Source organism: Brevibacterium album DSM 18261 (genome assembly GCF_000426445.1).
Taxonomy (GTDB): domain Bacteria; phylum Actinomycetota; class Actinomycetes; order Actinomycetales; family Brevibacteriaceae; genus Brevibacterium; species Brevibacterium album.
In genome coordinates this window covers 169818-282785 of sequence record NZ_KE384526.1, presented here as the reverse complement: position 1 = coordinate 282785, position 112968 = coordinate 169818, and the positions used below count along the sequence as shown (strand labels likewise).

At 71.4% G+C, this 112968-nt stretch carries 99 protein-coding genes and 5 tRNA genes (2 of these 104 running past the window's edge); 64 read left to right on the top strand and 40 right to left on the bottom strand.

Annotation, left to right across the window (positions count from 1 at the left end; translation table 11 throughout):
* The 7 genes from K318_RS0114750 to K318_RS22290 all read left to right on the top strand — a co-directional run.
* Window positions 1–982, top strand: partial view of a hypothetical protein gene (locus K318_RS0114750; protein WP_029090041.1) — the 3' portion only. Its footprint begins 167 nt before the window's first position; the window shows 982 of its 1149 coding nt (coding positions 168–1149); its start codon lies beyond the left edge, outside the window; the stop codon is at window positions 980–982.
* Between the two features lie 241 nt (window positions 983–1223).
* A complete protein-coding gene (gene cysK, locus K318_RS0114745; RefSeq protein ID WP_029090040.1) occupies window positions 1224–2153 on the top strand; it encodes a cysteine synthase A in 930 nt (309 codons plus the stop codon).
* A 7-nt stretch (window positions 2154–2160) separates the two neighbouring features.
* Window positions 2161–2847, top strand: coding sequence for a serine O-acetyltransferase EpsC (gene epsC, locus K318_RS0114740; RefSeq protein WP_211233344.1), 687 nt, complete (start codon window positions 2161–2163; stop codon window positions 2845–2847).
* Between the two features lie 249 nt (window positions 2848–3096).
* Complete coding sequence (locus K318_RS0114735; protein WP_029090038.1) at window positions 3097–4155, top strand: iron-siderophore ABC transporter substrate-binding protein; 1059 nt, start codon at window positions 3097–3099, stop codon at window positions 4153–4155.
* 26 nt (window positions 4156–4181) lie between these two features.
* Complete coding sequence (locus K318_RS0114730) at window positions 4182–5252, top strand: FecCD family ABC transporter permease (protein WP_029090037.1); 1071 nt, start codon at window positions 4182–4184, stop codon at window positions 5250–5252.
* Window positions 5249–6355, top strand: coding sequence for a FecCD family ABC transporter permease (locus tag K318_RS0114725; protein WP_425393457.1), 1107 nt, complete (start codon window positions 5249–5251; stop codon window positions 6353–6355). Before K318_RS0114730 ends, K318_RS0114725 begins: the two co-directional genes overlap by 4 nt.
* Window positions 6352–7221 carry an ABC transporter ATP-binding protein gene (locus K318_RS22290; protein ID WP_051298069.1) on the top strand — a complete coding sequence of 290 codons (870 nt, stop codon included), beginning with the start codon at window positions 6352–6354 and terminating at the stop codon, window positions 7219–7221. Before K318_RS0114725 ends, K318_RS22290 begins: the two co-directional genes overlap by 4 nt.
* Here the strand turns inward: K318_RS22290 and K318_RS0114715 are convergent.
* Complete coding sequence (locus K318_RS0114715; protein WP_029090035.1) at window positions 7163–8335, bottom strand: acyl-CoA dehydrogenase family protein; 1173 nt, start codon at window positions 8333–8335, stop codon at window positions 7163–7165. The two genes, K318_RS22290 and K318_RS0114715, sit on opposite strands and share 59 nt — an antisense overlap.
* A gap of 32 nt (window positions 8336–8367) precedes the next feature.
* Window positions 8368–9921, bottom strand: a complete 1554-nt coding sequence (locus tag K318_RS0114710; RefSeq protein ID WP_029090034.1) for an AMP-binding protein — start codon at window positions 9919–9921, stop codon at window positions 8368–8370.
* Between the two features lie 161 nt (window positions 9922–10082).
* Between K318_RS0114710 and K318_RS22285 the strand changes: the two genes are divergently transcribed.
* From K318_RS22285 to ilvD, 11 genes are all read left to right on the top strand, one after another.
* Window positions 10083–10769: a TetR/AcrR family transcriptional regulator gene (locus tag K318_RS22285; RefSeq protein ID WP_051298068.1), complete on the top strand. Its 687-nt coding sequence runs from the start codon at window positions 10083–10085 to the stop codon at window positions 10767–10769.
* A gap of 371 nt (window positions 10770–11140) precedes the next feature.
* Entirely contained in the window at window positions 11141–12163 is a 1023-nt protein-coding gene (locus tag K318_RS0114700) for an ABC transporter permease (protein WP_084500289.1), read from the top strand.
* Window positions 12163–13887 (top strand): dipeptide/oligopeptide/nickel ABC transporter permease/ATP-binding protein, encoded by a 1725-nt coding sequence (locus K318_RS22280; RefSeq protein ID WP_084500288.1) that lies wholly within the window; start codon window positions 12163–12165, stop codon window positions 13885–13887. The genes K318_RS0114700 and K318_RS22280 overlap by 1 nt, the downstream gene beginning before the upstream one ends.
* A complete protein-coding gene (locus tag K318_RS0114690) occupies window positions 13884–14717 on the top strand; it encodes an ABC transporter ATP-binding protein (RefSeq protein ID WP_029090032.1) in 834 nt (277 codons plus the stop codon). Before K318_RS22280 ends, K318_RS0114690 begins: the two co-directional genes overlap by 4 nt.
* Complete coding sequence (locus tag K318_RS0114685) at window positions 14714–15895, top strand: serine hydrolase domain-containing protein (protein ID WP_035282133.1); 1182 nt, start codon at window positions 14714–14716, stop codon at window positions 15893–15895. Before K318_RS0114690 ends, K318_RS0114685 begins: the two co-directional genes overlap by 4 nt.
* Window positions 15896–15941: 46 nt before the next feature.
* Window positions 15942–17552 (top strand): ABC transporter substrate-binding protein, encoded by a 1611-nt coding sequence (locus tag K318_RS22275; protein ID WP_051298067.1) that lies wholly within the window; start codon window positions 15942–15944, stop codon window positions 17550–17552.
* Window positions 17553–17766: 214 nt separating this feature from the next.
* The gene (locus K318_RS0114675; protein ID WP_029090030.1) at window positions 17767–18939 is read left to right on the top strand and encodes an LLM class flavin-dependent oxidoreductase; all 1173 of its coding nucleotides are present in this window, start codon (window positions 17767–17769) and stop codon (window positions 18937–18939) included.
* The gene (locus K318_RS0114670) at window positions 18939–19703 is read left to right on the top strand and encodes a CE1759 family FMN reductase (protein WP_051298066.1); all 765 of its coding nucleotides are present in this window, start codon (window positions 18939–18941) and stop codon (window positions 19701–19703) included. Before K318_RS0114675 ends, K318_RS0114670 begins: the two co-directional genes overlap by 1 nt.
* 17 nt (window positions 19704–19720) lie before the next feature.
* Window positions 19721–20305, top strand: a complete 585-nt coding sequence (locus K318_RS22270; RefSeq protein ID WP_051298065.1) for a MarR family winged helix-turn-helix transcriptional regulator — start codon at window positions 19721–19723, stop codon at window positions 20303–20305.
* Window positions 20306–20335: 30 nt separating this feature from the next.
* The gene (locus K318_RS0114660) at window positions 20336–21334 is read left to right on the top strand and encodes a 2-hydroxyacid dehydrogenase (RefSeq protein WP_029090028.1); all 999 of its coding nucleotides are present in this window, start codon (window positions 20336–20338) and stop codon (window positions 21332–21334) included.
* Between the two features lie 286 nt (window positions 21335–21620).
* Window positions 21621–23381, top strand: a complete 1761-nt coding sequence (ilvD, locus tag K318_RS0114655) for a dihydroxy-acid dehydratase (protein WP_211233343.1) — start codon at window positions 21621–21623, stop codon at window positions 23379–23381.
* A 222-nt stretch (window positions 23382–23603) separates the two neighbouring features.
* On the opposite strand, the gene K318_RS0114650 is transcribed toward ilvD, so the two are convergent.
* The 5 genes from K318_RS0114650 to K318_RS0114630 all read right to left on the bottom strand — a co-directional run bounded on the left by K318_RS0114650 (window position 23604) and on the right by K318_RS0114630 (window position 27142).
* Complete coding sequence (locus K318_RS0114650; RefSeq protein WP_029090026.1) at window positions 23604–24425, bottom strand: aldo/keto reductase; 822 nt, start codon at window positions 24423–24425, stop codon at window positions 23604–23606.
* A 157-nt stretch (window positions 24426–24582) separates the two neighbouring features.
* Complete coding sequence (locus K318_RS0114645) at window positions 24583–25182, bottom strand: hypothetical protein (protein WP_029090025.1); 600 nt, start codon at window positions 25180–25182, stop codon at window positions 24583–24585.
* A complete protein-coding gene (locus K318_RS0114640; protein WP_029090024.1) occupies window positions 25179–25391 on the bottom strand; it encodes a helix-turn-helix transcriptional regulator in 213 nt (70 codons plus the stop codon). Before K318_RS0114640 ends, K318_RS0114645 begins: the two co-directional genes overlap by 4 nt.
* 221 nt (window positions 25392–25612) lie before the next feature.
* On the bottom strand, window positions 25613–26845 hold the full coding sequence (locus K318_RS22265) for an NAD(P)/FAD-dependent oxidoreductase (RefSeq protein WP_035282131.1): 1233 nt from the start codon (window positions 26843–26845) through the stop codon (window positions 25613–25615).
* A gap of 90 nt (window positions 26846–26935) precedes the next feature.
* The gene (locus K318_RS0114630) at window positions 26936–27142 is read right to left on the bottom strand and encodes a hypothetical protein (protein WP_029090023.1); all 207 of its coding nucleotides are present in this window, start codon (window positions 27140–27142) and stop codon (window positions 26936–26938) included.
* 98 nt (window positions 27143–27240) lie between these two features.
* On the opposite strand from K318_RS0114630, the gene K318_RS0114625 reads away from it, so the two are divergent.
* Window positions 27241–27708, top strand: a complete 468-nt coding sequence (locus K318_RS0114625; RefSeq protein WP_035282130.1) for a MarR family winged helix-turn-helix transcriptional regulator — start codon at window positions 27241–27243, stop codon at window positions 27706–27708.
* 37 nt (window positions 27709–27745) lie between these two features.
* On the opposite strand, the gene K318_RS0114620 is transcribed toward K318_RS0114625, so the two are convergent.
* From K318_RS0114620 to K318_RS25280, 3 genes are all read right to left on the bottom strand, one after another.
* Complete coding sequence (locus K318_RS0114620) at window positions 27746–27958, bottom strand: hypothetical protein (RefSeq protein WP_029090021.1); 213 nt, start codon at window positions 27956–27958, stop codon at window positions 27746–27748.
* Window positions 27959–28102: 144 nt separating this feature from the next.
* Window positions 28103–30088, bottom strand: a complete 1986-nt coding sequence (locus K318_RS25285) for an ABC transporter ATP-binding protein (RefSeq protein WP_084500281.1) — start codon at window positions 30086–30088, stop codon at window positions 28103–28105.
* The gene (locus K318_RS25280) at window positions 30085–31917 is read right to left on the bottom strand and encodes an ABC transporter ATP-binding protein (RefSeq protein WP_029090020.1); all 1833 of its coding nucleotides are present in this window, start codon (window positions 31915–31917) and stop codon (window positions 30085–30087) included. The genes K318_RS25285 and K318_RS25280 overlap by 4 nt, the downstream gene beginning before the upstream one ends.
* Before the next feature lie 106 nt (window positions 31918–32023).
* Here K318_RS25280 and K318_RS0114605 point away from each other — a divergent pair, with 106 nt between their 5' ends.
* Entirely contained in the window at window positions 32024–32656 is a 633-nt protein-coding gene (locus tag K318_RS0114605; RefSeq protein ID WP_029090019.1) for a GNAT family N-acetyltransferase, read from the top strand.
* A gap of 45 nt (window positions 32657–32701) precedes the next feature.
* Here the strand turns inward: K318_RS0114605 and K318_RS22255 are convergent, their stop codons facing one another.
* The gene (locus K318_RS22255) at window positions 32702–34021 is read right to left on the bottom strand and encodes a methyltransferase domain-containing protein (RefSeq protein WP_051298064.1); all 1320 of its coding nucleotides are present in this window, start codon (window positions 34019–34021) and stop codon (window positions 32702–32704) included.
* 347 nt (window positions 34022–34368) lie between these two features.
* On the opposite strand from K318_RS22255, the gene K318_RS0114595 reads away from it, so the two are divergent.
* The 5 genes from K318_RS0114595 to K318_RS0114575 all read left to right on the top strand — a co-directional run bounded on the left by K318_RS0114595 (window position 34369) and on the right by K318_RS0114575 (window position 41591).
* A complete protein-coding gene (locus K318_RS0114595) occupies window positions 34369–36240 on the top strand; it encodes an acetolactate synthase large subunit (RefSeq protein ID WP_211233342.1) in 1872 nt (623 codons plus the stop codon).
* Window positions 36237–36743 carry an acetolactate synthase small subunit gene (gene ilvN, locus K318_RS0114590; RefSeq protein ID WP_029090017.1) on the top strand — a complete coding sequence of 169 codons (507 nt, stop codon included), beginning with the start codon at window positions 36237–36239 and terminating at the stop codon, window positions 36741–36743. Before K318_RS0114595 ends, ilvN begins: the two co-directional genes overlap by 4 nt.
* A 117-nt stretch (window positions 36744–36860) precedes the next feature.
* A complete protein-coding gene (gene ilvC / locus K318_RS0114585; RefSeq protein ID WP_029090016.1) occupies window positions 36861–37892 on the top strand; it encodes a ketol-acid reductoisomerase in 1032 nt (343 codons plus the stop codon).
* A 239-nt stretch (window positions 37893–38131) separates the two neighbouring features.
* Window positions 38132–39460 (top strand): GNAT family N-acetyltransferase, encoded by a 1329-nt coding sequence (locus K318_RS0114580; RefSeq protein WP_029090015.1) that lies wholly within the window; start codon window positions 38132–38134, stop codon window positions 39458–39460.
* Between the two features lie 19 nt (window positions 39461–39479).
* Entirely contained in the window at window positions 39480–41591 is a 2112-nt protein-coding gene (locus K318_RS0114575; RefSeq protein WP_035282129.1) for a 3-hydroxyacyl-CoA dehydrogenase NAD-binding domain-containing protein, read from the top strand.
* Between the two features lie 52 nt (window positions 41592–41643).
* On the opposite strand, the gene K318_RS0114570 is transcribed toward K318_RS0114575, so the two are convergent.
* From K318_RS0114570 to K318_RS22250, 4 genes are all read right to left on the bottom strand, one after another.
* A complete protein-coding gene (locus K318_RS0114570) occupies window positions 41644–44235 on the bottom strand; it encodes an FtsX-like permease family protein (protein WP_029090013.1) in 2592 nt (863 codons plus the stop codon).
* Window positions 44232–45074: an ABC transporter ATP-binding protein gene (locus tag K318_RS0114565; RefSeq protein WP_029090012.1), complete on the bottom strand. Its 843-nt coding sequence runs from the start codon at window positions 45072–45074 to the stop codon at window positions 44232–44234. The genes K318_RS0114570 and K318_RS0114565 overlap by 4 nt, the downstream gene beginning before the upstream one ends.
* Window positions 45075–45284: 210 nt before the next feature.
* Window positions 45285–46022 (bottom strand): response regulator, encoded by a 738-nt coding sequence (locus tag K318_RS0114560; RefSeq protein WP_029090011.1) that lies wholly within the window; start codon window positions 46020–46022, stop codon window positions 45285–45287.
* The gene (locus K318_RS22250) at window positions 46019–47563 is read right to left on the bottom strand and encodes a sensor histidine kinase (RefSeq protein WP_051298062.1); all 1545 of its coding nucleotides are present in this window, start codon (window positions 47561–47563) and stop codon (window positions 46019–46021) included. The genes K318_RS0114560 and K318_RS22250 overlap by 4 nt, the downstream gene beginning before the upstream one ends.
* Before the next feature lie 168 nt (window positions 47564–47731).
* On the opposite strand from K318_RS22250, the gene serA reads away from it, so the two are divergent.
* From serA to K318_RS24815, 3 genes are all read left to right on the top strand, one after another.
* A complete protein-coding gene (gene serA, locus K318_RS0114550) occupies window positions 47732–49321 on the top strand; it encodes a phosphoglycerate dehydrogenase (protein ID WP_029090010.1) in 1590 nt (529 codons plus the stop codon).
* 3 nt (window positions 49322–49324) lie between these two features.
* Entirely contained in the window at window positions 49325–50737 is a 1413-nt protein-coding gene (locus tag K318_RS22245) for an Nramp family divalent metal transporter (RefSeq protein ID WP_051298061.1), read from the top strand.
* Between the two features lie 171 nt (window positions 50738–50908).
* Complete coding sequence (locus tag K318_RS24815; protein ID WP_156914037.1) at window positions 50909–52189, top strand: hypothetical protein; 1281 nt, start codon at window positions 50909–50911, stop codon at window positions 52187–52189.
* A gap of 74 nt (window positions 52190–52263) precedes the next feature.
* Here K318_RS24815 and K318_RS0114540 read toward each other — a convergent pair whose 3' ends face one another.
* Window positions 52264–53121, bottom strand: a complete 858-nt coding sequence (locus tag K318_RS0114540; protein ID WP_029090009.1) for an HpcH/HpaI aldolase/citrate lyase family protein — start codon at window positions 53119–53121, stop codon at window positions 52264–52266.
* 197 nt (window positions 53122–53318) lie between these two features.
* Between K318_RS0114540 and K318_RS0114535 the strand changes: the two genes are divergently transcribed.
* The 5 genes from K318_RS0114535 (at window position 53319) to K318_RS0114515 (ending at window position 59645) form a co-directional block, all read left to right on the top strand.
* Window positions 53319–54359, top strand: a complete 1041-nt coding sequence (locus tag K318_RS0114535; RefSeq protein ID WP_029090008.1) for a 3-isopropylmalate dehydrogenase — start codon at window positions 53319–53321, stop codon at window positions 54357–54359.
* 160 nt (window positions 54360–54519) lie between these two features.
* Entirely contained in the window at window positions 54520–55611 is a 1092-nt protein-coding gene (locus tag K318_RS0114530; RefSeq protein WP_029090007.1) for a branched-chain amino acid aminotransferase, read from the top strand.
* 37 nt (window positions 55612–55648) lie between these two features.
* Window positions 55649–56530, top strand: coding sequence for an MBL fold metallo-hydrolase (locus K318_RS0114525; RefSeq protein WP_035282409.1), 882 nt, complete (start codon window positions 55649–55651; stop codon window positions 56528–56530).
* 10 nt (window positions 56531–56540) lie between these two features.
* Window positions 56541–58049: an alpha/beta hydrolase gene (locus K318_RS22240; protein ID WP_051298060.1), complete on the top strand. Its 1509-nt coding sequence runs from the start codon at window positions 56541–56543 to the stop codon at window positions 58047–58049.
* A gap of 165 nt (window positions 58050–58214) precedes the next feature.
* A complete protein-coding gene (locus K318_RS0114515) occupies window positions 58215–59645 on the top strand; it encodes an MFS transporter (protein WP_029090005.1) in 1431 nt (476 codons plus the stop codon).
* A 135-nt stretch (window positions 59646–59780) separates the two neighbouring features.
* Here K318_RS0114515 and K318_RS0114510 read toward each other — a convergent pair whose 3' ends face one another.
* A complete protein-coding gene (locus K318_RS0114510; protein ID WP_029090004.1) occupies window positions 59781–60422 on the bottom strand; it encodes a hypothetical protein in 642 nt (213 codons plus the stop codon).
* Between the two features lie 73 nt (window positions 60423–60495).
* Between K318_RS0114510 and K318_RS0114505 the strand changes: the two genes are divergently transcribed.
* On the top strand, window positions 60496–62781 hold the full coding sequence (locus tag K318_RS0114505; RefSeq protein WP_084500277.1) for a prolyl oligopeptidase family serine peptidase: 2286 nt from the start codon (window positions 60496–60498) through the stop codon (window positions 62779–62781).
* Here K318_RS0114505 and K318_RS0114500 read toward each other — a convergent pair.
* The 4 genes from K318_RS0114500 to K318_RS22230 all read right to left on the bottom strand — a co-directional run bounded on the left by K318_RS0114500 (window position 62756) and on the right by K318_RS22230 (window position 66294).
* Window positions 62756–64057 (bottom strand): DUF418 domain-containing protein, encoded by a 1302-nt coding sequence (locus K318_RS0114500; protein WP_084500275.1) that lies wholly within the window; start codon window positions 64055–64057, stop codon window positions 62756–62758. The genes K318_RS0114505 and K318_RS0114500 overlap by 26 nt on opposite strands.
* A gap of 61 nt (window positions 64058–64118) precedes the next feature.
* Window positions 64119–64856, bottom strand: a complete 738-nt coding sequence (locus K318_RS0114495) for a hypothetical protein (protein WP_029090001.1) — start codon at window positions 64854–64856, stop codon at window positions 64119–64121.
* An 80-nt stretch (window positions 64857–64936) separates the two neighbouring features.
* Window positions 64937–65887 (bottom strand): ABC transporter ATP-binding protein, encoded by a 951-nt coding sequence (locus tag K318_RS22235; protein ID WP_051298059.1) that lies wholly within the window; start codon window positions 65885–65887, stop codon window positions 64937–64939.
* Window positions 65884–66294 carry a GntR family transcriptional regulator gene (locus K318_RS22230; RefSeq protein ID WP_051298058.1) on the bottom strand — a complete coding sequence of 137 codons (411 nt, stop codon included), beginning with the start codon at window positions 66292–66294 and terminating at the stop codon, window positions 65884–65886. The genes K318_RS22235 and K318_RS22230 overlap by 4 nt, the downstream gene beginning before the upstream one ends.
* 115 nt (window positions 66295–66409) lie before the next feature.
* Here K318_RS22230 and lplB point away from each other — a divergent pair, with 115 nt between their 5' ends.
* The 4 genes from lplB (at window position 66410) to thyX (ending at window position 69276) form a co-directional block, all read left to right on the top strand.
* Entirely contained in the window at window positions 66410–67561 is a 1152-nt protein-coding gene (gene lplB / locus K318_RS0114480) for a lipoate-protein ligase small subunit (RefSeq protein ID WP_245579921.1), read from the top strand.
* Between the two features lie 160 nt (window positions 67562–67721).
* Window positions 67722–68162: a FitA-like ribbon-helix-helix domain-containing protein gene (locus K318_RS22225; RefSeq protein ID WP_035282126.1), complete on the top strand. Its 441-nt coding sequence runs from the start codon at window positions 67722–67724 to the stop codon at window positions 68160–68162.
* Window positions 68163–68194: 32 nt separating this feature from the next.
* Window positions 68195–68326: a PIN domain-containing protein gene (locus K318_RS25770; protein ID WP_281170708.1), complete on the top strand. Its 132-nt coding sequence runs from the start codon at window positions 68195–68197 to the stop codon at window positions 68324–68326.
* Window positions 68327–68490: 164 nt separating this feature from the next.
* Window positions 68491–69276, top strand: a complete 786-nt coding sequence (gene thyX, locus K318_RS0114465) for an FAD-dependent thymidylate synthase (protein WP_029089999.1) — start codon at window positions 68491–68493, stop codon at window positions 69274–69276.
* Between the two features lie 101 nt (window positions 69277–69377).
* Here thyX and K318_RS0114460 read toward each other — a convergent pair whose 3' ends face one another.
* The gene (locus K318_RS0114460) at window positions 69378–70427 is read right to left on the bottom strand and encodes an alcohol dehydrogenase catalytic domain-containing protein (protein WP_029089998.1); all 1050 of its coding nucleotides are present in this window, start codon (window positions 70425–70427) and stop codon (window positions 69378–69380) included.
* 931 nt (window positions 70428–71358) lie between these two features.
* On the opposite strand from K318_RS0114460, the gene K318_RS22220 reads away from it, so the two are divergent.
* Genes K318_RS22220 through K318_RS22195 form a run of 7 tightly spaced genes read left to right on the top strand, consistent with a single transcriptional unit; the run spans window position 71359 to window position 81245 of the window.
* Window positions 71359–72957 carry an ABC transporter substrate-binding protein gene (locus tag K318_RS22220; protein ID WP_035282123.1) on the top strand — a complete coding sequence of 533 codons (1599 nt, stop codon included), beginning with the start codon at window positions 71359–71361 and terminating at the stop codon, window positions 72955–72957.
* Window positions 72957–74021 (top strand): ABC transporter permease, encoded by a 1065-nt coding sequence (locus K318_RS22215; RefSeq protein WP_084500273.1) that lies wholly within the window; start codon window positions 72957–72959, stop codon window positions 74019–74021. Before K318_RS22220 ends, K318_RS22215 begins: the two co-directional genes overlap by 1 nt.
* Window positions 74018–74980, top strand: coding sequence for an ABC transporter permease (locus K318_RS0114440; RefSeq protein WP_084500272.1), 963 nt, complete (start codon window positions 74018–74020; stop codon window positions 74978–74980). The genes K318_RS22215 and K318_RS0114440 overlap by 4 nt, the downstream gene beginning before the upstream one ends.
* Window positions 74977–76974, top strand: a complete 1998-nt coding sequence (locus tag K318_RS22210; protein WP_084500270.1) for a dipeptide ABC transporter ATP-binding protein — start codon at window positions 74977–74979, stop codon at window positions 76972–76974. The genes K318_RS0114440 and K318_RS22210 overlap by 4 nt, the downstream gene beginning before the upstream one ends.
* The gene (locus K318_RS22205; protein WP_084500268.1) at window positions 76971–78461 is read left to right on the top strand and encodes an NtaA/DmoA family FMN-dependent monooxygenase; all 1491 of its coding nucleotides are present in this window, start codon (window positions 76971–76973) and stop codon (window positions 78459–78461) included. Before K318_RS22210 ends, K318_RS22205 begins: the two co-directional genes overlap by 4 nt.
* Window positions 78454–79293 carry an LLM class flavin-dependent oxidoreductase gene (locus K318_RS22200; protein ID WP_051298057.1) on the top strand — a complete coding sequence of 280 codons (840 nt, stop codon included), beginning with the start codon at window positions 78454–78456 and terminating at the stop codon, window positions 79291–79293. Before K318_RS22205 ends, K318_RS22200 begins: the two co-directional genes overlap by 8 nt.
* Window positions 79290–81245: an FAD/NAD(P)-binding protein gene (locus tag K318_RS22195; protein ID WP_051298056.1), complete on the top strand. Its 1956-nt coding sequence runs from the start codon at window positions 79290–79292 to the stop codon at window positions 81243–81245. The genes K318_RS22200 and K318_RS22195 overlap by 4 nt, the downstream gene beginning before the upstream one ends.
* Here the strand turns inward: K318_RS22195 and K318_RS0114415 are convergent.
* Both K318_RS0114415 and K318_RS22190 read right to left on the bottom strand, forming a co-directional pair.
* Window positions 81235–82023 carry a SurA N-terminal domain-containing protein gene (locus K318_RS0114415; protein ID WP_035282120.1) on the bottom strand — a complete coding sequence of 263 codons (789 nt, stop codon included), beginning with the start codon at window positions 82021–82023 and terminating at the stop codon, window positions 81235–81237. The two genes, K318_RS22195 and K318_RS0114415, sit on opposite strands and share 11 nt — an antisense overlap.
* A gap of 179 nt (window positions 82024–82202) precedes the next feature.
* On the bottom strand, window positions 82203–83219 hold the full coding sequence (locus tag K318_RS22190) for a 3-methyladenine DNA glycosylase (protein ID WP_245579920.1): 1017 nt from the start codon (window positions 83217–83219) through the stop codon (window positions 82203–82205).
* Window positions 83220–83371: 152 nt separating this feature from the next.
* Between K318_RS22190 and K318_RS0114405 the strand changes: the two genes are divergently transcribed.
* The 3 genes from K318_RS0114405 to K318_RS22180 all read left to right on the top strand — a co-directional run bounded on the left by K318_RS0114405 (window position 83372) and on the right by K318_RS22180 (window position 88655).
* Entirely contained in the window at window positions 83372–84973 is a 1602-nt protein-coding gene (locus K318_RS0114405; protein ID WP_084500266.1) for an AMP-binding protein, read from the top strand.
* A 150-nt stretch (window positions 84974–85123) separates the two neighbouring features.
* Window positions 85124–87598, top strand: coding sequence for an aminodeoxychorismate synthase component I (gene pabB, locus K318_RS22185; protein ID WP_211233341.1), 2475 nt, complete (start codon window positions 85124–85126; stop codon window positions 87596–87598).
* Window positions 87591–88655 (top strand): aminotransferase class IV, encoded by a 1065-nt coding sequence (locus K318_RS22180; RefSeq protein ID WP_051298055.1) that lies wholly within the window; start codon window positions 87591–87593, stop codon window positions 88653–88655. The genes pabB and K318_RS22180 overlap by 8 nt, the downstream gene beginning before the upstream one ends.
* A gap of 123 nt (window positions 88656–88778) precedes the next feature.
* Here K318_RS22180 and K318_RS0114390 read toward each other — a convergent pair whose 3' ends face one another.
* From K318_RS0114390 to K318_RS25065, 10 genes are all read right to left on the bottom strand, one after another.
* Complete coding sequence (locus K318_RS0114390; protein WP_029089994.1) at window positions 88779–89006, bottom strand: hypothetical protein; 228 nt, start codon at window positions 89004–89006, stop codon at window positions 88779–88781.
* Between the two features lie 79 nt (window positions 89007–89085).
* Window positions 89086–90687, bottom strand: coding sequence for a hypothetical protein (locus tag K318_RS0114385; RefSeq protein ID WP_156914035.1), 1602 nt, complete (start codon window positions 90685–90687; stop codon window positions 89086–89088).
* Window positions 90688–90692: 5 nt separating this feature from the next.
* Window positions 90693–91580: an ABC transporter ATP-binding protein gene (locus tag K318_RS0114380; protein ID WP_281170707.1), complete on the bottom strand. Its 888-nt coding sequence runs from the start codon at window positions 91578–91580 to the stop codon at window positions 90693–90695.
* A gap of 155 nt (window positions 91581–91735) precedes the next feature.
* On the bottom strand, window positions 91736–92632 hold the full coding sequence (locus K318_RS23900) for a MerR family transcriptional regulator (protein ID WP_051298054.1): 897 nt from the start codon (window positions 92630–92632) through the stop codon (window positions 91736–91738).
* An 82-nt stretch (window positions 92633–92714) separates the two neighbouring features.
* Window positions 92715–93074, bottom strand: a complete 360-nt coding sequence (locus tag K318_RS0114370) for a HepT-like ribonuclease domain-containing protein (protein ID WP_029089991.1) — start codon at window positions 93072–93074, stop codon at window positions 92715–92717.
* Entirely contained in the window at window positions 93064–93369 is a 306-nt protein-coding gene (locus K318_RS0114365) for a nucleotidyltransferase family protein (protein WP_029089990.1), read from the bottom strand. Before K318_RS0114365 ends, K318_RS0114370 begins: the two co-directional genes overlap by 11 nt.
* Before the next feature lie 191 nt (window positions 93370–93560).
* A complete protein-coding gene (locus K318_RS0114360; RefSeq protein ID WP_029089989.1) occupies window positions 93561–95039 on the bottom strand; it encodes an MDR family MFS transporter in 1479 nt (492 codons plus the stop codon).
* Window positions 95040–95293: 254 nt separating this feature from the next.
* On the bottom strand, window positions 95294–95899 hold the full coding sequence (locus K318_RS0114355; RefSeq protein ID WP_029089988.1) for a response regulator transcription factor: 606 nt from the start codon (window positions 95897–95899) through the stop codon (window positions 95294–95296).
* Window positions 95871–97070, bottom strand: coding sequence for a sensor histidine kinase (locus tag K318_RS22170; protein ID WP_051298053.1), 1200 nt, complete (start codon window positions 97068–97070; stop codon window positions 95871–95873). Before K318_RS22170 ends, K318_RS0114355 begins: the two co-directional genes overlap by 29 nt.
* Window positions 97070–97321 (bottom strand): hypothetical protein, encoded by a 252-nt coding sequence (locus K318_RS25065; RefSeq protein ID WP_029089987.1) that lies wholly within the window; start codon window positions 97319–97321, stop codon window positions 97070–97072. Before K318_RS25065 ends, K318_RS22170 begins: the two co-directional genes overlap by 1 nt.
* Window positions 97322–97527: 206 nt before the next feature.
* Between K318_RS25065 and K318_RS0114340 the strand changes: the two genes are divergently transcribed.
* From K318_RS0114340 to K318_RS0114310, 6 genes are all read left to right on the top strand, one after another.
* Entirely contained in the window at window positions 97528–98409 is an 882-nt protein-coding gene (locus K318_RS0114340; RefSeq protein WP_029089986.1) for an ABC transporter ATP-binding protein, read from the top strand.
* Between the two features lie 13 nt (window positions 98410–98422).
* The gene (locus K318_RS0114335) at window positions 98423–99127 is read left to right on the top strand and encodes an ABC transporter permease (protein ID WP_029089985.1); all 705 of its coding nucleotides are present in this window, start codon (window positions 98423–98425) and stop codon (window positions 99125–99127) included.
* Between the two features lie 8 nt (window positions 99128–99135).
* The gene (locus tag K318_RS23895) at window positions 99136–99762 is read left to right on the top strand and encodes a helix-turn-helix transcriptional regulator (RefSeq protein ID WP_084500405.1); all 627 of its coding nucleotides are present in this window, start codon (window positions 99136–99138) and stop codon (window positions 99760–99762) included.
* A 594-nt stretch (window positions 99763–100356) separates the two neighbouring features.
* On the top strand, window positions 100357–100617 hold the full coding sequence (locus tag K318_RS0114320) for a hypothetical protein (RefSeq protein ID WP_029089984.1): 261 nt from the start codon (window positions 100357–100359) through the stop codon (window positions 100615–100617).
* 95 nt (window positions 100618–100712) lie between these two features.
* Window positions 100713–100994 (top strand): hypothetical protein, encoded by a 282-nt coding sequence (locus K318_RS0114315; protein ID WP_029089983.1) that lies wholly within the window; start codon window positions 100713–100715, stop codon window positions 100992–100994.
* Between the two features lie 54 nt (window positions 100995–101048).
* Window positions 101049–101282 (top strand): hypothetical protein, encoded by a 234-nt coding sequence (locus K318_RS0114310; protein WP_156914033.1) that lies wholly within the window; start codon window positions 101049–101051, stop codon window positions 101280–101282.
* Between the two features lie 277 nt (window positions 101283–101559).
* Here the strand turns inward: K318_RS0114310 and K318_RS0114305 are convergent, their stop codons facing one another.
* On the bottom strand, window positions 101560–102585 hold the full coding sequence (locus tag K318_RS0114305) for a malate dehydrogenase (RefSeq protein ID WP_029089981.1): 1026 nt from the start codon (window positions 102583–102585) through the stop codon (window positions 101560–101562).
* Window positions 102586–102702: 117 nt separating this feature from the next.
* Here K318_RS0114305 and K318_RS0114300 point away from each other — a divergent pair, with 117 nt between their 5' ends.
* The 3 genes from K318_RS0114300 (at window position 102703) to K318_RS0114290 (ending at window position 104387) form a co-directional block, all read left to right on the top strand.
* Window positions 102703–103620 (top strand): LysR substrate-binding domain-containing protein, encoded by a 918-nt coding sequence (locus K318_RS0114300; RefSeq protein WP_029089980.1) that lies wholly within the window; start codon window positions 102703–102705, stop codon window positions 103618–103620.
* A 102-nt stretch (window positions 103621–103722) separates the two neighbouring features.
* A complete protein-coding gene (locus K318_RS22160) occupies window positions 103723–103977 on the top strand; it encodes a type II toxin-antitoxin system Phd/YefM family antitoxin (RefSeq protein WP_035282117.1) in 255 nt (84 codons plus the stop codon).
* Window positions 103968–104387, top strand: coding sequence for a PIN domain-containing protein (locus K318_RS0114290; RefSeq protein ID WP_051298051.1), 420 nt, complete (start codon window positions 103968–103970; stop codon window positions 104385–104387). Before K318_RS22160 ends, K318_RS0114290 begins: the two co-directional genes overlap by 10 nt.
* A gap of 24 nt (window positions 104388–104411) precedes the next feature.
* On the opposite strand, the gene K318_RS0114285 is transcribed toward K318_RS0114290, so the two are convergent.
* Window positions 104412–107345: an ATP-dependent RNA helicase gene (locus K318_RS0114285; protein WP_029089978.1), complete on the bottom strand. Its 2934-nt coding sequence runs from the start codon at window positions 107343–107345 to the stop codon at window positions 104412–104414.
* Window positions 107346–107462: 117 nt separating this feature from the next.
* Here K318_RS0114285 and K318_RS0114280 point away from each other — a divergent pair, with 117 nt between their 5' ends.
* The 4 genes from K318_RS0114280 (at window position 107463) to K318_RS0114265 (ending at window position 110258) form a co-directional block, all read left to right on the top strand.
* The gene (locus tag K318_RS0114280) at window positions 107463–108272 is read left to right on the top strand and encodes a fumarylacetoacetate hydrolase family protein (protein WP_029089977.1); all 810 of its coding nucleotides are present in this window, start codon (window positions 107463–107465) and stop codon (window positions 108270–108272) included.
* Between the two features lie 104 nt (window positions 108273–108376).
* Window positions 108377–109861 carry a glutamate--tRNA ligase gene (gltX, locus tag K318_RS0114275; protein ID WP_029089976.1) on the top strand — a complete coding sequence of 495 codons (1485 nt, stop codon included), beginning with the start codon at window positions 108377–108379 and terminating at the stop codon, window positions 109859–109861.
* Window positions 109862–110043: 182 nt separating this feature from the next.
* Window positions 110044–110115 (top strand) — tRNA-Gln (locus K318_RS0114270).
* A gap of 70 nt (window positions 110116–110185) precedes the next feature.
* Window positions 110186–110258, top strand: a tRNA-Glu gene (locus K318_RS0114265).
* 130 nt (window positions 110259–110388) lie between these two features.
* Here K318_RS0114265 and K318_RS0114260 read toward each other — a convergent pair.
* Window positions 110389–110997, bottom strand: coding sequence for a flavin reductase family protein (locus K318_RS0114260; RefSeq protein WP_245579919.1), 609 nt, complete (start codon window positions 110995–110997; stop codon window positions 110389–110391).
* 142 nt (window positions 110998–111139) lie between these two features.
* On the opposite strand from K318_RS0114260, the gene K318_RS0114255 reads away from it, so the two are divergent.
* The 3 genes from K318_RS0114255 to K318_RS0114245 all read left to right on the top strand — a co-directional run bounded on the left by K318_RS0114255 (window position 111140) and on the right by K318_RS0114245 (window position 111453).
* Window positions 111140–111212: transfer RNA gene (locus K318_RS0114255), tRNA-Glu, on the top strand.
* 50 nt (window positions 111213–111262) lie between these two features.
* Window positions 111263–111334: transfer RNA gene (locus tag K318_RS0114250), tRNA-Gln, on the top strand.
* Between the two features lie 46 nt (window positions 111335–111380).
* A tRNA-Glu gene (locus K318_RS0114245) sits at window positions 111381–111453 on the top strand.
* A gap of 77 nt (window positions 111454–111530) precedes the next feature.
* Here K318_RS0114245 and K318_RS0114240 read toward each other — a convergent pair.
* The 3 genes from K318_RS0114240 to K318_RS0114225 all read right to left on the bottom strand — a co-directional run.
* Window positions 111531–111935 (bottom strand): DUF4282 domain-containing protein, encoded by a 405-nt coding sequence (locus K318_RS0114240; protein WP_029089974.1) that lies wholly within the window; start codon window positions 111933–111935, stop codon window positions 111531–111533.
* Entirely contained in the window at window positions 111932–112420 is a 489-nt protein-coding gene (locus K318_RS22155) for a DUF4282 domain-containing protein (protein WP_051298050.1), read from the bottom strand. Before K318_RS22155 ends, K318_RS0114240 begins: the two co-directional genes overlap by 4 nt.
* 172 nt (window positions 112421–112592) lie before the next feature.
* Window positions 112593–112968, bottom strand: partial view of an IclR family transcriptional regulator gene (locus K318_RS0114225; RefSeq protein ID WP_029089973.1) — the 3' portion only. Its footprint extends 344 nt past the window's final position; 376 of the gene's 720 nt are visible here — the last part of the coding sequence; its start codon lies off the right edge, out of view — the gene reads right to left on this strand; it ends in the stop codon at window positions 112593–112595.

The following is a 112968-nucleotide window of genomic DNA, read 5'->3' as shown; positions in this document are numbered from 1 at the left end:
AGCGCTGGCACGCGCAACCCGCCGCCGCAACGAACAGCTGTTCACCGCGGAGGGGCGGAGCCGGGTGCAGGCGCTCGCCCTGCTGGGAGAGGTCGCCGAGGCTGTCGCGGCCGGCCAGCTCCCCGTCGCCCAGGCGATCCTCGGCGCGGTGGAGCCCGAAGCCTCCGCTTCCCTGCCCTCGGTGGCCCATGTCATCGGCACCGCTCTCGAGCTCGTCGACGCGTGGCACACCGATCCCGAGCTCGGCGCCGGCATGCTGGTGGTCCCCGCCCCCAAGGTGCCCCGGGACATGCGCTGGGACAGGAAGTCCCGCACCGTCGCGACCGATGTGCTCGCCATCGCGCGCAAGGGCCGCGCCCACGACGCCCTCGGCAGCCTCATCACGCGCTACGGCGGCACCGCCGTGCTGGAGGGCACGGCCCTGGCCGTGGCCGGCTTCCTCACCGTGCTCGCCCGGAAGCGGCAGACCGGGGTCGCCGCGCTCGCCCAGGAGCTGCTCACCCGTGAGGCCCCCGGCGTCGCTGACATCCGGGAGGTCTTCGCGGCACCGGAGCCCGCCGCCGAGGAGACCGCGCCCGCACCCGCCGCTGAGCAGGCTGAGCCTGAGTCCGCTCCCGAGGCAGCCTCGGGACAGCGTCCCTCTGCGGAGGCGAGCCCCGTCCCGGAACTGAGCTCCTCCTCGGAGCCGAGTCCCGCCTCGGCGGCGGTGTCCGCGCTGCTCGCATGGGTGGGGGAGGGCCGTCCCGTCGCCCGCTCCGGCGGCCTTCGCCGCGCCGATATCGAGCCGGTCGCCGAGATGCTCGGCATCAGGGCCAAGGGCGTGGGCCGGAGGGTCGAGGCCGAGCCCGGCGACGAGACCGTCTACGCGATGTCCATGGCCGAGGTCCCGGAGCTCGCCGTGTGGTGGCAAGACCTCATCGAGGCGCAGCTCATCGAGGTGACCTCGACCCGGGTGAGGCGCGGACCCGCGGCCGCGGCCTGACCCCGCCGCGACGACCTGACCCCGCGGGAACATCCGCATCCCCGGGGCGGTTAGGATCGATGAGACGCACGACTATCAGCAGCTGAAGCCATTGGCTGGTGTATGAGCGAGGAGCTCACGCGCTATGCCGGTGACGCGTTCCTCGCACGTCATGAAGTGATCCACCTGCGTCCCGTCCGGGACGGGACCCTCACGGGACCGCAGCCAGCGGCCCACTCGCGAAGGAACGGAAGAAGGACCTATGACCATTCACTCTGATGTCACGAAGATCGTCGGCGGCACACCGCTCGTCCGCCTTAACCGGGCCAGCGAGCGCACGGGCGCGGAGATCGTCGCCAAGCTCGAGTCCTCCAATCCGGCGAACTCCGTCAAGGACCGCATCGGCGTGGCGATGATCGACGCCGCGGAGAAGTCCGGCCAGCTGCAGCCCGGCGGCACCATCGTCGAGGCCACGAGCGGCAACACCGGCATCGCCCTGGCCATGGTCGGCGCGGCCCGCGGCTATGAGGTCGTCCTCACGATGCCGGAGTCCATGTCCAAAGAGCGCCGCGCCCTGCTGCGGGCGTTCGGGGCCAAGCTCGAGCTCACCCCCAAGGCCGAGGGCATGCGCGGCGCCGTCGAGAAGGCGGAGTCGCTGGCCGCCGAGGGCGCCGTGCTCGTCCGCCAGTTCGCCAACGAGGCCAATGCCGCGATCCACGAAGCGACGACCGGCCCCGAGATCGTCGCGGACACGGACGGCAGGGTCGACGTCTTCGTCTCCGGCATCGGCACGGGCGGCACCATCACGGGCGTGGGCCGGGCGTTCCGCTCCGCCGGGGTCGAGGCGCACCTCGTCGCCGTCGAGCCCTCCGCCTCCCCGCTGCTGAGCGAGGGCGAGGCCGGCCCGCACATGATCCAGGGCATCGGCGCCAACTTCGTCCCCGAGGTCCTCGACACCGAGATCTACGACGAGGTGCAGGCTGTGGACAACGAGGTCGCCTTCGAAACCGCCCGCCAGCTGGCCAGGGACGAGGGCATCCTCGTGGGCATCTCCTCCGGTGCGGCCCTCGCGGCCGCGGAGACCGTGGCCTCCCGGCAGGAGTTCCAGGGCAAGCGGGTCGTCGTCATCCTCCCGGACTTCGGTGAGCGCTACCTCACGACGCCGCTGTTCGCGGAGTACATGGACGTGTGATCCGCCCATGACTGCACTGCGCGGATTCGCACGGAAGGCGATGGGGGGCGCTCTGCTCGCGGCCGGGGCGGTGACTGCCTACGGGCTGTCCCGCCCCGCGGTGCGGCACGCGCTGCGGGAGGACCTGGACACGGCCAGGCGCCGCGATCCCGCCGCACGGAACGACCTCGTCATCGCGATCTCGTATCCGGGGCTCCACGCCATCTGGGCGCACCGGGGCATCCACCGGCTCTGGCGGCTGCCCGAGGGCAGGGGCCAGATCCCTGCGCGGCTGCTCTCCCAGGCGGTCCGGACCCTCACGGGCGTGGAGATCCATCCGGGGGCGACGATCGGCCGCCGCTTCTTCATCGACCATGCGAACGGCGTGGTGATCGGGGAGACGGCCGAGATCGGCGATGACGTCATGCTCTACCACCAGGTCACTCTGGGCGGGCGCTCCATGAAGCAGGAGAAGCGCCACCCCACGGTGGAGGACGGGGTGGTGATCGGCTCGGGCGCCAAGGTGATCGGCCCGGTGGTGCTCGGCCGCGAGTCCGCGGTCGGCGCCAATGCGGTGGTCGTCAAGGATGTGCCCGCCGAGGCCACTGCGGTGGGTGTGCCCGCAAAGGTGAAGTTCCCTCAGGCGCGGCCCGTGGACGAGGAGGGCCGCCCCACGCCCGACGGTCTGCTCACGGATCCCGCCCTCTGGATCTGAGGCGACCTCGCCCCCAGCACGCATCGCCGAGTGAGCGCTTCGTGTCGGATTCCCCGCCGGAACCCGATACGAAGCGCTCACTCGTTTCTGGTCGCGGAAGGCGCCGAGCCGGTTCTCGTAGCGGTGAGGTTAGCCTCAGCTAATGATGTACGCTGTCCTCCGTGCCCGGATCGGCCGATTTAGGGCACGCAGAGTTTTCGCAATCGACCCTTCGACGGGGCCCGTGCGGGCCCGAGGAGACGACCACCCATGCGCACCATTCGTCGCACCGCTCTCGGCACCACTGCGGCGCTCGCCGCTTCCGCCCTCGTCCTCTCCGCCTGCTCGGGCTCCGGCGCCGCGGACGGCGGCGCGGAGGTCGACACCGGAGGCGCCCCTGGCGAGGGCTTCCCCGTCACCGTCGAGCACGCGTTCGGCGAGACCACCGTCGAGGCGCAGCCGGAACGCGTCGCGACGATCGCCTGGGGCAACCACGAGGCCGCACTCGCCCTCGGCGTCGTCCCGGTCATCATGGAGGCGGCCGTCTGGGGCGACGACGACGGCGACGGCGTGCTGCCCTGGGTCGAGGAGAAGGTCGAGGAGATGGGTGCGGAGATGCCGGAGACCTTCGACCCCACCGACGGCATCGACTTCGAAGCGGTCGCCGCCTCGGAGCCCGATGTCATCCTGGCGGGCTATTCCGGGCTCACCCAGGAGGAGTACGACACCCTCTCCCAGATCGCACCCGTCATCGCCTACCCGGAGACCCCGTGGGGGTCCACGTGGCAGGAGACGCTCGCGCAGGACGCCAAGGGACTGGGCCTCGAGGCCCGCGGTGAGGAGGTCGTCGCGGAGCTCGAGGGCGTCCTCGCGGACAAGGTCGCGGAGCACGAGAACCTCGCGGGCACCTCGGCGATGTGGGCATACGTGGAGCCCACCGACACGAGCACCTTCTCCTATTTCACGGTGAACGACCCTCGCGTGCAGCTCTTCCCGGAGCTCGGCATGGAGATCCCCGAGGCCGTCACCCGGGCCTCGGAGGGCAATGAGCAGTTCAACGGCTCCGAGAGCACGGAGACCGCAGCGGAGACCTTCGCGGACGCGGACGTCATGGTCGTGTCGACGGACTCCGACCAGCAGAAGATCATGCAGGAGGATCCGCTCATGTCGAAGATCCCCGCGGTCGAGCGCGATTCGATCGCCTGGCTCCCGGCCGATGCGCCCGAGGCCGCGGTCTCCAACCCCTCCCCGCTCAACATCGGCTCGGAGTACATGGACGGCTACCTCGCCACGCTCGACGCCGCCGCGGCGAAGGCGAAGCAGGACTGAGCCTCCGCGGACGAAGCCTTCCCACCATGAGCACACTCCACGCACCCGCGAGCGCACCTCCGCGTCCGGCGCCCCGTCCTTCGCCGTTCGCCGGGAGGCGGCGGTCGGGCTCCGTCCGCGCGACGGCGCTGACGATCCTCGTCCTCGCGCTGGTCGCGGCAGCCGCGGCGTCGGTGGCCTTCGGGGCCCGCGGGGTCACGCTCGCGGACATCACGGCGGGCATGACCGGCGCGGACGGGACGCTCGCCGAGGCGGCGGTCGCCAAGCGCGTCCCCCGCACGCTGCTGGCGGTCGTCGCAGGTGCCGCGCTCGGCGTCTCCGGTGCGCTCCTGCAGGGACTCACGCGCAACCCGCTCGCCGATCCCGGCATCTTCGGCATCACCAACGGCGCCGCCCTCGCCGTCGTCACGGGCATGACCTTCTTCGGCATGACCAGCCCGCACGCATACATCTGGGCGGCCCTGCTGGGCGCGGGCGTGACAGCGGTGTTCGTGTACGCCGTCGGGTCGCTGGGGCGAGGCGGAGCGACGCCGCTGAAGCTCGCGCTCGCGGGTGCCGCGACCTCGGTGGCGCTCACGTCCCTCGTGTCCGCCGTCGTCCTCCCGCACGCGGCGGTCATGGATGCGTTCCGCTTCTGGCAGATCGGCGGAGTCGGGGGCGCGGCGTTCGACACCCTCGCCCGGGTGGCGCCGTTCCTGCTCACCGGCTTCGTCCTCGCCCTGGTCAGCGCGCGCGGGCTCAACGCGCTCGCGCTGGGGGACGAGATGGCGCGCGGTCTCGGTGCGAAGGCGGGCCGCACGCGGATCGTCGCGGCCCTCGCCGCCGTGCTCCTCTGCGGGGCGGCGACCGCGGCGGCCGGCCCGATCGCCTTCGTCGGCCTCGTCGTCCCGCACATGTGCCGCATGGTCTTCGGGCCGGACCACCGGTGGCTCCTGCCGCTGACCGCGCTCGCCGGGGCCGTCCTGCTGACGGTCTCCGATGTCGCGGGACGCCTCATCGCCCGGCCGGAGGAGCTCGAGGTCGGCATCGTGACGGCGCTCATCGGCGCGCCGTTCTTCATCGTCATCGTCCGGCGCATGCGGGTGCGTGCGCTGTGAGGCGGATCGCGGAGGCAGGGAGTGCCGGGGCCGGGAACACCGAGGCCGCGAGCGGCGCCGCGACCGCGGTGGTGCCTGCGGACATCGCCGCGGGCCGCCGGAGGCGCAGGCGCCGCCATCTCACGGTGTGCGCGGCGCTCTCCCTGCTCGTGCTCGCGGCGTTCGCCGTCTCGCTCATGTTCGGCCAGGCCGTCTACGGCCCGCTGGAGGTCGTGAGGGTGCTCGCGGGGGAGGAAGTGCCCGGGGCCTCCTTCACGGTGGGCGTCCTGCGCCTTCCCCGTGCGCTCGTGGGGCTGCTCGCCGGAGCGGCCTTCGGGATGGCCGGGATCACCTTCCAGACGATGCTCCGCAACCCCCTGGCCAGCCCTGACATCATCGGCATCAGCTCGGGCGCCTCGGCGGCGGCGGTGTTCTCCATCGTCATGCTCTCCCTCTCCGGCACTGCGGTCTCGATCATCGCGACGGTCGCGGCGCTGGCGACAGCGGGGCTCATCTACCTGCTCTCGTTCCGGGGCGGCCTGTCCGGCACGCGGCTCATCCTCATCGGGATCGGGATCTCCGCGATGCTGCACTCCCTCGTCTCCTATGTGCTCGCACGGGCGGCGCAGTGGGATCTGCAGACGGCGATGCGGTGGCTGAACGGCAATCTCAGCAACGCCTCGATGGAACAGGCGGCGCCGCTCGCGCTCGCCGTGGCCGTCTGCGCGGTCGGGCTCGTCTCGCTGTCGGGGAACCTCGACACCCTCCGTCTGGGGGAGGAGACCGCGGCGGCTCTGGGCGTCCGCGTGGAGCGCACGCGCCTCCTCCTCATCTTCCTCGCCGTCGTCCTCCTCGCCTTCGCGACCGCGGCGGCCGGCCCCATCTCCTTCGTCGCCTTCCTCGCCGGGCCGATCTCCGTGCGTCTGCTGGGCCGGGCGGCCTCGGCGGGCTCGCCCCTGATCCCCGCGGCGCTGGTGGGAGCGCTGCTCGTCCTGGCGGCGGACTTCATCGGCCAGTTCGCGTTCGGCACCCGGTACCCCGTCGGGGTCGTCACGGGCGTGCTCGGAGCGCCCTATCTCATCTTCCTCCTCATCCGCCAGACCCGCACCGGAGGTGCACTGTGACGAAGGACCACCAGCTCTCGGCCAGCGGCCTGGCCCTGGGATACGGGGACGCGCCCGTCATCAGGGACCTCGACCTCGAGCTCGCCCCCGGGGAGATCACCGTCATCGTCGGGTCCAACGGCTGCGGCAAGTCGACGCTGCTGAAGTCGATGGCGCGTCTGCTCGCGCCCCTGCGCGGCAGCGTGGTGCTCGACGGCCGCGAGATCCACCGCATGCCCACGAAGGAGGTCGCGCGGGTCATGGGCCTGCTCGCCCAGTCGCCCATCGCCCCGGAGGGGATCGTCGTCTCCGATCTCGTGGGCCGGGGACGGTACCCGCACCAGGGCGTGTTCGCGCGCTGGTCGTCCGAGGATGAGCGCGCGGTGGCCGAGGCCCTCGCCGTCACGAACACGCTGGAGCTGGCCGAGCGGCCCGTCGACGAGCTCTCGGGCGGGCAGCGGCAGCGGGTGTGGATCGCGATGGTGCTCGCCCAGCAGTCCGAGCTCCTGCTCCTCGACGAGCCCACCACGTTCCTCGACGTCACGCACCAGGTGGAGGTGCTCGACCTGCTCACGGACCTCAACCGCAGCCGGGGCACGACCATCGCGATGGTCCTCCACGACCTCAATCTGGCCGCGAGGTACGCCGATCGCCTCGTGGCCGTGCACGGCGGGACGGTGCATGCGCAGGGCGCCAGCGAGGACGTGCTCACGGAGGAGACCGTCGAGGAGGTGTTCGGGCTGCGCTCCCGGGTCGTCCCCGATCCGGTCTCCGGCAGACCGCTCGTGCTGCCCCTGGGGAGGCATCACTCCGGTCCGCCGGAACCGCTCAGCCGGCCAGCACCGCCTTCGCGATGCCGTTCTTCTGGATCTCATCCGAGCCGGTGAGCATGCGGAACATCCGCAGCTTGCGCCAGATCCACTCGACCTCGGCACCGTGGACCATGCCCGCCTTGCCGTGCAGCTGCAGGGCGGTGTCTGCAATGGAGAAGGCCTTCTGCGCGACGAACAGCTTGCACATGAACGCCTCGGGCATGATTTCCTCGCCGCGGTCCAGTGCCGCCAGCGCGTCGTAGGTCATGGAGCGGGCGGCGTAGTAGTCGGTCGTCATCTCCGCGAGCGTGTGCTGGACGGACTGGAGCCCGGCCATCGACCCGGCCGCGACCTGCCGGGTGCGCACGAAGTCGAGGGTGAGGGTGAGCACCCGGCGCGCCTGGCCGAGCACCGAGGGGCAGTGGAGCAGCCGGTTGGTCGTCACTCGGCCCAGGCCGATCCGCAGGCCCTGACCCACTTCACCCAGCAGCTGGCCGCGCTCCACCCGCACTCCGTCGAGGACGATGTCGGCCTCGATGTGCTGGCCGGACATGGGCGTCTCACCGGGCAGCACCGTGACGCCGGGGGAGTCGAGGTCCACGAGGAACGCGGAATAGGCCTCCTCCTCGCCGGCCATGCGCGCGATGAGCACGGAGAAGTCCGCGAACGGTCCGGCGGAGGAGAAGACCTTGCGGCCGCTGATCCGCCAGCCCTCGTTCTCGGGCGTCGCGGTGGTTTCCATCGCACGCACGTTCGAGCCGGCGTCCGTCTCCGTGAGTGAGAAGCAGCAGGCGCGCTCGCCGCGGACCACGGGCAGCAGATAGCGATCGATCTGCTCCTGCGTCGCATACCGGAAGATCGCCCCGGCGCGCAGGGGTCCGCCCATGTCGCCGAGCACGCTCTGCGAGAGGATGCGGCCCGAGGCGGCGACCTCCTCCTTGAGCAGGGCGAGGTCCGTGTGGCTCAGGCCCTGGCCGCCGTACTCCTGAGGCAGGTGCACGCCGTAGAAGCCGAGCTCGCGGGAGCGCTTCCACACCGGCTCCAGCACCGCCCGGTCATAGGGCGTCTCCGGTGTGAGCCCGAGGGACTCCTCGTAGTCGGCGAGCTCGCCGTCGAGGTACTCGCGCAGCCGGGCGAGCGTGTCGGCGAGCGGGTGGCCGGTGTGGTCGGGGGAGAGCGAGAAGGACATGGGGTGCTCCGTTCGTTCGTGTGCGGGGTGTCTCAGACGGCGCGTGCGGCCCCGGCCCAGTAGCCGGCGCGCACCTGCTTCCTGTCGATCTTGCCGTTGCGGTTGACGGGGAGCTCGGTGACGAAGTCGACCCGGCGCGGGCGCTTGAACCGGTCGAGCCGCGCGGCGCAGAACTCCGCGAGGGACTCGGCCGTGGGCTGCGTCCCGCCGCGCGGGACGACGACGGCGGTGACGCATTCGCCCCACTGCGGGTCCGGGGAGCCCACGACGCAGACCTCGTGCACGTCCGGATGCTCGTAGAGTGCGGCCTCGACCTCGGTCGAGTAGATGTTGAAGCCCCCGGAGATGATCATGTCCTTCTTCCGGTCGACGATGAAGACGTAGCCGTCGTGCCGGATGTAGGCGATGTCGCCGGTGCGGACCCAGCCGTCCGCGAAGGTCTCCGCGGTGAGCTCCGGCGCCCCCCAGTACTCGCTCACGCAGTCGGGTCCGCGCACGGCGAGCTCGCCCAGCTCGCCCGCGGGCATGCGGCGGCCCTCGTCGTCGAGGACCGCGACCTCGGAGTCGAAGATCGCCCGGCCGCATGACAGCAGGATCTCCGGATCCTCCTCGATGCCCCGGAGCACGTCCTCCTTGGTCAGGGTCGTGACCCCGCTCGTGGTCTCGGCCTGGCCGTAGCCCTGGGCGATGATCGGCCCGAAGGCGGCGACGGCCTCGCGCAGGCGCTGCGGGCTCACCGGCGCTCCGCCGACCGCAAGGGTCTCGAGGGTGGACGTGTCCGCGCGGTCCACACCGTGGTCGAGCAGGGAGTGGAGCATGGTCGGCACCACGAAGGTGGACGTCACCCGTTCCTCGCGCACGAGCCGGAGGAACTCTGCGGGATCCCAGCGGGGCAGGACGACGACGGTCGTCCCGCGGGAGAGGGCGGCGAGGATGCCCATGCCCGAGGCGTGCGTGATGGGGCCGGCGACGAGGTAGCGGGGATCGGCCGCGGCATCGGCGGGATTCATGAGGCGCTTGCGCATGTTCGCGAGGCGGTTGCCCATCGTCTGGATCGCGGCCTTGAGCTTCCCCGTGGAGCCCGAGGTGAAGTTGAGGACGCAGGGATCGGACTCCTCGGCATCGACCATGACGGAGGCGGGGTCCGTGCCCGCACCGCCGGCGGCGAACGCGGCGAAGCCCTCCGGGCCGTCGGCACCGAGCACGACGAGCCGCACGGGAGCTCCGGAGGCGGCGATGGCCTCGACGGCAGCCGCGCGGTGCCCTTCGTCCGCGAAGAGCACGCGTACTCCGGCATCGCGGAGGATGTGCGCGGTCTCCTCGATTCCCAGGCGCGCGTTGATCGGGACGCGCAGCGCGGAGAGCTTGTAGAGCGCGACCTCGATCTCGACGAGCTCGCCGGTGTTCCCGGCATAGGTGGCGATGGGAGTGCCCCGTCCGGCCCCCGCGGCGGCGAGCGCTCCCGCGAGCGCGGTGCTGCGGGCATCGAGACGGGCGAAGGTGAGCCGCAGGCTCCCCGCGACGACCGCCTCGCGATCCGGCCAGTACTGCGCGGCACGTGACACATAGTGGCCCAGGTTGAGCATGGGTCGTCTCCTCACGACGGTGTGACTGAAATGATACATAGTGTACAACTTTGGTCACGGACGTCCAGAGGGGATGATTCAAGGGGAGGTGCCGCACCCCTGCCGCCTCCTCGCACCGGCGGGTGCGCGGCAGTCCGGGACCGGATCGAGGAGGAGCCCTCATGGCGGAGAACCGCAGGACGCGGAGGACCAAGCGCGCGCTCAAGGCCGCGATCGTCTCCCTTGTGCTCGAGCGCGGCTACGAGGCCGTGACGATCGAGGACATCACGGAGGAGGCGGACATCTCGCGCGCCACCTTCTACGCGTACTACCGCGACAAGCAGTCGCTGCTCACGCAGATCGTCCTCGACCTGCAGGAGGAGCTGCGGCTGCGGCTCGCCGACCTCCGGCTGCAGGAGCGCTCGTACTTCTCCGGGCAGGCGGTGCGGGCGCTGTTCGAGCACGCGGCCGAGGAGCGCGACGCCTATCGCGTCATCCTCCGGGGGGAGGGGAACGGGATCGCGCTGCGCGAGTTCGTCGATGCGCGCACGGCGGCCTCCAAGGCGATCTTCGAGAAGCGCGCGGAGGTCACGGGTGCGGAGTTCCGACTCGATCCCGAGGTGCTCACCCGCGCCTGGGTGGGCGAGCAGGTGACCGTCCTGCAGTGGTGGCTGGAGCCGGAGGCGCCTCCCATGAGTGCGGCCGAGGTCGCCCGCATCCTCACCGACCTCTCGATCCACGGGCGCATGTGGGCCAGCGGCTTCGACGAGGTGCCCGAGGTGCCGGAAGGGGAGCGCGGCTCACCGCTCAGCGCTGAGCCGTCGCCGGGGGCGGGGGCTGCGGGCGGGGAGGCTTCGCGCGAGGCCTGAGTCGCCGGCCGGGCCCGACCGGACCCGCTCGGTTCGGTCCGCCCCGCCGGACCCGCAGGGGCCGTCTGCGCGGCCCGCCGGCCCTGCCTGCCCGCCCGGCCGTGCGGCGCCGTTCCCTCCTCCTGAGGGAGGCGGGGGCGGCGCCGTCTGCGTGTCCGGCGGGTTCTGAGCGCCGATCGTCCGTGCGCACTGCTTGCCGCGCGCGGGCCCTGTGCGCGGGCCCTGTGTGCGGACGCCGTGGACGATGCTCGACGCGAATCTTGACATCATGTCTGAAAAGCCACAGTATGTTTCGTGGCGCACATCATGCATCGGTTCCCGCTCGGAGCGGGAGAGCCCCTGCGCCGCACTGACACGAGGAGGTGTTGCACATGGCCCTCGCCCTCGCCACGGGCGCATCGGCCGGCTCCCGTCCCGCACGGCGGGAGCGCTCCCGGCTGGCCCACCATCCCTGGATGCGCTTCGCGCTGCGCAGGGGCGGGGGAGTGCTGCTGTCGTTCGCTCTCCTGCTGCTCATCACGTTCCTCATCGTCCCGCTCCTGCCCGGCGACCCCGCCGTCGTGGCGGCGGGCGAGGGCGCGACGGCGGAGCAGATCGAGCGGACCCGCACGGCTCTGGGGCTCGACGCCCCGCTGCTCGTGCAGTTCGCGGACTACCTGCGCGGCGTCCTCACCTTCGACCTCGGCGTCTCCTTCGCCACCGGGGTGCCGGTGAGCGCGGTGGTGTTCTCCCGCCTGCCCTTCACGGCGGAGATCGCGCTCATCGCCATCTGCGCGACCCTGCTCATCGGCGTGCCGCTGGGCACCGCCGTGGCCCTGCTGACCCGCGGCGGCCGCCGCCCCGCGGTCGATCACGTGTTCAACGCGCTCACCAGCTTCGTCTTCGCCGTTCCCAACTACGTCCTCGCGACGCTGCTCGTCTACGTCTTCGCGATCCGGGCCGGCTGGCTGCCCGCCTCCGGTGCGGAGACCCTGGCCTCCCTCGTGCTGCCCACGGCCGCAGTGATGATCGGGCCGGCCTGCGCGCTCGCGCGCATCGTCCGCCGCGAGGCCGCCTCGATCTTCGAGGAGGACTATGTGCGCACGGCCCGCGGCTGGCGGCTGAGCACCTGGCAGATCACGGTGCGCTGCGTGCTCCCCAATCTCCTCACCACCACGCTCACCCTCTCCGGCCTCATCCTCGCGGGCATGCTCGGCGGTGCCGTTGTGGTGGAGACGGTCTTCGGCTGGCCCGGCCTGGGCACCGGGATCGTCCAGGCGATCATGCAGCGCGACTACCCCGTCATCCGCGGGATCATCCTCCTGCTGGGGGTGCTCGCGACGCTGCTCATCCTCCTGGTCGACATCGTGCTCGCACTCGTCGACCCCCGCACCCTCGACGGAGAGGCCCACTGATGCCCGCACGCAGACGCACCCTCTGGCGGCCGGCGTTCACCACTGGCGTCATCGCGATGGCGGTGCTCGTCCTCATCGCGCTCATCGCCCCACTCCTCGTCTCGCAGGCCGCCCACGAGTTCACCGGCGAGGTAGCCCTGCCGCCCGGCGCCGACCACCCGCTCGGCACCAACGACTTCGGCCAGGACAACCTCGCGCGCGCCCTCGTCGCCACGCGGCTGACCCTGGTGATGACGGTGCTCGCCACCGCGATCTCGGTGGCCGGCGGCCTCGCGGCCGGCATCGCGATCTGGCTCTCGCCGCGCGTCGTGCGGGAGTGGTGCCTGCGCCTGCTGGAGACCGCGGTGGCCTATCCCACGCTCATCACCGCGCTCATCATCGCCGCGATCCTGCTGCCCGGCGCGACCACCGCCGTCATCGCCCTCGGCATCGCGGGCATCCCCGGCTTCGCCAGGGTGACGGCGAACCTGGCGGGTCGGACCGCCCGCGCCGAGTACTTCCTCACCGCGCGCTTCCTGGGCGTGGGCTCGTGGCACCTCGCGACCCGCCACATGATCCCCTCGATGGCGGAGCCCCTGCTGGTGCTGTCGACGACGATCTTCGCCACCGTCCTCGTCGAGATCTCCGCGCTGTCCTTCGTGGGCCTCGGCGTCCAGCAGCCGCAGTACGACCTCGGCTCCCTGCTCAACGACAGCCTCGAGTCCCTCTACACCCAGCCCGTCGAGGCGCTGGGACCGGCCGTCATGATCGTCCTCGCCTCCGTGGCCGCGATGCTCATCGGCGACGGGCTCGCCGCGCACGCGAACCCGCGGGCGGCCCGCCGCTGGGCCCCGCGGGCGAAGGTGGCCGAGGCGAGCGCCGTCCCCGCGACGGGCGACACCGCCCTCGTCCGGGTGCGGGATCTGCGCGTGACGAGCGCCGGCGGGGAGACCGAGCTCGTCCACGGCATCGACCTGCACGTGGAGCCCGGGGAGATCGTGGGCCTCGTGGGGGAGTCCGGTTCCGGGAAGTCCCTCACGGCGCTCTCCGTCGCCGGGCTGCTCGCCGATGAGCTCGGCCAGAGCGCGGACGAGCTGCGCGTGGGCGCCATGAACATGCTCGGCACCCCCGCGGCCGCGGACCTCGCGCGCGAGATCGCGCTCATCTATCAGGACCCCGGCACCACGTTCAACCCCTCCCGCACGATGGGCCCGCAGCTGACCGAGGTCCTGCGCACGCACATGGGAGTGCCGAGGAAGGAGGCGCGCGCCCGGGTCGCGGAGGCGCTGGAGACGGTCGGCATCACGGAGCCCGAGCTGCGCATGCGGCAGCACCCGCACCAGCTCTCCGGCGGCATGCGGCAGCGGGCCATGATCGCCGCCGCCGTCGTGACCCGCCCGTCCCTGCTCATCGCCGATGAGCCCACCACCGCGCTCGACGTCACGGTGCAGGTGGGCGTGCTCCGGGCCTTCCGCGCCCTGCGGGACCGCCTGGGGACCGCGATCCTGTTCATCTCGCACGACCTCGGCGTGGTCCGGGAGCTGTGCGACCGCGTCGTCGTCATGCGAGCGGGCGAGGTCGTCGGGGAGCTCACGGGCGCTCAGCTCGCCGCCGGCGAGGTGTCCCATCCGTACACCCGGACCCTGCTCGACGCGGTGCCCGAGATCGACACCGAGCGCGGTCTGGCGGCGGGCGCGGACGTCCCGCTCGAGGCGACGGCTCCGGCCGGGAAGGAGGCGCGATGACCGCGACCGTGCACACCGCGGAGGCGAGAGCCGGTGCCGCAGGGCGGTCTCCGGCGGATCCCGGGCTGGTGGTCCGGGCCCGCTCCCTCGACCTCAGCTTCGGGGCCCACCACGTGCTCAGGAGCATCGACCTCGATGTGGTCCGCGGCCGGGTGGTCGGGCTCGTGGGCGAATCCGGCTCCGGCAAGTCCACGCTGGCCAAGGCCATCGTGGGCATGCACCGGATCGACGGCGGCGCGCTCGAGGTGGTGGGCGAGGACGTGAGCCGCCCGCGGCGGGCGCAGCGGCGTGCGCTCCACCGCCGCATCCAGTATGTCCCGCAGGATCCGTACTCCTCGCTCAACCCGCGGCGGACGATCGGCCAGACCCTCGCGGAGGCCTTCGACCCCGCCCGCGGCACACCGCACAGCCGTGCGGATGCGATCGCCTCCGCACTGGCCGATGTGCAGCTCGACCCGGAGGCGGCCTCGCGCTATCCGCACGAGTTCTCCGGCGGGCAGCGGCAGCGCATCGCGATCGCCCGCGCACTGGCGGTGGCTCCCGAGCTCATCGTCGCCGATGAGATCACCTCCGCGCTCGACGTCTCCGTGCAGGCCGAGGTGGTCCGGCTGCTGGCCGAGCTGCGGGCGAAGGGCGCGGACCACTCGATGCTGTTCATCACCCACAACCTGGCGGTGGCGCAGGCGGTCTGCGACGACGTCGTCGTCATGCGCCGCGGGCAGATCGTCGAGACCGGCGCGATCGACCGCGTCTTCGCCGCACCCGCCCAGGAGTACACCCGCACCCTGCTCGACTCGGTGCCCGGAGCGAAGGGATTCGCACTGTCATGACGGCCGCACAGAGATTCCGGGACCCGGCGGTCATCCGGGCCCACATGATCGGCGACGAGCAGAGGATGCCCACCCGGCGCGTGCGGCGAGGGCCGGCCGCGCCCTCCCCGCTGCGGGAGGAGCCTCGGGAGCCCTCGCTGTCGGGCCTGCTCGTCCCCGCGCCGCTCGGCGCCGGGCGTCCGGGGCCCGAGGTGCCGCTGGCGGAGTTCCTCGACGCTGCGGACGCGACCGCCCTCCTCGTCCTCCACCGCGGCCGCGCGGTGCATCGCGAGCTCCGCCACGGCTTCGGCACCGACGACCTCCACGTCACCGCCTCGATCTCGAAGTCGGTGTTCGCGCTCCTGCTCCTCAGCCTCGTCCGCGCGGGCGAGATCGATCCGCACGCTCCCGTGCACCGCTATGTCCCGGAGCTGGCGGGGACGGGCTTCGGCGAGGCGCTCGTCGACCACTGCCTCCACATGCTCACGGAGGTGCGCTACGGGGGTCGCCCGTTCCACAAGGAGACGGAGGCGCGCGCCTTCTTCGCCGCGGTGGGCATGGTCGAGCCGCCGGAGGGATACAGCGGGCCGCGGACGCTGCTCGAGCGCCTGGCCACGGCCTCGGCGGAGGCCGGCAGCGGACGCGCCTTCCGGTACGAGAACGGCAACACGGAGGCCCTCGGCGAGGTGGTGCGGCGGGTGACGGGCCGGCCGGTCGCCGAGCTGCTCTCCGAGCTGCTGCACTCCCGGATCGGCGCGGAGCAGGACGCGCACTTCGCACTCGACACCACCGGACGGGAACTGGTCTCCGGCCGCTTCGCCTGCACACTGGACGACCTCGCCCGGATCGGCGAGGTGATCCGCTGCGCGGGAGCCGCGAGCGGGGCCCAGGTGCTGCCGGAGGAGCTGGTGGCAGGCCTCGGCCGCATCCCTTCGGGACTCGCGGCAGATGTGCTGGGCACCGGCGACGAGAGGCCCGGGGACGAGCCCGTGCTCGCGTACAGCCGCGGCTGGTGGCTGCCGCTGGACGGGGAGGGCGCCCTCGTCGCACGCGGGCGCTCGGGCCAGCGCCTGTACGTCTCGCCCCGCCGGGAGATCGTCATCGCGCTCTTCGGCGCACATCCGGTCGCGCCCGATGTGCCGATCCCCGTCATCGAGCCCGCGCTCGCCCGCATCGCACGGGAGCTGCAGCCGAGCTGAGCCCGCGCCCCATCCCGCACGCCTTCGCACCCACGAGGAGAGAACCATGCACGCACAGCCATCCGGTCCCCGCACCGGCAGTCCCCGCTCCGGCCTCCGAGCGCATCGCCTGGCCCCCGCCGTCGCGGGCCTCGCGGTCGCCGCCCTCGGCCTCACCGCCTGCACCACAGGCTCGGCCGGAGCCGGAGGGGGCGAGGGCGGAGGCACGACCGACACCCTCCGGTCCACGCTCATCGCCGATCCCAGCAGCTTCGATCCCATGACTTCCTCCGGCGTGCCCGGCACGACGGCCAACGGCCTGCTCTACACGACGCTGCTGGCGCAGGACGAGGGCGGCGCCCAGGCCGGCGAGCTCGCCGCCGAGTGGGAGGTGAGCCCGGAGCAGGGCACCTTCACGCTGCGGGAGGGCGCGAGCTGCGCCGACGGCACCCCGATCACCCCCACCGTCGTGAAGGACTCGCTCGACGCCTTCGCGGAGGTCTCCAGCAACAAGGACCTCGTGTTCGGCCCCTCGACCCCCGCGATCACGGCGGACGACGATGCAGGGACCGTGACGATCGAGCTGGAGACGCCCTGGGCGGACATGGCGCAGGGGCTCACGATGCCGGAGACCGGGATCGTCTGCCCCGCGGGCCTCGAGGACCCGGAGGGGACCGCGAAGGGCACCGTCGAGGCGGCGTTCTCCGGCGCGTACACGCTGGGGGAGTTCACGCCGGGGGCCAGCGTCTCGTTCGAGCTGCGGGAGGAGGGCTACACGTTCCCCGAGTACGCGACGCCGCTCGAGGGCGAGCCCGCCGCGCACATCCGGTACACGATCAGCGCCGACTACAACAGCATCGCCAACAGCATGATCGCCGGCGATCTCGATCTCGCCACGATCACGGGCGAGCCCATGACGCGCTTCGACGATCAGGAGGGGTTCGCTGCGGAGAGGTTCTCGACCGGCAATCTGTTCCTGCTCTTCAACGAGCGGGAGGGGCGGCCCTTCGCCGATGCCGAGGCCCGTCGCGGCGTCGCCCAGGCGCTCGACCGGCAGGCATTCGTGCAGGCGGCGACGAGCGGGCTGGGCACACCCGCCAACAGCATCGTGGGCGACACCGTCCCCTGCGTGAACGAGAGCCCGGACGCCCTCATCGCACCGGATCCCAAGGCCGCGGCCACCGCCCTGGAGGGCGTGTCCGCCGTGCAGCTCGGGACCCAGGCGGTGGGCAGGGGAGCGGGCAACACGTACATCAACCAGGTCCTCGGGGAGGCGGGCGCGGACGTGGAGCTGCGCACCGTCGACAACGCGGGCCTCGCGACGGAGCTCGCGACGAAGCCCGAATCGTGGGACATGGCGGTCATCAACCTCATCAACCTCTCGGGCACCGTCTACGGCGGCCTCTCGCGCGTGGTCGGGCCCACGACGGAGGAAGGCGGGCGCAACAGCACGGGGAATCCGCACCCCGAACTGCTCTCGCAGCTGGGCGCGGCGATGGCCGAGGAGGACGAGACCGCCCGCTGCGCGATCTATGCGGAGCTGCAGGAACAGGCCTTCCAGGACGCCGTCGTGGTGCCGCTGAGCGATCTGCCGGCCCAGGTCACCGCAGCCGAGGGCTTCACCCAGCGCGTGGTCAACGGCCTGCCGGTCGCGAAGACGATGCGCATCACGGGCTGAGCCGCCGGGGCCGGCATGAGGCGGCCGATCCACCGACGCCGCGGGCCCCGCACGGACGAGATTCCGTGCGGGGCCCGCGGCGTGTCGCCGGGCCGGGTTCGCCTGTGACCACTCGCACAGGACCGCGGGAACAATTCTGCGCGCACTCTGGTTAAACTTTTCAGTAAGTGGTTGAAACTGAAACTAGACCGGATGAGAGCAGGAGGAGCCCGACATGGAGTTCGGCATCTTCACGATCGGCGATGTCACGACCGATCCGACCGACGGCACCGCTCCCTCGGAGCACGAGCGCATCCAGGCGACGCTGACGATCGCCAAGCACGCGGAGGAGGCCGGCCTCGACGTCTTCGCGACGGGCCAGCACCACAATCCGCCCTTCGTCGCACCGGCGAACCCGCCGGTGCTGCTCGCCCACATCGCCGCTGCGACCGAGCGCATCCACCTCTCGACGGCGACGACCCTCATCACGACGACGGATCCGGTGCGCATCGCGGAGGACTACTCCTATCTCCAGCACCTCGCCGGCGGGCGCGTGAGCCTCATGATGGGCCGCGGCAACACGGGCCCCGTCTACCCCTGGTTCGGCAAGGACATCAGGGCCGGCATCCCGCTCGCGGTCGAGAACTACAACCTGCTCCACCGCCTCTGGCGCGAGCGGAATCTCAGCTGGGAGGGGAACTTCCGGACCCCGCTCGAGGGCTTCACCGTCACCCCCTGGCCGCTCGACGACGTCCCGCCCTTCGTCTGGCACGGCTCCATCCGCAGCCCTGAGATCGCGGAGCAGGCCGCCTACTACGGCGACGGCTTCTTCCACAACAACATCTTCTGGCCCACCAGCCACACCGCCCGCATGGTGAACCTGTACCGGCAGCGCTACGAATACTACGGGCACGGCGCCGCGCGCCAGGCCTTCGTGGGCCTCGGCGGGCAGGTGTTCATGCGGAAGGACTCGCAGGCGGCCGTCCGCGAGTTCCGCCCGTACTTCGACAATGCGCCGGTCTACGGCCACGGCCCCAGCCTCGAGGACTTCGCGGAGCAGACCCCGCTCACCGTCGGCAGCCCGCAGCAGGTCATCGAGCGCTACGCCGGCTTCCGCGAGTGGGCCGGCGACTACCAGCGGCAGCTCTTCCTCCTCGACCACGCCGGCCTGCCGCTGAAGACGGTCCTCGAGCAGATCGACATCCTCGCCGAGGAGGTCGTCCCCGCGCTGCGGAAGGAGTTCGACGCCGCGCGTCCCGCCGACGTGCCTGATGCGCCCACGCACGAGTGGCTGGCGGCCCGGCATCGGGCGGGGGAGGATCCCGTGCCCGGAGGGGCGCCGGGCTCCCGCGCGCACGAGGACCGGCTCGCCGCGGAGGCGGCGCGGAGCGAACAGGAGGCCCGGTGATGACGGCGTCGGAGGCAGTGATGCGGGAAGCACAGCAGGGAGCCCGTTCGGGAGAGCCGGCGGAGGGCCCCGAGATCGTCGTCGTGTCCAGCGGTCTGAGCGAGGACTCCGCGACCACGCGCCTCGCGCAGCGCATGCTCGATGCCGTCCTCGGCCTGCTGGCAGCCAGAGGCGTCCGCGCACGGTCCACCCATGTGCGGCTGCGCGGCCTCGCCCGTGCGCTCACGGACCTCACGGTCTCCGGGGTGCCTGCCCCGGAGGTCGAGGAGGCCTTCGCCGCAGTGCGCCGGGCGGATGCGGTGATCACGGTGGCTCCCGTCTACAAGGCTGCCCCCGTGGGCATCCACACCCTGTTCTGGCAGCTCATCGACGACGCCTCGCTCGCGGGCACGCCTGTGCTCCTGGGCTCGACGGGCGGCACGCCCCGGCACTCCCTCGCCGCCGAGGCCGCGATGCGGCCCCTCATCGCATATCTCAAGGGCATCGCCGCGCCCACCGCGGTGTTCGCCGCGACAGACGACTGGGGCGCGGGTGCGGCGAGCGGGCTGCGGGAGCGCATTGCGGCCGCGGCCGCGGAGCTCGTCGCACTCATGGGCGCGGTGGCTGGCGGCGCGGGAGCGCCGGAGAGCGGTTCGGGGGCCTCACACGAGGCAGGAGGCCTCCGGTTCAGGGCCGACCCCGGTGCGCAGGCGCGTGCCGCCCGGCTGCGCGACGAGTTCGACCCCGAATCCGTCATCCCCTTCGCCCAGCTGCTGGGACGATGAGGGGAGGCGCGACGGCGATGACGGCAGGACCATCGGAGGCATCGGAGGAGGTGCCCGCCGGGGCGGCATCCGCAGGTGAGGCGCCCTTCGGCACGATGTCCGCCGGCGAGACGCAGGTCGGCCCGCCCAGCGGCGCGGTCAGTCTGCTCTCCGGCGGCGAGCTCCTCGGCGAGCCCGCCGTCATGCGCGCGTGGCGCACCTACTTCGAGACCTCCCAGCGCCTCATCGCCCACCTGGGCGAGCGGATGAAGCAGGACTCGGACATGGAGCTCGGCGACTTCAATGTGCTCATGGTGCTCGCCGAGGCGCCCGAGCGGACGCTTGCCATGACCGCGCTCGCCGAGCGCCTCGTCTTCTCCGTCCCCCGCCTCAGCTACCGGGCGAAGGCGCTGGCCGAACGCGGCTGGGTGCGGAAGGAGCGGGCCGCGCACGACGGCAGGGTGCAGCACGTGATCCTCACGGACGCCGGGGCTCGGCAGCTCATCCGCGTGGGCCAGGCGCACCGCGAACGGGTGCGGGAGGTCTTCGACTCCGTGCTCGCGCCCGAGGAGATCGAGGCCCTCGGCGGGCTCTCCGCGCGTGTCGGGGGAGCGCTGGGGTGACGGGGCCGCGCTCCGTGCCACACTGATCCCATGAGCACAGATCACAACGGCACCGTCGCCGGAGCGCAGCAGCTTCCCGAGGGCCTCGTCACCACCATCGCCTTCCCCACCGCGGAACTCCGGGACACCATCGACGCCCGCATCGTCGACCACCAGCAGTCCCGCCTCAGGTTCGTCGTGTGGAGCGCCGAGGAGCAGTCTCCCGGCCTCAATCCGGAGACCATCGACGCGGTCGTCCTGCCCTACCTGAACGCCGGCCCCACCATCGAGCGGCTGGGCGAGCTCACGCGCCTCCGCCATGTGCAGCTGCAGTCGACGGGCTATGACGCGGTGGTCGGCAAGGTGGGAGCGGAGGTGACGGTCTCCACGGCCTCGGGCGTGCACACCGCGGCGACGGCGGAGCTGGCCGTCGCCCTCACGCTCGCGAGCCTGCGCGGCATCGACGATGCGGCCCGGGACATGCTGCAGGAGAAGTGGGACCACATCCACCGCCGCTCGCTGGCCGACCGGAACATCCTCATCGTCGGCGCGGGCGGGATCGGCAATGCGATCTTCGACCGGTTCGAGCCGTTCGAGGTGAAGCAGACGCGTGTGGCCACCCGCGCGCGGGAGGACGAGCGCGGGTCCATCCGCTCCATCGACGAGCTCGACGCGCTGCTGCCCGCCGCCGAGGTCGTCGTCCTCATCACCCCGCTCACTCCGCGGACCAAGGGCCTCGTCGATGCGGAGTTCCTCGCCAAGCTCCCGGACGACGCGCTCGTGGTGAATGTCGCCCGCGGCGCCGTCGTCGACACCGACGCGCTGGTCGCCGAGCTGCGCACCGGCCGCATCCACGCCGCGCTCGACGTCGTGGACCCGGAGCCGCTGCCGGCCGGGCACCCGCTGTGGTCGACGCCCAACACGCTGCTCACCCCCCACGTGGGCGGGGACGCCTCCGCCTTCCACCCCCGGATCGCGAATCTGCTCACAGAGCAGGTCCGCCGTCTGGGGCGCGGGGAGCCCCCGCTCAACGTGGTAGAGCTGGACTGAGCGCACAGCCGGCCGAGTCCGGGGCTGAGACCACGCCCGAGGCCCGGGTCGAGCCCGAATGCCCCGCCGGACCGGTCCGGCGGGGCATTCGGGCATCCTGCCCTTCGCTAATGGGGGCAGGGGCCGGGTGCGTCTCGCATACGGGACGGCGCCTCGGCGCTCTGATCCCCTTTCCCGGCTGGTGGGCGCCGTGGTTCCGGGGCCGTTCCGACCTCGGGGCCGTCATCCGGTCCGCATCGCGGACCCCGGCGGGAGCGGGTGCGGGCGGCGGTCCTAAGATCGCCCCATGAGCAGTTCTGACGACACCAGCGCATCCCCCAGCAGCACGGCACAGGCTCCGCTCCGGGCGACGAAGCCCGGCGTGGACATCAAGCCCCGGTCCCGCGACGTCACCGACGGCCTCGAGCGCGCCGCCGCCCGCGGCATGCTCCGCGCCGTCGGCATGGGCGACGACGACTGGGTCAAGCCCCAGATCGGCGTCGCCTCCTCGTGGAACGAGATCACCCCCTGCAACCTCTCCCTCCAGCGCCTCGCGGGCGCGGCCAAGGAGGGCGTGCACGCCGCCGGCGGGTACCCGCTGGAGTTCGGCACCATCTCCGTCTCCGACGGCATCTCGATGGGCCATGAGGGCATGCACTACTCGCTCGTCTCGCGCGAGGTGATCGCGGACTCCGTCGAGACGGTCTTCGGCGGGGAGCGCCTCGACGGTTCCGTCCTGCTCGCCGGCTGCGACAAGTCGATCCCGGGCATGCTCATGGCCGCCGCCCGCCTGGGCCTGTCCAGCGTGTTCCTCTACAACGGCTCGATCATGCCCGGCACCGCGAAGCTCTCCGACGGCACGGAGAAGGAGGTGACGCTCATCGACGCGTTCGAGGCGGTGGGCGCCTGCCGCGCGGGCAAGATGACCGAGGCCGACGTCGACGCGATCGAGCGCGCCGTCTGCCCCGGTGAGGGTGCGTGCGGCGGCATGTACACCGCCAACACGATGGCCTCGGCCGCCGAGGCGATGGGCATGTCCCTGCCCGGCTCCGCCGCCCCGCCGGCGATCCACCGCAACCGCACGATCCTCGCCCGCCAGTCCGGCGATGCGGTGGTCAACCTGCTCCGGCACGGCATCACGGCCAAGGACATCATCACGCGGCAGTCGATCGAGAACGCGATCGCGGTGACGATGGCCTTCGGCGGCTCCACCAACGCCGTCCTCCACCTCATGGCGATCGCCTATGAGGCGGGTGTGGACCTCAGCCTCGACGACTTCAACCGGATCGGCGACAAGGTGCCGCACCTCGGCAACGTCAAGCCCTTCGGCCAGTACGTCATGAACGACGTCTTCAAGATCGGCGGCGTGCCGGTGATCATGAAGGCGCTGCTGGACGCGGGCCTGCTGCACGGCGACTGCCTCACCGTCACCGGGCAGACCGTCGCTGAGAACCTCGAGCGGATCAATCCGCCGGACCCCGACGGCAAGATCCTCCGCGCGCTGAACAACCCCATCCACGCCACGGGCGGCCTCTCGGTGCTCAAGGGCTCGCTGGCCCCGGAGGGTGCGGTCGTGAAGTCGGCGGGCTTCGATGCGGACGTCTTCGAGGGCACCGCCCGCGTGTTCGACCGCGAGCAGCCGGCGATGGACGCCGTGCTCAATGGCGAGCTGAAGGCCGGTGACGTGGTGGTGATCCGCTACGAGGGTCCCAAGGGCGGGCCGGGCATGCGCGAGATGCTCGCGATCACGGGCGCGATCAAGGGCGCGGGCATCGGCAAGGACGTCCTGCTCATCACGGACGGCCGCTTCTCCGGGGGCTCCACGGGCCTGTGCATCGGCCACGTGGCGCCCGAGGCCGTGGACGGCGGGCCCATCGCCTTCGTCCGCGACGGAGACCCGATCAGCGTGAACATCCCCGAGCGCACGATCGAGCTCGGCGTGTCCGAGGAGGAGCTGGCCGAGCGCCGCAAGGACTGGACGCTGCCGGAGAACCCGCGTCTGCACGGCGTGCTCGGCAAGTACGCGCAGCTCGTGAAGTCCGCGGCCGTGGGAGCCACGACGGTCTGAGGCAGCACTGACGGCGGGCCCCTCGCGGCGCAGGGGCCGGCCGGGTGCTCATACGAAAGCTCCGGGGTGCCACGCTGCAGCGTGGCACCCCGGAGCTTTCGTGGTGTGAACCGGAGGAGGAAAGCCGTTCCGCAGACTCGGTGTCCATGCGGACCCGCAGTCCCAGAGCGGAGACGCGACGCCCGGACGATGCCGGCCGTCCCCGCAGGTGCCGCTCCGCGGTCAGTTCACCTCGGCGGGATCGGCCGAGACGCGCTCGTCCTTCTCCAGGGCGTCGATCGCCGCGACCTGCTCGGCGGTGAGGACGACGTCCTTGGCCGCGAAGTTCTCCGCCATGCGCTCGGCGCGGTTGGACTTGGGGAACACGATGTGTCCCTTGGCGAGGTGCCAGGCGATGACGACCTGGGCCCAGGTGGCCCCGACGGCCTCGGCGATCTCGCCGATGACCGTGCTCGCGTAGTCGACCTTGCCCTGCCCCAGCGGGCCCCAGGCCTCGATTCTGATGTCGTGCTCCGCGAGCAGCGGCAGGGTCGCGATCTGCTGGAACTGCGGGTGCAGCTCGATCTGGTCGACGGCGGGGACGATGCCTGTCTCGAGGATCGCGGGCAGGAAGCGGTGGTCGAAGTTCGAGACGCCGATCGAGGTGGTGAGCCCCTCCTCGCGGAACTTGCCGAAAGTCTCCCAGGTCTCGATGACCCTGTCGTTGGCCGGGGTGGGCCAGTGGATGAGGTAGAGGTCCACGTGGTCCAGGCCCAGCTTGGAGAGGCTCTCGTTCAGGGCTGCGCGGGCGTCCTCGGCACCGCGGCGGTCGTTCCACAGCTTGGTGGTGACGAAGAGCTCCTCGCGCGGGATGCCGGACTTCGCCAGTGCGGCGCCCACGCCCTCCTCGTTGCCGTAGATCGCGGCGGTGTCGATGTGGCGGTAGCCGGCGGCGAGCGCGTCCGTGACGATGCGCTCGGTCTCGGCCGGATCGACCTTGAAGACGCCGAAGCCCAGCTGCGGGATCGTCTTTCCGTCGTTGAGGGTGAGTGTGGGAACCGTCATGGGGTCGCCTCTCTGGTTCGGGGGTCCTCGGTGCCGGGCGCTGCTGCGCCGGTCGGCCGGGGAGCTGACGCAGACCACTCTAACCGCGCCTCGACGGGCAGGGCTGTGATGTTTCTTCAGGTGACGACGGGAATACGGCGTCAGGGGAGCGGGAGGCTCAGTCCTCATCCGGGGCGGTGCGCTCCAGCTCCGTGCGACGGCGGCCGGAGCGGACCAGCAGCCCGAGGACGGCGAAGGTCGCAGCGACCCCTGCGACACCGCCCACGAGGGCGCCCGTCCAGGTGCTCGTGCTCTCCATCCGCGTGGTCGCCCAGCTGAGGTCGATGAGCGGGGCACCCGTGATGGCGTAGGCGGCGAGCAGCCCCAGCCAGACGAGCGCGCAGATCGCTCCGATCGCCATCGTGAGGCGCCGGCGGCGGGGCGCTGTGCGGCTGTAGACCTGCGCATTGTCGAGGCCCTCGCTGCTGCAGTAGCGGAAGTAGACGAAGTTCGGCACCGCCGAGGCGAGTATCGCGAGGCCGGATTGGAGAACGGCTCCCGTCGCGGCCAGGAGCAGGCCGAGGGCGATGAATGTGAAGAGGGCCGCTGTCATCGCTGCTGTGCCCGCACGGAGGATGACGTCCCGCTCGCGCTCATCGCCCATGGACGGGTCGGTGAGGCCGGCGACCGCGTCGGCGAAGCGGGCGAAGCGGCGGGCGCGGCCGTGCGGTGCGTTGCCGCGCCGGGGTCCGCCCCCATGCGGGTTCCGTGTGCTCATGACCGTTCCTCCTCCAGCGGGAAAAGCTGCTCGACTGCGGCATCCAGTTCGCGGGCGATCCGCAGGGCGAGGTAGACGCTCGGGGCGTAGTCGCCCTTCTCCACCGCGACGATGGTCTGGCGCGACACGCCCACCCGCAGCCCGAGCTCCGCCTGTGTGAGCCCCGCGGATCTGCGGCGGGCGCGGACAGGGGAGTGCTCTGGGCTCATGGTGGGCGCCCCTCACTGGGATGTCGAGTTCTCTTGACATCTCAATGTTAACCATCCTTGACATGCATATGTCAAGAAAACTCGACATCTCCGTGTTCGCCTCGGGCTCTGAGCCGTGGCGGCGCGCGAAGGCCCGGTCCGCGGAACCGTGAGAGGGGGGCGGACCGGGCCTGTGGGTTGGGTGGAGCTGTGGCTGTTGTCTCCCTCGGAGAGGGGGCTCGTCACTCCAGGGCTATCGAGCCCCGGAGCTCCTCACCGGACTTGGGCTCCGCGGCCGTCTGTGCGATGAGGGCCTTTGCCCTGTCCGTGGAGTCCCAGACGTTCCACAGCAGGGCGCCGCGCACGTGGTCCTCCTGGGAGTAGTAGACGATGCCGGCGCTGTGGTCGTCCGTGAAGTCCTCGGTCGTGTCGAGCCGCGCGCTCAGCTCGCCCACGGCCTCGTAGCCGTAGTCGAAGAGGTCCGACCAGAAGATCGGGGTGTACGCGTAGGCCTCGACAGTGCCCCGGCCCGTGCGGGCGGCGGCCATGTTCCTGCCCGCGGTCGCGCCCTGGTGCTCGGCATTGTCGACGTGCTCCACGCGGCGGACGCCGAGCAGTGCATCCGGGTAGCGGGCGACATCGCCGGCCGCCCAGACGTCCGGTGCGCTCGTGGCCAGGTGAGCGTCGACGACGATGCCGTCATCGACCGTGATGCCCGCGAGCCGTGCGACCTGGTCGTTGGGGATCACGCCCGCGCCCACCACCACGGCCTCGGCCGTGTGGGCCCCGCCCCGGCCCGTGGTGACGGTGACGGTCTCACCCGTCGCCTCGGCTCCTGTCGCCCGGGTGCCGGTCACGAGTTCGACCCCGCGCTCCCGGTAGGCGTCCGTGACCATGCGGGCCAGCGCCTCGGGGAACATGGACTCCTGGATCGCAGTGCCCGGCATGATGAGAGTGACGGAGGCGCCGTTCTGATTCAGCGCCGCCGAGACCTCCGCGCCGATGTACCCGCCGCCCACCACCACGATGCGCGCTCCGGGTGCCGCCAGCTCGCGCAGGCGACGGTAGTCGGCCACGGTGCGGTAGGTGAGGATGCGCGGCGATTCCGGCAGGTCGAGCGAGCGCGGTTCCGCGCCGGTGGCCAGGAGCAGCTGTCCGTAGCCCAGGGTCCGGGTGTCGGACAGGGTGAGGGTGTGTGCCTCGGTGTCGACCGCCGTGACCGAGGTGCCGGTCAGCAGCTCCGCGCCGACCTCGTCTTCCAGCAGCCAGCCGCTGTCGAGCTTCGCATCGGGATCGAGCCACAGCGTCTTCGAGAGGTCCGGGCGGTAGAAGGGCCCGTCGTCCTCGCGGCCGATGAGCGCGATGGTGCCGTCCGGATCGGCCTCGCGGATCGCCGTCGCGGCGGAGGCGGCGGCGACTCCCGCGCCCGCGATGACGTAGTCGAACCGGTCCTGCTGCTCTGCGGAAGCGTTCATGGTGCCTGTCCTCCAGTTCCCCTCGGGTGCCGGTCGGCGCTCGGCGGCCGGGGCCAGCCGGCCTCGGTCCGCTTCTGCCAGTGTCTCAGCTCACCGCGAGGCCTGCCACTGTTCGTGGAGCTCCCTCCTGCGCTCGTACTCGCGCTGGAGCCGGGCGCGAGGGTCCATGGACTCGCTCAGGCGGGGCGGGCCGATCACGTGCAGGACCATGTACTCGAAGCGGTTCCAGAACCTGAAGAACAGGCTGAAGCTGTCGTCTCCCGTGGGCTTCTGCTGAGGGGGATCGTTCGCGGGCATGGCGTCCCTTCTCGACGGACTGCGGGCGCATGGCGCAATTAATTAGTGCACTAACTATAGCAGTGGGGGAGGAGGCGGAGGTGGCGTACCCTCGGAGCGTGGACGACGACGATCTGCTCCGGCTCGACGCACAGGTGTGCTTCGCCCTCGCGGTGGCCTCCCGCAAGGTGATCGGCCTCTACGGTCCTCTGCTCGGGCCCATGGGACTGACGCATCCGCAGTACCTCGTGATGCTCGCGCTCTGGGAGGAGAGTCCCCGACGGCAGAGCGATCTCGCGCGCTCCGTGCACCTCGAGCCGGCCACGCTCTCCCCGCTCGTGGCGAGACTGGAGCGGTCCGGATACGTGAAGCGCGTCCACGCCGCCTCCGATGAGCGGGTGCGCCTGGTCGAACTCACCTCGGCAGGGCGCGCGCTGCGGGCCGAGGCGCTGGCCATTCCGCCCAGCATCCTCCGCATCCTGGACATGGATGCGGAGGAGCTGGCCTCGCTGCGGGACACCCTGCACGACCTCATCGACCGTGCGGACGCGGCGGAGCGGCACGGGGGAGACTCGGCCGGCGCCTGAGGCGTCCGCCCGGAGCCCATCTCTCAGAGTGGTGTGCTCAGGCCCCGTGGCCGTCTGCGGCGCCCCTCGCGAGTTCCTTCCTGCGCCGGTACTCGCGGGTGAGCTGTTCGCGCGGATCCTGCGCATGGGACAGGCGCGCAGGTCCGAAGACCCACAGGAGCAGGTACTGCAGCCGGTTGCCGAGCCGGAACAGCGGCCCGAAGCCCTCGCGGCCGTGCGATGTGAGAAGAGCTGCGCTGTGCGGGAACATGATCCTCCCTCCCTGGGGACGGCGTGTTCGCTGTGCAGTGCCGTCCCGGACGAGGCGGTCCGTTCCGCCGAGGGCCGAATCCGACGGCCGAACGGAGGCTCGTCGTACCCGGATAACACCGGTGGGCCTCCGAAGATTCCGTCCCTATGCCCTCGACTCCTCCCAGGCCTCGTGCAGGCTCGCGAAGCGGCCGCCCGCGGCGATGAGATCTGTCGGTGCGCCGTCCTCCACGATCTCCCCATGCTCCATGACGAGCACGCGGTCGGCGATGTCCACCGTCGAGAGGCGGTGGGCGATGATGACCGCGGTGCGGCCCTCCAGCACGGTCGCCAGCGCCTCCTGGACCTGCCGCTCGGAGGGGATGTCGAGGTGCGCGGTGGCCTCGTCGAGGACCAGCACATCGGGGTCGGCGAGGAAGGCCCGTGCGAAGCTCACGAGCTGCCGCTGGCCCGAGGACAGGCGTCCGCCGCGCTTCCTCACATCCGTCTCGTAGCCGGCCGGCATGCGGGCGATGAACGGAGCCAGGCCCACGGCCTCCGCCGCGGCGCGCACCTGAGCGTCCGTGGCCTCGGGCCGGCCGATCCTGATGTTGTCCCCGATGGTCCCTCCGAACAGGTACGACTCCTGCGTGACCATGACGACGGAGCGGCGCAGCTGCGCGTCCGCGAGATCCCGCAGATCCACCCCGTCGATGCGGATATGCCCCTCCGAGGGGTCGTAGAACCGGGTGAGCAGCTTGACGAGCGTGGACTTGCCCGCACCTGTCTGCCCCACGAGCGCGACGGTCTCGCCGGCGGGGATCGTGAGATCGAAGGGCCGCAGCACGGGCTCTCCGCCCGCATAGGAGAAGGACACGCCTGCGAAGGACACGGTGCGCCCGGCGGAGGCGGAGGCGGTGCCGTCGTCGCCGGCCGCGGTGCACCCGGTCGGCCCAGCACCCTCCGCGGCGGGCCTGGCGCCCGCGGGCCCGGGCGCGGCCGGGAGTGGAACCGGGCGAACCGGTTCCACGACCTCGGGCTCGGCGTCCAGCACCGCCGTGACCTTCTCCAGCGCGGCCTGAGCCGACTGGTACATCGTGAATGCCTGGACGAGCTCGTCGAGCGGTCCGTAGAAGCGGCGGACGTAGAGGAGGAAAGCGGTGAGCACACCCACCTGCAGGCCGTCCCCGATCACCAGCCAGCCGCCCGCGAAGAGGACGGCGGCCATCGACAGATTGCCGATCCACCGGGTCGAGGCGGCGAACCAGCCCACGTTTCGCAGACTCGCGGCGGTGGCGGAGCGGTAGGCGGCGTCTTCCTGCCGCAGCCGGAGCTCATTGGCCTCCTCGCGGCGGAAGGACTGGATCGCGCGGATGCCGCCCAGCGTCTCGACCACGTGGACGATCACCCTGGCGATCGCGGTGCGGGTCCGGCGCTGGTTGCGCCGCTGTGCGCGGTTGGAGGCGATCGACACCCACAGGAGGGGGACGAAGCCGGCGAAGATCACGAGGGCGAGGCGCCAGTCCATGACCGCGAGGGCCACGGCGATGACGGTCATGGTGCTCAGCCCGATCGCCATCTCCTGCAGCGAGCCGGAGAGGAAGATCTGGATGTTCTCCATGTCCGAGGTCTGCCGGGCCACGAGACGGCCCGAGGTGGACCGCTCGTGGTATCCGATGCCCAGGCGCTGGACGTGGTCGAACAGCCGGCGCCGCAGCGTGACCATGAGGCGCTGCGCGAGGGTGCCCGTGAGCCGGGTCGAGGTGAAGTCGAAGACGCCGGAGGCCGCTGTGACCAGGACGAAGGCGAGCAGGGGAGCGGCGAGGGCCCAGGAGTCGCCCGCGATCGCCCCCGGGATCCCGGAGTCGAGGGCGTGTGCGATGAGGACCGGTCCGATCGCATTGCCGAGCCCGAACGCCGCCAGCAGGGTCACGAGGAGCGCGTAGCCCCGCAGCTGCGGGCGGACGAGCTCCACGAGCAGCCTGCGGGCACGGACCGCGATGTCGGGAGGCAGGGTGTCCGGCTCCTCGGGACTGCGACTCGACCTGGAGGTCTGCGTGCTCGGTGAGGCCTGCTGCTCCGCAGAGACCTGCACCGCATGGGGGTTCCGCTCCGCCTGGGAATCCTGTGCTGCCGGGGAGTTCTGGGTCATGCGTGCGCTCCCATCAGCTCGCGGTAGGCCGCCGAAGTCGCCAGCAGCTCCTCGTGCCCGCCCACCGCCGCGATGCGGCCATCCTCGAGGACGGCGACGCGATCGGCCAGCGCGGCGGTCGAGGGCCGGTGGGCGACGATGAGCGCGGTGGTGTGCGAGAGGGCCTCGCGCAGACGCTGCTGCACCCGGTCCTCCGTGTCGACGTCCACGGCGGAGAGCGGATCGTCGAGCACGAGGAACTGCGGACGCCCGGCCACCGCCCGGGCCAGCGCGATCCGCTGCCGCTGACCGCCGGAGAGCGCGAGCCCCTGCTCGCCCACCTGCGTCTCGAGCCGGTCCGGGAGCTCGGCGACGAAGTCCGCGGCCTGTGCGACCTCGAGAGCCTCCCAGATCCGCGCATCTGTGAGGGCAGCGGCATCCCCGAGGGCCGCGGCCTCCCCGGCTCCCTCCGGAGGAGCGGCTCCCTCTACGGGACCAGCCGCATCCCCGGCACTGGCCCGCTCTGCCGACTGCGCGCCCATGAGGACGTTCTCCCGCACCGTGGCGGAGAAGAGGATCGGCTCCTCGAAGGCCACGCCCACCCGCGAGCGCAGGCGGGCGAGCGGCTGCTCTCGCACATCCGTGCCGTCCACCCGCACGCTTCCCGCCGTCGCGTCGAAGAGTCGCGGGACGAGAGCGGCCAGCGTCGTCTTTCCTCCGCCGGTGGTGCCCACGAGTGCGAGGGTCTCCCCGGCTTCCACCCGCAGCGAGATCCCGTCGAGCACGGGCAGCTCCGCGTCCTCGTGCACGAAGCCGACCCGGTCGAACTCGATGACTCCCTCGTCCGAGCCTCCCGGCTCGGGGTTCTGCTCCCGTGCGCTCCCGGGAGAGACGATGCGCGGTTCGATGTCCATGAGCTCCCAGTAGCGGGCGGCGGCGGTGAGCGACATGAGCGCATCGGAGAGGAGGAAGCCGAACATCTCGATGGGCATGCGCAGGTACATCATGAGCGTCACCGCCGCGACCACCTCGCCCAGGGTGGCCCAGCCCGCGACCACGCCCCACGCCCCCAGTCCGGCGATCGCGGCCTGGGCGAGCTGCGGCAGGAGCATGACGACGCCGAACAGCCAAGCGTCGAGCCGCACCTTGCGCAGTTCGTGGCCGCGCAGCCGCTCGACGATCCCGCGGAAGCGCTGCGCGGCCCAGGGGCTCCTGCCGAAGGAGAGGAGGACGCGGATGCCCTGCACGGACTCCTCGACGGAGGTCGAGACCTCGCCCATTGCGTCCTGGGCGGCGCGGGAGGCCAGTTTGTACCTGGCGTTGAACCAGGCGACACCGGCCATCGTGGGGATCGCCATGAGCACGAGGACGAGGGCGAACACCGGCTCGATGAATGCGAGGACGATCCCGCCGAGCACCACGACGACGGGGGTGATGACGAGGAACGGGAAGCCGAAGGCGAAGAAGCGCCGCAGCTGTGAGAGGTCGTTGGTGGCGCGGGAGAGCATCTGGCCGGAGTCCCATTCGTCGTGCCGGGCCGCGTCGAGCCGCTGCAGGTGCCGGTACAGGCGGTGGCGCCACTGCACCTCCCAGTCCGCCGTCATCCCCGCAGTCAGGAGGCGGCGGACGAGCTGGAGGACGGCCTCGGCGGTGCCTACGAGGACCACGAGGCCCGTGAGGACGGCGAGCCCGGTGAGGCTGCGCTCCGCGATCGGCCCGTCGACCGCCCGCCCCGTGAGCACGGGGATGAGGAGGGAGACGCCGGTCGAGGCCAGCGCGAGGAGGATGCTCACCAGATAGCGCCCCGCGCGGGGGCGGATATCGGGCCAGAACCGCAGGAGGATGCGCATGCTCCGAGCCTAGGGGAAGCCACGGACGCCGAGGATGCGAGAGACGGGTTCACCGGTGCGATGCAGGTGCGGACGGGCCCGAGTGCGCGGCGGATAGGCTGACGGGATGGAACCGGTGACCCTCACGACCCCGCGGCTCGAACTCAGCGCTCCGACCGCAGCGGACGAGGACGCGATCTTCGCCGTCTGCCAGGACCCCGACATCCAGCGCTGGACGACGGTGCCCTCGCCCTACACCTGCGCGCACGCGGAGGGGTTCGTCGCGCTCACGGCGCAGGGGTGGGAGAAGGACGCGGAGCACACCTGGGCCATCCGCACGGGAGCAGGCGCCGCAGATCGCGGCCGCCCCGACGCCTCGACCTTCCCTGACGACCCTGCCTTCCCCGACGCCTCTGCCCTCGTCGGCATGATCAGCCTCAGCCGGAACGGGCCCGGGGCCGCGGAGATCGGCTACTGGCTCGCTCCCTCCGCCCGCGGCCGGGGCCTGCTCGCCGAGGCTGCGACGGCAGTGCTCGACTGGGGCTTCTCCGCCGAGGGCATGGCGCTGGAGCGCATCATCTGGCGGGCCAAGGTCGGCAACATCGCCTCCGCCCGCACCGCCCGCGCCCTCGGCTTCCGGTACGAGGGGCTGCTGCGGAAGGGTCTGCGCATGCAGTCCGGCGGGGTCGACGGCTGGATCGCCGGCCTGCTGGACTCCGACGACAGGACGACGCACCCCTGGCCGGTGCTCGCGGACTGATCCGGCGCGCGGCTCAGCCGCCCGCACCTCGCCGCCCCGCGCCGTTCAGACGCCTGCCCTCCGCAGCCGGACGACGACCTCGGTGTGCGCGGTGTGCGGGAACATGTCGAGCACGCGGGCGCCCGTGATCCGGTAGGAGGGCATGTCCGCGAGATCGCGGGCGAGGGTGCGCGGATTGCAGCTGGAGTAGACGACATCGGGAATGCCGGAGCTCTCCACCCACGCGGCGAGGTCGCGACCCAGCCCCCGCCGAGGCGGATTCACGATGAGGAGGTCCGGCCGGGGGAGAGTGGATTCGCCGTCCGCGGCGAACAGCCCGGCATCGGCGGCGTGGAACTCGGCGTCGAGGCCGAGCTCGGCCGCCGTCGCACGCGCGGACCCGATGGCCTGCTCCGAGACCTCGACCCCGATGACGCGACGACGGCCGCGCTGCCCCGCGCCGCCGTGCTCGCCGTCTGCCGGGGGACGCGCAGAGGGCAGTGCACAGTGCAGTGCGAAGCCGCCTACGCCGCAGAACAGGTCCCAGACGACATAGGGGCGCCCGCGACCGTCGGCGGGGTCGGCAGTCCCGGTCCGCTCCTCGCGGAGGGCAGCCTCATGCCCCTGCTCCCGGAACCCGGCCTCGGCGGCGTCTGCCCACTGTGCCACCTGCTCGTACAGCTGCGAGGCCACGGCTGTGTTCGTCTGGAGGAACGACTGGGGCCGCACGCGCAGCGGCACCCGGCCCTGCCGCACCGTGAGCGCCTCCTCGCCCCACACGGGGATCTCCTCGGGCCCCTCCAGCAGTGCGGCGGGCTCGGGCTGGAGGTTCGCCGTCACCACCCGCACCCCTGCCACCGCCTCCGTGAGCAGCCCGATGTGCTCGCGCAGCCGCTCCACGGGTGCGGCGCTGCGCAGCACGAAGCGCACCATGAGCTCGCCGGCCTCCGAGGCCGTCACCAGCACGTGCTTGAGCTCGCCCCGCCGCCTCGCCACCGAGTACGGGGGCACCTGCGCGCGCCGGATGAGTGCCGGCAGCGCCGTGAGGACGGCATGGACGGGCGCGGGGTAGAGCGGGCAGTCGGACAGGTCCACGCCAGCGCCGTCCCCGTCGAGGATCCCCAGCACGGGGGCCTCGACGGTGCCGCTCACCACCATCTTCGCCTTGTTCCGGAAGCCGGCCAGCGGACTGCGGACGGGCGGGAGCCAGGGGGAGGAGGGGCCTTCGGCGAACGGGTCCAGCAGCTGCGCGAGCTCCTCCTGCGCGCGCACGAGGCGGTCCTCGGTCGGCACCGGCAGCAGCGTGCAGGAGCGGCATTCGCCGGCGGCGTAGTGCGCGCATGCGAGGAGCGCGCGCTGCGGGGCGGGGGCGGGGGACGCGGTCATCCCTGCAAGGGTACGGGAGGCCGCGGGTGCCGGGGCAGCGCGCTTCTCGGCAGCACCCATGAGACCAGCCCGTCCCACGATGCGGGACGACAGGGGTCGCGAGTTGGGAGTCCTGCGTGACGCATGTAGCATTCCTCTCATGAACGTCCTTCTCGTCGTCATTACACAGCGCGCGGAGACCCGCAGCTGACGCACTGACGACGTCCCGCGCGCCCTTTCCACCAGAAGGGGCGTTTTTTTGTGCGAGGAGATCGCGCGAGGAGCGGGCAGGCTCCGGCGGACGCGCCCATCCAGGCGCCGTCCGCGGGGAGCAGGAGATCTTCGAGACCAGCAAGAAGGAGCCACCCGTGGCAGGTCCAGCACCGGCGCGCACGCAGCGCACCGACACACCCACGCCCGCCTCGGTGCCGCATCCCGGCACCGTCCGCCGCACGCCCTCGTCCCAGCCCGAGGTCATCACCGGGGCGCAGGCGGTCATCCGCACGCTCGAGAGGCTGGGCGTCGACACGGTCTTCGGCCTCCCCGGCGGCACGATCCTGCCCACCTACGACCCCATGCTCGACTCCGAGCAGATCGACCACGTGCTCGTCCGCCACGAGCAGGGCGCCGGGCACGCGGCGACCGGCTATGCCGCGGCGACGGGCCGGGTGGGCGTCTGCATGGCGACCTCCGGTCCCGGCGCGACGAACCTCGTGACCCCGCTCGCGGACGCCCACATGGACTCCGTCCCGGTGCTCGCGATCACAGGCCAGCAGTCCTCGAAGCTGCTGGGCACCGATGCGTTCCAGGAGGCGGACATCGTCGGCATGACGATGCCCATCACGAAGCACTCGTTCCTCGTCACCCGTCCCGAGGACATCCCGGGCGCCATCCGCGCGGCCTTCCACATCGCGCGCACCGGCCGCCCGGGCCCCGTCCTCGTGGACATCACGAAGGACGCGCAGGTCGCGACGCTCGAGTTCGTGTGGGACGACGACGTCGAGCTGCCCGGCTACCGGCCCGTGAACCGGCCGCACGCCAAGCAGATCCGCGAGGCCGCGGCCCTCATCGCGGAGTCGCGCCGGCCCGTCATCTACGCCGGCGGCGGCATCATCCGCTCGGGCGCGCATGCGGAGCTCAGGGCGCTGGCCGAGGCGACGGGCATCCCCGTGACCACCACCCTCATGGCGCGCGGCGCCTTCCCCGACTCCCACCCCCAGCACCTGGGCATGCCCGGGATGCACGGCACCGTGCCGGCCGTCGCGGCGATCCAGAAGGCCGATCTGCTCATCGCGATCGGCTCGCGGTTCGACGACCGGGTCACGGGCGAGCTCGAGACCTTCGCCCCGTACGCCAAGGTCATCCACGCCGACATCGATCCCGCGGAGATCGGCAAGAACCGCGTCGCCGAGGTGCCGATCGTCGGAGATGCGCGCGAGGTGCTCTCGGCGCTGCTGGAGGAGCTCAGGGGCTCGTTCTCCGCCTCGCTCGAGGACGCCCGGGAGTCCTGGTGGACCCTGCTCAACGGCTGGAAGGAGAGCTACCCCCTGGGCTACGAGCCCGGCGACACTGGGCTGTGCGATCCGCAGTACGTCATCGAGCGGATCTCCACGCTCACCGGCCCGGAGGGGATCTACACCGCAGGCGTGGGTCAGCACCAGATGTGGGCGGCGCAGTTCGTGGAGTACGAGCGCCCCAACTCCTGGCTCAACTCCGGCGGCCTCGGCACGATGGGCTACGCCGTGCCCGCCGCGATGGGGGCGAAGAAGGGCGAGCCCGACCGCGTGGTGTGGGCGATCGACGGCGACGGCTGCTTCCAGATGACCAATCAGGAGCTGGCGACGTGCGTCATCAGCGGCATCCCGATCAAGGTCGCCATCATCAACAACTCCTCCCTCGGCATGGTCCGCCAGTGGCAGACGCTGTTCTACGACGGCCGCTACTCGCACTCGGACCTCAACACCGGCCATGAGACGGTGCGCGTGCCGGACTTCGTCAAGCTCGCCGAGGCCTATGGCTGCCTCGGGCTGCGCGTGGACCGGAACGAGGACGTGGACCGGGCGATCGAGCAGGCGCTCGCGGTGAACGACCGCCCGGTCGTCCTCGACTTCACGGTGCCCGCCGATGCCATGGTCTGGCCGATGGTCCCGGCCGGCGTGAGCAACGACAGCATCCAGTACGCGCGCGACATCCGCCCGGACTTCTCCTCCGAGGCGGCCGAGGAAGGTGAGATCCGATGAGCCGACACACACTCTCGGTCCTGGTCGAGGACAAGCCGGGCGTGCTCACCCGGTTCACCGGCCTCATCGCCCGCAGGGGCTTCAACATCCACTCCCTCGCCGTGGGAACCACGGAGCTGGAGGGGCTCTCCCGCATCACCGTCGTGGTCGATGTCGAGGACACGCCGCTGGAGCAGGTGACGAAGCAGCTCAACAAGCTCATCAACGTCATCAAGATCGTCGAGCTCGAACCCGAGAGCTCGGTCCGCAGGGCCCATATGATCTTCAAGGTCCGCGCGGACGCCGCCGCCCGGGTGCAGGTGGCGACCGTCGTGGAGATGTTCGGCGCCCGGATCATCGACGTCGCCGTCGACGCTGTGAGCGTCGAGGCCACGGGCGAGCAGGACAAGGTGGACGCCCTCCACCGCGTCCTCGAGCCTTTCGGCATCAAGGAGATCGTGCAGTCCGGCACCCTCGCGATCGGCCGCGGCTCCAAGTCGATGACGGACCGCGCCGGCCGCTGAGGGCCCGGCGGCCGGACATCCGTGTCCGCACAGCGAGACCCGTTCCGGGCTCGCACACACCCGTACTATCCTGAGATGCGGATCCACGCATCCCACCACGTGAGAAGGAGTAACCCCATGGCAGCAGAGCGCTTCTACGACGACGACGCAGACCTGTCCGTCATCCAGGGCAAGAAGGTCGCCGTGATCGGCTACGGCTCGCAGGGCCTGGCCCACTCGCTGAGCCTCCGCGATTCCGGCGTCGAGGTCCGCATCGGCCTCAAGGCGGACTCCAAGAGCCGTGACAAGGCCGCTGCCGAGGGCCTCGAGGTGGGCACCCCCGCCGAGGTCGCGGAGTGGGCCGATGTCATCACGATCGCCGCGCCCGACCAGGTGCAGGCCGAGATCTTCAACAACGAGGTGAAGGACCAGCTCACGGAGGGCAAGTCCCTCGTCTTCATCCACGGCTTCAACATCCGCTACGGCTACATCACGGCTCCTGAGGGCGTCGACGTGTTCATGGTCGCGCCCAAGGGCCCCGGCCACGTGGTGCGCCGCGAGTACGTGGACGGCCGCGGCGTGCCCGTCCTCGTCGCCGTCGAGGTCGACGCCTCCGGCTCGGCCTGGCAGACCGCGCTCTCCTACGCCAAGGCGATCGGCGGCCTGCGCGCCGGCGGCATCAAGACCACCTTCACCGAGGAGACCGAGACCGATCTGTTCGGCGAGCAGGCCGTGCTCTGCGGCGGCGTCTCGCACCTCGTGCAGTACGGCTTCGAGACCCTGACCGAGGCCGGCTACCAGCCGGAGATCGCGTACTTCGAGGTGCTGCACGAGCTCAAGCTCATCGTCGACCTCATGGTCGAGGGCGGCATCGCCAAGCAGCGCTGGTCCTGCTCCGACACCGCCGAGTACGGCGACTACGTCTCCGGCCCCCGGGTCATCACCCCGGAGGTCAAGGCGAACATGCAGGCTGTGCTCGCCGACATCCAGAACGGCGCCTTCGCCAAGCGCTTCATGGACGACCAGGCCGCCGGCGCCCCGGAGTTCAAGGAGCTCCGCGCCAAGGAGGAGACGCACTCCATCGAGGCCACCGGCCGCGAGCTGCGCAAGATGTTCGCATGGCTCAAGGACACCGAGGACGACTACGTCGAGGGCACCGCAGCCCGCTGAGGCTCCCTCGACCCCTCTCCGGGGCCTCACTGACCCCGGGCCCGGGCCCCTCCCGGCCCGGCACCCCCGAATGACGTCTGCGCTCCGGCCGTGCATCACGGCCGGAGCGCAGACGTCGCTTGCTGTGAGGGGAAGAGCGGAGGATGCCTGCGCGGACGGGCGGGAGAACTGGGCGCGAGGGGTGCCTGCCGGTGCCTGCGCGGCGAGACGCGGGACACATCCTGCTATAGGCTCGGACGGTGACTGAATACCGCTTTGAGACATTCGAGCCCTCCGTCGAGGCCGAGGCCCCCGATGCGCGCACGTCCGCCTACCTGCAGGCCGTGAGCGCGGGCTTCCACGGCAAGCGCGACGAGGGGGAGAAGCTGCGGCGCCGCGCCGAGCGCGCGATCGCGGACGGGCGGATCTTCACTGCCGCGTATGCGGACAATGCCCCGCACCTGGCGCTCGATCCCTCCATTCCGGTCGCGACCTTCGCCCATTTCGAGAAGACGGTGAACGTGGGCGGCGGCAGACTCGTGCCCGCCCACCTCATCACCTGGGTGACGGTGCGGCCCACCCACCGCCGCCGCGGCCTCCTCCGGTCTCTCATGACGGCCAATCTCGTGGGCGCGCACGAGGCCGGGTATCCCTTCGCCGCGCTCACCGCGACCGAGGGCTCGATCTACCGTCGCTTCGGGTTCGGCCCCGCCACCTGGTACAACGAGATCGAGCTCGACACCAGCCCCGGCTTCCAGCTCGCCGTCGAACCGGACCGCCGGCTCGAGATGGTCGATCCCCATGTGCTCCGCGAGCTCGGCCCCGCCCTCTACGACCGCTTCCAGATGCTCTCGCCCGGGGCGACCGGCCGCCAGCGGACCTATGTGGACGTCGCCGCGGGGGACCTCGACCGGGACACCGGCGACCGTGACCGCGGCACCCGCGCGGCCGTGCACTACGACGAGGACGGCGTGCCCGACGGCTACGTCTCCTACCGCTTCGCCGGCTGGGACGTGAAGCCCACGACCATCGACGTCATGGACTTCGTCGCGGTCTCGGACGCGGCCTACTCCTCGCTGTGGGCGTTCCTGGGGGCCGTGGACCTCGTGGAGCGCGTGCGCTTCGACTACGCCGCGCAGGAGTCGCCGCTGCCCTGGCTGCTCGCGGACCCGCGCAGGGCGAGGACGACGGCGCAGAACGACGGCATGTGGCTGCGGATCCTCGATCCGGTGAGCGCGCTCGAGGCCCGGCCCTACACGGTGCCGGGCTCGCTCACCCTCGCGGTGACGGACGACATGGGCTTCGCCTCGGGCGTCTTCCGGCTCGTGTCCGCAGGCGTCGGCGCAGACGGCTCGGGCAGCGGCGACGGCCGCGTCGAGAAGCTCACGGACGACACCCGCGGTGCGGACGCGGCGGCTGCGGACCTCGCCCTCGACGTCTCGGAGCTGGGCTCGCTCTACCTCGGCGGGGCCGACCCCGTCGTGCTCGCCCGGGCCGGGCGCATCACGCAGCTGACCCCGGGCGCGGCCGTGCGGGCGCGGGCGCTGTTCGGCCTCGAGCGCGCCCCCTATGCACCCAATGACTTCTGACCGGAAGGACGCTCCCGCAATGCGCATTCCCACCTCGGAGACCGTGACCTGGCGCAGGGAGGGCGAGGCGGCGGTCGTCGAGATCGCGAGCCCGCCCGTCAACGCGCTGGGGGACACGGTCCGCGCCGGACTGCACGCGGCGTTCGACGCCATTGCCGCGGACGGAGGCGTCGCGGGCCTCGTGCTCATCGGCACGGGGCGCGGGTTCTGCGGCGGTGCCGATGTGCGCCGGTTCGGCACCCCGGCGGCCGCGGCGCAGCCGGATCTGCGCGCCGTGTTCGGCCGGCTCGCCGCGCTGGAGATTCCCACCGTCGCGGCGATCCACGGCTTCGCGCTCGGCGGCGGCCTCGAACTCGCCCTGGCCGCGAACTACCGGATCGCAGCGATCGGCTCCTCGATCGGGCTGTCCGAGACGACGCTCGGGCTCATCCCCGCGGGCGGGGGCACACAGCGCCTGCCGCGGCTCATCGGAGCCGCGCCCGCACTCGAGCTCATCCTCGCCGGGTCCCGGCTGAGCGCGGAGGAGGCCTGCGCGCGGGGCATCCTCGACGAGGTATTCACCGATGAGCCGGCGACCGCCGGCCTCGCGTTCCTGCTCGGGGTGCTCGACCGCGCACGGACGGGGGAGAGCCCTGCTCATCCCTGCCTCGACACCGCACCCGCGCCGGATGCCGCGGGTCTGGATCTCGAGGCCGCTCGCAGCCGTGCCGCGCGCAGCAGACGCAATTCCCGGGCCCAGCTCGCCGCGATCGACGCGGTCGAGGCCTCCCTCACCCTGCCGTTCGAGAAGGGGCTCGACCGGGAGCGCGCGCTGTCGCTCGAACTCAAGGACGGTCCGGAGTCGACGGCGCTGAGGCACCTCTTCTTCGCCGAGCGCACCGCCGCCCGCCTCGCCGGTCCGGCTGCGGAGGCGGCTGCCCGGGACCTCCGCACCGCCGCCGTCATCGGCTCGGGCACGATGGGCTGCGGCATCGCGATGGCGCTGGCGAGCGCGGGCCTGCCCGTCACCGTCGTGGACACGACGGACGAGGCCCTCGGCCGGGCCCGGAAGCGCGTCGAGGACACGTACCGCGCGCAGGCGGCCAAGGGCCGGATCGAGGTCCCCGAGGCCGCGGCTCGGACCGCCCGCATCGCGCTCACGACGGACATGGGCGAGGTCGCCGCGGCAGACATCGTCATCGAGGCGGTGTTCGAGGACATGGACGTCAAGCGCGGGGTGTTCGCACAGCTCGACGGCATCGCGCAGGAGGGCGCGGTGCTCGCGACCAACACCTCGCGGCTCGACGTCGACAGGATCGCCGAGGCCACCGCGCGCCCGCAGGACGTGATCGGCCTGCACTTCTTCAGCCCGGCCGACGTCATGCGCCTGCTCGAGGTGGTGCAGGGTGCGCGGACAGCCGAGGACGTGCTCGCCACCGCGATGGCGCTCGCCGCGAGGATCGGCAAGCAGCCGGTGCTCTCCCAGGTGGGGGAGGGCTTCATCGGCAACCGGATGCTCTCGCCCTACAAGCGCGAGGCCGAGCAGCTGCTCGAGCAGGGGGCGACGCCCGCGCAGGTGGACGCCGCGATGGAGGCCTTCGGCTTCGCGATGGGGCCGTTCGCGGTGGGCGACCTCGCGGGCCTCGACGTGGGCGAGGCCGGCCGGAGGACCTTCCGCGCGAGTGCGACGCCGGAGCAGATGGAGTCCTTCTCCGAGATCCCCACCCGGCTCTTCGAGGCCGGCCGCTACGGCCAGAAGACCGGTGCCGGGTACTACCGCTACGTGCCCGGCGACCGCACGCGGCACGAGGATCCCGCCGTCGCCGAGATCATCGCGCAGTGCGCCGCCGAATCAGGTGCCGTGCGCCGCGAGGTGCCGGACGAGGAGATCGTGGAGCGCTGCCTGCTGGCTCTCGTGAACGAGGGCGCCAAGGTGCTCGGCGAGGGCATCGCCCAGCGCCCCGGCGATCTCGACGTCGTCTGGGTGCACGGCTACGGCTTCCCGGCCTTCCGCGGCGGGCCCATGCACTGGGCCGAGCAGCGGGGCTGGCCCGAGGTCGTCGAGCGGCTGCGCGCGTTCGAGCGCACCATCGGCGCCTACTGGGCCCCGGCGCCGTGGCTGCTGGAGCAGGCGGCGGGAGCCGGCGCCTGACTGCGCTGACAGCCGCGCGGGACCGGAATCGCACCTCCGGCCCCGCGCGGTCTCATTCCTCGCTCAGGCCCTCGGCGGGGGCGATGCGCGACATCGCCCGGGCCGGCACCGCCGAGGCCAGCACCGCTGCGAGCACCGTGGCACCGGCGATGAGCGCGAGCTGACCGGGTGCGACCGCGAGGACCGGGGAGGCCGCATCCCCGAGGAGGGCGGCATTGCCGACCCAGCCGTAGAAGACCCCCAGCGACAGCCCCACGACGAGGGCCACGACGGCCATGAGCAGCGACTCCACGGTGATCATGCGCGCGAGCGAACCGCGGCTGAAGCCCAGTGCCCGCAGCAGCGCCCCCTCCCTCCGGCGGTCGATGACGGCGAGGGTGAGCGTGTTGCTCACGCCGATCACCGCGATGACGACGGCCGCGGCGAGCAGCCCGAGCACCACCGCGAGCGCGACCTGGAAGGCCTGCGCATACTGCGCGCGATCGGCGGCCGCATAGGGGTCCACCGTGAAGCCCGCCGTGGAGAGCTGCGTGGCGAGCATCTCGATCTGCGGCATCGTCGCGTCATCGGCCGTCCGCACCCAGGTCTGCCCGCCGCCGGCGGGCGTCCTGCCGCTGCCGGCCTCGCCGATGCCCAGGGCCCGGGCATCCTCGGCGGAGAGCAGCGCGGTGCCGGCGGGCGCGGCGAGCGAGGCGTCGAGGCGCAGCTCCACGCTCGCGTCACCGACTGTCACCGTCACCGGCGCACCCTCGTAGTCCGCCGTCGGGCCCTCGCCGCCGACCTCCTGCTGACTGAGCAGCAGGGTGCCGGGCTCCACCTCGTAGCCCTCGCTGCGCAGCGGCGAGCCGGCCGTTCCCGGGGCAGTCGCCTCGGCGGCGGTGAGCACGGAGACCTCGCCCGTGAGGAGGCCGTCCGGATCGCCCTCGACGGAGGAGTCGAGGCTGATGTCCGCACGCGCGGCGGGGACGGTCTCCGCGGCCTCGACGACGGGCGATTCGCCGAGGAGGGCCTCGACCTCCGGGCCCGCGCCGTCGATGACGAGATCGACGGGGGACTCGGCAGAGGTCTCGAGCTCCACGGAGCGCTGCACGGAGGCCGAGCCCACCACGACGGCGCTCACGAGGGTCACGCCGATGAGCAGGGCGGCGGTCGTCGAGGAGGTCCGGCCGCCGGCCTCGCGCGCCGAGCGTCCGGCCAGCAGCACCGCCTTCGAGCTCCCGGTGAGCACTCCGAGGCCGCGGGCCAGCACGCCGATGAGGGGCGGGACGACTGCGCGGGCGGCGATGAGGAGGGCGAGGAAGAGGACGAAGCAGCCGATGATGCCCACGGGCACGCTGTGGCCGAGCGCGCCGACGAGGCACAGCGCGACGCCGCCGGCCCCGAGCACGGCCCCGAGCACCGCCCGCGCCCACGGGAAGCGGCTCTGCGCGGGACGCACGTCCGCCGGGCGCAGGGCCTCGACGGGGGAGACGCGGGTGGCCCTGCGCGCCGGTGCGAGCGCGGCGGCCGTCGTCACCAGCACACCCACCGCCGGTCCCACGAGGAGGGCGGCGGGGCCGGGGGCGATGCCGGCGAACTCGGGCATCCACAGCGCGCGGGCGAGCGAGGTGAGCCCCCAGCCGATGAGCAGGCCCACGCCCACACCGGCGGCCGAACCGGCGAGTCCCAGGGCGGCGCCCTCGAGGAGGGTGGCGCCGCGGAGCTGGGCGCGCGAGGCGCCCACGGCCCGGTAGAGGGCGAGCACGCGCGCCCGGGAGGCGACGAGCACCTGGAAGGTGTTCGAGATGACGAGGGCGGCGACTCCGGCGGAGAGCAGGCCGAAGCCCAGCCCGATGGTCGCGAGCATGCCCGTCTGCCCGGACATCTCGTCGATCTGCGCCTCGACGTGCTGTTCGACGGTGAGGGTCGTGAGGCCCTCGCCCGTACCCGCGGCCTCGAGCGCGGCCTGCACATCGGCGGCGAGCGCCGCCGGATCCGTGCCCTCGGCGGCGGCGATGCGGACCGCGGTGGCGTACACCTCCGCGGGCGCGGCATCGAGTCCCTCCTCGGTGAGGTAGAGGGTCGAGGAGAACGGCGAGCTGCCCTCGAGGAGGCCCGTGACGGTGTACTCGGAGCCCTGCCCGTCGGTGCGGTCGGGACCGGCGGCGGGGCCTGCGGCCGGATCGGCGAGGTCGAGTGTGTCGCCCACCCCCACGCCGAGGACCTCGGCATCGCCGGCCGGAAGCGTGAGCTCGTCCGCGGCCTCGGGCAAGTGACCGGCGGTCAGGCGCTCCTCCAGTCCCGTGGGCAGGTTCGTCACGATCCCGGAGACCTCGCTGCCGCTGCCCGTGACGCGGAGGTATCCGGAGCGCTCGAGGACGGCCTCCTCCGCGCCGGGGACGGCGGCCGCCGTCCCCGCGACCTCCTCGGTGAGGGGAGCGGCCTCCTCCGTCGCCGGCATCGCGGCGGCCTCCCGGTCCGCCTCGAGCACCGCGACGTCCGCGCCGGCCCACTGCTGGCGGATCTGGTTGCCCAGGGTGTCGCCGAAGGCCGTCGAGAAGAGGAACGCGGACACGATGAAGGCCACGGAGACGGTCACGGCGATGCCCGCGGCCACGAGCCTGCCCGAGGCCGCGCGCAGATTCGTGAGTGCGATGCGGATCATCGGGCGCCCCCTGCCGGGCGCGCACCCGCGGTGACCTGCATGAGGGCATGTGCCACGGCCTCGGGCGCGGGCCGGGAGAGCTCGCCTGCCAGGCGCCCGTCGGCGAGGAGGATGACGCGGTCGGCGCGCGCGGCGGCCTGGGGATCGTGGGTGACCATGACGACGGTCTGACCGAACTCGTCGACCGAGGCGCGCAGGAGCCCCAGCACCTCCTCGCCGCTCGCGGAGTCGAGGTTGCCGGTGGGCTCATCGGCGACGATGAAATCGGGACGGGTCACGAGCGCGCGGGCCACGGCCACGCGCTGCTGCTGTCCGCCGGAGAGCTCGTGCGGGCGGTGGCGGAGGCGGTCGCTCAGGCCCAGGAGGGAGATGATGCGGTGGAAGAGGGCCCGGTCCGTGCGGCGGCCGGCGAGCTGCGAGGGGAGGAGGATGTTCTCCTCCGCGGTCATGGCCGGGACGAGGTTGAACGCCTGGAAGACGAAGCCGATGCGGTCGCGACGCAGGCGTGTGAGCTCCCGATCGCCCAGGCCCGTGATCGGGGTGCCGCCCAGGACGACGTCCCCGGAGTCCGGTGTGTCGAGGCCCGCGAGCATGTTCAGCAGGGTGGACTTGCCCGAGCCCGAGGGGCCCATGATCGCGGTGAAGCGGCCGGCTGCGATGTCGAGGGTGAGGCCGTCGAGCGGCCGCACCTGCGCATCACCGCTGCCGTAGGTCTTCACGAGGCGGATGGCGCGGATCGCCGGAGGGGCCTCCGCGGTCTCAGCGTTTCGTGCAGGCGCGGCGGGCCCTGCGGCTGCTGCGGTCTGGGACGATGCGTGTGCGGAGTGTCTGCCGTTCATGTCTCCCAGCAAACCGCAGGCCGGGGCGGGAGCGGATCGGCCGCGAGGATGGTCTTCGATGTGAGGACGGGCACGTGGCACGCACCGGGCACGGGCCGCTGAGCAGGGAAGTCATACCGCGGTACTACGCGTGCGGGCGCAGGCACTGTCCGCACGGAAGCCGGGTGCCGCCCGCGTGGGAGGGCGGCCGACGGGCGTGCGGGAAGGCGCTCAGCCGCTCGGCCTCACGAGCCCGGCCTCGTAGGCGAAGACGACCGCCTGCACCCGGTCGCGGGCGCCGAGCTTCATGAGGATGCGGCTCACGTGCGTCTTCACGGTCGGCGCGGCGAGGAACAGCTCCTCGACGATCTCCGCATTGCTCATGCCGCGGGCCACGAGCTCGAGGACCTCGCGCTCGCGCGGGGTGAGGGATTCCAGCAGGGCGGTCTGCTCCGGTGAGGGAACGCGTGAGGGAGCGGGCGCCGTCGAGGTCGGAACCTCGGCGGGAGCGGGCGCGGGGCCGTCGGCGAACACCGCAGAGAGCAGCCGCCGTGTCGTGGTCGGCGCGATCACCGCGCCCCCGTCCACGACCGTCCGGATCGAGTCGAGCAGGACCTCCGGCTGTGCGTCCTTGAGCAGGAAGCCCGAGGCCCCGGCCCGCAGGGCGGCGAGCGCATACTCATCCGTGTCGAAGGTCGTGAGGACGATGATCCGCGGGGCGGGCACGACGCCGCTGTCCGCGAGTTCGAGGAGGCGCCGGGTCGTCTGGATGCCGTCGAGCCGGGGCATGCGCACGTCCATGAGCACCACGTCCGGCTGCAGCTCGTGCGCGGCCGCCAGCGCCTCCTCCCCGTCGCCGGCCTGGCCCACGACGGTCATGTCCGGCTGCGAGTCGATGACCATCGCGAACCCGGCGCGCACGAGCACCTGATCGTCGACGAGCATGACCTGCACGTGTGCCTCGCTCATGTGCGGGCTCTCCTCTCCTCGTCCGGTGCGCCGCGCCCATTGTCCCCCTGCGGGGCTGCAGGGCTCTGCACGGCGGGCCGGCTGTGCGCGCCAGCGGGGGCCTGCGCACCAGCGGGGGCCGCCATAGGAGTGTGCCCCTCCGGCACCGGGAATCGGGCCGTGACCCGGAAGCCCGTGGCGGTGCCTTCGGCATCGCGCAGCGGCCCGGCCTCGAGCTCGCCGCCGTGCAGCTGGGCCCGTTCGCGCATCCCGATGATGCCGTTGCCGCCGCCCGTCTGGGCCAGAGCCTCGTCGCGGGGATGAGGCGTCCGCGCGGGCATCCCCTGCATCCCGCGGTTCGAGACCGTCAGCACCAGCGCTCCATCGGCGAGTGCGAGGGCGACCTCCGCGTCCGCATGGGCGCCCGCGTGCTTGAGCACGTTCGTGAGCGACTCCTGCGCGATCCGGTAGACGGCGAGCTGCACGGGCTCGCTCAGCCCGAGCGCGCGACCGCCGCGATCCGTGCCGCACAGCTCCGCACCGCGCAGGCGCACCCGCAGGCCCGCGGAGCCGAGGTCGTCGATGAGGCCGGGGATGTCCCGGAGGCCGGGCAGGGGCGCGGTGTCCTGGACCTCGCCGTCGGCGCCGCGCAGCACGCCCAGCAGCGAGCGGGTCTGTGCCAGGGCACTGCGGCCGGTCTCCGCGATGGTGGCCAGCACCTCGGCGGCCGCGGCGGGGTCCGTCCGTGCGGCGTAGCGCCCGCCGTCGGCCTGCACGATGACGGCGGAGAGGGAGTGCGCGATGACGTCGTGCATCTCGCGCGCGATGCGCATGCGTTCGGCGTCGGCGGCCAGCCGGGCCTCGGCGGCCCGTTCCTGCTCCAGGAGGCGATTGCGCTCGCGGATGCCCTCGATCTCGCGCCTGCGCCTGTGGGCGACCCCGCCCAGCAGCCATGCCGAGAGCACGATCGCGGCGCAGAAGCCCGCGTAGACGGCCACGAAGACGTAGTCGAGGGGGTCGAGCGGGGTCGCATCGGGACCCACCGTCGCGGAGAGGACCACGAGGTAGAGCCACAGGCCGATGATGAGCGAGCCGGCCATGCCCATCGCGAGCACGATGCGCCCGTGCGTGCGCGTGCCCCATTTGGTCGTGGAGAAGATCGTCAGCGGCACGGAGACGACGGCGAAGGTCGGACCGACGGTCGTGACGACGGAGAGCAGGCAGCCGGCGGCGATGATCGAGGAGCTCAGCAGGGGAGCGGACCGGCGCAGTGCCAGCGGAGCGGACATGAGCAGGCCGATCACCGCCGTCACCCATATCGGCACCTGTGCCTCGAGGTTGACGAACACCTGGCCGCTCGTCGACATCAGGGTGAGGACCATGAGCGGCAGCGCCCAGAACAACCCGTCCGAGATCCAGGGGCGGCGGACGAAGAAGGCGTGCACACGGGACCAGGCGGAGGTCGCCTGCGCGTGTGTGCTCGGTGCGGGGGCCGGACCCGCTGACGGCGCGGGGCCCGTGGATCCGATGGTGCCTGCGGACTGGGCGGCGCTCGTGGGCATACGGACCACGGTAGTGCGGAGTGCGGCGGGCGGACATCATCCTCAGGGACGATGTTTCCCGCGTGGTCCGCCTGTGTCTCTGCTCACGATGTGATCCCCGCGCCCGGCCGGCCCCAGTCTGCGCATAGGCTGGGATGATCCCGCGAAGCCGCCCTCAGGAGGAGAACTGTGTCCAAGCCCGTCGTGATACTCGCCGAGAACCTCTCGCCCGCCACCGTCGAGGCGCTGGGCCCGGACTTCGAGGTGCGCCAGGTCGACGGCACCGATCGCCCCGCGCTCATCGCGGCCCTCGCGGACGCCGATGCCGTCCTCGTGCGCTCGGCCACCCAGATCGACGCCGAGGCCGTCTCCGCGGCGCCGAACCTCAAGATCGTGGCGCGCGCGGGTGTGGGCCTGGACAACGTCGACGTCTCCGCGGCCACGAAGGCCGGCGTCATGGTGGTGAACGCCCCCACTTCCAACATCGTCTCCGCCGCGGAGCTCACGATGGCCCACCTGCTGGCATCGGCCCGCTTCCTGGGAACGGGGAACTCCTCGCTCAAGGAGGGGCGCTGGGAGCGCAAGCGGCTCACGGGCGTCGAGCTGTACGAGAAGACGCTCGGGATCATCGGCCTCGGGCGGATCGGCGGGCTCGTGGCGGAGCGGGCGCGGGCGTTCGGCATGCGAGTCGTGGGCTACGACCCCTACATCTCCGCCGCCCGCGCGGCACAGATGGGCGTCACGGTCGTCGACCTCGACGAGCTCGTGGAGACCGCGGACTTCCTCACCGTCCACATGCCCAAGACCCCGGAGACGGTGGGCATGATCGGCGCGGAGCAGTTCGCGCGGATGAAGCCCGGCGTCCGCGTGGTGAACGTGGCCCGCGGCGGGATCATCGACGAGGAGGCTCTGGCCGAGGCCGTGGCGAGCGGACGCGTGGGAGGCGCGGGCATCGACGTGTGGAGCCAGGAGCCGCCGGAGCACGGCCCGCTCATGGAACTCGACGCCGTCAACGTCACCCCGCACCTGGGCGCCTCCACGGACGAGGCCCAGGAGAAGGCCGGCATCGCGGTCGCGAAGTCCGTCCGCCTGGCGCTCGCAGGCGAGCTCGTGCCGGACGCGGTGAATGTGGCCGGCGGCCGCATCGACGAGGACGTGCGCCCGGGCATCCCGCTCGTGGAGCGCCTGGGCCGGATCGCCGGGGCGCTCGCGGACACCGTCACGCACCTCGAGGTGGCGGTCAAGGGCGAGATCGCCTCGAAGGACGTCGCCGCGCTCAAGCTCTCCGCGCTCAAGGGCCTGTTCCGGGATCACGTCTCCGTGCCCGTCTCCTATGTCAACGCCCCCGTGCTCGCCGAGGAGCGCGGCGTGTCCTCGGAGCTCGTCACCTCGGAGCAGGCCGACGGCTTCCGCAACGTCATCACGCTGACGGCCTCCACGCCGACCGGTGCCCGCGTCTCCGTCTCCGGCACGCTCACGGGACCCAAGCAGATCCAGAAGCTCATCGAGGTCAACGGCTTCGAGCTCGAGATCCCGCTCACGGACAACCTGCTGATCTTCCAGTACGTGGACCGGCCCGGCGTGATCGGCGTGTTCGGCCAGGCGCTCGGCCGCAACCAGATCAACATCGCGGGCATGCAGGTCTCACGCGCAGGTGAAGGCGGGGAGGCGCTCTCGGTGCTCGCAGTCGACTCGCCGGTGACCGCCGAGGTCGTGCAGACGGTCGCGGCCGCCGCCGATGCCTCGCAGGTCGCCGCCGTCAACCTCACGGAGGACTGAGCCGTGCAGGGGGAGAACAGCGGGGCCGGCGCGCACGCGGGAGCAGGCGGCGCGGGAGCTGCTGCGGCCTCGGGCGCGCCTGATCCGAGCGGGGCGGGGACGGCCTCGGGCGCGGCGGGGGCTGCTGCGGCCTCGGGGGAAGCGCCGCAGCCGCCCACCAGCAGGCGCGGCCACCTGCGGATGCTGGGTCCGGGGATCGTGCTGGCCCTGGCCAGCGTGGGCGCCTCGGACATGGTCACGACGCTCAACTCCGGGGCCGAATACGGTCTCGCGCTCATCTGGGTCTTCGTCGTGGGGCTGCTGCTCAAATACGCGCTCTCCGAGGCGATCGCCCGGCTGCAGCTGAGCGCAGACCGTTCGTTCCTCTCGCACGCGACGGATGTGGGCGGCCGGTTCTTCCCCATCGTGCTCCTCATCGCAGAGCTCATGGTGGGCCTGTTCTTCGGTGCCGGCGTCGCCTCGATCACGACCCGCATCGTCCAGGCGATCTTCCCCGGGCTGCCGTTCTGGCCCACCTTTGTCGTGGTGCTGGGCTCGGCCGTCGTGCTGCTGCTCGTGGGCAGGTACGGCATCGTGGAGAAGGCGATGATGGGCTTCGCCGTCCTCATGTTCTTCGGGATCGTCTTCATGGCGGTGGGCTCCGCCGTCGACCCCGATGCGCAGCAGACGGCGGTAGAGACCTTCGTCCCGATCTTCCCGCAGGGCTCCCTCATCACCGTGCTCTCGCTCATCGGCGGGGTGGGCGGAGCGACCGGGATCATGGCCTACACGTACTTCGTGCGGGAGAAGCGGTGGCGCGGCCCGGAGTGGAAGAGCGTCATCCGCACCGACCTCGGGTTCAGCTATTCGCTCGTGGGGATCTTCGCGGTCGCCATGACGGCGGTGGGCGCCTTCTGGCTGTTCGGCCGGGGGCACACGATCGAGAGCAATGAGGCCGTGTTCGACATCGGCAGCCTGCTGGGCGAGCAGCTGGGCGGGTTCGTGCACGTGCTGTTCCTGCTGTCGTTCTTCGCCGTCACCTACTCGAGCCTGCTGGGCGGTTTCCAGGGCATCGCCTACGTCACGGGCGACTGCCTCCGCGTCATCCGCACCTATCCTCGTCAGGACGCGCCGGGTGCGGGCATGCGGGCGAACGGGCCGGAGTTCCGGATCGCGCTGGCCTGGCTCACCTTCGGCACGCTGCTGTTCATGGGCACGGAGCGGCCCGTGAGCCTCGTGCTGATCTATGCATCGATCAGCTCGCTCATCCTGCCGGTGCTCGCGATCCTGCTGCTCATCCTGCTCAACCGGAAGAGCGTGGACGCGCAGCTGCGCAGCGGGCCGCTGTCGAACACGATGCTCGTGCTGTGCCTCGCGCTGTTCACGTTCCTCGCGGGCGTGCAGGTGGTGGAGACGGTGAGCGGGCTGCTGGGCTGAGGTCCCACTTGCTGACGGAACAAGTCAGAATATTACAGATTTCCGGCGTTAACCCTTGTGCAGTATGGAATGCTTCTTTCTTGAAAGTGCAGTGGCACATGTAGAGAAGGCTGGATGTGAGGATGCATACAGCGGCATTACATGTGATTCTTCCCTGCTTGGGTGGCGGTGATGTCAATGCTGGAGGCGGGGATGATGACCGAGTCTGCAGGCTCTGTGATTCTTGGTTTAGGCGGAGTTGTGTTGGCTTGCTTTCTGTTGATGCCCCTACTTAATACTGAGAAGGGTTCGAAGAAGGACGCACTTTCCCGCGTGCAGATAGCCGATCGTATATCTAAATCGGCGGTAGCGTTTTTTGTTGGCGCAATATTTATCATCGCAGGGCTTGAGCTTAACGTTCCTTGGTTGGCGATGGCGCTCATGGTTGGCACTCTTCTCGCGGTGACATCATCTTTTGCGTGCCACAATTTAAGGCGGCTGTTCGATCGTTACCCCAAGACATCAAATGTTTTGGAGGTCACTGGATGCTGGATCTCCGAAAAGGTCGCTAGTGCCGGAAAGGCGCTATCTTCATTGCACCGTCGGTTGGCTCCGAATGGGTGGTTAAAAGACTTCACGCTAATGCCAAACTTGGCGAAATTTGATTTTGGCCCCAGCCTCTTCTTTAAAGTCTACGTGATATTTATGGCTGTCGGCATTCCGGTTATCATGAGCTTTTCTTTCATGCAGATATATTATGGGATGCCCGATGGGGGACGGCGAGTTTTTTCGCTGGTGGTTGGGTACAATTCGTTTCTAGTTCTGTCTTCATTGACTGTGGCCGCGGCTTTTGTGGTGATCGCGGCTGCAGTACTGCGGTATCTCGAAATTATTCGTTTCCCGCTAAAGTATGGGGATTCCTTTAGGACGCTTGCCTCGTATGTGGGATATGGGACAGCTTTCGGGCTGTTCGCGGCTGCGATCGCCCCCGTGCTCTCGTCACTGCCAATTTTTGGCGTCGGTGCCACGGATGTTGATGAAGGGATGTCGGCACTAACTCCATCAATGCTCATTGAACTTCCCGCCGTGGGCGCGGTTCTTGGGTATGCTGTAGGGCTTTTGGCTTTGTCGAGGAATTTTCTGGAAAATGCCAGTAACGTAGTCTATAGGCGCCTCGTTGCCCCCACATTGTTCATAATTACTGTTTCTCTCCTGCCGTTTATGGGTCTTTCTGCTTCTCAGGTATCTACTCGAATCGTGGGTGGGGATGATGTCGAGCCCGGGATTGCGGAATGCTCCGGGCGCATTGAGGATGATCTTGCAAGCATGTCGGACGGGCAAGCGATGGATTTAATTCAGAACTGTGGGAGTGGTGATTATATAGTTGACTGGTTGGTGATAACTGTGGGGTTGGTGGTTCTGGGGCTTATAATGTGCCTCCGCTCACTTTATCGAGATATCACGAAGCCGTGACGTTCAGCGTTCTTTGTTGGTCTTCGATGTTGGGGTTAGCTTTATGCCCAAATTAACTAATTGAGCCAGTCGGCTCACGCGTTCCAGAGGCCGTAGGAGGAGGAGAGCGCGGCGATCTTCTTCGCGCGCGCCAGGCGGGGCAGGTACGAGCCGTCCGTGATCTCTCCGGTCTCCGCGTCCTTGAGCAGTTCGCGCGCCCACTTCCTGTCGTCCTCGGAGGGAGCGAGCGCCTCGTTGACCGTGGGGGCCATGTCCACCCGCAGCGTGAGCTTGCCGGCCATGCCCATCTTCATCGTCCACGCGCAGTCCTCGAGGACGCGCGCACGGTCGGCGCCGGCCGGTGAGGGGCCGTCGATCGCACCGGGGAGGCCGCCCACGCGCGAGGCGATGACGAGGCGCGAGCGCGCATACGCCAGGGCGATCGGGTCATCGGCCACGCCCGTGTCCTTGCGGAAGTCGTTCGTGCCGAGCGCGAGGCGGAAGGTGCCGGGCGCCTCGGCGATGCGGGTGGCGTTCTCCATGCCGACGGCCGTCTCGATGAGCGCGAGCACCGGCACGCCGGCACCGGCCTTCATCGCGGTCCAGGTCACCTGATCCGGCCGCTCCGTGTTGGGCAGCATGATGCCGCGCAGCCCGGGCAGGCCGTTGAGCGCAGCGAGGTCCGCCTCCCACTCCGCGGTCTCCGTGCCGTTGACGCGCACCCAGGCGGACATCCCCGAGGAGCCCTCGAGCGCTGCGACCACGTTCGCCCTGGCCTCCTCCTTGCGGTCATCGGGGACCGCGGCCTCCATGTCGAAGATGACGGAGTCCGCCTCGGAGCGCTGGGCCTCCTCGAACAGCTCGGGCCTGACGGCATTGGCAAGGAGCCAGGAGCGGGACAGCTTCGCAGGGAGGGCGGCGGCGCGGGCATTGCGGATCAGGGTCGTCGACATGCGTCCCAGTCTATGGACCCGGAGCCGTCCTGGCCGAGCGTTCAGCCCGCCTCCCGCGGGGGTGGAACGCAGCTCACACGCCCTGTGCGCGTTCGCTCGCACGGACCGGAGCGGCCGGAAGCGGACAGAACCGCGAGGCGTCCCAACCAGCGGACGGCACGCACGCATGGTGAGACTGCGGAGCTAGCATCGCCCCTATGACGACGTACAAGATCGCAGTGATGCCCGGTGACGGAATCGGCACGGAGGTGGTTCCCGAGGGGCTCAAGGTCCTCCGGCGCGCCATCGAGACGACCGGGACCGATGCCGTCCTCGAGACCGAGCACTTCGATGCCAGCGCCCGCCGCTGGCACGAGACCGGCGAGACGCTCACGGACGCAGAGCTCGAGCGCCTCCGCTCCTTCGACGCGATCTTCTTCGGCGCGTGCGGCGACCCGTCCACCCCCTCGGGCGTCCTCGAGCGCGGCATCATCCTCAAGATGCGCTTCGGCCTCGAGCACGCCGTCAACCTGCGCCCGTCCAAGCTGTTCCCCGGCGTGACCTCGCCGCTGGCCGAGCCCGGCGAGATCGACTTCGTCGTCGTCCGCGAGGGCACCGAGGGCTCCTACACCGGCCAGGGCGGGGTCCTCCGGCAGGACACCCCCGCCGAGGTCGCCACCGAGGTCTCGCTCAACACCCGCTACGGCGTCGAGCGCACCGTCCGCTACGCGTTCGAGAAGGCGCAGGCGCGGAGGAAGAAGCTCACCTACCTGCACAAGCACAACGTCATGGTCCATGCCGGCCACCTGTGGCGGCGCACCGTCGAGGCCGTCGCGGCCGAGTACCCCGAGGTCTCCGTGAACTACCAGCACACGGACGCGGCCATGATCTACCTCGTCCAGGACCCGGGCCAGTACGACGTCATCGTCACGGACAACCTGTTCGGCGACATCGTCACCGACCTCGCCGCCGCGGTCACGGGCGGCATCGGGCTGGCTGCCAGCGGCAACATCAACGTCGAGGGCACGGCTCCCAGCCTCTTCGAGCCCATCCACGGTTCGGCCCCGGACATCGCCGGCCGGCAGATCGCCGATCCCACGGCCTCCATCCTCTCCGGCGTCCTCATGGCCGAGCACCTCGGGCTCACCGAGGTCGCCGCTGCGATCCAGACCGCGGTCGAGGCCGACCTCGCAGAGCGCGGCAGCGCTCCCCGGACCACCGCCGAGGTCGGCGATGCGATCGCGGCCCGCCTGGGCTGAACCAGCCGAGCCCGCCTGGGCTGAACGGGCCGAGCCCGCCGGGGCTGAACCCGGGGCGGGACTGGCCTGCCCCAGGACGCCCCGGCGGCGCTGAGACCCGCAGCACTGCGCTAGTGTGTGCCTTAGCACATTTTCGCTCACAGCAGAGAGAAGAATCCACATGCCGGAATTCGCCGTCAAGAAGAACCCCCAGCCGCAGTCCGATGCTGTGCGCGAGGCGATTCTTGCCGCACCCGCCTTCGGGACCCAGTTCACCGACCACATGGCCCACATCCGCTTCACGCAGGAGCAGGGCTGGCACGGGCACGAGCTGAAGCCCTACGGGCCCCTCACGCTGGACCCGGCTGCGGCCGTCCTGCACTACGCGCAGGAGATCTTCGAGGGCATGAAGGCGTACCGCCATGCCGACGGCTCCGTCTGGACGTTCCGCCCCGAGCGCAATGCCGCTCGCATGAACCGGTCGGCCGAGCGCCTCGCGCTGCCCGCGATGAGCGAGGAGGACTTCCTCGAGTCCCTCAGCGTCCTCGTGCAGGCGGACCGTGACTGGGTGCCGACCCCGGCGGACGAAGCGGACGAGGTGAGCCTGTACCTCCGCCCGTTCACGATCTCCGCCGAGCGCTTCCTGGGTCTGCGGCCCACGCAGCAGGCGGACTTCTACGTCATCGCCTCACCCGCCGGCGCCTACTTCACCGGCGGTGTCAAGCCCGTGAGCATCTGGCTCTCGCAGAACCTCAAGCGCGCCGGCCGCGGAGGCACCGGGTTCGCGAAGTGCGGCGGCAACTATGCGGCCTCGACCGAGGCCATGATCGAGGCGAACGCCAAGGGCTGCCAGCAGGTGATGTTCACCGACGCCGTCGACGGCACCCACCTCGAGGAGCTCGGCGGCATGAACCTCATGCTCGTCACCTCCGACGGCCGCCTCATCACTCCCGAGGTCTCGGAGACGATCCTCGACGGGGTCACCCGCCGCTCCCTCCTCGACCTCGCGCCGACCCTGGGTCTCACCCCGGAGGAGCGCCCCGTGACGGTGGAGGAGTGGCGCGCGGGCGCGGCGGACGGCACCATCGTCGAGGCCTTCGCCTGCGGCACCGCGGCTGTCATCACACCCATCGGGAAACTCGTCTCCGAGGACTTCGAGGTGGATCACGGCGAGGAGCCCGGCGAGGTGACGATGCGGCTGCGCAAGGCGCTGCTCGACATCCAGTACGGCCGCGCCGAGGGCCCCGAGGGCTGGATGGTCCGCCTGGCCTGAGCCGGTCTCCCGAACCGGTCCGGAGCGGATGCCGCCGATGCCACGACCTCCCCTGAGCGACGTCGTCGTCTGCACCGCCTGCGGAGTGGAGTCCGCGGGCGGTGCGGGCGTGTGCCCCATCTGCGCCGATGAGCGGCAGTACGTGCCGGCGGACGGGCAGCGGTGGGTGAGCCGCTCGGAGCTGGAGGCCTCGGGCCGGCGGATCGGGATCGCCGAGGCCGAGGCGGGTCTCCTCTCCCTGCGCACCTCCCCGAAGACGGGGATCGGGCAGACCTGCTACCTCGCGCAGCGGCCGGAGCGGGACGGTCAGGAGGGGCGTGACGGTCGGGCGGGGCGCGCGGGAACCGGCGGGTTCCTCTTCGACGTCCCGCCGTACATCGACGATGCCGCGGTCGAGGCCGTCGCCGCCCTCGGGGGCATCGGGGCCATCGTCGCGAGCCACCCGCACATGTACGGCATGCAGCTCGAATGGAGTGCGGCCTTCGACGGCGTCCCCGTGTTCGTCTCCCGCCGGGACGCGGAGTGGCTGCAGCGCACGGGACCGGCCATCGAGCTCTTCGACGGGGAGATCGAGCCCCTCCCCGGTGTGCGCGTCCGCGAGGTGGGCGGGCACTTCCCCGGCAGCTCGGTGGCTCTGTGGCGCTCTCCCGAGGACGGTGCGCTCGTCATGCTGGGCGGGGACACGATCTCGCCGGTCGCACGGCGCGGCTGGGTGACCTTCATGCGGTCGTTCCCCAACTACCTGCCGCTGTCGGCCGCCGTGGTGCGCCGCATCGCCGCGGCGGTCGCGGACCTGGACGTCGAGCGGATCTACGGCAACTTCGGCCAGCGGCTCCTGAGCGGGGGCAGCCGGGCGATCGCGGAGTCCGCGGAGCGCTATGCCGCCTGGGTCTCCGGGGCCTACGACCACCTGACCTGAACGGAGCCGCATGGCAGCAGCAGATCCCTTCTCCTCCCGCAGCGCCGGGCGGATGCGCAGAGCCGCCGAGGCCGCCCCCGGTCTCGCGCGCATCGACCGGCCCGTGCATCCCGGTGCCGCGGGCGAAGGGGAGGGCTCCGTGGATGGATACGCGGACGAGCGCTTCCCCCTCGCCTATGTGCGCACCCGCCCGGATGCCGCTGTCCCCGGCCGGGCGCCGGTGGTCATCGTGCCGGGCGGCCCGGGGCTGGCCTCGGTGTACCCCTATGCGGCGCTGCGTGAGAAGACGAAGGGGCGTGGGCTGGACATCGTCATGGTCGAGCACCGCGGAGTGGGGCTCTCGCGGCGCCTCGCCTCCGGGCGCGAGGGCGAGCCGGGAGAGGGTCTGCCGCTCACGGCGATGCGGATCGCGGCCGTGGTGGACGACCTCCGGGCGGTGCTGGACGCCGAGGGGATCGAGAAGGCGGTCATCGCGGGCTCCTCGTACGGCACCTATGTGGCGCAGGCCTTCGCACACGTGCATCCGGAGCGCACGGCCGGCCTCGTGCTCGACTCGGCGATGGCGGGCGCGGGGAACCTCGCGGGCGTGAGCTGGGCGACCGCGCTGCTCTACGACGGCACGGCCGGGGACGCCGCGCACCGGCGTCTCGCGCACAAGATCAGGGAGCTGGCCGCCGAGGCGCACAGTGCTGATCTGCACAGGGCTGATTCCCGCAGCGCAGATTCCCTCAGCGGCCGTCCGCAGGCTCCGGGTGCGCTCCTGCGGCTGGGCCGGGCGGTGCGGATCGTCTACGAGTTCGGCGGGCCGGAGCTGCTGGACGCCTTCCTCAACCAGTCGCGGCTGGGCGCGGACCGACTGGTGAGCGCCCTGCTCAGGAAGGTAGGAGAGGGTGACACCAGCGCACCGCTGCCGTACTGGATGGAGTTCGACCGGGTGGGCGAGATCGCCTTCCGCGAGCTCGACTATGCGGGTGCCGGCGAGGCCGGGGCGGCCGGAGAGGCCGGGGCGGCCGGAGAAGCAGGCGGGGCCGAACAGGACGGGAGGCCCACCGCTGCCGAGGCGGCTCCGGCCTCCCCGCGCGACCTCTTCTCGCGCGTCGCGGATTTCGCCGAGGTCGCACGCGGCTTCTCCCCGTTCGCGGGCGAGCCCTATGACCTCGTGGCAGCGCTGCCGGACCTCGGCGTGCCGCTGCTCGCGCTCTCCGGCGACCGCGATCTCCGCACGCCCCGGCCCGTGGCCCGGCAGATCGCCGAGGCGGCACCGCACGGCGTGCTGCTGGAGGTGCCAGCGCACGGGCACAGCGCCCTCGACACCCATCACGCAGTGCTCCTCGCCGCGCTCGAGGCCGCCGCGGACGGGAAGGCGGGTAGCCTCGGCGTCCCCGCAGGATCTCACCGGCACCGGCGGTGGGAGGGAGCAGGCGGAGGGGGCGGGCCCTCTGCGGCGCTGGGGCCGATCCTCACGCTCACCCTCGCACTCGACCGTGTGCTGCCGCGGCGGCGCGCTCGGTCCCAGTGACAGCACACCCGGTTCCGGGAGCGGCGCACTCGGTTCTAGGGGACACAGCGCCCGGTTCCGGGAGAGCACCCTTCACGCCGGTCGGACCTCGGCCAGGTGCCCATGCACCGCGGACGTGACGGCTCTCACACGCCCGTGTCCGACGCGCGCGGTACTCTACTGCTCATGTCACAGTCCGTTCCGCCTGTGGGAGCCTCGGCGTCCGCCGCGCCGCTGCCCACCACCTCCGATGTCATCGCGCACCTGCCGTGGAGGTGGCGGGTGCAGGGGGCGATTTTCCTCGTGGGCGGTCTGGGCTTCATGTTCGACGCCTGGGACGTGGCGCTCAACGGCTTCCTCATCCCCCTGCTGAGCGACCACTGGGATCTCACCGTAGGCCAGGCGGCGTGGATCGCGACGGTGAATCTCATCGGCATGGCGGTGGGAGCCTTCGTGTGGGGCGGCATCGCGGACCGCATCGGCCGCAAGAAGGCCTTCACGCTCACGCTGCTCACCTTCACGGTCTTCACGGCGGCGGGCGCGTTCAGTCCGGACATCGTGGTGTTCTGCGCGTTCAGGTTCCTCGCCGGCTTCGGTCTGGGCGGCTGCATCCCCGTCGACTATGCGCTGGTGGGCGAGTTCTCCCCGGCGAAGCACCGCGGCCGGGTGCTCACGGCCCTCGACGGCTGGTGGCCCGTGGGCGCGACCGGCTGTGCGCTCACCTCCGCCTGGCTCATCGGCGTCTTCGACTGGCGGGCGCTCATGCTCGTGATGATCGTGCCCGCGCTCCTCGTCTTCGCGATCCGCCTGTTCGTGCCGGAATCGCCCATGTACCTCGCGAGCGCGGGCCGGCACGAGGAGGCGGATGCGATCGTCGCGCGCCTCGTGCGGGCGACCGGCGCCGAGGTGACGGAATGGCGCCGCGCCGAGGCGCAGACCTCCTCCCCGGGTGCCGGGCCGAGCCGTCCGGGGCCGGGCTGGCGGAATCAGCTCGCTGCGGCCTCGGGCCAGATCGCGGAGCTGTGGCGCTGGTCCTGGCGGATCACGCTGACCTCGTGGCTGCTCTTCGTCTCCGTGCTCCTCCTCTACTACGCGGCGCTCACCTGGCTGCCGGGGATCCTGCGCGCCCAGGGGCTGGGGGACCAGGCCGCGTTCCTCGTGACGGGACAGATGACGGCCATCGGCATCCTGGGCGTGATCGCCTCGGCGCTGCTGGTGGAGGTGCTGGGCCGGCGGTGGCTGCTGGGGGCCTCGGCGCTCGCGGCCGCGGTGGCGCTCGTGGGCTTCGCCTGGGTGCTCGGGGCTTCGGGTGCGGAGCTCACGGGGGCGGCACAGGGGCTCATCCTCGCCTTCGGCTTCCTCATCCAGATCGCCGTGCCCACCCTCTACACCTACATCTCCGAGCTGTATCCCACCCGGCTGCGTGCCTCGGGCTTCGGCTGGGCCTCGAGCGCCTCGCGCGTGGCGACGGGGATCGCACCGCTCGTGTTCGGCTCCTTCATGTGGCCGGTGCTGGGGCTGACCTGGACCTTCGTGTGCACGGGCGCGCTCGTGGCGGTCGCGATGATCGTGATGGCGGCGCTGGCCCATGATACGACGCGGCGGGAGCTTGTCTGAGAGCCGGCCGAGTGGATCTTTATATTCCTTTATAAAGTGGGGTTCTCTTTTATACTCTTCATATGGTTTTGCACGATGCGATGGAAGGCATCGGGAGCGAATCCGCGCCGTTCTGAGGACACGGCCGAGGGGTTCTCAGCGCTGCGGCCACGCGCCCATGAGGGCCCGGGCGCGGTTGAGGAGTTCGATGACCTCCCGTGTGCTCATGTTCCGGACTCCGGGCACGAAGACCCAGGAATGCTGCTGGCCCCTGCCGAACCTGCGCACAGCGGGAGAGAGCAGCGGGCGCAGGTGCAGCGGCATCCTCGTGTTGACGTTGTGCAGACCCGAGGGCGTGAGCATCATGACGGCCCGGAGCGTATGACTGCCGCTGCTGGGAAGCATGACCAGCCGATTCTCCGCCGGGCCCAGGTCCTGCCACGGCAGCGGGCCCACGCCGCGGAGAGTGAGCCCCCGCCCGTCGATGACGACGGGGCTGCGCTCCGTGTCCCGGTACTGCCGGTGTCGCTTCCGCATGGAACGCACCAGAGCGAACATGAATGCACCCAGCACCATCACACCGAACCCGCCGATGACCGCCGGCACGGGCAGCGGTGTGCCCGTGAGGAAGACGATCAGCAGAACAAGCGGCGGGGCGACGATGAGGAGCGCCACGAGGCCGAGGAGCACAGCGGTCAGGCCCAGCGTCAGCTGCGCCCAGCCGGAGGCAGCGCCGCGCAGCTCGATCCTGCCGTGCGTCTGCAGTGCGTGCAACGCCTCTTCGATCGTCGGTGTCATGCCCTCACGCTACCGGCGCTTCCGCACTCAGGGCGTCTCCACGCTGAGCGGCGGCAGTCGCTAGGGTGGCCGTATGACGAGCGGATCCTCCCAGACGACGAAGACCACGCAGTCCGCCGAGCAGGAGGAGACCCTGCTCCACGACCCCCACCTCTGGCTCGAGGAGGTCGAGGGCGAGGCGGCCCTGGCCTGGGTGGACGAGCAGAACGCACGCACCCTGGCGCGCTTCGCGGACACCGCCTACGAAGGTCTGGTGACCTCGATCCGCGATGCCCTCGACTCCGAGGACCGCATCCCCGGCGTGAGCAAGCTCGGCGAGCACTACTACAACTTCTGGCGCGATCGCGCGCACCCCAAGGGACTGTGGCGCCGCACCTCCTGGGAGTCCTATGTCACGGAGTCCCCGGACTGGGAGATCCTGCTCGATGTGGACGCCCTCGCGGCCGCCGAGGAGACCGAGTGGGTCTTCCAGGGCGCCCGCGTCCGCCGCTCCGACAGCCGCCGCGCACTCGTCTTCCTCTCCCCGGACGGCGGCGATGCGCACATGGTGCGCGAATTCGACCTGGAGGCGAAGGCCTTCGTCGCGGACATGCCGGATACCGGCGGGGACGAGGCTGGGGCGAGCGATGCCCCCTTCGTCCTCCCCACGGCCAAGGCCCAGGCCAGCTGGGTCGACGACGACACCCTCCTCGTCGCGACCGACTGGGGTCCGGGCACCCTCACCGATTCGACCTACCCCGCCAGTGCCCGCCTGCTGCGCCGCGGGCAGGGGCTCCACGAGGCGGCGGAGATCAGGACCGTCCCGGCGGCCTCCCTCGCGGTGTTCGCAGGGACCGACCGCACGCCCGGGTACGAGCGCGCCGTCGTCACGGAGGCCCTCGACTTCTACAATTCGCGGACCTGGATCCGCGCCCTGCCGCTCGAGGGCGATCCGGCCGCCGGCTGGACCCTCATCGATGTGCCCACGGACGTGTCCGTCGATGTGGACCGCGACCTCCTCCTGTTCCGCCCGCGCACCGACTGGACCGGCACGGACCCGGACGGCGAGGAGTTCACGGTGCCCGCGGGAGCGCTCGCCGTCGCGCCCTATGAGGAGTTCGTCCACGGTGCGGCGGAGGGCCGTTCCGGTGCCCGCCCCCGCATCGTCTTCGCGCCCGAGGCCGTCGCCCAGCCCGCGGCTTCACTCCAGGGGTGGTCCTTCACCCGCAATCACCTCGTCCTCGCCTTCCTCCGGGACGTCCGGTCCGAGCTGCGGGTCATCGGCCGCTCCGCGCTGCGGCAGGTGCCCGAGGCGCACTCCGCTGCCGCCGAGGCCGGCGAGCCCGCGCCGGGAGAGCTGCCCGGCGTCCCCGTGCCCGGCGTCGATCCCATGCTCTCCGTCGGCATGGGCGCGGTGGACCCGGACGACGAGGAGTGCGGCGACGACGTCTGGATGACCGTGAGCGGGTTCCTCACGCCCACCACGCTGCTGCGCGGAACACTGGGAACGACGGCCTCGGGCGGGGAACCGCCTGCGGTGGTCAAGACGGCCCCGCAGCTCTTCGACGCGAGCGGCCTCACGGTCACCCAGCACTTCGCAGTGAGCGCGGACGGCACTCGGGTGCCGTACTTCCAGGTGGGGCCGGCCTCCGCACAGGATCCGGCCTCGGCGGCAGAGCCGGCCCCCGTCATGCTCGACGGCTACGGCGGCTTCGAGCTGTCCCGCCTTCCCGGCTATGCCCCCACGATCGGGCTGGGCTGGCTGGAGCGGGGCGGGACCTATGTGCTCGCGAACATCCGCGGCGGCGGTGAGTACGGCCCCGGCTGGCATGCCGCCGCACTCCGTGAGAACCGGCACCGGGCTTATGAGGACTTCGTCGCAGTCGCCCGCGATCTCGTGGCCCGCGGGGTCACGGTCCCCGAGCGGCTCGCCTGCTCCGGCGGGTCCAACGGCGGCCTGCTCGTGGGCAATATGCTCACGCAGTTCCCCGAGGACTTCGGCGCGGTCTCCTGCGGCGTCCCGCTGCTGGACATGCGCCGGTACACGCGGCTCTCCGCCGGGGCCTCCTGGGCCGCGGAGTACGGTGATCCCGAGGATCCGGAGCAGTGGGAGTTCATCCGCACCTTCTCGCCGTACCACCTCATCGACCCCGCGGCCGACCATCCGCCGGTGCTGTTCTGGACGGCCACCTCGGACGACCGCGTGGGTCCGGTGCAGGCGAGGAAGATGGCCGCGCGGATGCAGGAGGCCGGGATCGAGGACGTGTGGTTCTACGAGGACCGGGACGGCGGGCACTCGGCGGCCTCGGACAACGAGCAGGCCGCCCGCACCCGTGCCCTGTCCTACCGTTTCCTCATGGAGCAGCTGACCGCCCGCTGAACGAGGCCGCCGGCTGAACCGGATCGTCGCTGCCGTACGTGAGCCTGCGGAGCAGCAGCTCAGCGGGGCCGCGCCGGCCGCGACGGTCCAGCCGCACCGCGAGGCCGATCCCGGCCAGCCACACCAGCAGCGCGAGGCCCAGAGCGGCGGCGGTGCCCATATGGGCACCGAGGCCCAGCCCCCAGGCTGCCATGAGCGGCGCGAAGACGAGGGACTGCCACAGGTAGAAGGTCAGAGACCGCTGCCCCGTTGCGCTCAGTGCCCGCAGCGGGGCCGGTGTGCGCGCGGCACCCTGCCAGCGCAGGGCGATGAGCCCGAACAGGGCCGCGTAGCCGATGCCGGTGAAGATCCCGGTGAACACCGCGAGACCGAAGAACATGAATCCGGGCTCTGCGGGCAGGCCGATGCTGGCGGGATCGACGAGGCCGGTGTGGGCGAGCGCTCCCGGCAGGCCGCCGAGCCACCCGATGGGGATGCCGAACGCTGCGATGCGGATGAGGGTCCGCCGGTGCCGAGCAGGTTCGTCGAGCAGCCGGTGGCGCGCCGCCAGCCAGCCCAGCAGCACGCAGACCGGGATGGCGAGTCCGATGATCTGCGCCGGTGTGAGCACGGCCCAGATCCCCAGCCGCGCGAGGACGGAGACCGGGTAGCTGCTCTCACCCACCGCCGCCTCACGGCCGTCCGCGACACCGAGGCCTCCGCCCGCTGCCGCCGCGGATCCGGGCTGCTCGGCGGCGAGAGCGCCGCCGACGACGCCGAGTGCCGCGACGAGCCCGATCAGGCACAGGCCGATGCTCGAGCAGACCAGCAGGACCCTGTCGCTGCGCCGGAAGAGGATCCCCATCAGCACGAGGGCCGTGAGCGCATAGGTGCCGAGCACGTCACCGTAGAACAGCAGGCCCGCATGGATGAGGCCGAAGGCGAGCATCCACCAGTGCCGGCGACGCAGCATCCGCCGGACCGCGGTCTCCGGGATGCCGCGGGCGAGGCGGCTGTTCGCGAACTGGACGATGCCGTAGCCGAAGAGGAAGGCGAACATCGGGACGGACCGGTGGTCGATCATGATCATCATGAGCGCCTGCAGCACCCGGTCGAGGATCGTGCCCTCCGTGGGGTGGGCATTGGTGAGCCCGCTCGACCGGTCCCACAGGAAGAAGGAGACATTGGCCAGGGCGATGAACAGCAGCATCATCCCGCGCGCGATGTCGGGCGCGAGCGAGCGCCGAGGTGCGGTGGGCTGAGCCGGGGCGGTCGTGTGGGCGGCGGGGTGCGGCATCTCGATCTCCTTCCGTCCGGGCGGGCGAGAGCGCAGTGCGCACCGCCCGCCCGGACTCATCTCAGGGCGTCGCTCGGCGGAGGGACAGCAGCGAGCCGATCCCGAGCACCACGGTCGTGGCCCCGATGACCCCGGCGGCGCCGAACGGCCCCAGCTGTGCCACCCAGCTCACGACATCGCCCCAGGCCTCCATCCGCGTGATGACGAAGGCGGCGGCGACGAGGAGGACAGCGAGTCCGATGAGCAGGGTCGTGAGCACCACCGTGCCGAACTGGCGGTACAGGGTGGCGAACCAGAAGCCGATCACGAAGAAGAACATGACCAGGGCGAAGACCAGCACGGCGGCGCTCGCCCAGCCGCTCTCCCACACCCAGGGGAGGTAGGTGACGTAGCCGTGGATGCCGTAGCCGTCCGTCGCCTGCTCGAGCAGGCCGAGCAGCACGTACACGAGCGCCATGCCGGCGGCGGAGAGCGCGGCGGCCAGCATGGTCCCGAGGAAGAACTCCCGGCGGGTGAGGCTGAGCGCCTGCGAGAACGGGAAGGTGAGGGTCATCGCCTGGATGCCCGCCACGAGGAAGTACCAGAGGGGCGCCTGGCCGCCCCCGCCGTACATGGGTTCGTCCGCGCCGATCATCGCGTAGATCGCCAGCGAGATGACGAGCGAACCGCCGAGCACCATCAGGGGAACCCAGACGAAGATGTACGTGTTGACGTACTGGACGCGGACGACGTTCAGCACGCGCGAGAGCGTGCTCGGAGGCTGTGCTGCGGGGGCGCTGCGCCCGGGGGTGCTGTCCATGTGAGTCCTTGACGGGTTCGGGGTGTGCGCCCGCCTGCCGGGCGTCGTGAAATCGGCCGAGGTGAGTGTGCCTGTCGTGCTCATGAGCTCTCTCCTGCTCCTGCTGTCCGCGGTGCTCGGGACCGCGGCGTTCCGTTCTGCCCGGCGCCGCTGCGCCGGCTCTCGTTCTGCCTGCTGAGGCGGACCACGAGCTGCTGCAGGGGGACCGGCGAGCGCTCCAGCCCTGCGGCCGCGGCCTCGGCGGCCTCGGCCTGGCCCAGGCTGCCGAGCAGGGTGACGGCGGCGACATTGCCCAGGCGCTCGCGATGGAGCACCTCGCGGTCGCCGATGAAGCGCTCGACCTGGTCCGCGTCGCCCGTGAGGGTGACGGCCTCGCCGCGGAGCTCGTCCGCCGTGCGGTCCACGAGCAGCTTCCCCTCGTCGATGACGATGACCCGTTCGATGAGGTCCGCTATCTCGTCGATGAGGTGCGAGGAGAGGAGGATAGTGCGGGGGTGCTCCGCGTAGTCCTCCATGAGCCGCTCGTAGAAGAGCGAGCGAGCCACGGCGTCGAGGCCCAGATAGGGCTCGTCGAAGAAGGTCACCTCTGCGCGTGAGGCGAGGCCGATGATCACGCCCACGGCCGAGAGCTGGCCTCGCGAGAGCTTGGAGATGCGGGTCTTCAGCGGCAGCCGGAAGTCCTCGATGAGCGCGGCGGCGTACTCCTCGTCCCAGTGCGGGAAGAACAGGGAAGCGGCCTTGAGGGCGTGGGCCGGGGTGAAGTCGTCCGGATACTTCTGACCTTCGCGGACGAAGCACATGCGCGAGAGCACGCGCCTGTTCTCGTAGGGCGCCTCGCCGAACACGCGGACGCTGCCCGCGGTGGCGAAGTTCTGGGCGGTGAGGATGGACATCGTCGTGGTCTTGCCGGCGCCGTTGCGGCCGAGGAAGCCGTAGATGGTGTTCTCCTCGATGCGGAAGCTGATGTCATCCACAGCCAGGGTGCCCTTGTACTGCTTGGTGAGGTGCTCGACCTCGATCACTGCGGTCATGATGCGTCCTCCTGCTGGTGAGTGGCGGCGCCGGAGTCCCGTCCGGTGCCGGTGGTCTCGAAGTCGCGCACGAGGCGGGCCACGTCCGCGGGACCGAGGCGCAGGCGGCGCGCCTCGGCGAGCATGGGTGCGATATAGGCCTGCGCAAAGCTCTCCCTGCGCTCGGCCAGGAGCCTCTCCCTGGCGCCGGCGGCGACGAACATGCCGATGCCCCTTCTCTTGTAGAGGATTCCCCGGTCCGTGAGTGAGGCGACTCCCTTCGCCGCCGTGGCCGGATTGATGCGGTGGAAGGCCGCGAGCTCGTTGGTGGACGGGGCCTTCTCCTCCTCGCCGAGGCTGCCGTCGACGATCGAGTCCTCGATGGCCTCGGCGATCTGCTGGAAGAGGGGCCGCCCCGAGTCGAACATCCGCGCTCCCGATCACTGGTTGCTGGGTTACTTACTCGACTAACTAACCATTCAACCGAAGGGGCTGTCAAGAGTGCGGGCGCGGGCGGCCGCGGAGGGGGATTACGGTAGGGCTATGACTGAGCAGATGAGCGGGGCGGCGCAGGGTGCAGAGACGGCGGAGGCGGCCGGCGACGCCTCCGGGCAGGAATCCGGAGCGGGGGAGGAGTCCTTCCACGGTGAGCACAAGGTGCCCGGCGGCAAGCTGGTGGTCGCGGATGTGACGACCGACGGGCGGCGCATCACGGGCGCGAAGATCTCGGGGGACTTCTTCCTGGAGCCCGAGGAGGCCTTCGCCGCGCTCGCCCCGGCCCTCGTGGGAGCCTCGGTCGCGGACGACGGGGCCGCGCTGGTCGCGAGGCTGGAGACCGCTCTTGCGGAGTTCCGCCCGGAGCTCGACCTCCAGGGCTTCTCACTCGCGGACATCGCCACGGTGGTCCGGCGGGCGCTCACCCGTGCCCGCGACTTCACCGACCTCAGCTGGGAGGTCGTCCACACCCCCGTGCTGCCCACGCGCGTGAACGTGGCGCTCGACCAGCACCTCCTCGACGAGGTCGCGGCGGGACGGCGCGGTCCCACGGTGCGCTTCTGGGAGTGGGACGACAGGGCGGTGGTGATCGGCTCGTTCCAGTCGTACGTGAATGAGCTCCACCCTGCAGGTGTCGAGCAGTACGGGGTCGAGGTCGTCCGGCGCATCTCCGGCGGCGGGGCGATGTTCATGGAGGGCGGCAACTGCATCACGTACTCGCTCTACGCCCCCATCGACCTCGTGGCGGGCCTCGACTACGCGGAGTCCTACGCCTATCTGGACCGCTGGGTGATCGAGGCGCTGGCCAGGCACGGCGTGGACGCCTGGTATGTGCCCATCAACGACATCACCTCCGCCAAGGGCAAGATCGGGGGTGCGGCGCAGAAGCGGCGGCGCGGGGCCGTGCTCCACCACGTGACGATGAGCTACGACATCGATGCGGACAGGATGACGGAGGTGCTGCGGATCGGCAAGGCCAAGCTCTCGGACAAGGGCATCGCGAGCGCGAAGAAGCGCGTGGACCCGGTGCGGAGTCAGACCGGGGCGCCGCGGGAGGAGATCATCGAGACGATGATCGAGACCTTCGTCTCGCGCTACGGGGCGGTGCGTGCGGATCTGGCCCCGGAGGAGATCGCCGCGGCCGAGGCCCTCGTCGAATCCAAGTTCGGCACCCCGGAGTGGACCCATCGGGTGCCCTGAGGTCCGGTCCGGTCGGCAGTACCATCGCGAGTCCGGTCGGTTGATTCGTCAGTGGGCCGGCGGACCGAGTCCCGAGGGGCGGTCATGGACGAGTGGCGCGCGACAGCATTGATATCGATCGGGCGAGCCGGTCCGGCGACCGTCGATGGAGGGGGCTGTCATGGCGAGCATCGTGGTGCGGGGGATCGACGATGAGGTGAAGCAGGCGTTCCGGCAGCTCGCGGCCGCGCGCGGCAGCTCGATGGAGGCGGAGTTGCGCAGGCTCATGGAGCGTGAGGTCCGCGAGCGCGCGGCTGAGGTCGGGGGCGCCCGCAGCGACCTGCATCCCGCTGGGGTGCCGGTCACAGTGAATGCCGCCGAGGCACCGGGAGCGGCGGGTGCCTCCGGGGAGCCGCCCCAGGAGAAGCCGTGGCTGCTCCAGCTGCGGGAGCTTGCCCTGGAGTACGGCCGCGTGGAGCTGGACATTCCGCCGAGGGTGGGCGACATCACCGAGGTCCACCCGGGCGCCGCCGCACTGCGCTCGGCTCGGGGATGCGCTGGTTCTTCGACCGGATCGGCTGTCTTCCCTTCGATGGGGACGCGGCGGAGACATGCGCCGTGATCGCGGGGGTGCGGCGACGGTCCGGGCGGGGGATGAGCCTGCCGGATGCGATGATCGCCTCCATCTGCCTCACCCGCGGCCTGCCATTGGCGACCCGGAACGTCCAGGACTTCGAGGGGCTGGGCATCGAACTCATCGACCCGTGGAACCCGGACCGGCGGTGACCGGCGCCCCTGCCGCTGATCGGGACCTGGGCGTCAGCTCCCGGCGGCGCGGCGGGTGCGGGGGCAGCGATGCGTCTGTGAAAGACTGAGCGCCTGTACCCGGTGCGGCGCCGGGAGGTCTGCGGTGCCGGGACGAACCATCCCAGCCGATCCGGAGGTCATCCGTGCGCCACGTCGAACCCACCGTCTCCCTCATCGCCCGCCCCCAGATCGACTGGGACGCCGTCGAGGCCTACCTGGGAGAAGTGGGCGGCACGGCGTGGGCCGACCGTGTGCGCGAGGCGGACTCCCCTGACGGCGAGGACCTCCTCGAGTTCGCCGGCCGCATGTGCTATCGCTCGTGGGAGCCGGGGCTCAACCCCAATGTCTCGCGGGTGCGCACGGACTCCGCGCAGTACCTGGGCAATGTCATCGGCTCGCAGCACGGTTCGGTCCTCGAGCATGCGAACTTCACCTTCGTGCTCCACAACGTCTCGCGTGTGCTCACGCACGAGCTCATCCGCCACCGCGCAGGGTGCGCGTACTCGCAGGAGTCCCTGCGCTATGTCCGCCTGGACGAGATCCCCTTCTGGTTCCCGGAGTGGGCGCGGGAGGACGCCGAGCTCATGGAGCGCAGCCTCAAGGTCCTCGACACCCTCGAGGAGCACCAGAGGTGGATGGCCGAGCACTTCGAGCTGGACCGCGAGGACACCAAGTTCGCCCACAAGAAGCACATGACCTCGTTCATGCGCCGCTTCGCCCCCGAGGGGCTGGGCACCGGCATCGTCTACACCGCCAATCTCCGCTCGCTGCGCCACGTCGTCGAGATGCGCACCGCCGCCGGTGCGGAGGAGGAGATCCGCCTGGTCTTCGGCAAGGTCGCCGAGATCATGAAGGAGGAGGCTCCCGCGATCTTCGCCGACTACTCCGTCGAGGACGGCGAGTGGAGGCCCGGGACCAGGAAGGCCTGACGCTCCGCATCACATCGCCGAGTGAGCGCTTTCTGTCGGTTTTCGGCGCTCAGGTCGACAGAAAGCGCTCACTCGGCGAATGGAGCCCGGGGGTTCGGGGCTCAGGGGCGGATGACGGTGAGGCCGGGCGTCGTCCCCTCGCTCATCGCGACGAGGGCCTCCGGCGTCTCCTCGAGGGTGAGGGTGCGGGTGACGAGGTCCTGCGGCCGGAGCCGTCCGGACGTCACCAGATCGAGGAGCGGCGGGTAGTCGGCTGCGGACATCCCGTGGCTGCCCAGGAACGCGATCTCGCGGCCGATGACGGCGGGCACCGCGGTGACCGGGGCCTCGGCGAACAGCCCGATCTGCACATGCCTGCCCAAAGGCCGCAGCGCGGCGAGCGCGGTGTTCATGGTGACCGGCAGGCCGAGGGCCTCGACCGTCACGTGCGGGCCGTGCTCCGTCCCCTGCGCTGCCGCTGCCGCGCGGACCGCCGCCGCGGCCTCGTCCTCGCTCAGCCCCGTGGTGTTCACGGCTGCCACGGCTCCCATCCGCAGTGCGAGATCGAGGGCTCCCTGCGTGATGTCGACCGCGATGACGCGCGCTCCCATCGCTGCCGCGATCATGACCGCGGACAGCCCCACTCCGCCGCACCCGAACACAGCGACGACCTCGCCCTCGCGCAGCTCCGCGCGCGCGTGCAGGCCGCGGAAGGCGGTGGCGAAGCGGCAGCCCAGGGAGACGACGGCCTCGGCGGGAAGGTCTGCGGGCACCGGCACCAGGTTCACATCCGCATGATGGATGACCACCTCCTCCGCCCAGGAGCCCCAGTGGGTGAAGCCGGGCTGGGTCTGGTCCGGGCACACCTGGGCACTGCCGGAGACGCAGAACTCGCAGGTGCCGCAGCCGGAGACGAAGGGAGCCGTGACGCGGTCGCCGACCGCGACCGCCGTGACGTCCGCGCCCACGCGGGCCACCGTGCCCACGAACTCGTGCCCGGGTACGTGCGGGAGGGACACGGTGTCGTCGTGGCCGGTCCAGGCATGCCAGTCCGAGCGGCACAGGCCGGTAGCCTCGACGGCGATGACCGCGCCGTGCGGCGGGGGTTCCGGGGCCTCCACCCGGGTGACGGCGGGGGTCTGGGCGAAGGTGTCGAAGTGGACTGCGCGCATGGACAGGAGTGTAGGACGGAGGAGAGCCGTCGCCGAGGCCGGTCCCGGCAGTCGGGCACGCTGGGGGAGCGGACCGGACCGGCGCGGCGGAGTCGCGGACCAGCGCAGCGCGGCGGGTGTGAATGCGCCGCTGATCGTCATGAGGCGTCACGGGCTTTCATGGATTGGTGACCTGTCTCCGGGGACGCTATTGTTGTTCTCGGTTCAGAGATTTCGCCTCCACGGGAGGGTTTTCCCCGAACCGCTGTGCGGAAGACTGCTTCCGCCCGTCTGCCGGTACAGAAGACCGACACAGAGGAAGACTCACGATGATCGCATTCAGGAACTCGCAGGTCTGGGCACTGGCCGCCCGCTTCGAGGCCCTCGATTGTCGTCGCTCCATGTGTGCGCGCATCTGCATGTGAGCATCTCCATGTGACCACAGCGCCCGTGCAGGCACCAGCACTCGTGTAGGTGTGCGGTGCCTCTGCGATCCGTTCCGTGTGAACGATCCTGCTCCGTGTGATCGTGTGAACAGCACTGCTCTGCATGACCGGTACGGCCCTGTGCGAGCTGCTGCTCCGCGGCGTTCCTCACCCGGCGTCCCTGCCCTGCAGGTGTCGCGTGGCTTCGCAGGCACGGCTCTGCCTCATCCGGGCTGCTGAGCATGACCCCATCGCTCGCAGAATCACCGCTCGCAGCATCGCTGCACATGCATTCTCCACTCCCTTTCCGCTGACGCGCAGAGTCACCTGACTCGTCGGTTTCGCCGGTGTGCCGCATTTCCGGCGCTCCGCCATTCCACCCTGCCGTTTCTGCGTGCTGTTCCATTCTCAACTGATCATTTCTCCCAGCCGTTTCGCCGCATTCGGCTGGGTGAAGCGAGTGCACAGCGAACGCTCCGCACCTCCATCTCCGCACATCGAGTCTGCACATCCAGGAGACCTCTTCCATGCACACACGTTCCGCCCTCTCGCTGACCGCAGCGGCACTGTCCGCCGTCCTGCTGCTGAGCGCCTGCGGGAGTCAGCCCGATCCCACCGCCGCCGCGGGCGAGCCCGTGAGCGGCGGCACCCTGCGCATCGCCTACGACACGGACCCGCAGTGCGTCGACGGCCAGCAGGTGGGCCAGAACACCGCACTCAATGTCACGCGCCAGGTGACGGATTCGCTCACCGACCAGGACCCGGAGACCGGGGAGATCGTGCCCTGGCTCGCGGAGAGCTGGGAGGTCAGTGAGGACTCGCGCGAGTTCACCTTCCATCTGCGCGAGGGGGTGACCTTCCAGGACGGGACGCCCTTCACCTCGGCCTCCGTGGCGGAGAACTTCGCGGCGATCCAGGACCTCGGGGCCAGGGCCACGCAGGGCTCCTCCTACCTCGCAGGCCTGCGCTCCGTCGAGACGCCGGACGAGCACACCGCCGTCGTCGCCTTCGAGGAGCCGAATGCCCAGTTCCTGCAGGCGACCTCGACCATGATCCTCGGCTTCTACTCCTCTCAGACGCTGGAGAAGACTCCCGAGGAGCGCTGCGGCGGCGAGATCGTCGGCACGGGTCCCTTCACCCTCGAGAGCTTCACCCCGGCGGAATCGGCCTCGCTGGTCCGCTACGACGACTACGCCTGGCCGTCCTCGCTCGCCCGGCACGAGGGCCCCGCCCATCTCGATGGCATCGAGATCACGGTGGTGCCGGAGGCCACGGTGCGCAACGGCAGCCTCAGTTCCGGACAGATCGACGTCGACACCGCGGTGCTGCCGCAGGACGAGGAGACGCTGGAGGCCTCGGGCTTCCCCGTGCTCTCGCGGCCCAATCCGGGCATGACCTACAACCTCCTGCCCAAGGAGTCGAAGCCCATCGCGGAGGAGCCGGAGGTGCGCCGGGCGATCAGCAAGGCGATCAACCGGGAGGAGCTCGCCGCCGTCATCTCCTCGCACCAGTCGCCGGCGACCTCGGTCCTGTCGCAGTCCACGCCCCAGTACACCGACCTCTCCGCGCACCTCGCCTTCGATCCGGAGGGCGCCGCGGCGCTGCTGGACGAGGCCGGCTGGGAGCTCAACGCGGAGACCGGGATCCGCGAGCGCGACGGCGAGCCGCTGAGCATCGAGCTCAGCTACTGGCAGACGGTGCCGTTCCTCGAGCTCGTGCAGCAGCAGCTGCGGGCCGCAGGCATCGACCTCCAGCTGGACAGGGCCACGCTCGCCGAGCACACGGCGGCGCAGGAGTCCGGCGACCTCACCTTCGACTTCTACAACCTCACCCGTTCGGACGCGGACATCATCAGGACGGTCTTCGACGCGCGAGCCCGCAACGTCAACGAGCGCGAACCCTCGGAGATCGAGGACATCCTCACGGAGACGACCGTGACCACGGACCCGGCCGCACGCACCGCGCTGTTCGAGCAGGCCGCGGTGAAGCTCATCGAGGAGGGGCACGCGATCCCGCTCGTCGAGCTCTCCGGCGTCTGGGCGACGTCGCCCGAGGTGCAGGGCCTCCACTTCGAGGCGTCCTCGCGCGTCCAGCTCTACGACACCTGGCTGGCGGGTGAGCGCTGATGCGACTCACTCCCACCGCGGCCCTCGTGCTGCGGCGCCTGGGGCACGGCGCCGTGGTCTTGTGGGCGGCCTTCACGCTGGCCTTCCTCGTGCTCTACGTGCTGCCCGGCGACCCCGTGGCGATCCTGCTGGGCGGGGACCAGTCCACGGCCGCGCCGGAGGAGATCGCCGCCGTCCGCGCCGAGTACAACCTCGACCGGCCGCTGCTCGTCCAGTACCTCCTGGCGCTGACCGCGGCACTCCGGTTCGATCTGGGCAGCTCCTTCGCCACCGGCCAGCCCGTGGTCGAGGCGATCGGAGCCGCGCTGCCCTCCACCGTCGCGCTCGCCGTCGCCGCCCTCGTGCCCGCAGTCGTGGGCGGCACCGCGCTCGCGGTCCTCGCCGTGAATGCCCGGCGACCGGCGCTGCGCGCCCTCCTGTCCGGACTTCCCGGCCTGGGTGTGGCGCTGCCGACGTTCTGGGTGGGCCTCATGCTGCTGCAGGTCTTCTCGTTCCGGCTCGGCTGGGTGCCTGCCCTGGGCGCCGAGGGCCTCCTCGGCCTCGTCCTGCCCGCCGCGACGCTCGCGCTGCCGCTCGGTGCGATGGTCGCGCAGGTCCTGCTGCGCGCGCTCGACCGCGCCTGGCGCGAGCAGTACGTCACGACCTTCCGGGCCGCCGGGATGGGCCGGCCCCGCCTCCTGCTCTCGCACGCGCTGCGGGTGGCGAGCCTCTCCCTGCTCTCCGTCGCCGGCGTCATCACCGGCAACCTCCTGGGCGGGACGGTCATCGTCGAGACGGTCTTCACCCGCAGCGGCCTGGGCCGGCTCGCGGAGTCCGCGGTCTCCTCACAGGACATCCCGCTGGTGCTCGGCATCGTGGTCTTCTCGGCCGTCGTGTTCGTGCTCGTCAACCTCGCGACGGATCTGCTGTACCCGCTCGCGGACCCGCGCACACGCCCGGCAGTGCGGGCGGCAGTGCGGAGAGCGGCGGAGGCCTCGGCTGAGGCATTGCCTGCGGCCGGTGCCGAGGCGAACCAGACCCACAGCCCCACCCCCACCCGTCCGACCGAGGAGGTGCGCGCATGAGCGCCGGACTGAGCTCATCACAGCCCACCGCCCCGCACGTGCAGGAAGCGGAGGCGCAGCGCACTGGAGCCTCGCACGCAGGCGCACAGCACACGCAGTCCGCAGAGCCGTCCCGGACCCCCGGCGGGAGACCGAGCCTCCGGGGTACTGCCCCGCTGGGCCGCATCCGGCCGGGGCTGATCCTCGCCGCGGTCCTCCTCGCGCTCGTGACGGCCTGGGCGCTCGCCCCTGACCTGTTCACGGACCGCGACCCGCTCTCCGGAGACCCGCTCCAGCGGCTCCAGGCACCGGGCACCGGTGCGCTGCTCGGCACGGACCAGCTGGGCCGCGACGTGCTCTCCCGGATCATCCACGGCGCCGGTTCCTCGCTGGGCACCACGGCTATCGCGGTGCTCATCGCCTTCGGTGCGGGCACGGCGATCGGCGTGGTCGCGGGCTTCCTCGGCTGCGGCGTCGATGCGGTCCTCATGCGCGTCATCGACGTCCTCCAGTCCATCCCCGGACTGCTGCTGTCGATGTCCGTCGTCGTGGCCCTGGGCTTCGGCGCGGTGAACATCGCGCTCGCGGTCGCCCTGGCCTCGATCCCGGCCTTCGCCCGGGTGGCGCGCGGCGAGGTGCTGCGCTGGCGCTCGACGCTGTTCGTCGAGGCCGCCCGCCTGAACGGCATCCGCACCCCGGAGATCGTGGTCCGCCATGTGCTCCCGCACGCCGTGGGCCCCGTGTTCGCACTCGCGGCGCTCGAGTTCGGCTCCGCGATCCTCGCGGTCTCGGCGCTGAGCTTCCTGGGCTACGGCGCACCGCCGCCGCAGCCGGAATGGGGCCTCCTCGTCTCCGAGGGCCGCGATTTCATCGCGAGCGCATGGTGGCTCACCACGATGCCCGGTCTCCTCATCGCCGCGGTCGTCCTCTCCGTCAACCGCATCGCCCTCGCCCTCGGATCCGGAAGGAGCCGCTCATGAACCCCGCAGCCCTGGCCCAGGCCGCTCTGTCCCAGCCCGCACCCGTGCAGTCTGCGGTGCCCAGCCCCCTCTCCGTCTTCCTCGGCCTGGCCCGGCACGCCGAGCAGGAGCTCACGGGCACCACCCTGTCCTCGGTGCCGGCGCTGTCCGAGGCGCCTGCGGGGGCTGGATCCGCATCAGCACTCGCGAGTGCAGCCGCCCCCGCGACCGCGCCGGCACCCACGACCGCACCGGCCGCTGCCGCGTCCACCGTGCCCGCGGCCGAGGCGGACCCGACTCCCGTGCTCCGCCTGCGCGATCTCACGGTCGGCTATCCCGGACGCGACGGCGAGGTGACCGCCGTCGCCGGGGTCGACCTGGAGGTGCGCGCGGGGGAGACGGTCGCGATCGTGGGCGAATCGGGCTCGGGCAAGACGACGACGGCGGCCGTCGCCGCGGGTCTGCTCACGGGCGGGGCGCGCATCGAGGCCGCGGAGCACAGCGTGTTCGGCACGGACATGCGCGGCGCGGGGGAGCGGGCCTGGCACGGCGTGCGGGGCACCCGGATCGGCTATGTCCCGCAGGACACGGGGGCCGGGCTCAACCCGGTGCGCACCATCGGCTCGCAGCTGAAGGAGGTCCTGGCCCTCCACGGCCGTACGCGTGCCGAGGCGGAGGAGCGTCTCCGCACCGTGCTCGCTCAGGTGGGCCTGGACCCCGAGGCGCACCCGGGCCGCTTCCCGCACGAGTTCTCCGGCGGACAGCGGCAACGGGTCCTCATCGCCCTCGCCCTGGCCGGCGATCCGGGGCTCATAATCGCGGACGAGCCCACCTCGGCCCTCGACGTGACGGTGCAGAAGCAGGTGCTCGACCTGCTCGCCGGCCTCGTCGCCGAACGGGGCACGGCCCTCATCCTCATCACCCACGATCTCGGCATCGCCCGGGACCGGGCCGACCGGGTCCTCGTCATGTCGGGCGGCCGGCTGGTCGAATCCGGTCCGGCCGCGCGGATCCTCGACCGCCCGCGGCAGGAGTACACGAAGCGGCTCATCGCGGCGGCACCGGGCCTCACCGGCGTGCCGCTGCTGCAGAGCCATCGGGCGCAGGGCGGGCAGGAGCAGAACTCCGCCCCTGAGGGCGGGGCGGGCGAGCCCCTCATCCGCGTCACCGGCGTGGTCAAGACCTACACCGGGCATCGGGGCGGTGCCGCTCGCCCTGCCGTCGACGGCGCGGACGTCACACTGCGTGCGGGGCGGACGCTGGGCATCGTCGGCGAATCGGGATCGGGCAAATCGACGACCGCCCGCATCCTCGTGGGCCTCGAATCCGCGGATGCCGGCACCGGCACCGTGCTGGGCGAGGACCTTGCGACGCTGCCGCGGAAGGTGCGGTCACTGTCCCGGCGGGCGCGGTTCGTGCACCAGGACGCGACGGCCGCGCTCGATCCCTCGTTCACGGTGGGACAGTCGATCGCGGAGCCGCTGCGGGGCTTCCGGCTCGGCGGCCGGGCGGAGCGCCGGGCACGGGTCGCGGAGCTGCTCGACCTCGTGGCGCTGCCCCCGGAGTTCGCCGAGCGGCGGCCCCGCGAGCTCTCCGGCGGCCAGCGTCAGCGGGTCACGCTCGCCCGCGCGCTCGCGAGCACCCCGGAGATCCTCGTCCTCGACGAGCCCGTGTCCGCACTCGACGTCTCGGTGCAGCAGCAGATCCTCGAACTGCTCCTCGACCTGCAGGAGCGCCTGGGGCTCGCCTACGTCTTCATCAGCCACGACCTCGCCGTCGTGCGGCACATCGCGGACGACGTGCTGATCATGGCCGGCGGCCGCGTGGTCGAATCCGGACCCGCCGCCGAGGTCTTCGACCGTCCGCGCACCGGGCTCACCCGTGCCCTCGTCGCCGCGGTCCCCGGGACCGCGCACCGCCGTGCAGCGTCCGGCGCAGCCGTGCCCCGCACAGCCGAGCCCCGCACAGCAGCGTCCAGCACCCCTGTCCGTCCCGTCCCGATCGGAGCACGATGACCACGCATCCCGCCCACAGCGCACCCGCACGCGAGGTCCACCTCGCCGCCCACTTCCCGGGCGTGAACAACACGACCGTCTGGACGGATCCGGCCGGGGGCTCGCACATCGACTTCGACAGCTTCGAGCGTTTCGCGCGGACCGCGGAGGCGGGACTGTTCGACTTCCTGTTCCTCGCGGAGGGGCTGCGCCTCCGTGAGCACAAGGGGGAGATCTTCGACCTCGACGTCGTGGGCCGCCCGGAGACGGCGACGGTGCTCGCCGCTGTCGCCCAGGTCACGGAGCGCCTGGGGCTCGCCGGCACCTTCTCCGCGACGTTCAACGAGCCCTTCGACCTCGCACGGAAGCTGGGCACACTCGACCACCTCTCCGCAGGTCGTGCGGCTTGGAACGTCGTCACGACGAACAACGCCTTCACCGGCGCGAACTTCCGCCGCGGCGGCTATCTCGATCACGCCGACCGCTATGCGCGGGCCGAGGACTTCATCTCCGCGGCGCGGACGATATGGGAATCCGGCGGGGACGAGGCGGCCGGGGCCGGAGGCGATGCCGGTCCCGCGCAGCCCGGCGGCCGGTTCGCGCACTCCTCGCGCTTCTTCGACATCGAGGGGAGGTATCCGCTGCCGCGCAGCCGGCAGGTGCACCCCGTGATCTTCCAGGCAGGGGACTCCCCGGACGGGAGGGACTTCGCGGCGGGCAGCGCGGACGTGATCTTCACGCGCCACTCGGAGCTGGAGGAGGGTCGGGCCTTCTACGCGGACATCTCCCGCAGGCTCGCCCGCTTCGGCCGCGGAGAGGACGAGCTCAAGATCTATCCCGGCGTCACCTTCGTGCTGGGCGACACCGAGGCCGAGGCGCACGAGCGTGCCGCCCATGTCCGCCGCCAGCAGGTGTCCGGTCCCGGGGCGATCGCCTTCCTCGAGCAGCTGTGGGGCCGCGATCTCACCGCCTGCGATCCGGACGGCCCGCTGCCGGAGATCGACCCGGACTTCGACAATGCGGACATCACCCGCGGCCGGGTCCGGCACGTGAAGGACCCGCGCCCGGTGGCCCGCGCCTGGCGCGAGAGGGCGGAGGCGGAGGGACTCTCGATCCGCGAGCTCGTCATCGAGGTGTCCGCGCGCCACTCGTTCGTGGGCACCCCGGGCCGGGTGGCCGAGCAGATGAACGAGTACGTCCAGCAGCGCGCAGCCGACGGCTTCATCCTCATCCCGCACCTCACTCCCGGCGGCCTCGACGAGTTCGTGGCGCGTGTGGTCCCCGAGCTGCAGGAGCGCGGCGTCTACCGCACGGAGTACCCGGAGGGCGGGATGCTGCGGGACAACCTGGGCCTGGCCGGGTACCGCCCGGAGGCGCAGTGGGCGGCAGCGCGCGCCGCCGCCCGCGCCGCGGAGCACAGCATCGGAGAGCGCAGTGCCGCGGACGAGCACAGCACAGAGCACAGCACGCAGTCACAGGCTGCGGAGAAGGAGACCGCACATGTCTGACGCACCCGCATCCGCCACCGCACCCACCGCTGTGCGCCTCGAACCGGGCGCGCTCGCGGACCCGCCCGCGCTCCGGGAGGCGGTCCGCGCCCTCGACGCGGCCGGCGTGCGGTGGATCGTGCTGGGCGACGACGGCGCCTCGGGCGCGGACGCACTCACCGCCGCGGCCTGGCTGGGACCGGCCACCACGCAGGCGGTGCTGGTGCCGGAGGTGCCGGTCACCCACACGGAGCCCTTCCACGTCGCGACCGCCACCGCCACCCTTGACCACGTCTCCCGCGGTCGCGGGGGCTGGTCGCCGGTGGTCCAGACGACCGAGGCCGCCGCCCGACTGACGGGCCGTCGTCCGGTCGCCCCGCTCGTCGAGGCCTGGCGCGAGGCCGCGGAGATCGACGAGGTCGTCACCCGCCTGTGGACCTCGTGGGAGCCCGATGCGGAGATCCGCGACGTGGCCACAGCCCGCTTCCTCGACCGGGAGAAGGTGCACTACGTGGACTTCGCGGGCACGGACTCGGTGGGGGAGGAGTTCACGGTCAAGGGGCCCTCGATCGTGCCCCGCCCGCCGCAGGGCGAGCTGCCCGCGCTCGTGACGGCGGATTCCCCCGAGGCCGCCGAGGCCGCGCTCGCCTTCGCCGACCTCGTGCTCCTGCTGCCGGATGCGGGGATCTCCGCGGCGGAGCTCGGCGAACGCGCCGCCGCGCGCGGCCGCAGCCCGCACATCGTCGAGGCCGGCGGACCCGAGGACGGCGGGACGCTCACCGTGGACGCGGCCCTGGACCTGGCGGGCTCACCCGCCCTCGCCGTGGGGGCGCCTGCGGCGGGAGCGTCGTGACGTCCCGCCTCGTGTTCGTGGGCGGCGGACCCAAGACGACGGGTCTGCTCCTCGCGCTCGCCGCGGCGGCCCGGGAGGACAGGGCCGCCTTCCCTGCGCACGTCGAGATCATCGTCGTCGATCCCTTCCCTCCCGGCGGCGGGAGGATCTGGCGGCACGCCCAGTCGCCGACCCTCTGGATGAACTCGCTGGCCGAGGACGTGACGATCTTCCCGGATGCGGACGCGCCGTTCCCCGCGCTCACCGGACCCAGCCTCGCGGACTGGGCGGCGGAGCGGGACCTCTCCCACCTGGGGGTGCCTGCGGGAGGGCTGCGCGGGAGCGATTTCGCGCCTCGGCGTGTGCAGGCGGAGTACCTGGCCTGGGCGTACGCGCGGGCGACCGAGGCGCTGCCGGCCGGCTTCGCGCTGGAGACGGTGCGCGGGCGCGCGCTCGCCGCCGAGCCCTTCGGCGACCAGCACATCGTGTCCTACGAGGAGCGCGGGCCTGCAGGCGAGCCCGTCTACCACAGCGTCCTCGCGGACGGGCTCGTCCTCGCGCAGGGCTTCCTCGAGGTCGCCGATGACGCCGAGACCGCGACTCTGCGGGAGCAGGCGGCGGCGCACGGGCTCGGCTACGTCGCACCCGGCTACACCGCCGATGTGGACCTCTCGGTGCTGCCCGCCGGCGAGGATGTGCTGGTGCGGGGGATGGGCCTGGCCTTCATCGACGCCATGATGATGGTGACGGCCGACCGCGGCGGGAGGTTCGAGCGGGTGCCCGCCCCGGACGGCGAGGGCCCGGGGACCGTCGTGTATCGCCCCTCCGGACGCGAGCCGCTGCTGTGGGCGGGCTCGCGGCGCGGTGTGCCGTACAAGTCCAAGCTGGGTCACCGGCCCGAGGGCCTGCGCATCGGTCCCACCCGCTGGCTGACGGCGGAGACGCTGCGGGCGCTGCGCGGACCGGAGGGCTTCGTCGACTGCGAGAGGACGCTGTTCCCGCTGCTGGAGGCCGAGCTCGCGCACGCCCACTACGCGGAGCTCGCGACGCGGTACGAGGGCAGGACCACCGCCTCGGCCGCGGACTTCGAGCAGCGGTTCGCCGCCTGGCACCGGGCCTTCATCGCAGGCAGGACCGAGGAGGCCCGCCGCCTGCACGGTGAGTGGATCCGCTTCGCGGAGCGCACCGTGCCGGATCCCGTCGACCGCTTCGACCTCACATGGCTGGACCGGCCCTTCGCCGGCCGGGAGTTCGCCTCGCAGGAGGAGTTCGAGGCCGAGGCCGCCGGACACGTCCGCGGGGAGATCGACCGGGCCGCGGATGCGCGGTACTCCCAGGACTCGGCGGTGTTCTTCGCGCTCGTCTCCGCGTACTACGTGACGCGCGAGCTCGTGAGCGCCGGCGTGTTCGCGCCCGAGGACCGGATCCGCAATGTCGACGGGCGGTTCCACGGGCTCTTCTCCTACATCGCCTCCGGCCCGCCGCCGGAGCGCCTGGAGAACCTGCTCGCACTGCACCGGGCGGGCATCGTGCGCTTCCTCGGCGCCGATGCGCGCGTGCGGGTGGACGGGGGAGGCAAAGGGTCTGCGGCCTTCGCGGCGACCAGCCGGGCCCATCCCGACGAGGTGCGGGCGCGGTGGCTGATGGACGCGCGCCTCGCGCCCGTGGCTGCCGCGCGGGCCGAGGACGCACTGCTGCGCGGCCTGCTGCGCTCCGGCCATCTGCTGCTCGAGGAAGGCGGCGGAGGTGCCGCCAAGCTCGTCGCGGACGAGGCGGGCCGGGCCGTGCGGCCGGACGGGAGCGTGCACGATGCGCTCCTGCTCGTGGGGCCGTCCGTGGCCGGCTCGACCGCCGAGGCCTTCTCCCGTCCCGGCATCGGCGCCCGCGTGTTCCGGGACAACGCGAAACTGGTGGGCACCCTGCGCACGGCGCTGAGCGAGGTGCGAGCGAAGGCCTGCCGCCTCAGAGGTTGATCGTGACGTCCGCGTCCTCGCCGAGGCCGGCGACGATCTCCTGGGCGGCGGCATTCTGCTGCTGGCTGACCATCTGCTCGGCGAGCTGATCGCGGATCTCCTCGAAGGGCGGGACCTCCGCCGGCTGCTGGCCGCCCTGACCGCCTGCCTGCTCCATCTGCGCCGCATAGCCGTCGTACTGCTCGCGCAGCTCCTCCTCGGAGGGCGCCTCGATATCGGCCTCCTCGCTGATGAAGGTGTTCACCCGGTACTGGGAGGCGGCGTCCTCGCGGATCTGCTCCTCGCTGAGGCCCTGTTCGCCGAGCGCGGTGACGACCTCCTCGGCGGAGCCCATGCCGTTCTGCGCGGCGATGTCGGAGAGCGTGGCGTCGATGTCCTCCTCGCTCGCCTCGATCCCGGCGTCGTCCGCGGCCTGCGTGAGCAGGCGGTTGTCGACGAGCATCTGCGCCACCTGCTGTTTGAGGGCCGTCTGGTCGACCTCCTCGCCCGTCTGCTGGCTCTGCATCGCCGACTGCTGGAGCTGACCTTCGTAGTTCGAGACGAACTCGTCCCGGGAGATCTCCTCGCCGTTGACGACAGCGACGACCTCGGGCACATCTGCGACATCGGCCTCGGGCGCGGCGGGAGCGCCCTCCTGGCCGCCCTGACCTGCCGGCGCGCTCTGCTCCGCCTGGGCCTCGGGGTCCTGCCCCGAGCTGTCTCCGCCTCCTGAGCCGCAGCCGGCGAGCGCGAGGGCGCAGGCTGCTGAGAGGGCGATGAGGGCGGGTGCGGTCCGCATATATGGACTCCTGAATGCTAGGGGGCCCAGAGGCTACACGTTCGGCCTGAACGGCGCACACATGCCGGAAGCTGACAGGCACCGCCGGAGGTGAGGCGACCAGCCGTGTCTCGGCGATCTGCCGGTGCGTCTGCCGGAGGCGGGTCAGCGAGCCGTGCCTCAGCCGGCCGTGGTCGGAGTCAGCGGGCAGGCAGCCCGTCCGGCGCCGGTTCCAGAGCTGACCCCAGCGCCGGTTCCAGCGCCGCGAGCAGGTCGCGGCGGATGTCGTTGCCCCGTGCGGCGAATGCGCGCTGGCGGCGTACGTACTCGGCCTTGCCCTCGGGCGTCTCGATCGCGACGGCACCGTACCCCCAGCCGCGCACGTCGTAGGGGCTCGCCTCCATGTCGAGGGTGCGGATGTCGCGGGCGAGGTCGAATGCGGCCAGCGTCACCGCGCTCGGCACGGCCGGGCCCAGCTTCATCGCCCATTTGTAGAGGTCCATGCCCCCGTGCAGGCAGCCGGGCTGCTCCATCTCCCGCATCGTCTCGCGCGCGGGCGAGAGTTCGTTGCGCGGCTTCGCCTCGGGGGTGAAGAAGCGGAAGGCGTCGAAGTGCGAACAGCGGATGCGGTGACCTTCGACGACTGCGTCGGTCTCCTCGCGGCTGAGCCGGAAGGGCACCTGGGCATGCCGGTGCTCCTCGTCCGTCTGCCGGTAGACCATCGCCCATTCGTGCAGCCCGAAGCAGCCGAACGTCCCTTCGCGGCCCAGGGTGCGGGCGAGCAGATCGCGGATGAAGAGTGCGCCGGAGCCGCGGGCGGCGCACCAGGTCTCGCGGTCCATCGCGATCAGCGGCAGTCCGCTCTCCGTGTACCGCGCGTACCACTTGCGGGCGGCGAGCTCCGCGACGAAGGCGGCTCCGTCAGCACCACTCGTCGCTCCTTCGGCGGCACCCGGGGCTTCGACGGCCGTGCCCGCCCCGGGATGCCAGGCGGCCATCTGCCCCGGGGTGAACGGGTAGTAGGTGAAGAGGAAGTCCTCGACGGGGTGCTTCTCCCCGCGCGCACGGCGCTCGAGATGCGCGGCGGTGCGCTCCCGGACTGCTGCGGCATGCGCGGCGGCGCGGGAGGCCGCCTCGGCGGCGGTGAGCACCGTGAGCGGACGAAGGCCGGACTCAGCGAGACCGGAATCGGCGGGGGAGTGGGCGGCGGTGGACATCGGGACAAGTCTAGGCCGTCGGGCGCCGGGGTGAGGCTGCCGGAGTGAGCTCGGCCGCACCGTGCCGAAGGAGGCGTTGTCCGGCATGCGTCCAGCCTCTACTGTATGAGTCACAGCAGGTGCTGAACGATCGTTCAAAGGAGAGCGGCCACATGACCTCGAATCCGCAGACCGATGCACGCCCGGGCCCGGCAGCGGCGGCTCAGACCCTCACCGCCCCCACCCCCGAGGAGCAGCTCGCCCTGAGCCGCCGGCTCCACTGGATGAACATGCTGAGCCTGCACGCGCACAGCCGGGCCGAGGACATCGCCCTCACCGGCCCCGACGCCGTACTCACCTGGGGCGAGCTCGCAGCCCGGGTGAGCGCCGTCGCCGCGGACCTCCAGGAGCGCGGGGTGGGCGCGGGCGACCGCGTGTTCGTCCTCGGCCTCAACAGCGTCGCCCATGCGACCGCGCTGCTCGCGATCAACTCCGTCGGTGGGATCGCCGTCCCGCTGAACATCCGCTCGACCGCCGCGGAGGTCGAGTACCTCGTCGCCGACAGCGGCGCGGTGATGGGCTTCGCGGACGCGATGGGCGCCGGGATCCTCGCCGACGCCCCCGAGGCCTCGAAGGTTCCGCACATCGTGTTCGGCGAGCAGTTCGATGCCATCGCGGCCTCGGAGAGGACCCACGCCTTCGTCGACGTCCCCGAGTCCGAGACCGCGCTCATCGTCTACACCTCGGGCACGACCTCGGCGCCCAAGGGCGTGATGCTCACCCACCTCAACTTCGCTGCGCAGGCGATCAACACGAATCGGCTGGGACCGGCGGGGACGGACGACGAGGCCGCCATGATCGTGGTCCCGCTCTTCCACATCGCCGGCCTCGGCTTCCTCTACCCTGCGTTCTTCAACGGGACGCGGACCGTCATCGCGCCGCCGCAGGCGCTCATGCGGATCGAGCGGCTCGCGGACCTCATCGAGGAGGAGCGGGTGACGAAGCTCTTCCTCGTGCCGACCCTGTGGCAGGCGCTGTGCTCCCTGCCGGGCATCCGCGAGCGCGGCCTGCCGCTCACGGGGATCTCGTGGGGCGCCTCGCCCGCGAGCCGCGAGACGCTCCAGCTCATGGCCGACACGTTCCCCGATGCCGTCATCTCCGCCGCGTTCGGCCAGACCGAGATGTCGCCCACGACCTGTGCGCTCACGGGCGAGGACTCGTTCCGGAAGATGGGCTCGGTCGGCAAGCCCATCGGGATGGTCGCGGCCCGGGTGATCGACGCCGAGGGCCGGGACGTGGCACCCGGGGAGACGGGCGAGATCGTCTACCGCGGCCCCGGCTACATGCAGGGCTACTGGAACAAGCCGAAGCAGACCGCCGAGGCCGCCGCCGGAGGCTGGTTCCACTCCGGGGACCTCGTGCGCGTCGACGAGGAGGGCTTCCACTACGTCGTCGACCGCGCGAAGGACATCATCATCTCCGGGGGCGAGAACATCTCCTCCGTCGAGGTCGAGCAGGCTGTGGCCGCGCACCCCGGGGTCGCGGATGCGAGCGTCATCGGCGTCCCCGATCCCACGTGGGTCGAGACGCCGCTCGCGATCATCGTCCCTGCCGATCCCGCGGCCCCGCCCACACTCGAGGAGATCCGGGAGTTCGTCGGCGCACGGATCGCCTCCTTCAAGAAGCCGACGAGGCTCGAGGTCGTCTCCGAGCTCCCCCGCAACGCCTCGGGCAAGCTGCAGAAGCACCGCCTGCGCGAGGCTTTCGGGAGCTAGGCGCAGGAGGCGGGGACCGGCCCGGCTGGGCCGGTTGGGCCGAGCCGGCAAGGGCCGAGCGGCACGCAGATCCGCGGAACATGCCGTGCCACTGCATTCGCCCTCGCGCCGTGTTGGCGCCGCCCGTGCCGGGCGGGGCAGAATCAGCCCATGGCACGGGTGCAGATGGCAGGGGCGCGGACCTCGGGTGCGCAGGCGGAAGACGCGCGGACCGCAGCGGCGCAGGCGGAGGACCCGCAGGCGGGGCGTGCGGGGGCGGCCCCGCGCATCCTCGTGATCGACAGCTATGACTCCTTCACATACAACCTCGTGCACCAGATCGCCCGGGCGTCCGGCGTCCGGCCCCAGGTGGTCGCCCATGACTGGGCGGGCTGGACGCCCGAGGCGCTCGACGGCGTCGACGGCGTCGTCCTCTCACCGGGCCCGGGCACGCCCGCCCGGCCGGAGGACACCGGGATCGGGCCCGAGGTGCTCGCAGCGGCGCTCGCCCGCGGCGATCTGCCCGTGCTGGGCGTGTGCCTGGGCCATCAGACTCTCGCCCACGCGCTCGGCGCCGCGGTCGTCCGGGCGCCCGAGCCCCGGCACGGCCGGACCTCGTCGGTGCACCACGGGGGAGAGGGCGTCTTCGCGGGCGTGCCGAACCCCTTCACGGCCGTGCGCTACCACTCCCTCACGGTCGCCGATGAGACGGAGCTGCCGGACGATCTGCGGGTGACCGCCCGGACCGAGGACGGACTCATCATGGGTCTGGCCCATGCGCGGCTGCCGCTGTGGGGCGTGCAGTTCCACCCCGAGTCCGTCCTGACCGCCTGGGGCGACAGGCTGCTGGAGAACTTCATCGGCCTCGTCCGTGCGCACGGGCGGGAGAACCGGGGGCGGGCACAGTCGCAGGCGCCCGCGGGTACGACGGCGGAGGACGGCTGCGCACCACTGCCCCGGACTGTTGCGGAGAGCGCACAGGCCGGGCCGGCCTCGGGTCGGGAGCGGTCCCACCCGATTTCGGAAGGGGAACCCACCAGGCTCACCCAGGAGGCAGACCGATCCCGGCTCTCCGCCGAGGAGGAGAGGCCTCGGCGCCGCTGCCTGCGGACGCGGGAGCTGGTCTCGGAAGCCTCTGCCGAGGTGCTCTTCGACGCGCTGTACGGGGGACAGGAGTGCGCGGTCTGGCTGGACGGGAACCTGCCGGGCGACCCGCGCGGCCGCTTCTCCGTCATGGGCGCGCCCACGGGCCCGCGCGCGGCTCTGGCCTGGGCCGATGTCGCAACGGGCACCGTGACGGTGCGGAGTGCTGACGGGCAGGCAGAGCGCCGCACGGGGTTCTTCGACTGGCTGGACGCGGAGATGCGCGGGCAGACCCCTGTCGCCGAGGCGGTGCCCGGCTGCTCCTTCGCCCTCGGCTGGGCGGGGTTCCTCGGCTATGAGCTCAAGGCCGAATGCGGAGGGCGGGCGGTGCACCGTGCGGACACTCCCGATGCCGCGTTCGCATTCCTCGACCGGGCACTCGTGCTCGATGCGCAGACGCAGACCGTGCACCTGCTCGCACTCGCGGCCGAGGAGCCGGGAGGCGAAGAGCACGGTGGCGCAGAGCACGGAGACGAGGGACCGGGGAGAGGTGCGCACAGCGGCGACGAGGCGAGAGGCGATGAGGCCGCGGAGCGGTGGCTTGCGGAGACGGCGGCGCTGATCGCGGAGCTGGACGCAGGTGGTGAGCCGGACGGAGGAAGGCCGGCGGCGACGCCCGGCCGTCCTGCCCCTGGACGCGCTGTGTGCCCTCGGCACCCCCGCGCCGAATACCTCTCCCGGATCCGGGAGGTCCAAGAGCTCATCGCCGCCGGCGAGACCTACGAGGCCTGCCTCACGAACCGGCTGGAGACGGAGACCGACCAGGACCCCTGGGCAGCCTATCTGCGGCTGCGGGCGCAGAACCCCGCGCCCTTCGGCGCGTACCTGCGCTTCCCCGGCCTCGGCGACCGCGCGGCCTTCGCGGTGCTGAGCACCTCGCCTGAGCGCTTCCTCCGCATCGACGCAGGGGGCCGGGCGGAGTCCTCGCCCATCAAGGGCACGCGCCCGCGCGGACGGACCGGGGCCGAGGACGCCGCGCTGCGGGACGGCCTCGCGGATGCGGAGAAGGACCGCTCCGAGAACCTCATGATCGTCGACCTCGTGCGCAACGACCTGGGGCGGACGGCGGTGACCGGCTCGGTGCGGGTGGAGCGGCTCTTCGCGGTCGAGAGCTATGCGACGGTGCACCAGCTCGTGAGCACGGTGTCGGCGCAGCTGGCACCGGAGCACTCCCCGGTCGAGTGCGTGCGGGCGGCCTTCCCTCCCGGGTCGATGACGGGAGCGCCGAAGGTGCGGACGATGGAGCTCCTCGACGAGCTGGAGGGCGGGCCCCGCGGGGTGTACAGCGGTGCGATCGGCTGGTTCTCGCTGAGCGGGGCCGTCGAGCTCAGCGTGGTCATCCGCACCCTCGTGCAGTCCGCGGGCGGGACGACCGGGGATCGGCTCAGCTACGGCGTGGGCGGTGCGATCGTCGCGCTGTCGGACCCGGAGGAGGAGCATGCGGAGACGATGGTGAAGTCCGCGCCGCTGCTGCGGCTGCTGGAGGAGGACGGACATGTCTGAGAGGGCTGCGTTCGACGGGCGGGCCCCGGGTGAGATCGCGTTCGAGGCGCCGGGCGTCTGGGTCTGGGACCCGCGCACCGGTGCGTTCATCGCCGAGGAGCCGGCCGCCGAGGCCGCGTCTGGTCCGCTGCTCGTCGCGGACTCGTGGCTGGTGCGCGAGGGGCGCATCCGCGCGTTCGACCGGCACGCGGAGCGCTTCGCCCGTGCCTGCCGGGCAGCCGCGGAGGAGGCGGCGGCCAGGGCCGAGGCCGAGGGAGGGCCTGCCGCTGTGCCGGAGAGCGTCGGTGCCGCGTACGCGCTGCTGGCGGCGCTCGCGGAGCAGGAGGAGTTCTGGCAGCGCCTACGTTCGGGCATCCCGGTGAGCGGTGAATGGTTCCCGCGGATCGAGCTCGCAGCACCGGCCTCGGCGATTCCGGCCTCGCGGCCCGAGTCCCAGGCGGCTTCTGCTCCCGGTGCCGCTTCCTCCTCGGCGTCCCCCGGCATTGACGCGGCGTCTCACGGCATCGAGGGAAAGCCTGTCCTCCGCTTCCGCCTCCGGCCGGCACCGGCGCGCGCCGATGGCGTCTCCGTGTGGGTGCCCGAGACCCCCGATCCGCGTGAGCGTCCCCTGATCAAGGGCCCCGATATCGCGAGGCTGGGGGCGCTGCGGGCTCAGGGCGTCGAATGGCATGCGCAGGATGCGCTGCTGTGCGCGGCGGACGGGACGGTGGTCGAGGCCGCGCACGCGAACCTGCTGTGGTGGGAGGACGACCTCCTCTGTGTGCCCGACCCGGAGCTCGGCGTGTTCTCCGGCGTGACGGTGGGTCTCGTGCTGGAGGAGGCGGAGCGGCGGGGGATCCAAGTGCGTAGGCGGCGAGCGCTTCTGACGGATCTGCTCAGCCGCGATGTGTGGCTGACGAATGCGCTGCACGGACTGCGAAGGGTGCGCGCGTGGAGGGGACCCGGGACCGAGGACGGTGTGCTCGCACGGCACGCGGACTTCGTCTCCGCCGAACTGGAACGGGCGAGGCGGCTGCGATTCGCACAGTGGAGTGCGTGGCTGGAGGCGATTCGCTGAACACCGTCTGCGGCTCGTCCCACCACGGACTGCAGTGTCCGTCCCGTGGTGTCCGGTGCTCTGCGCGGTGACGAGCTGCGTGTGGTGGTGCGGGCCGCTCCGCCCGGCTCGTGGTCGCCCGGTTCAGCGCCGCCCGCGGTTGCGCGGGTGCTGACGGGACATGCGCTCATTGCCGTGCTTGTAGTTCCCGGTCCAGCGGGCCATGACGAGCTGGGGATCGCCTGCGGCGGCCTCGGCGAGGAACTTCTGCGCTCGCACACCGCGCAGGGTGGTGACCACCCGGCCGTGATGGCGGATCAGCACGGCCGATCCGCCCTCCTCCTCGTACTCGAACCCCGCGGGCCTGCCCATGCGAACATGCTTCCACACGGGAGCGGGGATGCCAACGGGTGCGGACATCCGTCTGGTCGCAGGAGTCCGATGCGAGTCCTCACCCCGGCTGCAGATCGCGGCGGCCCACGAGGGCGGCTCCCGTGGCCGTGCCGAGCAGGGCTGCCGTCATGAGCAGTGCAGGTGCTCCGGAAGCCCACTCGCCCCAGTCCGGCCAGCCGTCAGCCCGGGGCACCGGGGTGTGAGCGAGCAGGCCTGCGTCGATGACCGCCTCGGGCACGCTCAGCAGCTCGCCGAAGAAGAACAGCAGCCCGGAGGCGCTCGGCACCGCCCAGACCGCACCCGTGAGGCGCGGTGCGAGCGCCATGACGAGGGTCGCGATCCCCACGCCCGCGAGGATGCCCGGAAGGTGACCCGCCACGGCGCCCACACCCTGCCCCAGCGCGGCGGGATCGTCGAGCTGCCACGCGCCCACAGCACCCATGGCGAGACCGGCGCCCGTGCTGACGACCGCGGCGAAGGCACCGGCCACGAGCGACCGCGCCAGGAGCGAACGCCACCGGGGGACCCCGGTCGCGAGCTCGTTCACCAGCCGTCCGGCGCGCTCCTCCCCGTGCCAGCGCAGCGTCAGGGCGGTCGCCGCGATGAGCACGAGCAGCGCGAGCAGGCCGCCCAGGAAGTCGAAGAACATGGCGCCGGGATCGAGGCCTCCGGCACCCATCTGCGCGAGCAGGGCGGCGGTCGTCGGATCCTCACGGATGGTCGTGATGAGGCCGTCGGCCATCGAACCGAACAGGACGGCCGAGCCCCACACGGCCGCTGTCCAGCCGATGACCGCTCCGTGCGCATCGCGGAGGGCCCAGCCCAGGGGACCGCTGATCCGCAGCCGCCGCTGACGGGTGCGCGTGCGGACCCAGCGCGCGGCACCGGGCTCCCGCCCGCGGTCCAGCAGCACGCAGACGGCGAGCAGCGCACCGCAGACGAGGGCGAGGGGGACCGCCGCCCACATGCGGTCGTCGGAATACGGCGCGATGACCTCGCGCCAGCCCAGCGGGGTCAGCCAGTGCAGCCACCGCCATTCGCGGTCGTCCGCGAGGACCCGCAGTGCGAACGCGCCTGCGAGCAGCGCGAAGGCCATGCCCCGGGCTGCGCGTGCGCTGTCCCGGAGCTGCGCGCCGATCATGGTGAGCATGCCGAGCGCGAGGGGGACGAGGAACGCCACGAGGCCGAAGGCGGCGGCGCCCGTGCCCGTGAGCTCCTCATAGGCGAGGGCGGTCAGCGCCAGCACCGCGGCCGAGCCCGCGCCCAGCAACCCGCAGGCGAGGCCGAGGACCGCGGCCGCGGCGAGCAGGGGAGTGCGCGGATGCACACCGGCGGCGCGGACGAGCTCGGTGGTGCCGGCGTCCTCCTCCGCCCGTGTGATCGCGACGGCGAGCAGGACGGCCATGACGCCGGCGAGCACGAGGGCATACGTGCCGCTCTCCCACACGAAGAGCTGGCCCAGCGTGCCGGGTGAGGGCAGCCGGCCGTAGAGGAGCGTGAGACCGGGGGTGGCCCGCAGCATGTCGGGGACGCCGCTGCCCGCGATGTCCGCTCCATAGGTCTCGCGGTAGGAGGGGAGGGTGACGGCGACGAGTGCGAGGATCCCCGCGAGCCAGGCGGACAGGAAGAGGCGGTGGCGGCGGAGCAGGAGACGCAGCACGGCCCTCACCGCGCCTCGACGTCGTAGTGCCTCAGGAACAGGCTCTCCAGGCTCGCGGGGGCCACGGCGACCTCGGTGGCCCCGGTCGCAGCGAGTGCAGAGAGGGCGTCCGGCAGCCGGTCGCGGGACACCTCGGCGATCAGCTTCGCACCCTCGTCCTCCCGGCGGGTGTCCGCCCGCTGCGAGCGCAGCGTCCGTTCCAGCTGTGCGAGGACCGCCTCGGGCGCCTCCACCGTGACCTCGAGAGCCGCGAGATGGCGGAGCCGGGCGAGCTGCCCGGATTCCACCACGGCGCCGTCGGCGACGATGGTGACGGCGGTGCACAGCCGGTCCACCTCGGCCAGCAGGTGGCTGGAGAGGAGGATCGTGCGGCCGGCCTCGGCGGCCTCGCGCACGCACTGACCGAACACCTGCTCCATGAGCGGATCGAGCCCGGAGGTCGGCTCGTCGAGGACGAGCAGGGGAGTGGGCGCGGCGAAGGCGGCGACGAGCATGACCTTCTGCCGGTTGCCGGTGGAATAGGAGCGGACCTTCTTGGACGGATCGAGGGCGAAGCGCTCGATCAGCGCGCGCTCGCGGGCCCCATCGCGTCCGCCGCGCAGCCGGCCCAGCAGGTCGAGCACCTCCTGGCCGGTGAGGTTGGGCCAGAGGTCGACATCGCCGGGCACATAGCTCACCTGCCGTGCCACCCGTGCCGGTTCCCGCGCGGGGTCCAGGCCCAGGACCCGGACCTCGCCCGCGGTGGTGCGGCAGATTCCGAGCAGCACCCTGATGGTCGTGGACTTGCCCGCGCCGTTGGGTCCCAGGAAGCCGTGGACGGTGCCCCCCTCGCCCGTGAGATCGACGCCGTCGAGGGCGGTGAAGGAGCCGAACCTCTTGGTCAGCCCGCTCACGCGGATCGGGTGCCCGTGCTGCGCGGGCGAAGCGCGGTGAGCGGGGCGGGAGGAGGCGGGGTGGGAGTCCGCTGGGTGAGGATGCGGTGGCTGAGATTGCGCTGGGTGAGATTGTGCTCTGTGGGATTGCTCTGGCTGGGAGTGCGGTGAGCGGGTCATATCGGCTCCTCGTCCGGGAATTCTGCGGCTTGTGAGGCGTCTGCGGCTGCGGGTGAGTCTGCTGCGGCCTCGATGAGCTCCATGACGATGGGGGAGAGCCGGTGCAGGGCCTCCCGCTGCCGGGCGTCGGACGTGAGGAGCACGGTGAAGGCCATGAGCGGCTTCAGCGCGGCCCGGCGGCGGGTCCAGGCAGGCAGGGCGCGCACCAGCTCCTCCGCGAGTTCGCAGTGCTGCCGCGTCCAGTCGAGCATGAGGGCCGTCAGCTCCTCGTACTCCTGCTCGATGGCGGACTCGTCGAGTTCGGCGATGTGTGCGAAGCGCGTGTAGAACTCGACGATGAGGGCTACGTCCTCGTCCGTGAGCTGCTCCACCAGCGTGCCGAGGCGGGGCGGCACGAGGCCGCGCTGGGCGAAGAGCTCGGCGAGCCGCTGCTCCCTGCGGAGCACCTCGAGCGCCTCGGGATCGCTCACGGCGCGGACCAGCCGGTCGTAGAACAGCTCGATCCCCGCCGGCAGCGCGCGCAGGCCGCGTCCGGACTCGGCCATGCCGATGAGGGCGCTGATGCGATCGTGCTGGGCGCGGAGCTCGGAGATGCGCTCCTCGATGCTCCGGGCCGTGGCCCGCAGGTCGTGCAGGCTCTCGGCATCGGGTCTCAGCGGGCCCGGCGTGCGCTGTTCCTCGGCGAGCAGGACGCCGATCGAATCCAGCGACAGGCCCGCATCCGCGAGCCATCTGATCCGCAGGACCCGGGCCACATGCGTGAGTTCGTACTCGCGGCGGCCGCCGGTGCGGCCGGGCACCGGCAGCAGGCCGACGTGATGGTAGTGGCGAATGGTGCGGACGGTGGTGCCCGTCAGCTTCGCGCAGTCTGAGATCCGCAGGACCCTATCCACTCATGTGACGCTGCGTCACAGTCAAGGGCAGATGGGGTTCGAGATGGACCGGGCCTGTCTGTCGGATCCGGGTAAGGCCGCGCTACAGCCCCAAGGTGCCCCGTGCCTCATCGACGAGGTTGTTGAGAATCGGGATCAGGGCGGGTATTCCTGTCGTCGCAGCGCGCCACACGATCTCGTAGTCGATCTCGCCGTACTGGTGAGTGATGATGTTCCGCATCCCGATAATCTTCTCGAGGTCCGGCACACGAGCGGCTGTTTCCGCGTCGTCTCTGCGGAGTCGGTTCAATGCCTCGCCGAGAATCTCCATCTGACGCTCGGTCGCAGAGCGGATGAGGAGGTTGGAGCTGAACTCGGACTCAGTTCTGCCGCGGACGAATTCATCGACGAGTTTGGCTGCCTCGGCCGCGTCCCAGAGATGCGCGCCAGCCTCAGATCGCATAGATGTCCTGTGCATTCCCGAAGGCTGATGCCTTGAAGAAGGGGTTCTTCACCGAGCGCTCCATGACGAGGTCGACTTCTCGACCGACGATCCGCTCCAGTTCGAACTTCAGATCGAAGTAGTCGTGGAACAGATTCTCTCGTTCAGCCTGGAAGTCGACGAGGAAGTCCATATCGCTTGTCGCCGAATCGAACTTGTCGGTGAGCACCGAGCCGAAGACGCGGAGCCGCTTCACGCCGTACTGTTCGCAGGCGCTGCGAATCGCCTCGATGTCGAGGAGCGCAGTGGCTTCCATGCAACCAGTCTCTCAGATCGCACGCGGCTCGGCGAGACGTCCATGCAGGAGCTGGTCGCAGACGATCCTGACCTCGGTGTGTCCCGCGGCCGATGTCTGCGAAGAGGCCCGGCGCCGCGCCCTGTGGAGGGTGCGGCGCCGGGCCCCGGCGGATTGCGGACCGTGAGGGTCCGGCTCTCCTTGGCGGAGGATCACTCCTGGTCGGCGGGCTTGCGGATGAAGAACGCCAGGACCATGGGTGCGATCGCGATGCAGGCGGCGACGAAGAACGCCGCGCGCGCACCCGGGGCCCCGGCCGCCGCCGTGTCGAGTCCGGCGGCCTCGCCCGTGTGCAGGAAGGACGAGTAGATCGCGATGAGCAGAGCCGTGCCCGCCGCGCCTGCCACCTGCTGGAGGGTGTTGAGCGCCGCGGAACCGTGCGAGTACAGGCTCCGATCCAGCGAGCCCAGCGAGGCCGAGAACAGCGGGGTGAACGACGCGGCCAGGCCCAGCGACATCACCGTCTGCGCGAGGACGAGCAGCGGCACCGGGGTGTGGACGCTCACGGTCGAGTAGAAGAACAGCGCCGCCGCGATCATGACGGTGCCTGGCACCAGCAGGGTCCGGGGCCCGCGCGAGTCGTAGATCCGGCCCATCACCGGTCCCAGCAGGCCCATGAGGATGGAGCCCGGCAGCAGGACCAGTCCCGCCTGCGTGGGGGCGAGGCCGGCGACGTTCTGCAGGTACAGGGGCAGCAGGCCGAAGGTGCCGAACATGGACAGCGCCACGACGGCCATGATGATGACCGCGATGACGTAGTTCCGGGAGCTGAAGACCCTGAGGTCGAGCAGTGCCCTGTCCGCCTTCTGCAGTGCGAGCTGGCGCCAGACGAAGAGCGCGAGGAAGACCGCGCCGCCGGTGATGGCGGCCCAGATGAGGGCCTGCGAGGAGTTCTCGCCGGCCTGGCCGCCGTGGCCCCCGCCGAGCTGGCTGAGGCCGTAGACGATCCCGCCGAAGGCGAAGGCCGAGAGGATCACGGACAGCACGTCCAGCGGCACGTGCGCGGTCTCGCCCAGGTTCGTCATCCACTTCGCGCCCAGGGACAGGGCGATGACGGCGATGGGCAGCACGATGCCGAACAGCCAGCGCCAGCCGAGGCTGTCGAGGACGATGCCGGACATCGTGGGTCCGATGGCCGGGGCGAGCGACATGACGAGGCCAACCCGGCCCATCATGCGGCCGCGGGAGTGCGGCGGCACCACGTTCATCATGGTGGTCATGAGCAGGGGCATCATGATGCCGGTGCCGGCGGCCTGCACGATGCGGCCCACGAGCAGGAGGCCGAAGCCCTGCGAGACCAGGCAGAGCGCGGTGCCGAGCGAGAACGCGATCATCGCGGTGAGGAACACCTGCCGGGTGGTCAGCCGCTGGATGAGGAAGCCCGTCGTGGGGATGACGACGGCCATCGTGAGCATGAAGGCGCTCGTGAGCCACTGGCCCAGCTCGGGCGGGATGCCGAGGGTGCGGTTGAGCTCCGGGATCGCGATCGCCATCGTGGTCTCGTTGAGGATCGCGACGAAAGCCGCGACCAGCAGGAGCCAGATGACCCGCATGCCCGCGGGGTCGATGCCGGTGCTGGAGGGAGGGGGCTGTGCGGTGTCTGCGGGGATGCGGTCGGTGTCAGAGGGCATATGTGGTCCTAAATGCTTCGATGCGGACTGCCGCGACCGCGACGCACACTGATCCCTGGACGGGCAGAAGCAGGCTTCGCGGGGCATGGCAGAGAAAGCGGAGCGCCGGGACGCCCGGGGCGAATCCTCCGGGGGCGCTGGGGTCTGCGGATGCTGCGAGCTGCTTACTTCACGCAGAAGAGCCTAAGGGACGGCGGGGAGGATTGCCAGGGTGCGCTTCGTCACTCCGGGCGAACTTTCGGGTTCGCGGGTGCTCACAGCCAGTCGTGCTCGCGGGCGTAGCGTGCGGCATCGTGCCGGGTGCGTGTGTTCGTCTTGCTGATCGCGCTCGAGAGGTAGTTCCGCACCGTTCCCTGTGCGAGGTGCAGCTGCCGCGCGATGTCCGCGACGGAGTAGCCGTCACCGGTCACCCGCAGCACGTCGATCTCCCGGTCCGTGAGCGGGCAGTCGTCCATGACGGCAGCCGCGGAGACGTCCGGGTCGATCCAGCGGCGGCCCGCGTGGACCGTTGCGATCACCTCGGCGATGTGCCCCGGTTCGGCAGACTTGCTCACGAAACCGCGGATGCCCAGGGAGAGCGCCTTGCGCAGGACGCCGGGCCGGGCATGGCGGGTGAGCATGAGCACCGGCTGCTCGGGGCGGTCCCGCCGCAGGGTCCCCACCGCATCGAGTCCGTCGGTGCCCGGCAACTCGAGGTCGATGACGAGGACATCGGGGGAGTGGGCGAGAACGGCCGCGACGGCCTCGGCTCCGTCGGAGGCCTCGGCCGTCACGGTGATGTCACCCTCCAGGGGGAGTAGGGCTGCGAGGGCCTTGCGCAGCAGCGCCTCGTCATCGGCGAGGACGACTGAGATCGCCATCTGCGGCTCCTTTCTCTGCTTGCTTATCGGTGCGAGTCTCCGTCTCGGGGGTCTCCGTGCCGGGCAGCTCTGTGCCGGGGAACGCCGCCTCCGTGAGGAAGTCGCCCTCCTCCACCCTCACATGCAGGCGGCCGCCGGCCTCCTCGACGCGTCTGCGCAGGCCGGCCAGTCCGCTGAGTTCCGGGGTGGCGCGGACCTCGGCGCCGTCATTGACGATGAGGAGACCCGTATCGCTGAGGACGATGTGGACGCGTGTCGCCTGCGAATGCCGGAGGACATTGGTGGTGGCCTCCCTCAGCACGAGGCTGCACAGTGCTTCCGCGGTTCCCGCGGGCCTCCCTGCCAGGCGGATGCGGACCTCGACGTCATCGGCCTCGAAGAGGCGCCGGGCGTTCTCCAGCTCACCTGCCAGCGTGAGGGGGCGCTCGCCGTGGGCGAGCGCCCTCGACTGGCCGATGGTCTCCGCGATGAGCTCCTGCACCTGGGCGATCTCCGCCTCGGCGGCGGTGGGATCGGCCCGGACGAGCCGCTGGGCCAGCGCGGTCTTGAGCTTGACCACGTGGAGGGTGTGGCCCTGGATGTCGTGGAGGTCCGCGGCGATCCTGAACCGCTCCCGCAGGACGGCGAGGTCCGTCTGTGCCTGGTGGGCGGAATCGAGTTCGAGGAGGAGGTTCCAGGAGGCGCGGGAGCTCCAGAAGACCAGCGCCCAGAACGCCGGGAGCCACAGTCCGAAGATGATGAAGAGTCCGGCCAGATGAGACTGCGTGGTGAGCGTGAGCAGCCCGATGCCCGCGCACGCCGCCGTGATGCCGCTGCCGGCGAGCAGCTTGGTCCGCATGCCGCCGCGCACCATCGCCACGGCCGGGATCACAAGGGCAATGACTCCTGAGGGGGACACGGCGAGAAGGGCACAGGCCGTCCAGGTCAGGGCGCCGGTCGCGAGGCCGAGGATCGCCGTCCTGCCGCTGTAGGCGCTGTGCCAGCGGAGAATCGGCTGCAGGCTCAGTGCCGCGGCAGGCAGGAACATCAGCGGGTGCCACCAGGTGTGGGCGGCCGAGGCCAGCGTCACCAGCCATGCAATGGCCCATGCGACCACGAAGCCCTGGGTCGTGAAGGTGCGAATGCGCGCCAGCGACCGGGCGGGTGAGAAAGCCTCTGCGGTTCCGGGCATCAGCGGATCTCCTCGGACGGAGGATGCTTCCTCGCCCTGCTCGCGAAGGGCAGGGCCAGAGCGGAGAGGACGACGGTGCCGACGGTGATGAAGGCGAACCAGCCAGCCGCTGCCGTCCCCGGTGCAGGGAGCAGCGCGACGATCCACCGAGGAACGATCCCGAGGCCCGGGAGGTGCGCCAGTCCCCAGATCCAGCCCACAGCCCCCGCGATCGAGAGCACCGCGAGCACGACGATCTGTGCCTTGTTCATCCGTCTCCTCCCGCTGCGCACGCCCAGCCTTCCACGGCGCCGGGGGCTGATACCAGTGATGCTGTGTCATGGTCTGGGAACCAGCTGGACCGGTGGCTTTCGCCCGCTGCGTGACACGGCGTCATATCGGCGCGACCGCGAAGTCATCCGAAGCTCATGATGTGAGGGCCCTACGCGTGAGCGGTGCTGCCAGGTGTGATTGACGCATGGCATCAGACACACTCATCAAAGTCAGAGACCTCGTGGTGAGCTACGGGGACTATAGGGCGGTGGGCGGGGTCTCCTTCTCCGTCGAGCGCGGCGAGCTCTATGCTCTGCTGGGCACCAACGGCGCGGGCAAGACCTCGACCCTGGAGACCCTCGAAGGCCACCGCGCCCCGTTCAGCGGCACCGTGACCGCGTTCGGGCTGAGCCCGCGCGACCGTCGCAGCGTGCGGCCCCGCACGGGGATCATGCTCCAGGAGAGCGGCTTCGCCCCGACTCTCACGGTGCTGGAGACGGTGAAGCTGTTCGGCGCCCTCAGCGGCCGCGGCGACGATGCGAGGCGCGTCGTCGAGGTGGCCGGCCTGGCGGAGAAGGCGCGTGTGCGCGTCTCCCAGCTGTCCGGCGGGGAGAAGCGCAAGCTCGACTTCGCCACGGCCATCTACGGCACCCCCGAGCTCATCTTCCTGGACGAGCCCACGGCGGGCCTGGACATCGAGGCGCGAGACCAGCTGTGGGCCGCGGTGGATGTGATCCGCGGCCAGGGCGCCACGGTGATCCTCACGACGCACTACCTGGAGGAAGCGGAGCAGCACGCCGATCGCATCGGGCTCATGCACCGGGGGAAGATCCGCATGGAGGGCTCCTTCAGGGAGCTCGCACGCTCCTTTCCGGCCAAGGTCCACTTCGAAGCTGCTGTCGAGCAGGCCTCGATTCCCTTTCCGGCGGAGGCGACAGGCCCCTATTCCTGGGTGATCGCCACCGACGATGCCGAACGCGACGTCTACGAACTGCAGTCCTGGGCGCGCCGGCACGAGATCGGCATACACGGGCTCGCGGTCCGCAGGGCCAGCCTGGACGACATCTTCCGCACTCTCAGCCGCTGACCTAGGAGGCGCCATGCTCACCATCGCGAAATACGAGGCCATTCAGATGCTTCGCGATCCACTCGTCATCATCATGTCAACAGTGATGCCCTTGGGGATGGCCGGGTTCCTCTACTGGCAGATCGGGGACGTGGACATCTCGCCGGTTGCCGCGATGATCCCGTTCATCATGGGGGCCTTCGTGGTGTACGGGGCCGCAGTGACGGCTCTGGCCTCACGGCGGCAGAACCTCTTCCTCAAGCGCCTCAGGTGCACTGCCGAATCCGACGCCGGGATCGTTCTGGGGCTGGTATCCACCCTTGTCCTGCTCGCGGTGATCGAAGCTGTCGGAGTTCTGGCCGTCTTCGCGGTTCTGCAGACTCCCCCTGCGAACATCCTGCTCACTGTCGTCGTGGGAATCCTGGTGCTCGCCCTGTACGTCGGATTCGCGCTTGCCACCGCGGGGTTCACGAAGAGCGCGGACAGCGCTCAGGTGACGACGATACCTGTTGCGATGGGGCTCATCGGAATTGCGACCTGGGTCATGGTCACCGGAACCGAGACGCTGACGGGTCTGAAGCTCGCCCTTCCCGGTGGAGCTGCGGTGGAGCTGGCGCTCGGGGCGTGGCGCGGCATCGAATGGGCGGATGCGGCCATCCCGATGCTCATCACCCTGGTGTGGACGGCGATCGCCTTCCTCGCGGCCAAGGTCTTCTTCAAGTGGGAGCCGCGCCGCTGATCGCGGGTATGCGAAAGCTCGTGGTTCTCGGCCCGTGGCCGCAGGCGTACGCATGGGATCGTGCGGCGCTTGCGGCCACGGGCCTCGGTGCGGAGGTGGCTGCGGCCGATTCGTGCGAGCGGATCCCACCCGAGGCGGCGGCGCTTCTGATCGATGCGGACGGCTCCCGGGCGGCGCTCGACGAGCTGTCGGCGCTGGGCGCGGCGAATCTGCCTCCGCTGATCCTCGCCGCGGCGCGGCCCGAGGACGTGCCTGACGGTGCGGGCGGGTTCGCCGCCGCGCTGATCGGCATGCCGCTGGACGTCCCGGAGCTGCTGAGCGCCTTCCACGCGGTGAGCGTCCCCGGCACCTACCTCTCACGGAATCTCATCGCACGGAGACTGGCCGCAGCCGGCGGGGCCGAGAGTCTCACAGCCCGTGAGAGCGAAGTGATCGGCCTGGTCGCGGACGGGGCCTCGGACAGCGCGATCGCTCAGACGCTCTTCATCGAGGAGTCGACGGTGCGATCTCATCTCCGAAGCCTGCGCAGGAAGCTGGGTGCGGACAATCGTGCGCATGCGGTCGCACTCGCAGGCCGGTACGGCCTCCTCCCCGCAGTTCGCGCCGAAAGGGCGGGTCTCGCCTATTTCGGCTGATTCCGCCTGCACGGTTCTCTGAGACCCGACCCCGATGGCAGTGAAGGCCTCAGCTGCGAGCGCCGCCATTGCGCAGGCCAGGGCCGCGGCCACGATGCTTCCTGTCCACCCTGGCGGTTCCAGCTGAGAGCCGATGACGAAAATGGAGATGCAGAAGGCGAGCAGCCCGAGGGTGATGATGGCCGCCTGGAACACGTGCTGGAAGACCGATGGACGAGCGGGTTCGTCGCTGCGACGGGCAGCCCGCCCACCCGCGGCCCGCCCGCTGAGGAAGAGCGCCACGAAGATCATCGGCACGACCTGGAGCGCGGCGACGTAGAGGTCGAGATTCATGGGCGGCTCCTCATCGTGCGGCGGCATCGCGCGGTGCCGAGCTCTTCGGCACCGCACCAGGCTAGGAGCATCGGCGATCTCGCACATCCTCATTTCCACGGATATCGCGCGCTGTGAGGCGCGGAGCCGGATGAGGGATGACAGCTGCCCGGAGGGGACATGACATCTGGGCACGAGGCGTGTGACTCACGAGCCCTGCCGAGGCCTGCCCGCGCTGGCGAGACTGACAGTGCCAGATCAGCTGTGAGAGAGGAACTGAAGATGCGAGTACGCACAGGTGCACTCATCGTCTCGATGTTCGCCGCCGCATTCATCGTTGCGGTGGTCGCGATGGAAGCCATCCGGACCGGTCGGCTCCAGACGGGCAGCGAGCCATTCAACGACGCCGTCGAGGGGAGTTCCGATGCGGGTTCCTGGGTGCCGACGGTGGTCCTCGATCACATGGGCTGGGTGCTGGCACCGCTGGTCGTGTGGGTGGTCGTGGCGGGACTGTTGCTGGGAGCGGCGGGGAGAAGGCGGTGATCTCGCACACTCATGCGTGCCAGGGCCTGCGGACGGCGCTAAGTTACCTGACGGTAATCTCCTGGATCCAGGCGCCGAAGCGAAAGGCTCTCCCGATGTTCGAAGATCACTCCGCCAGCAGCTCCTCGCCGGAATCGGGAGCTCCCGCCCGCCGCCGCATCCTCCACTCGGCCGCCTGGAGCGTGCCGGTCATCGCGCTCGCGACGGCGGCCCCGGTCGCTTCGGCCTCCGGGCCGCCGCAGACCCTCGTCCCCAACAGCCTGGCGAACTACTACTGGGACACCGCGGCCGACACCACTTTCGTGCGCCTGGACCCCGCCTCGGGGGAACATGCGGTGACGTTCTCCGCGCAGATCAGCTATCGCGCCGATCCGTAGGCGACTCCCCCTGCTGGCGCCTCCCTCCAGGTCGTCGTCACCTTCGACCGGCCCGTGACCTATCTGAGCGGACTGTCCGCAGCCTGGAGCATGGACGAGGACGGGGCGGGCCCCCGCACCACCTATGTCTTCACTCGGACGCCGGCCTCGTTCGGCGACGGGCTGAGCTGCAATTTCAGGGCGGCCGAGGCCGGCCGGATCGGCGTCGTCGCGGAGATGAGCGTCCTCAATCCTGGCCAGGCCACGTGGGCCGCAGAACCGGGCGTGGACGACGCCGAGGTGCGGTGAGGGTCTGCCGGGGCCGCACCGCCGATCAGATCGGGGCGTCTGCGGTTTGCTCCATTCCGTGATGATGCAGCGGAGGGCTCGCTCCAGTGAGGCGGTGCCGGGATCGGCGGGCGAGGCGTGGGAGCCGGCGCCCGAGCTCAAGCGCCTCGTCCAAGGATTGCCCGCCCGCGGCCGGCGTCGCTTCCGCGAGTGCGCGCCCGATGGTCCGAGCGGCGAGCGCATTGACCAGGCGCATCCCAGCGGCGGGGGAGAGGCCTAGGCTCCGGCACTCCTCATCTCACAGGAACCCCAGGTGGTCGGCCGTCTGCCGCTCCTCCTCGAGCTCCGCGGCGGAGGCGTCGATGCGCGACCGCTGCTCGCCGGTGAGTTCGAGCCCTTCGACGATGCGGGCGGAGCCGTCTGCGTCCACGACGCAGGGGAAGGAGCTGATGAGCCCTGCGGGCACTCCGTACTCCCCGTGTGAGCGGACGGCCATCGACACCCAGCGCCCCCTCGTGCCGTGCGTCCAGTCCCTCAGATGATCGAGTGCCGCCGAGGCCGCAGACGCCGCCGAGGAGGCGCCTCGGGCCTCGATCACCGCACCTCCCCGCCCGGCCACTGTGGGGATGAAGTCCCCTGCGACCCAGGCCTCGGCGGCGTCCGGGCCTCCGCACACCCGGGCGAGGACCTGCATGGCGGGCTCACCGGCGACGGCCGCACCGCCCAGGTCCGGGAACTGCGTGTTCGAGTGATTGCCCCAGATCGCCAGCCGTTCGATGCTCTCCACCGATGCGCCCGTCCGCGCCGCGAGCTGGGCGAGCGCCCGGTTGTGGTCCAGCCGGGTGAGAGCGGTGAAGCGGTCCGCGGAGAGGACGCCGCCATCGGTGCGGGGTGCGCGCTGCGCGTGCTCGGCGGCGATGAGGGCATTGGTGTTCGCGGGATTGCCCACCACCACGACCCGCGCGTCCGGCTGCGCGCCCGCTCCCAGCGCCCTGCCCTGCTCGGCGAAGATCCGGCCGTTGGCCTCCAGCAGATCCGCGCGGTCCATGCCCGGCCTGCGGGGCGCGGAGCCCACCAGGAATGCGGCGTCGACTCCGGCGAACGCCTCCTCCGGGTCCGCCGTGTATGCGATCTCCTCGAGGGCCGGGAATGCGCAGTCCTCGAGCTCCATGCGCACGCCTTCGAGGCGTTCGACCGCGGCGGGGATCTCCAGCAGTCGCAGCCGGATGCGCTCGCCCTCCGCCGAGGCCTCGGCCGCGAGGCGGAAGAGGAGGCTGTAGGCGATGCTGCCGGCGGCTCCGGTGACGGCGATGGTCCGGGTCATGGGGTCCTCCTGCGATGAGCGGACCGCAGGGCGGCCCGCGGTGGATGCGGGTGCCCCCATCGTGCCGATGCCCGCACTCATCCGTCCAATGATGATTTGCGCCGATATCATCCGTATATGGATGAATGGATGACGCGTCTCGCCCCGGAGCTGCGCGCGCTGCTCGAGATCGACGAGCAGGACGGCTTCGTCACGGAGGCCGCCCGCTCGCTGGGGATCCCGCAGTCCACCCTCAGTCGGCGGATCCGTGCGCTGGAGGATCTGCTGGGGCTCGCGCTGCTGGTGCGGACGGGGCGCCGGGCGGCTCTCACACCGCGCGCACGCGAGCTCGCCGAGGCCGTGCGGGGCCCGCTGACGGGCCTGGAGCGCGCCGTGGCCGCGACGGCCGGTGAGGCGGATCCCGCAGGCGGGCGGGTGCGCTTCGGCTTTCCGCTGACGATGGGGCAGGGGCGGGCGCCGGAGCTGCTCGCCGCCTTCCGTCGCGGGCACCCCGGGATCAGGCTGGAGCTGCGGCAGGGTCACGGTGCCGCACTCTTCGCCGACCTGCGGGCGGGCAGGCTCGATCTCGCGCTCACCATCCCCGCACCCGCAGGCGAGGAGCAGGGTGCGCTCGAGCATCGGGTGGTGGGGAGCCAGCGGATCGTCGCGGTGCTGCCCGAGGCCCACCCCTGCGCGCGGGAGGACTCCGTGCGGCTCGAGGAGCTGGCCGGCTCGCAGTTCATCGGCACTCCGCGCTCCTACCACCTGCGGCGCCTCACGGACGCGTGGTGTGCGGGCGCGGGCTTCGCCCCGAGGGTGGACGTCGAGGCGGCGGAGTTCGCCGCGATCCGCGAGCTCGTGGCTCTGGGGATGGGCGTCGCACTGCTGCCCGCGCTGTCGAGGCCCCTGCGCGGCACGGCGGAGGTGCCGCTGGCCGGTGGGCCCGCGCGCGGCGAGGGGTGGTCGCGGGAGATCGCCCTCGTGCGCTCCGCCGTGCCGCTGTCGCCGCCCGCGCAGTCGCTCTGGGACTTCCTCGCGCGTGCGACCGCGGCCTGAGCCGCCTCCCGCGTGGGCGCTGCCGGCGCAGCGGCTCTGGTCATCACCGTAGCGCGGACGGTGAATGTAGATATTTGTCTACTTTGATGATAATATTGTTTCATGACTCGCACGGTTCCCATCGGCAGGCTGCGGCAGAATCCCACTGAAGTTCTGAGTGCGGTGGAGGCCGGTGAGAGCTTCGTGGTGACCAATCACAGGCGCCCTGTCGCCGATCTCGTTCCACACCGGGAAGCAGCGGGAATCTCCGGGGCCGAGCTCATGCGGCGGCTGCGCAGGACGCATCGGGACAGCGGCTGGCTCGGTGAGCTGAATGCGGCCCGCGAGAGCGAAAGTGCTCGTGATCCGTGGGCGTGACCCTGGGCTCGGCCCTTCTGGACACTTCTGTCGTCATCGCGCTGCTGGATGAGGGGCGTCGGTTCGAGCTGTCCGGATTTGAGCGGCTTGTGGTCTCCTCGATCACCTACGCGGAATTGCGGATGGGCATTGCCTGCGCCAGGACCCCGGAGTCTGCGATGGAGCGCTATCAGACTCTTGAAGAAGTCAATGCGCTGTTCGGCGAAGGGCTCGCATTCGATGATGAGGCAGCCATGATCTACGGCAGGATCGTGCAGGCGGTGGCAGCCAGGGGCGGCGGTGTGCGAGCCCACGCCAACGACCGCATGATCGCGGCGACTGCGGCGGCGCACAGCCTTCCGCTGCTGACGCTCGACGGGGCCGACCTGACCGGGCTCGAACGGGAAGTTCAGGTGCTCGCCCTGGAATGAGCCGGAGGCCGCTCGTGCAGAGCCCTATCCCCGTCCCTCCCGTGCCGCCCGGTTCTTCGTGAACCGGGTCGGCTCCGCCGTGCGCGGGTCCTCCGGCCACGGGTGCTTGAGGTACTTCGCGCGGTTCTCCGCGCGCACATGCGCATAGGCACCGGACCAGAACGCGGAGAGGTCCGCAGTCACCGCGAGCGGGCGCTGCGCCGGGGAGAGGAGATGGAGGAGCACGGGGATCCGGCCCTCCGCCACGGCGGGACCGGCCTCGGCCCCGAACATCTCCTGCAGCTTGACCGCGAGCACCGGGGGACCGCCGGCCTCCGGCGAGGGGTAGCGCACACGGACCTCCGAACCCGAGGGCACGCGCACCCGGACGGGCGCGAGCTCATCGAGCCGCGCGGCCTCGGGCCAGGGCAGCAGCGCCTGCAGTGCGGTGTGCAGGCACAGGCGGGGAGTGCGCTCTCCGCTCGCGAGCGCCCGGGCGGCGCGGTCGGCCTCGGCCGCCAGCCAGTCCGGGACGGCCGCACCGGGACCTGCCGCAGGCACCTCCGGTGAGTGTGCGGTGCTCCCGCCCGCCGAGGCCGTGCCCGCCGCATTCGCGCTCGTCTCCCTGCCTGCCCGGCCCGCGCCCGGGAACAGCGCCTCGGCGCTCACCTCCGGCCAGGGGTCGCCGAAGGCCGCACGCAGCAGGCCCAGCCGTCCGCGCAGCTGCGCGAAGGAGCCGATCTCTTCCGACGTCGCGAGCCCGGCGAGCGCCTGCTCCGCCTCGGTGCCCGCACTCAGCGCGGCAAACGCCTGCGCGAGCCTGCGTGCGAGCGCGTCTCTCGCCGCCTCCGGCCGCACCGGCACAGGCGTCGAGGACAGCACGATCGCACCCAGGCGCTCCACTCTGCGGGCACGCAGAGACGTGCCGGCCTCCGCCCAGTCTGCCTCTTCCACGGTGGTGAGCAGATGGGAGGCCGCCCACCGGGCGAGCGCCTCGTCGATCCCCACGCCCGCGCGGAGGAGCGGACGCTGGCCCGCGAGGCCCACCTCGGCGACGGCGATCCACTCCTCACCGGCCAGCCGGGAGCCGCGCGGCAGCTCCACGCCAGTGCCCGAGGCGAGCAGATACCCGTCGGCGCCCGTGCGCCGCCGGGCGAGGAGGTCCGGCCGGCTGAGTGCGAGGAACAGCCCGAGCCTGTCCTCCGCGGTGCGCAGCGAGGCCGGGTCGAAGGGCGGGGCGGGCTCGGACGGAGACGCCGGGCCGGGCCCGGCACCGGGCGATGCGCCTGCGGAACCGGCGCCGGTCGTGTCCGCAGAGCCCGCGATGCGGGCGAGCCGCGTGACCTCGGCCTCCCAGCCCGCCGGAGCGCGGCCCCGGCGCGCCTGCCGCAGCGTCCCGGCGAGATCGCCGTCCTCGGCGCGGACCTCGGAGGTGAGCAGGGCGGCGCACTCGGCCGCAGCGCGCGCACCGATGAGTTCCGCGGCCAGCAGGAGGCCCCGCGCCGTGCGGGGATCGGCCGGCACCTGTGCCAGGCGGCGGCCCAGCTCCGTCGCCCGCGCCTGCGGCCGGCCGTCCTCGAGCGCGCCGAGGCCGGCCAGGGTGCGTGCAGCGGCGGCCAGGCCGCGTTCGGGCAGGGGAGTCGGCAGCGCGAGCCCCGCACCGCCGGGGGAACCCCAGACGGCGAGGTCGAGGACGGCGGAGGTGAGATCGGCTGTCCGGACCTCCGGGGGAGTGTGCGCGGGGAACGCGGCCCAGTCCGATTCCGCGCAGCAGCGCCATACGGTGCCGGGCGCCTCGCGGGCGGCCCGGCCGGCGCGCTGCCCGCCGGCGGCCTTGGACTCGCGCACCGTCGTGAGCCCGCCCATCCCCCGTCCGGTGTCGAAATGGGGGAGGCGGGCCAGGCACGAGTCCACGACGATCCGCACACCGGGGACCGTGAGCGCGGACTCCGCGACCGAGGTGGCGATGACGATCCGGCGCTCGCCGACTCCGCGGCCGGTCTCGCCGTCCCGCGCATCGCCATCGGGTGCGAGGATCCGCTGCTGCTCTCGCAGGGGCGTGGAGCCGGTGAGCGTATGCACCTGTGCCGGAACTCGCTCACGGATGAGGGTCGCGAGGCGTTCGACCTCCCGCCGGCCGGGGGCGAAGACGAGGATGTCGGCGGGCGGGGCGGGCTCACGTGCCTTCGCCTCCGCTTCGGCACCCGCCTCCTCCGCCGCGTGCCTGACGGTCTCGGCTATGTGGAGGAGGAAATCGGGCCGCACGCCGCGGGCGTCCAGCGGCCGCTGCGCCGGTGGCGCCCAGCGGACGGTGAGGGGATGCGTGCGGGCCTCGACGCCGAGCACGGGTGCCGGTTCCCCGTCCTCGCCGAGCAGCCGCGCCCACTGCCCGGCGTCCAGGGTGGCGGACATCGCGAGCAGCGAGAGGTCGTCTCGGAGGTCCGCGAGCTCGCGCAGCATGCCGAAGGCCAGGTCCGTGTCGAGGCTGCGCTCGTGGACCTCGTCGAGGACGACGCCCTGCACCCCGGCGAGCTCGGGGTCCCGCAGCAGCCTGCGCAGCAGGACGCCCGTCGTGACGAATTCGATGCGGGTGCGCCGGCCGGTCCTCGCCTCGCCGCGGACGGTGAAGCCCACCTCCTCGCCGACCGTGAGGCCCGTCAGCTGTGCGAGCCGGTGCGCGGCCGCCCGCGCGGCCATCCTGCGGGGCTGGGTGACGACGATGCGGCCGGCGAGGGAGGGCGCCTCGGCGGCGGGATCGGCGGGAGCTGTGCCGTCCGCCAGCACCACGGCGAGGGCGGGCGGCACCACGGTGGTCTTGCCGGTGCCGGGAGGCGCCTCGATCACGGCGCGCAGGCCGCCGCCCGCGGCAGTCTGCTCCGCGAGCTCCCGCATCTGCGGGACGAGCGCGGCGGCGGGCAGACCGGAGGCGATGCGATCCGGGGCGAAGCGGTGCGGGGCGAGGGGAGGGCGTCGAGTCACCGCCCCAGTCTCTCGCACCCCTCGCCGCGTTCCCCGGATGCGCTGTCCGCGGAGCGCTGGCTGCACCTCACACACCGGCATCGGGCCGCGCCGTCGGCGCACAATTAGACTGACCGCATGCGCATCATCAGATTCGTCCACGAGGACGCACCCGCCTACGGAGTCGTCGAGGGAGAGCTGCCGGAGATCGCCGCCGACGGGACCGTCGACACCTCCGGCCTCGAGATCGCGGTCCTGGACTCGGACCCCTTCTTCACCCCGGCCCAGTCGACGGGGAAGCGGCTCAGGTACGACGACGTCCGCCTCGTCGCTCCCATCATCCCTCGCTCCAAGGTGGTGGGCGTGGGTCGCAATTTCGCCGACCACGCCGCAGAGCTGGGCAACGAGGTCCCGGTCTCCCCGCTCACCTTCTTCAAGCCCAACACCGCCGTCATCGGTCCCGGCGATCCCGTCCGCCTGCCCGCCGTCAGCGAGAACGTCTCCTACGAGGCCGAGCTCGGGGTCGTGATCGGCCGGGTCGCCAAGGGCGTGCCCGCGGAGAAGGCCTATGAGCACGTGCTCGGATACGTCGCCGCCAATGACGTGACGCTGCGCGACATCCAGCAGCAGGACCGGCAGTGGTCGCGCGCCAAGGGCTTCGACACCTCCTGCCCGCTGGGCCCGTGGATCGAGACCGAGTACGACCCCGAGGCCGTGCGCATCCGCAGCTGGGTCGACGGCGAGCTGCGGCAGGACGGCAGCACGGAGGACTTCGTCTTCGACATCCCCGCGCTCATCGAGCACATCACCGAGACCATCACCCTGCTGCCCGGCGATGTCATCCTCACCGGCACGCCCGCGGGCGTGGGCCGGATCGAGGCCGGCAGCTCCGTGACCATCGCCATCGACGGCCTCGGCGTGCTCACCAACCCCGTGATGGACGCCTGAGCGCCGCCGGCTCCACCGCCCCGGCTCCCGCCGTCCTCCCGGCCCGCCGCCGTCCCGTCCCCGGCGCCATCGACGCATCCTCCCGCACCTCCGAAAGGAAATCCGTGACCATCAAGGTTCGCTTCTGCCCCTCGCCCACCGGCACCCCTCACGTGGGCATGGTCCGCACGGCGCTGTTCAACTGGGCGTACGCCCGCCACACCGGCGGCACCTTCGTGTTCCGCATCGAGGACACGGATGCCGCCCGCGACTCGGAGGAGAGCTTCTCCCAGGTGGTCGAGGCGATGCGCTGGCTGGGCCTCGACTGGGACGAGGGCATCGAGGTGGGCGGTCCCGACGGTCCCTACCGCCAGTCCGAGCGCGGTGAGATCTACGCCGAGGTGATCGAGAAGCTCGTCGCCGGAGGACACCTCTACGAGTCCTTCTCCACGAACGAGGAGGTCGAGGCCCGGCACCGTGCGGCCGGCCGCGATCCCAAGCTCGGCTACGACGGCTTCGACCGCGACCTCACCGAGGAGCAGAAGGCCGCCCTCAGGGCCGAGGGCCGCGAGCCCGTCCTCCGCGTGCGCATGCCGGACGAGGACGTCACCTTCACCGACCTCGTGCGCGGGGACATCACCTTCAAGGCCGGCTCCGTGCCGGACTTCGTGGTGGTCCGCGCCAACGGTCAGCCGCTCTACACGCTCGTGAACCCCGTCGACGATGCGCTCATGGGCATCACCCACGTGCTCAGGGGAGAGGACCTCCTCTCCTCCACCCCTCGCCAGATCGTGCTCTACGAGGCGCTCAAGGCCGTGGGCGTCGCACAGCACACCCCGGCCTTCGGCCACCTCCCGTACGTCATGGGGGAGGGCAGCAAGAAGCTGTCCAAGCGCGATCCCGAGTCGAACCTCTTCCTGCACCGGGACAACGGCTTCACCCGCGAGGGGCTCATCAACTACCTCGCACTGCTGGGCTGGTCGATCGGCCCCGACCGGGACGTGTTCTCCGTCGACGAGTTCGTGGCCGCCTTCGACATCGCGGACGTGAATCCCAACCCCGCGCGCTTCGACGTGAAGAAGGCCACCGCCATCAACGCCGACCACATCCGCCTGCTGGACGAGGACGACTTCCGTGAACGGCTGGTGCCCTATCTGCAGGCGGCCGGGGTCGTGGGTGAGACCCTGAGCGCGCGCGAGCAGTCGATCCTCGCTGCTGCAGCCCCGCTCGTCCAGACTCGCATGAAGCTGTTGGGTGAGGCCCCGGACCTCCTCCGGTTCCTCTTCGTCGCCGATGACGAGCTCGAGCTCACCGAGGACGGGCTGAAGACTCTCAAGGACTCCGCCCCGCAGGTGCTCGAGGCCTCCCTCGCCGCGCTCGCGCCCCTGGGGGAGGACGAGTGGACCGCTGCGCGCCTGGAGGAGGTGCTGGGGGCCGCGCTCGTCGACGGCCTGGAGATCAAGCCGCGCTTCGCCTACGGGCCGCTGCGCGTGGCCGTCTCCGGGCACCGGATCTCCCCGCCGCTCTTCGAGTCGATGGAGATCCTGGGCCGCGAGTCCTCGCTCACTCGTCTGCGCGCCCTCGCCGCACACCTCGCCGCACAGGGCTGAGAGCCCGAGGCCGGCGCTGCCGGGCGGCCGGCGCCTCTGCCTGCGGGTGGTGCAGATCACCCGCAGGCAGGGGCCCCGGCTTTGCATCGTCCTGCGCGGCCGCGTATAGTTGTCTCTCGTTGCCGAGGGCAACGGAGAGTTGCGGTCAGTCGCGCTGACGGGCTCCCGGACTCTCGAAGCATTGGGCTATGGTGTAATTGGCAACACAACGGTTTCTGGTACCGTCATTCTAGGTTCGAGTCCTGGTAGCCCAGCGGACAGCTTCTCTGCTCTACCCCTCCCTGCATGAGCGCGGTGGGAGTGTGCAGGAGACGCGGTTCATTCGCCCCCGTCGTCTAGTGGCCTAGGACGCCGCCCTCTCAAGGCGGAAACGGCAGTTCGAACCTGCTCGGGGGTACGTCTCCTCACGGAGGTGCGTGAAGCCCGGTCCCTTCCAGGGGTCGGGCTTGATCCGTTCCGGCGGGAGCGCCCCAGCAGTGCCGCTCCCGCGGGGTTCAGGCGACGCTGCCCGAGAGCGCGGTTCGCGCTCAGCGCGGTTCGAAGGTCCCGTAGCCTCCGCGGAAGTAGAGCAGGGGAGGCTCGCCGCTCGCTGTGCCCGTGCCGATGACCCTGCCCACGACGATCGTGTGGTCCCCTCCGTCGTGCTCCGCCTCGATCCTGCAGTCCACCCAGGCCAGTGCCTCGTCCAGGCGCGGGGAGCCGAGCGGTGTGGGCGTGTGGCCCACCCCCTCGAACCGGGCCGCGCTCCCCGCGGCGGTGCCGGCGGGGCGTGAGAACGAGCGCGCCAGGTGTTCGTGCCCCGCGCCCAGGACATTCACGCAGAAGCGTCCCGTGGCCCTGATCCGGGGCCAGCTCGTCGAGTCCCTGGCGGGGTTGACCGTGATGAGCGGAGGCGTGAGCGAAAGGGAGGTGAACGTCTGGCAGGTGAAGCCGGCGGGTCCCTCGGCGGTGGCGCCCGTGACCACCGTGACGCCCGTGCCGAAGCCGCTCATCACGTGCCGGAGGCGGGACTCGGAGACGTCCTCGTACGCGGTCGCGGCCTCGGCGCCGAGTCCCACGCGGACCTCCCGCGGTGCGCTCCGGCGGGGCCGGTCCTGGGCGCCGGCGATGCGGCCCACCGTCCAGTATGCGTTCACGCTTCCTCCTGTCTGCCGTACCGTCGATGCTGCTGAGCCCTGCGACATCCCCGTGAGGGAGGTCACTGCCGCCGGGTTTGGCGGTGCCGTGCGCCATCGACTAGAGTCTACTTCTTGTGAGCGCCGGACAGGACGCTCGCAGGCCCCCGTCGTCTAGTGGCCCAGGACGCCGCCCTCTCAAGGCGGAAACGGCAGTTCGAACCTGCTCGGGGGTACGGTTCTCCTTCGGGAGGAGGGTTGTGCGGCCCAGGCGTCGCACGCCCATTGGGGTATGGTGTAATTGGCAGCACGAGTGATTCTGGTTCACTTAGTCTAGGTTCGAGTCCTGGTACCCCAGCGAACGGCATGCCCATCGGCTCTCGATGGGGCTCCGCCGCTCATGCGCCCCCGTCGTCTAGTGGCCTAGGACGCCGCCCTCTCAAGGCGGAAACGGCAGTTCGAACCTGCTCGGGGGTACGGTTCTCCGCGAGGAGAAGCAGAAGCCCGGCTCCCTTTCAGGAGCCGGGCTTCTGCGTGTGCGGATGAGCCGGGGATCAGGCCCGCTGTGCGAGCTTCCGCGTGTTCTGCGCCGTGCGCACATTCGCCACGACGAACTCGATGAGCACTCGGGTGAAGACGATCTGGATGAGAGAGGGAATCCAGCCCAGCAGGATGGCCGCGACGACCATGAGCACGCCCATGGCGCCCATCCCGGAGCTGTAGCCGTAGGCGTAGGACGAGAGGGCGCTGCCGGTCGCGGCCATCCCGATGGATGTGATCACGAGGCCGATGTATCCGAGCGCCGCGACGATGATCGAGAGGACGTAGATGACCGCGGCGAAGCGGATCGTCACGAAGCTCTCGAACTTCAGGTCGAAGAGCGCACGGAGGAATCCGGGCTCGGCTGCGGGCCGTGAGGCGGCTGCGGGCTGCGCGCTGTAGGGACTCTGCGCGCTCACGGCCGCTCCGCCAGCTTTCCGGTGTTGATCGCCGTTCTGATGCCGGCGACCAGGAATTCGATGACGACGCGGACGACGATCACCCCGAGGAGTGCGGGGATCCAGCCCAGGAGCAGAGTGAGCAGCAGGACCGTGACGCCCATGCCGGTGGACTCGCTCATGAGGATGAACGAGAAGATGATCAAGCCCAGCCAGATGAGGGCGAAGTACGCGATGTAGAGCACGTAGATGATGGCCGAGAACTTCAGGGCGACGAAGCTCTCGAACTTCAGGTCGAAGAGCGCGCGGAAGAAGCCCTTGCCGTCCGCGGCGAGGCTCGCAGCCGCGGGCGAGGCGGGCGCGGGACCGGGCCGGCCGTAGGGGGCGTAGCCCTGATCGGGCTGCGGGTGCGGCCCGGGCTGCTGCGGGCCCGGCTGGCCCGGACCGGGCGGGTGCGGACCGGGCTGACCCGGGACGGGCGGCGGGGGAGGGGGTGCTGCGGACATGGTCTGCCTTCCTGCTTGCGGTCGTGAGCGGCGTGTCCTGCTCGGAGGCAGGTCGCGCTGTCGGGGAACACTCTTGCACATCCGGCGGACGCGGCGTCGCTGAGCCGCGGTCGCGCGCACCGCGGTGGAGCCGCCCACTCGCAGGCTGCGACGGCGCCTCTCAGCCGTGTGCTCAGCCGCGGTTGAGGGCGTCCGTAAGTACGCGGGCGGCCTCGATGACGCTCTCGGCGTGGAGGCGTCCGGGCTGGCGCGTGAGGCGGTCCACGGGTCCGGAGATCGAGACGGCCGCGACCACGCGGTTGCTCGGCCCGCGTACGGGGGCGGACACCGAGGCCACGCCCCGCTCGCGCTCGGCGATGGACTGGGCCCAGCCGCGGCGGCGCACGCCGGAGAGCATGGTCGCCGAGAAGCGCGCGCCCCGCAGGCCGGTGTGCAGACGGTCGGGCTCCTCCCAGGCGAGCAGGACCTGGGCCGCGGAGCCTGCGCGCATGGACAGGGTCGCCCCCACGGGCACCGAGTCGCGCAGACCCACGGGACGCTCGGCCGCG

What these genes read in the sequence shown, in the direction of transcription:
- cysK (WP_029090040.1), top strand. Translation starts at nt 1,224, where the DNA reads ATGACCATTCACTCTGATGTCACGAAGATCGTCGGCGGCACACCGCTC.
- epsC (WP_211233344.1), top strand. Translation starts at nt 2,161, where the DNA reads ATGACTGCACTGCGCGGATTCGCACGGAAGGCGATGGGGGGCGCTCTG.
- K318_RS0114735 (WP_029090038.1), top strand. Translation starts at nt 3,097, where the DNA reads ATGCGCACCATTCGTCGCACCGCTCTCGGCACCACTGCGGCGCTCGCC.
- K318_RS0114730 (WP_029090037.1), top strand. Translation starts at nt 4,182, where the DNA reads ATGAGCACACTCCACGCACCCGCGAGCGCACCTCCGCGTCCGGCGCCC.
- K318_RS0114715 (WP_029090035.1), bottom strand. Translation starts at nt 8,335, where the DNA reads ATGTCCTTCTCGCTCTCCCCCGACCACACCGGCCACCCGCTCGCCGAC.
- K318_RS0114710 (WP_029090034.1), bottom strand. Translation starts at nt 9,921, where the DNA reads ATGCTCAACCTGGGCCACTATGTGTCACGTGCCGCGCAGTACTGGCCG.
- K318_RS22285 (WP_051298068.1), top strand. Translation starts at nt 10,083, where the DNA reads ATGGCGGAGAACCGCAGGACGCGGAGGACCAAGCGCGCGCTCAAGGCC.
- K318_RS0114700 (WP_084500289.1), top strand. Translation starts at nt 11,141, where the DNA reads ATGGCCCTCGCCCTCGCCACGGGCGCATCGGCCGGCTCCCGTCCCGCA.
- K318_RS22280 (WP_084500288.1), top strand. Translation starts at nt 12,163, where the DNA reads ATGCCCGCACGCAGACGCACCCTCTGGCGGCCGGCGTTCACCACTGGC.
- K318_RS0114690 (WP_029090032.1), top strand. Translation starts at nt 13,884, where the DNA reads ATGACCGCGACCGTGCACACCGCGGAGGCGAGAGCCGGTGCCGCAGGG.
- K318_RS0114685 (WP_035282133.1), top strand. Translation starts at nt 14,714, where the DNA reads ATGACGGCCGCACAGAGATTCCGGGACCCGGCGGTCATCCGGGCCCAC.
- K318_RS22275 (WP_051298067.1), top strand. Translation starts at nt 15,942, where the DNA reads ATGCACGCACAGCCATCCGGTCCCCGCACCGGCAGTCCCCGCTCCGGC.
- K318_RS0114675 (WP_029090030.1), top strand. Translation starts at nt 17,767, where the DNA reads ATGGAGTTCGGCATCTTCACGATCGGCGATGTCACGACCGATCCGACC.
- K318_RS0114670 (WP_051298066.1), top strand. Translation starts at nt 18,939, where the DNA reads ATGACGGCGTCGGAGGCAGTGATGCGGGAAGCACAGCAGGGAGCCCGT.
- K318_RS22270 (WP_051298065.1), top strand. Translation starts at nt 19,721, where the DNA reads ATGACGGCAGGACCATCGGAGGCATCGGAGGAGGTGCCCGCCGGGGCG.
- K318_RS0114660 (WP_029090028.1), top strand. Translation starts at nt 20,336, where the DNA reads ATGAGCACAGATCACAACGGCACCGTCGCCGGAGCGCAGCAGCTTCCC.
- ilvD (WP_211233343.1), top strand. Translation starts at nt 21,621, where the DNA reads ATGAGCAGTTCTGACGACACCAGCGCATCCCCCAGCAGCACGGCACAG.
- K318_RS0114650 (WP_029090026.1), bottom strand. Translation starts at nt 24,425, where the DNA reads ATGACGGTTCCCACACTCACCCTCAACGACGGAAAGACGATCCCGCAG.
- K318_RS0114645 (WP_029090025.1), bottom strand. Translation starts at nt 25,182, where the DNA reads ATGAGCACACGGAACCCGCATGGGGGCGGACCCCGGCGCGGCAACGCA.
- K318_RS0114640 (WP_029090024.1), bottom strand. Translation starts at nt 25,391, where the DNA reads ATGAGCCCAGAGCACTCCCCTGTCCGCGCCCGCCGCAGATCCGCGGGG.
- K318_RS22265 (WP_035282131.1), bottom strand. Translation starts at nt 26,845, where the DNA reads ATGAACGCTTCCGCAGAGCAGCAGGACCGGTTCGACTACGTCATCGCG.
- K318_RS0114630 (WP_029090023.1), bottom strand. Translation starts at nt 27,142, where the DNA reads ATGCCCGCGAACGATCCCCCTCAGCAGAAGCCCACGGGAGACGACAGC.
- K318_RS0114620 (WP_029090021.1), bottom strand. Translation starts at nt 27,958, where the DNA reads ATGTTCCCGCACAGCGCAGCTCTTCTCACATCGCACGGCCGCGAGGGC.
- K318_RS25285 (WP_084500281.1), bottom strand. Translation starts at nt 30,088, where the DNA reads ATGACCCAGAACTCCCCGGCAGCACAGGATTCCCAGGCGGAGCGGAAC.
- K318_RS25280 (WP_029090020.1), bottom strand. Translation starts at nt 31,917, where the DNA reads ATGCGCATCCTCCTGCGGTTCTGGCCCGATATCCGCCCCCGCGCGGGG.
- K318_RS0114605 (WP_029090019.1), top strand. Translation starts at nt 32,024, where the DNA reads ATGGAACCGGTGACCCTCACGACCCCGCGGCTCGAACTCAGCGCTCCG.
- K318_RS22255 (WP_051298064.1), bottom strand. Translation starts at nt 34,021, where the DNA reads ATGACCGCGTCCCCCGCCCCCGCCCCGCAGCGCGCGCTCCTCGCATGC.
- ilvN (WP_029090017.1), top strand. Translation starts at nt 36,237, where the DNA reads ATGAGCCGACACACACTCTCGGTCCTGGTCGAGGACAAGCCGGGCGTG.
- ilvC (WP_029090016.1), top strand. Translation starts at nt 36,861, where the DNA reads ATGGCAGCAGAGCGCTTCTACGACGACGACGCAGACCTGTCCGTCATC.
- K318_RS0114575 (WP_035282129.1), top strand. Translation starts at nt 39,480, where the DNA reads ATGCGCATTCCCACCTCGGAGACCGTGACCTGGCGCAGGGAGGGCGAG.
- K318_RS0114570 (WP_029090013.1), bottom strand. Translation starts at nt 44,235, where the DNA reads ATGATCCGCATCGCACTCACGAATCTGCGCGCGGCCTCGGGCAGGCTC.
- K318_RS0114565 (WP_029090012.1), bottom strand. Translation starts at nt 45,074, where the DNA reads ATGAACGGCAGACACTCCGCACACGCATCGTCCCAGACCGCAGCAGCC.
- K318_RS0114560 (WP_029090011.1), bottom strand. Translation starts at nt 46,022, where the DNA reads ATGAGCGAGGCACACGTGCAGGTCATGCTCGTCGACGATCAGGTGCTC.
- K318_RS22250 (WP_051298062.1), bottom strand. Translation starts at nt 47,563, where the DNA reads ATGCCCACGAGCGCCGCCCAGTCCGCAGGCACCATCGGATCCACGGGC.
- K318_RS24815 (WP_156914037.1), top strand. Translation starts at nt 50,909, where the DNA reads ATGTCAATGCTGGAGGCGGGGATGATGACCGAGTCTGCAGGCTCTGTG.
- K318_RS0114540 (WP_029090009.1), bottom strand. Translation starts at nt 53,121, where the DNA reads ATGTCGACGACCCTGATCCGCAATGCCCGCGCCGCCGCCCTCCCTGCG.
- K318_RS0114535 (WP_029090008.1), top strand. Translation starts at nt 53,319, where the DNA reads ATGACGACGTACAAGATCGCAGTGATGCCCGGTGACGGAATCGGCACG.
- K318_RS0114530 (WP_029090007.1), top strand. Translation starts at nt 54,520, where the DNA reads ATGCCGGAATTCGCCGTCAAGAAGAACCCCCAGCCGCAGTCCGATGCT.
- K318_RS0114525 (WP_035282409.1), top strand. Translation starts at nt 55,649, where the DNA reads ATGCCACGACCTCCCCTGAGCGACGTCGTCGTCTGCACCGCCTGCGGA.
- K318_RS22240 (WP_051298060.1), top strand. Translation starts at nt 56,541, where the DNA reads ATGGCAGCAGCAGATCCCTTCTCCTCCCGCAGCGCCGGGCGGATGCGC.
- K318_RS0114515 (WP_029090005.1), top strand. Translation starts at nt 58,215, where the DNA reads ATGTCACAGTCCGTTCCGCCTGTGGGAGCCTCGGCGTCCGCCGCGCCG.
- K318_RS0114510 (WP_029090004.1), bottom strand. Translation starts at nt 60,422, where the DNA reads ATGACACCGACGATCGAAGAGGCGTTGCACGCACTGCAGACGCACGGC.
- K318_RS0114505 (WP_084500277.1), top strand. Translation starts at nt 60,496, where the DNA reads ATGACGAGCGGATCCTCCCAGACGACGAAGACCACGCAGTCCGCCGAG.
- K318_RS0114500 (WP_084500275.1), bottom strand. Translation starts at nt 64,057, where the DNA reads ATGCCGCACCCCGCCGCCCACACGACCGCCCCGGCTCAGCCCACCGCA.
- K318_RS0114495 (WP_029090001.1), bottom strand. Translation starts at nt 64,856, where the DNA reads ATGGACAGCACCCCCGGGCGCAGCGCCCCCGCAGCACAGCCTCCGAGC.
- K318_RS22235 (WP_051298059.1), bottom strand. Translation starts at nt 65,887, where the DNA reads ATGACCGCAGTGATCGAGGTCGAGCACCTCACCAAGCAGTACAAGGGC.
- K318_RS22230 (WP_051298058.1), bottom strand. Translation starts at nt 66,294, where the DNA reads ATGTTCGACTCGGGGCGGCCCCTCTTCCAGCAGATCGCCGAGGCCATC.
- lplB (WP_245579921.1), top strand. Translation starts at nt 66,410, where the DNA reads ATGACTGAGCAGATGAGCGGGGCGGCGCAGGGTGCAGAGACGGCGGAG.
- K318_RS22225 (WP_035282126.1), top strand. Translation starts at nt 67,722, where the DNA reads ATGGCGAGCATCGTGGTGCGGGGGATCGACGATGAGGTGAAGCAGGCG.
- K318_RS25770 (WP_281170708.1), top strand. Translation starts at nt 68,195, where the DNA reads ATGAGCCTGCCGGATGCGATGATCGCCTCCATCTGCCTCACCCGCGGC.
- K318_RS0114460 (WP_029089998.1), bottom strand. Translation starts at nt 70,427, where the DNA reads ATGCGCGCAGTCCACTTCGACACCTTCGCCCAGACCCCCGCCGTCACC.
- K318_RS22220 (WP_035282123.1), top strand. Translation starts at nt 71,359, where the DNA reads ATGCACACACGTTCCGCCCTCTCGCTGACCGCAGCGGCACTGTCCGCC.
- K318_RS22215 (WP_084500273.1), top strand. Translation starts at nt 72,957, where the DNA reads ATGCGACTCACTCCCACCGCGGCCCTCGTGCTGCGGCGCCTGGGGCAC.
- K318_RS0114440 (WP_084500272.1), top strand. Translation starts at nt 74,018, where the DNA reads ATGAGCGCCGGACTGAGCTCATCACAGCCCACCGCCCCGCACGTGCAG.
- K318_RS22210 (WP_084500270.1), top strand. Translation starts at nt 74,977, where the DNA reads ATGAACCCCGCAGCCCTGGCCCAGGCCGCTCTGTCCCAGCCCGCACCC.
- K318_RS22205 (WP_084500268.1), top strand. Translation starts at nt 76,971, where the DNA reads ATGACCACGCATCCCGCCCACAGCGCACCCGCACGCGAGGTCCACCTC.
- K318_RS22200 (WP_051298057.1), top strand. Translation starts at nt 78,454, where the DNA reads ATGTCTGACGCACCCGCATCCGCCACCGCACCCACCGCTGTGCGCCTC.
- K318_RS0114415 (WP_035282120.1), bottom strand. Translation starts at nt 82,023, where the DNA reads ATGCGGACCGCACCCGCCCTCATCGCCCTCTCAGCAGCCTGCGCCCTC.
- K318_RS22190 (WP_245579920.1), bottom strand. Translation starts at nt 83,219, where the DNA reads ATGTCCACCGCCGCCCACTCCCCCGCCGATTCCGGTCTCGCTGAGTCC.
- K318_RS0114405 (WP_084500266.1), top strand. Translation starts at nt 83,372, where the DNA reads ATGACCTCGAATCCGCAGACCGATGCACGCCCGGGCCCGGCAGCGGCG.
- pabB (WP_211233341.1), top strand. Translation starts at nt 85,124, where the DNA reads ATGGCACGGGTGCAGATGGCAGGGGCGCGGACCTCGGGTGCGCAGGCG.
- K318_RS22180 (WP_051298055.1), top strand. Translation starts at nt 87,591, where the DNA reads ATGTCTGAGAGGGCTGCGTTCGACGGGCGGGCCCCGGGTGAGATCGCG.
- K318_RS0114390 (WP_029089994.1), bottom strand. Translation starts at nt 89,006, where the DNA reads ATGGGCAGGCCCGCGGGGTTCGAGTACGAGGAGGAGGGCGGATCGGCC.
- K318_RS0114370 (WP_029089991.1), bottom strand. Translation starts at nt 93,074, where the DNA reads ATGCGATCTGAGGCTGGCGCGCATCTCTGGGACGCGGCCGAGGCAGCC.
- K318_RS0114365 (WP_029089990.1), bottom strand. Translation starts at nt 93,369, where the DNA reads ATGGAAGCCACTGCGCTCCTCGACATCGAGGCGATTCGCAGCGCCTGC.
- K318_RS0114360 (WP_029089989.1), bottom strand. Translation starts at nt 95,039, where the DNA reads ATGCCCTCTGACACCGACCGCATCCCCGCAGACACCGCACAGCCCCCT.
- K318_RS0114355 (WP_029089988.1), bottom strand. Translation starts at nt 95,899, where the DNA reads ATGGCGATCTCAGTCGTCCTCGCCGATGACGAGGCGCTGCTGCGCAAG.
- K318_RS22170 (WP_051298053.1), bottom strand. Translation starts at nt 97,070, where the DNA reads ATGCCCGGAACCGCAGAGGCTTTCTCACCCGCCCGGTCGCTGGCGCGC.
- K318_RS25065 (WP_029089987.1), bottom strand. Translation starts at nt 97,321, where the DNA reads ATGAACAAGGCACAGATCGTCGTGCTCGCGGTGCTCTCGATCGCGGGG.
- K318_RS0114340 (WP_029089986.1), top strand. Translation starts at nt 97,528, where the DNA reads ATGGCATCAGACACACTCATCAAAGTCAGAGACCTCGTGGTGAGCTAC.
- K318_RS0114335 (WP_029089985.1), top strand. Translation starts at nt 98,423, where the DNA reads ATGCTCACCATCGCGAAATACGAGGCCATTCAGATGCTTCGCGATCCA.
- K318_RS23895 (WP_084500405.1), top strand. Translation starts at nt 99,136, where the DNA reads ATGCGAAAGCTCGTGGTTCTCGGCCCGTGGCCGCAGGCGTACGCATGG.
- K318_RS0114320 (WP_029089984.1), top strand. Translation starts at nt 100,357, where the DNA reads ATGCGAGTACGCACAGGTGCACTCATCGTCTCGATGTTCGCCGCCGCA.
- K318_RS0114315 (WP_029089983.1), top strand. Translation starts at nt 100,713, where the DNA reads ATGTTCGAAGATCACTCCGCCAGCAGCTCCTCGCCGGAATCGGGAGCT.
- K318_RS0114305 (WP_029089981.1), bottom strand. Translation starts at nt 102,585, where the DNA reads ATGACCCGGACCATCGCCGTCACCGGAGCCGCCGGCAGCATCGCCTAC.
- K318_RS0114300 (WP_029089980.1), top strand. Translation starts at nt 102,703, where the DNA reads ATGGATGAATGGATGACGCGTCTCGCCCCGGAGCTGCGCGCGCTGCTC.
- K318_RS22160 (WP_035282117.1), top strand. Translation starts at nt 103,723, where the DNA reads ATGACTCGCACGGTTCCCATCGGCAGGCTGCGGCAGAATCCCACTGAA.
- K318_RS0114280 (WP_029089977.1), top strand. Translation starts at nt 107,463, where the DNA reads ATGCGCATCATCAGATTCGTCCACGAGGACGCACCCGCCTACGGAGTC.
- K318_RS22155 (WP_051298050.1), bottom strand. Translation starts at nt 112,420, where the DNA reads ATGTCCGCAGCACCCCCTCCCCCGCCGCCCGTCCCGGGTCAGCCCGGT.